The sequence below is a fragment of the Citrobacter sp. CK188 genome (genome assembly GCF_030333525.1).
GTDB classification, from domain to species: Bacteria; Pseudomonadota; Gammaproteobacteria; order Enterobacterales; family Enterobacteriaceae; genus Citrobacter_B; species Citrobacter_B koseri.
The window spans coordinates 85,174-167,860 of sequence record NZ_JAOWFU010000037.1; the positions used below are offsets into that span (position 1 = coordinate 85,174).

The 82,687-nt window shown below is 55.9% G+C and carries 79 protein-coding genes; 51 read left to right on the forward strand and 28 right to left on the reverse strand.

From position 1 onward, the window contains the following. Positions 1-155 precede the first annotated feature (155 nt). The gene (gene nfuA, locus OGV67_RS20110) at positions 156-731 is read right to left on the reverse strand and encodes a Fe-S biogenesis protein NfuA (protein ID WP_012135521.1); all 576 of its coding nucleotides are present in this window, start codon (positions 729-731) and stop codon (positions 156-158) included. A gap of 58 nt (positions 732-789) precedes the next feature. Continuing rightward, the gene (gene gntX, locus OGV67_RS20115; RefSeq protein WP_112001448.1) at positions 790-1,473 is read right to left on the reverse strand and encodes a DNA utilization protein GntX; all 684 of its coding nucleotides are present in this window, start codon (positions 1,471-1,473) and stop codon (positions 790-792) included. Positions 1,474-1,510: 37 nt separating this feature from the next. Here gntX and bioH point away from each other — a divergent pair, with 37 nt between their 5' ends. After that, positions 1,511-2,281 (forward strand): pimeloyl-ACP methyl ester esterase BioH, encoded by a 771-nt coding sequence (gene bioH / locus OGV67_RS20120; RefSeq protein WP_047460677.1) that lies wholly within the window; start codon positions 1,511-1,513, stop codon positions 2,279-2,281. A gap of 83 nt (positions 2,282-2,364) precedes the next feature. Here bioH and feoC read toward each other — a convergent pair whose 3' ends face one another. The 5 genes from feoC to greB form a co-directional block, all read right to left on the reverse strand. Further along, the gene (gene feoC, locus OGV67_RS20125; RefSeq protein WP_012135518.1) at positions 2,365-2,601 is read right to left on the reverse strand and encodes a [Fe-S]-dependent transcriptional repressor FeoC; all 237 of its coding nucleotides are present in this window, start codon (positions 2,599-2,601) and stop codon (positions 2,365-2,367) included. A gap of 11 nt (positions 2,602-2,612) precedes the next feature. Further along, the gene (feoB, locus tag OGV67_RS20130) at positions 2,613-4,931 is read right to left on the reverse strand and encodes a Fe(2+) transporter permease subunit FeoB (RefSeq protein WP_115614350.1); all 2,319 of its coding nucleotides are present in this window, start codon (positions 4,929-4,931) and stop codon (positions 2,613-2,615) included. Between the two features lie 18 nt (positions 4,932-4,949). Then, on the reverse strand, positions 4,950-5,177 hold the full coding sequence (feoA, locus tag OGV67_RS20135; RefSeq protein WP_012135516.1) for a ferrous iron transporter A: 228 nt from the start codon (positions 5,175-5,177) through the stop codon (positions 4,950-4,952). 425 nt (positions 5,178-5,602) lie between these two features. Next, entirely contained in the window at positions 5,603-7,936 is a 2,334-nt protein-coding gene (locus OGV67_RS20140; protein ID WP_110493717.1) for a Tex family protein, read from the reverse strand. A gap of 97 nt (positions 7,937-8,033) precedes the next feature. Next, on the reverse strand, positions 8,034-8,507 hold the full coding sequence (gene greB / locus OGV67_RS20145) for a transcription elongation factor GreB (protein WP_012135514.1): 474 nt from the start codon (positions 8,505-8,507) through the stop codon (positions 8,034-8,036). A 226-nt stretch (positions 8,508-8,733) separates the two neighbouring features. On the opposite strand from greB, the gene ompR reads away from it, so the two are divergent. Both ompR and envZ read left to right on the forward strand, forming a co-directional pair. Next, positions 8,734-9,453, forward strand: a complete 720-nt coding sequence (gene ompR / locus OGV67_RS20150; RefSeq protein ID WP_001157751.1) for an osmolarity response regulator transcription factor OmpR — start codon at positions 8,734-8,736, stop codon at positions 9,451-9,453. Then, complete coding sequence (gene envZ / locus OGV67_RS20155; RefSeq protein WP_012135512.1) at positions 9,450-10,802, forward strand: two-component system sensor histidine kinase EnvZ; 1,353 nt, start codon at positions 9,450-9,452, stop codon at positions 10,800-10,802. The genes ompR and envZ overlap by 4 nt, the downstream gene beginning before the upstream one ends. Positions 10,803-10,926: 124 nt before the next feature. On the opposite strand, the gene pckA is transcribed toward envZ, so the two are convergent. The 5 genes from pckA to igaA form a co-directional block, all read right to left on the reverse strand. Then, complete coding sequence (gene pckA / locus OGV67_RS20160; protein WP_071259361.1) at positions 10,927-12,546, reverse strand: phosphoenolpyruvate carboxykinase (ATP); 1,620 nt, start codon at positions 12,544-12,546, stop codon at positions 10,927-10,929. Between the two features lie 417 nt (positions 12,547-12,963). Further along, a complete protein-coding gene (gene hslO, locus OGV67_RS20165) occupies positions 12,964-13,842 on the reverse strand; it encodes an Hsp33 family molecular chaperone HslO (protein WP_024131015.1) in 879 nt (292 codons plus the stop codon). A 24-nt stretch (positions 13,843-13,866) separates the two neighbouring features. Beyond that, a complete protein-coding gene (hslR, locus tag OGV67_RS20170) occupies positions 13,867-14,268 on the reverse strand; it encodes a ribosome-associated heat shock protein Hsp15 (protein WP_012135509.1) in 402 nt (133 codons plus the stop codon). Positions 14,269-14,278: 10 nt separating this feature from the next. Then, entirely contained in the window at positions 14,279-14,947 is a 669-nt protein-coding gene (yrfG, locus tag OGV67_RS20175) for a GMP/IMP nucleotidase (RefSeq protein WP_012135508.1), read from the reverse strand. An 81-nt stretch (positions 14,948-15,028) separates the two neighbouring features. Beyond that, positions 15,029-17,161 carry an intracellular growth attenuator protein IgaA gene (gene igaA / locus OGV67_RS20180; RefSeq protein WP_047460690.1) on the reverse strand — a complete coding sequence of 711 codons (2,133 nt, stop codon included), beginning with the start codon at positions 17,159-17,161 and terminating at the stop codon, positions 15,029-15,031. A gap of 322 nt (positions 17,162-17,483) precedes the next feature. Here igaA and nudE point away from each other — a divergent pair, with 322 nt between their 5' ends. Then, positions 17,484-18,044, forward strand: a complete 561-nt coding sequence (gene nudE / locus OGV67_RS20185; protein WP_012135506.1) for an ADP compounds hydrolase NudE — start codon at positions 17,484-17,486, stop codon at positions 18,042-18,044. Positions 18,045-18,137: 93 nt separating this feature from the next. Here nudE and mrcA read toward each other — a convergent pair whose 3' ends face one another. Next, on the reverse strand, positions 18,138-20,690 hold the full coding sequence (gene mrcA / locus OGV67_RS20190; RefSeq protein ID WP_181899681.1) for a peptidoglycan glycosyltransferase/peptidoglycan DD-transpeptidase MrcA: 2,553 nt from the start codon (positions 20,688-20,690) through the stop codon (positions 18,138-18,140). Positions 20,691-20,810: 120 nt separating this feature from the next. Here mrcA and OGV67_RS20195 point away from each other — a divergent pair, with 120 nt between their 5' ends. The 20 genes from OGV67_RS20195 to OGV67_RS20290 all read left to right on the forward strand — a co-directional run bounded on the left by OGV67_RS20195 (position 20,811) and on the right by OGV67_RS20290 (position 38,494). Then, positions 20,811-21,590: a type IV pilus biogenesis protein PilM gene (locus OGV67_RS20195; protein WP_115614352.1), complete on the forward strand. Its 780-nt coding sequence runs from the start codon at positions 20,811-20,813 to the stop codon at positions 21,588-21,590. After that, complete coding sequence (locus tag OGV67_RS20200; protein ID WP_181899682.1) at positions 21,590-22,129, forward strand: PilN domain-containing protein; 540 nt, start codon at positions 21,590-21,592, stop codon at positions 22,127-22,129. The genes OGV67_RS20195 and OGV67_RS20200 overlap by 1 nt, the downstream gene beginning before the upstream one ends. Further along, positions 22,113-22,583 (forward strand): HofO family protein, encoded by a 471-nt coding sequence (locus OGV67_RS20205; protein WP_058668192.1) that lies wholly within the window; start codon positions 22,113-22,115, stop codon positions 22,581-22,583. Before OGV67_RS20200 ends, OGV67_RS20205 begins: the two co-directional genes overlap by 17 nt. Then, a complete protein-coding gene (locus OGV67_RS20210) occupies positions 22,576-22,977 on the forward strand; it encodes a DUF2531 family protein (RefSeq protein ID WP_115614354.1) in 402 nt (133 codons plus the stop codon). Before OGV67_RS20205 ends, OGV67_RS20210 begins: the two co-directional genes overlap by 8 nt. After that, positions 22,889-24,127, forward strand: coding sequence for a DNA uptake porin HofQ (gene hofQ / locus OGV67_RS20215; protein WP_047460714.1), 1,239 nt, complete (start codon positions 22,889-22,891; stop codon positions 24,125-24,127). The genes OGV67_RS20210 and hofQ overlap by 89 nt, the downstream gene beginning before the upstream one ends. Before the next feature lie 308 nt (positions 24,128-24,435). After that, positions 24,436-24,957, forward strand: a complete 522-nt coding sequence (aroK, locus tag OGV67_RS20220) for a shikimate kinase AroK (protein ID WP_012135498.1) — start codon at positions 24,436-24,438, stop codon at positions 24,955-24,957. Positions 24,958-25,015: 58 nt separating this feature from the next. Further along, positions 25,016-26,104, forward strand: coding sequence for a 3-dehydroquinate synthase (gene aroB, locus OGV67_RS20225; RefSeq protein WP_047460717.1), 1,089 nt, complete (start codon positions 25,016-25,018; stop codon positions 26,102-26,104). A gap of 96 nt (positions 26,105-26,200) precedes the next feature. Next, the gene (damX, locus tag OGV67_RS20230) at positions 26,201-27,493 is read left to right on the forward strand and encodes a cell division protein DamX (protein ID WP_115614355.1); all 1,293 of its coding nucleotides are present in this window, start codon (positions 26,201-26,203) and stop codon (positions 27,491-27,493) included. 72 nt (positions 27,494-27,565) lie between these two features. After that, positions 27,566-28,402 (forward strand): adenine-specific DNA-methyltransferase, encoded by an 837-nt coding sequence (gene dam, locus OGV67_RS20235; protein ID WP_012135494.1) that lies wholly within the window; start codon positions 27,566-27,568, stop codon positions 28,400-28,402. A gap of 17 nt (positions 28,403-28,419) precedes the next feature. Further along, positions 28,420-29,097 (forward strand): ribulose-phosphate 3-epimerase, encoded by a 678-nt coding sequence (gene rpe / locus OGV67_RS20240; protein WP_012135493.1) that lies wholly within the window; start codon positions 28,420-28,422, stop codon positions 29,095-29,097. Then, positions 29,090-29,848 (forward strand): phosphoglycolate phosphatase, encoded by a 759-nt coding sequence (gph, locus tag OGV67_RS20245; RefSeq protein ID WP_115614356.1) that lies wholly within the window; start codon positions 29,090-29,092, stop codon positions 29,846-29,848. The genes rpe and gph overlap by 8 nt, the downstream gene beginning before the upstream one ends. Next, positions 29,841-30,845: a tryptophan--tRNA ligase gene (trpS, locus tag OGV67_RS20250; protein WP_012135491.1), complete on the forward strand. Its 1,005-nt coding sequence runs from the start codon at positions 29,841-29,843 to the stop codon at positions 30,843-30,845. The genes gph and trpS overlap by 8 nt, the downstream gene beginning before the upstream one ends. Before the next feature lie 236 nt (positions 30,846-31,081). Further along, positions 31,082-31,987 carry a GntR family transcriptional regulator YhfZ gene (yhfZ, locus tag OGV67_RS20255; RefSeq protein ID WP_024131011.1) on the forward strand — a complete coding sequence of 302 codons (906 nt, stop codon included), beginning with the start codon at positions 31,082-31,084 and terminating at the stop codon, positions 31,985-31,987. Between the two features lie 20 nt (positions 31,988-32,007). Beyond that, on the forward strand, positions 32,008-32,370 hold the full coding sequence (locus tag OGV67_RS20260; RefSeq protein WP_058668188.1) for a hypothetical protein: 363 nt from the start codon (positions 32,008-32,010) through the stop codon (positions 32,368-32,370). A gap of 84 nt (positions 32,371-32,454) precedes the next feature. Beyond that, positions 32,455-33,618, forward strand: a complete 1,164-nt coding sequence (locus OGV67_RS20265; RefSeq protein WP_115614357.1) for a YhfX family PLP-dependent enzyme — start codon at positions 32,455-32,457, stop codon at positions 33,616-33,618. Continuing rightward, on the forward strand, positions 33,618-34,844 hold the full coding sequence (locus OGV67_RS20270) for a phosphopentomutase (protein WP_104868100.1): 1,227 nt from the start codon (positions 33,618-33,620) through the stop codon (positions 34,842-34,844). Before OGV67_RS20265 ends, OGV67_RS20270 begins: the two co-directional genes overlap by 1 nt. After that, entirely contained in the window at positions 34,841-35,719 is an 879-nt protein-coding gene (locus OGV67_RS20275) for a phosphotriesterase-related protein (protein WP_012135485.1), read from the forward strand. The genes OGV67_RS20270 and OGV67_RS20275 overlap by 4 nt, the downstream gene beginning before the upstream one ends. A gap of 10 nt (positions 35,720-35,729) precedes the next feature. After that, positions 35,730-36,083 (forward strand): DUF2620 domain-containing protein, encoded by a 354-nt coding sequence (locus OGV67_RS20280; protein ID WP_012135484.1) that lies wholly within the window; start codon positions 35,730-35,732, stop codon positions 36,081-36,083. Between the two features lie 11 nt (positions 36,084-36,094). Then, a complete protein-coding gene (locus OGV67_RS20285) occupies positions 36,095-37,399 on the forward strand; it encodes a YhfT family protein (RefSeq protein ID WP_024131010.1) in 1,305 nt (434 codons plus the stop codon). A gap of 12 nt (positions 37,400-37,411) precedes the next feature. Next, complete coding sequence (locus OGV67_RS20290) at positions 37,412-38,494, forward strand: aminotransferase class I/II-fold pyridoxal phosphate-dependent enzyme (RefSeq protein ID WP_115614358.1); 1,083 nt, start codon at positions 37,412-37,414, stop codon at positions 38,492-38,494. An 88-nt stretch (positions 38,495-38,582) separates the two neighbouring features. On the opposite strand, the gene OGV67_RS20295 is transcribed toward OGV67_RS20290, so the two are convergent. The 7 genes from OGV67_RS20295 to tsgA all read right to left on the reverse strand — a co-directional run bounded on the left by OGV67_RS20295 (position 38,583) and on the right by tsgA (position 51,755). Beyond that, positions 38,583-38,753 carry a YhfL family protein gene (locus OGV67_RS20295; protein ID WP_012135480.1) on the reverse strand — a complete coding sequence of 57 codons (171 nt, stop codon included), beginning with the start codon at positions 38,751-38,753 and terminating at the stop codon, positions 38,583-38,585. Positions 38,754-38,962: 209 nt separating this feature from the next. Further along, complete coding sequence (locus OGV67_RS20300) at positions 38,963-44,491, reverse strand: pectate lyase-fold domain-containing protein (protein ID WP_115615314.1); 5,529 nt, start codon at positions 44,489-44,491, stop codon at positions 38,963-38,965. Between the two features lie 327 nt (positions 44,492-44,818). After that, entirely contained in the window at positions 44,819-46,192 is a 1,374-nt protein-coding gene (gene cysG / locus OGV67_RS20305; RefSeq protein ID WP_012135478.1) for a siroheme synthase CysG, read from the reverse strand. Positions 46,193-46,203: 11 nt separating this feature from the next. Continuing rightward, positions 46,204-47,013 (reverse strand): nitrite transporter NirC, encoded by an 810-nt coding sequence (nirC, locus tag OGV67_RS20310; RefSeq protein ID WP_012135477.1) that lies wholly within the window; start codon positions 47,011-47,013, stop codon positions 46,204-46,206. Between the two features lie 319 nt (positions 47,014-47,332). Next, entirely contained in the window at positions 47,333-47,659 is a 327-nt protein-coding gene (nirD, locus tag OGV67_RS20315; RefSeq protein ID WP_012135476.1) for a nitrite reductase small subunit NirD, read from the reverse strand. Beyond that, a complete protein-coding gene (nirB, locus tag OGV67_RS20320) occupies positions 47,656-50,199 on the reverse strand; it encodes an NADPH-nitrite reductase large subunit (RefSeq protein WP_112001459.1) in 2,544 nt (847 codons plus the stop codon). Before nirB ends, nirD begins: the two co-directional genes overlap by 4 nt. A gap of 374 nt (positions 50,200-50,573) precedes the next feature. Beyond that, positions 50,574-51,755, reverse strand: coding sequence for an MFS transporter TsgA (tsgA, locus tag OGV67_RS20325; RefSeq protein ID WP_012135472.1), 1,182 nt, complete (start codon positions 51,753-51,755; stop codon positions 50,574-50,576). Between the two features lie 280 nt (positions 51,756-52,035). Between tsgA and ppiA the strand changes: the two genes are divergently transcribed. The 5 genes from ppiA (at position 52,036) to argD (ending at position 55,360) form a co-directional block, all read left to right on the forward strand. Next, positions 52,036-52,608 (forward strand): peptidylprolyl isomerase A, encoded by a 573-nt coding sequence (gene ppiA / locus OGV67_RS20330; RefSeq protein ID WP_012135471.1) that lies wholly within the window; start codon positions 52,036-52,038, stop codon positions 52,606-52,608. 106 nt (positions 52,609-52,714) lie between these two features. Continuing rightward, positions 52,715-52,882: a FicA/YhfG family antitoxin gene (gene ficA / locus OGV67_RS20335; protein WP_012135470.1), complete on the forward strand. Its 168-nt coding sequence runs from the start codon at positions 52,715-52,717 to the stop codon at positions 52,880-52,882. After that, positions 52,872-53,474, forward strand: a complete 603-nt coding sequence (locus OGV67_RS20340; RefSeq protein ID WP_047460753.1) for a putative adenosine monophosphate-protein transferase Fic — start codon at positions 52,872-52,874, stop codon at positions 53,472-53,474. The genes ficA and OGV67_RS20340 overlap by 11 nt, the downstream gene beginning before the upstream one ends. Before the next feature lie 31 nt (positions 53,475-53,505). Next, positions 53,506-54,069 carry an aminodeoxychorismate synthase component 2 gene (gene pabA, locus OGV67_RS20345; protein WP_012135468.1) on the forward strand — a complete coding sequence of 188 codons (564 nt, stop codon included), beginning with the start codon at positions 53,506-53,508 and terminating at the stop codon, positions 54,067-54,069. A gap of 73 nt (positions 54,070-54,142) precedes the next feature. Further along, positions 54,143-55,360 carry a bifunctional acetylornithine/succinyldiaminopimelate transaminase gene (argD, locus tag OGV67_RS20350; RefSeq protein ID WP_101744210.1) on the forward strand — a complete coding sequence of 406 codons (1,218 nt, stop codon included), beginning with the start codon at positions 54,143-54,145 and terminating at the stop codon, positions 55,358-55,360. Between the two features lie 112 nt (positions 55,361-55,472). On the opposite strand, the gene OGV67_RS20355 is transcribed toward argD, so the two are convergent. Together OGV67_RS20355 and crp are read right to left on the reverse strand one after the other, a co-directional pair. Then, a complete protein-coding gene (locus OGV67_RS20355) occupies positions 55,473-57,560 on the reverse strand; it encodes a YccS/YhfK family putative transporter (protein ID WP_012135464.1) in 2,088 nt (695 codons plus the stop codon). A gap of 51 nt (positions 57,561-57,611) precedes the next feature. After that, the gene (crp, locus tag OGV67_RS20360) at positions 57,612-58,244 is read right to left on the reverse strand and encodes a cAMP-activated global transcriptional regulator CRP (RefSeq protein ID WP_000242758.1); all 633 of its coding nucleotides are present in this window, start codon (positions 58,242-58,244) and stop codon (positions 57,612-57,614) included. A gap of 307 nt (positions 58,245-58,551) precedes the next feature. Here crp and OGV67_RS20365 point away from each other — a divergent pair, with 307 nt between their 5' ends. Then, positions 58,552-58,956, forward strand: coding sequence for an OsmC family protein (locus tag OGV67_RS20365; protein ID WP_012135462.1), 405 nt, complete (start codon positions 58,552-58,554; stop codon positions 58,954-58,956). A 146-nt stretch (positions 58,957-59,102) separates the two neighbouring features. On the opposite strand, the gene OGV67_RS20370 is transcribed toward OGV67_RS20365, so the two are convergent. The 3 genes from OGV67_RS20370 to OGV67_RS20380 are packed head-to-tail and all read right to left on the reverse strand — an operon-like array spanning position 59,103 to position 61,263. Next, positions 59,103-59,972 carry a phosphoribulokinase gene (locus OGV67_RS20370; RefSeq protein WP_012135460.1) on the reverse strand — a complete coding sequence of 290 codons (870 nt, stop codon included), beginning with the start codon at positions 59,970-59,972 and terminating at the stop codon, positions 59,103-59,105. 53 nt (positions 59,973-60,025) lie between these two features. Beyond that, the gene (locus OGV67_RS20375; RefSeq protein ID WP_047460774.1) at positions 60,026-60,244 is read right to left on the reverse strand and encodes a YheU family protein; all 219 of its coding nucleotides are present in this window, start codon (positions 60,242-60,244) and stop codon (positions 60,026-60,028) included. Beyond that, complete coding sequence (locus OGV67_RS20380; protein WP_012135458.1) at positions 60,241-61,263, reverse strand: hydrolase; 1,023 nt, start codon at positions 61,261-61,263, stop codon at positions 60,241-60,243. The genes OGV67_RS20375 and OGV67_RS20380 overlap by 4 nt, the downstream gene beginning before the upstream one ends. Before the next feature lie 249 nt (positions 61,264-61,512). Between OGV67_RS20380 and mdcA the strand changes: the two genes are divergently transcribed. The 8 genes from mdcA to mdcH all read left to right on the forward strand — a co-directional run bounded on the left by mdcA (position 61,513) and on the right by mdcH (position 68,562). Then, positions 61,513-63,168, forward strand: a complete 1,656-nt coding sequence (gene mdcA, locus OGV67_RS20385; RefSeq protein ID WP_047460778.1) for a malonate decarboxylase subunit alpha — start codon at positions 61,513-61,515, stop codon at positions 63,166-63,168. Next, positions 63,168-64,025, forward strand: coding sequence for a triphosphoribosyl-dephospho-CoA synthase (locus OGV67_RS20390; RefSeq protein WP_104868106.1), 858 nt, complete (start codon positions 63,168-63,170; stop codon positions 64,023-64,025). The genes mdcA and OGV67_RS20390 overlap by 1 nt, the downstream gene beginning before the upstream one ends. Positions 64,026-64,034: 9 nt before the next feature. Further along, complete coding sequence (gene mdcC / locus OGV67_RS20395) at positions 64,035-64,334, forward strand: malonate decarboxylase acyl carrier protein (protein WP_047460783.1); 300 nt, start codon at positions 64,035-64,037, stop codon at positions 64,332-64,334. Then, positions 64,327-65,160: a biotin-independent malonate decarboxylase subunit beta gene (locus OGV67_RS20400; protein WP_071259389.1), complete on the forward strand. Its 834-nt coding sequence runs from the start codon at positions 64,327-64,329 to the stop codon at positions 65,158-65,160. Before mdcC ends, OGV67_RS20400 begins: the two co-directional genes overlap by 8 nt. Next, the gene (gene mdcE, locus OGV67_RS20405) at positions 65,160-65,960 is read left to right on the forward strand and encodes a biotin-independent malonate decarboxylase subunit gamma (protein ID WP_071259392.1); all 801 of its coding nucleotides are present in this window, start codon (positions 65,160-65,162) and stop codon (positions 65,958-65,960) included. The genes OGV67_RS20400 and mdcE overlap by 1 nt, the downstream gene beginning before the upstream one ends. Positions 65,961-66,084: 124 nt before the next feature. Beyond that, positions 66,085-67,044 (forward strand): AEC family transporter, encoded by a 960-nt coding sequence (locus OGV67_RS20410; protein WP_071259395.1) that lies wholly within the window; start codon positions 66,085-66,087, stop codon positions 67,042-67,044. A gap of 3 nt (positions 67,045-67,047) precedes the next feature. Continuing rightward, positions 67,048-67,665: a malonate decarboxylase holo-ACP synthase gene (locus tag OGV67_RS20415; RefSeq protein ID WP_115614364.1), complete on the forward strand. Its 618-nt coding sequence runs from the start codon at positions 67,048-67,050 to the stop codon at positions 67,663-67,665. Then, entirely contained in the window at positions 67,666-68,562 is an 897-nt protein-coding gene (mdcH, locus tag OGV67_RS20420; protein ID WP_115614365.1) for a malonate decarboxylase subunit epsilon, read from the forward strand. Between the two features lie 95 nt (positions 68,563-68,657). Here the strand turns inward: mdcH and OGV67_RS20425 are convergent, their stop codons facing one another. Next, complete coding sequence (locus OGV67_RS20425; RefSeq protein ID WP_286466011.1) at positions 68,658-69,590, reverse strand: LysR family transcriptional regulator; 933 nt, start codon at positions 69,588-69,590, stop codon at positions 68,658-68,660. A 16-nt stretch (positions 69,591-69,606) separates the two neighbouring features. Then, the gene (locus OGV67_RS20430) at positions 69,607-71,508 is read right to left on the reverse strand and encodes an ABC transporter ATP-binding protein (protein WP_115614366.1); all 1,902 of its coding nucleotides are present in this window, start codon (positions 71,506-71,508) and stop codon (positions 69,607-69,609) included. A 128-nt stretch (positions 71,509-71,636) separates the two neighbouring features. On the opposite strand from OGV67_RS20430, the gene kefG reads away from it, so the two are divergent. The 4 genes from kefG (at position 71,637) to slyD (ending at position 74,885) form a co-directional block, all read left to right on the forward strand. Next, positions 71,637-72,188 carry a glutathione-regulated potassium-efflux system ancillary protein KefG gene (gene kefG / locus OGV67_RS20435; protein ID WP_024131006.1) on the forward strand — a complete coding sequence of 184 codons (552 nt, stop codon included), beginning with the start codon at positions 71,637-71,639 and terminating at the stop codon, positions 72,186-72,188. Next, positions 72,188-73,993: a glutathione-regulated potassium-efflux system protein KefB gene (kefB, locus tag OGV67_RS20440; protein WP_047460805.1), complete on the forward strand. Its 1,806-nt coding sequence runs from the start codon at positions 72,188-72,190 to the stop codon at positions 73,991-73,993. Before kefG ends, kefB begins: the two co-directional genes overlap by 1 nt. Positions 73,994-74,002: 9 nt before the next feature. Next, the gene (locus OGV67_RS20445; RefSeq protein ID WP_047460809.1) at positions 74,003-74,203 is read left to right on the forward strand and encodes a YheV family putative zinc ribbon protein; all 201 of its coding nucleotides are present in this window, start codon (positions 74,003-74,005) and stop codon (positions 74,201-74,203) included. A 94-nt stretch (positions 74,204-74,297) separates the two neighbouring features. Further along, complete coding sequence (slyD, locus tag OGV67_RS20450) at positions 74,298-74,885, forward strand: peptidylprolyl isomerase (RefSeq protein ID WP_012135442.1); 588 nt, start codon at positions 74,298-74,300, stop codon at positions 74,883-74,885. A gap of 106 nt (positions 74,886-74,991) precedes the next feature. Here slyD and OGV67_RS20455 read toward each other — a convergent pair whose 3' ends face one another. Next, positions 74,992-75,210: a protein SlyX gene (locus tag OGV67_RS20455; RefSeq protein ID WP_115614367.1), complete on the reverse strand. Its 219-nt coding sequence runs from the start codon at positions 75,208-75,210 to the stop codon at positions 74,992-74,994. 232 nt (positions 75,211-75,442) lie between these two features. Between OGV67_RS20455 and fkpA the strand changes: the two genes are divergently transcribed. The 9 genes from fkpA to tuf form a co-directional block, all read left to right on the forward strand. Further along, positions 75,443-76,261, forward strand: a complete 819-nt coding sequence (gene fkpA / locus OGV67_RS20460; protein WP_047460812.1) for an FKBP-type peptidyl-prolyl cis-trans isomerase — start codon at positions 75,443-75,445, stop codon at positions 76,259-76,261. A gap of 166 nt (positions 76,262-76,427) precedes the next feature. Continuing rightward, on the forward strand, positions 76,428-77,150 hold the full coding sequence (locus tag OGV67_RS20465) for a helix-turn-helix transcriptional regulator (RefSeq protein ID WP_012135439.1): 723 nt from the start codon (positions 76,428-76,430) through the stop codon (positions 77,148-77,150). After that, positions 77,150-77,536 (forward strand): sulfurtransferase complex subunit TusD, encoded by a 387-nt coding sequence (gene tusD / locus OGV67_RS20470; protein ID WP_012135438.1) that lies wholly within the window; start codon positions 77,150-77,152, stop codon positions 77,534-77,536. The genes OGV67_RS20465 and tusD overlap by 1 nt, the downstream gene beginning before the upstream one ends. Continuing rightward, positions 77,536-77,895, forward strand: coding sequence for a sulfurtransferase complex subunit TusC (gene tusC / locus OGV67_RS20475; RefSeq protein ID WP_012135437.1), 360 nt, complete (start codon positions 77,536-77,538; stop codon positions 77,893-77,895). Before tusD ends, tusC begins: the two co-directional genes overlap by 1 nt. A 7-nt stretch (positions 77,896-77,902) precedes the next feature. Continuing rightward, the gene (gene tusB / locus OGV67_RS20480; protein WP_024131005.1) at positions 77,903-78,190 is read left to right on the forward strand and encodes a sulfurtransferase complex subunit TusB; all 288 of its coding nucleotides are present in this window, start codon (positions 77,903-77,905) and stop codon (positions 78,188-78,190) included. 125 nt (positions 78,191-78,315) lie between these two features. After that, complete coding sequence (rpsL, locus tag OGV67_RS20485) at positions 78,316-78,690, forward strand: 30S ribosomal protein S12 (protein ID WP_000246815.1); 375 nt, start codon at positions 78,316-78,318, stop codon at positions 78,688-78,690. A gap of 96 nt (positions 78,691-78,786) precedes the next feature. Then, the gene (gene rpsG, locus OGV67_RS20490; protein ID WP_002920113.1) at positions 78,787-79,257 is read left to right on the forward strand and encodes a 30S ribosomal protein S7; all 471 of its coding nucleotides are present in this window, start codon (positions 78,787-78,789) and stop codon (positions 79,255-79,257) included. A 97-nt stretch (positions 79,258-79,354) separates the two neighbouring features. Then, positions 79,355-81,469: an elongation factor G gene (gene fusA, locus OGV67_RS20495; RefSeq protein ID WP_012135435.1), complete on the forward strand. Its 2,115-nt coding sequence runs from the start codon at positions 79,355-79,357 to the stop codon at positions 81,467-81,469. A gap of 70 nt (positions 81,470-81,539) precedes the next feature. Continuing rightward, the coding region (gene tuf / locus OGV67_RS20500) for an elongation factor Tu (RefSeq protein WP_286450954.1) at positions 81,540-82,687 on the forward strand (1,148 nt) is incomplete at its 3' end.

Below are 82,687 nucleotides of genomic sequence, written 5' to 3' on the forward strand. Positions count from 1 at the left end.
GGCGTAAACGCCTTATCCGGCCTACGGGATACACATTGTAGGCCCGGTAAGCGATGCGCCACCGGGCAAAACGCCGGATGGCGGCGTAAACGCCTTATCCGGCCTACGGAATACACATTGCAGGCCCGGTAAGCGACGCGCCACCGGGCAGAATCTTAGTAGTAAGAGTGCTCGCCGCGCTGGTGTTCGGTCAGATCGCGAACGCCTTTCAGCTCAGGGAATTCATTCAGCAGCTGCTTCTCGATCCCTTCTTTCAGGGTCACATCGACCATCGAGCAACCGTTACAGCCGCCGCCAAACTGCAAAATGGCGTAGCCTTCGTCGGTGATCTCCATCAGAGAGACGCGACCGCCGTGACCGGCAAGCTGCGGGTTGATCTGCGATTGCAGCATGTACTCCACACGTTCCATCAGCGGCGCATCATCAGCAACCTTACGCATTTTGGCGTTTGGCGCTTTCAGCGTCAGCTGAGAACCCAGCTGATCGGTGACGAAATCAATCTCGGCATCTTCCAGATACGGCGCGCTCAGTTCATCAACATAAGCGGTCAGAAGGTCAAATTTCAGGGCAGTGTCGCTTGCTTCCACGGCGTCCGGCGGACAATAAGAAACGCCGCATTCAGCGTTAGGCGTACCGGGATTGATCACAAATACGCGGATTTGTGTCCCTTCTTCCTGATTTGCCAGCAGTTTGGCAAAGTGCGCTTGTGCAGCATCGGAAATATGGATCATAGTAATGGCCTAATAGTTGACTATTTTACTTGGTTATAATACGCCCATCATCGAGGCTCTACAAGGTTCGACACAGGCACCATACCTGGACAGTCGCCGCGCCGTTGCGCAAAAGCAGCTGCGCGATCTCCGCGACGGTACTTCCGGTAGTGACGACATCATCCACAATGACCATATGGAGTCCCTGTACCGGCAATTCAAGGCGAAACGCATTTTTCAGGTTATGTTTGCGCAATCGGGCGCTGAGATGGTGCTGAGTGGCGGTGGCGCGAAGGCGCGTGACGCTTCGGCTGTCCCAGCCGCAGCCCAGCCAGCGCGCCAGGGGGCGACACAGCAGATCGCTTTGGTTAAATCCCCTGCGCCAGTGACGGCGCTGCCAGAGCGGCACGCTGACTAAGCGATCCGGTAGCGGAAGCGTCGATGCGCGGTGCGCGTGTAAGACTTCCAGCAACAGCAGGCGTGAAAGGGCGGCGGCGACGTCGCTGCGGCGAGAGAATTTTAGCTGGTGGATAAGTAAACTCAGCGGCGGTACGTAGTCGCTGACCGTCACCAGACGCTGCCACGGCGGGGGTTTTTGCAGACAACGCCCGCAGGGAATGGCGGTGTGCGCAGCGGGTAATCCACACTGCGGGCACAGACTGACGCGGCGACGCGCCGCTCTCGTGCAAACCGAACAAATCCCCCAGTGACTCAACGCCAGCGGCATTCGGCATAGCCAGCATAATCCCGGTACTGTTAGCATATGTTCATCCTTGTTAGCCAAAAGAGAACAGTAACTGATGAATGACATCTGGTGGCAGACTGAAGGTCAGGGAAATTGCCATCTTGTGCTGCTGCACGGATGGGGACTGAATGCGGAAGTGTGGAATTGCATTCGTGAGGAACTCAGCGCGCATTTCACGCTGCATCTTGTCGATTTACCCGGATTTGGCCGCAGCCAGGGTTTTGGCGCGATGTCGCTGGAGCAGATGGCGGAGCATGTGCTGAAACAGGCGCCTGATAAAGCCGTCTGGCTTGGCTGGAGTCTGGGAGGGCTGGTGGCGAGCCAGGTGGCGTTAACCCATCCTGAACGCGTTCAGGCGCTGGTGACTGTCGCGTCATCGCCCTGTTTCAGCGCTCGCGAAGCGTGGCCGGGTATTAAGCCGGATATCCTGGCGGGATTTCAACAGCAGCTCAGCGAAGATTTCCAGCGTACGGTGGAACGTTTTCTGGCGCTGCAAACGTTAGGCACCGAAACCGCGCGTCAGGATGCCCGCACGCTGAAAAGTGCCGTGCTGGCGTTGCCGATGCCGGAGGTTGCGGTACTGAACGGTGGGCTGGAGATATTGAAAACGGCCGACCTGCGAGAGCCGCTTAAATCGCTGACCATGCCGTTCCTGCGTCTGTATGGTTATCTGGATGGTCTGGTGCCGCGCAAAGTCGTGCCGATGCTGGATGCCGCATGGCCGGAGAGTGAATCGCAGGTGTTTGCAAAGGCCGCCCATGCGCCGTTTATTTCGCATCCCGGCGAATTTTGTCAGGCGTTGATGGCGTTAAAGCAGAAGATATAATTATTGTCTATGCAGTGCCGGATAGCGGCGTAAACGCCTTATCCGGCCTACATGTTAGCTACCGTTCGCCATCCGGCAGAACGTTAACGCAACGTCCACCACTCCCGGAGACAGGCTTTTCCTTCCGGGCAGCTTTTGCAGCTACCGGACAGGCAGCCGTCGGGATCTTCCTGAATCCGCACGGCCCTGCCCATATTCTCCAGTTGATTCAGCATCGCGTCGATCATCGGCTGCGGCGTATGCAGCGTGCGGCTAATCTGCATTGCCTCCATACGCCCCTGCAAAGCCAGTAAATCACGAACCTGAATAAGTGACGCCATTGTTCTCAACCTCAGTGACAGTTACCGACAGGGCTTGCGCAGCAGGCGCTGGCCGTTTTACGCGTCGCCAGCAGTTCGATATCCACCCGGCTGCGGGCGCGCCGTAACAGCCCCAGCACCACGATGTTAAACAGGATGACCGCCAGAATGCAGACCAGGCTATAGGTCGGATGCTGGCTAAAGCTTGCAACCTGATAGAACAGGGTAGACAGCGAGTAGGCGATATTCAGCCCCCACAGAATCGAGAAGCTCATCCAGCCGCGGCTGGACTCACGCGCGATAGCCCCCATCACCGAGATGCACGGTACATACAGCAGAACGAAAATCAGATAGCTGTATGCGGCAGCGGCGCTGCCAAACTTCGCGTCCATCACGCCCATCGCCCCGGTCGCCATTTCACCGTCGCCTTTGCTGGCTTCGATTGGGTTAGCCAGTACGCTAAGGCTGAAGGTGTCTTTCAGGCTTTGCCAGGTTTCATCGACCGCGCCCAGCAGCTCGTCGCCGAGATGGAAGTCAGCCGGGTTAAACTCTTCTTCCTGAATATTTTCAGCGGTATAGAGGGTGTTCAGCGTCCCCACCACCACCTCTTTCGCCATTGCGCCGGTGAACAGGCCAACGGTCGCCTGCCAGTTATCTTCATGAACGCCAATCGGTTTAAAGACAGGCGTAATCACGCGGCTGATGGACGCGAGCGCAGAGTCGTTGATGTTATCGACGATTTTTCCGCTCAGGGAGAAGCTGTTAAATGCGCTGAGGAAAATACTGACGATGATGATGACCTTACCGGCACGCAGCACAAAGCCTTTCAGGCGTTGCCAGGTCTGGATCACCAGGCTTTTGATGTGCGGCACATGGTAGACCGGCAGTTCCATCACGAACGGAGAGGCTTCGCCGCGCATAATCGTGTGTTTAAGCATCAGGCCGGTCAGTACCGCCATCACGATACCCAGCACATACAGCGAGAAAACCGCCAGCGCGCCGTTTTGCCCAAAGAACGCGGCGGCAAACACGGCGAAAATCGCCAGACGTGCGCCGCAGGACATAAACGGCGCCATCATAATAGTCATCAGGCGTTCACGCGGTGCGTCCAGGGTACGGGCGCCCATTACGGACGGGACGTTACAGCCAAAACCGACAATCAGCGGCACGAACGATTTACCCGGCAGCCCCAGCGCCTGCATCAGACGGTCCATAACGAACGCCGCGCGCGCCATGTAGCCGGAGTCCTCCAGGAAAGAGAGGAACAGGTACATCATGCCGATCTGCGGCACCAGCGGCAGAACGGTATTGATACCGCCGCCCAGCCCCTGCGCGAGGAAAATGGTGAGCCAGTCCGGGAAGTGCAGCGTGTAGCCGATCCACTGAATGCCGTGAATAAAGAGCGCCACGGAACCCACGTCGAACAGCGGTTGCAGCGCGCCGCCAATGTTAATGGCGAGCAGGAACATCAGGTACATGACGAACAGGAAAATCGGCAACCCGAGGAAACGGTTCAGGATGACCTTATCTACCGCTGCGGTGAAACGGCTGGGTTCCGCCGTCAGGGTGTTGCTGACCACGTCGCAAATCGCGGCGATGCACTGATAACGCGCATCGGCGATGTGCAGCGCCGGGTCATCCATCTCTTTGCTCAGGCGAGTGAGCGACGCCTCAAGGTTTTGCGCGGCATTACCGGCGTAAACGCGGCTGTAGATATCGCCTTCCAGCATCTGCAAGCCTAGCCAGCGGCGCTGTTGCGCCGGCATATCCGCCGCCATGACGTCGGCCAGCGATTCGGCCTCGCGCAGCAACGGCTGAGCATAATGTACCAGCTCAACGTTTTCGTTTTCTTTATAGCGATCGATAGCCAGTTTCAGGGCTTCAATCCCACGGCCACGCGTGGAAACCAACGGCACAACCGGGCAACCAAGGCGTGCGGACAGCGCGTCGATATCAATGCGAACCTGCTGTTTCTCCGCGATGTCGAGCATGTTGAGCGCCACAATGCAGGGAATGCCCAGCTCAAGCAGTTGCAGCGTCAGGTAGAGGTTGCGCTCAAGGTTAGAGGCATCCACCACGTTGATCAGCAGGTCTGCGTCGCCGCTCAGAATGTAATGGCAGGCGATTTGTTCGTCGAGGGAGGTTTGTGACGAAATGGTGGTCAGTGAATAGGTGCCGGGTAAATCGACCAGCGTGACCTGATGGTCGGTTGTTGCGAACTGACCTTCTTTGCGTTCAACGGTAACACCCGCCCAGTTCCCCACACGCTGACGCGCGCCGGTGAGCTGGTTAAATAATGTTGTCTTGCCGGAATTTGGATTACCAATTAAACCAATGGTTAATTTTTTCATTTTTATAGACTCACCGAATTAACAGGAAACCGCTTCCACTTCTAATAACGCCAGATCTTTCTTACGTAATACCAGGCTCACGCGGCGAGTTTCGATATGAATAGGATCGCCTAATGGGGCGACGCGCACTACGTTAAATGAAGAACCTGGCAACATGCCGAGTGAAAGCAGTTTCTGACGATATGCCGGGCTGATTTCATGGGAAAAGCCGGTAATTTTCCACGCCGTGTCTGGAATGAATTGCATAGGGGGCCTACTTGTTTCTCGCTAACTGGACGTATACCTCATGCGCGCTCAGAAGGCGGCATAAGACCAGATGATTAGCCAACGAAAGAAAGATTAAATAATCAACAAGACAATGATAATGAGAATGGTTTTTATCATCAATGATTAAAATGTGACGGAATGTAGAAATGGATAATAAATTGAGTCAGTTTTGACATGGCTCAACATTTATTCGTCTTAAAAAGAACGTGTTGATTTAAACATTATTCAGCGTTGCTAATGTTTAATTAAGGTTTCATCTGTTAATGAATTGATAATTACCAGTGCTGGCAACAGGCGGGTAATGAATTAAGCAATTTAATTCGTAAGATTTAATTGTTAATTTCAAATATAACGGCCGGATGGCGGTATAGATACCTCATCCGGCCTACAAGCATAAGGCTTGATTAGCGTTTTTTACCCATTGCGGCCGCCAGCGCGTCCATCATGGCGCTGTTGCCCGCAGGCTGCGCGTCACGACCACGCGGCTTCGCCGCTTTTGCCGCCGGGCGGTTGCCCTGGGCGCGATCGTTGCCGCCGCCGCCGCGACGGGCGTTGGTTTCACCCGGCTGCTCGTCCAGACGCATGGTCAGCGCGATGCGCTTACGTTGCAGGTCAACCTCCAGCACTTTCACCTTCACGATGTCGCCCGCTTTCACCACGGTGTGTGGATCTTCGACGAACTTATTCGACAGGGAAGAGATGTGCACCAGACCGTCCTGATGTACGCCGATATCCACAAACGCGCCAAAGTTGGTGACGTTGGTTACGGCGCCTTCAAGAATCATGCCCGGTTGCAGATCGTTCATGGTTTCTACGCCATCAGCAAACTGCGCGGTTTTGAACTCTGGACGCGGGTCGCGGCCCGGTTTTTCCAGCTCTTTGATGATGTCGGTAACGGTTGGCACGCCGAATTTGTCGTCGGTGAAATCCACCGCTTTCAAATTGCGTAGCTCGCTGCTGTTGCCCATCAGCGCTTTCAGCGCCTGTTGGGTGGCGGCAAGAATACGCTCGACCACCGGGTAGGCTTCCGGGTGAACGGTAGAGGCATCCAGCGGGTTATCGCCGTGGTTGATGCGCAGGAAGCCCGCGCACTGTTCAAAGGCTTTCGGCCCCAGACGGCTCACTTTCAGCAACTGCTGGCGGTTCTGGAACTGACCGTTTTCATCACGCCAGGCGACGATATTCTGCGCCATCATGCGCGTTAATCCTGCCACGCGGGTCAGCAACGGTACGGACGCGGTATTGAGATCGACGCCGACGGCGTTTACGCAGTCTTCCACAACGGCATCCAGCTTACGGGCAAGCTGGGTCTGGCTGACGTCGTGCTGATACTGGCCGACGCCGATGGATTTCGGATCGATTTTCACCAGCTCCGCCAGCGGGTCTTGCAGACGACGGGCGATAGAGACTGCGCCGCGCAGCGAAACGTCCAGATCCGGGAACTCCAGCGCCGCCAGCTCGGAAGCGGAATACACCGATGCTCCGGCTTCGCTGACGATCACTTTCTGCGCCGTCACTTTCGGGAACTGTTTCTGCACGTCGAGGAAGAAGCGCTCGGTTTCTCGCGATGCCGTGCCGTTACCAATCGCCACCAGCTCAACGTTGTGTTTTTCGCACAGCGCGGCAACCGCCACCGCAGCTTTAGCTGCCTGACCGGTATGTGGATAAATGGTGTCGGTGGCGACCAGTTTACCGGTGCCGTCCACTACGGCGACCTTCACGCCGGTACGCAGACCCGGATCGAGACCCATAGTCGCGCGCAGGCCAGCAGGCGCCGCCATCAGCAGATCGTGGAGGTTGCGGGCAAAGACGTTAATGGCTTCATCTTCCGCGCGTTCACGCACGGTGCCCATCAGTTCGGTTTCGAGATGCATCAGGACTTTTATACGCCATGTCCAGCTCACCACGCCTTTGCGCCAGCTATCCGCCGGGGCGTTGTTCAGACGCAGGCCGAGGTGATCCTGGATGATCTGCTCGCAGTGGCTCTCTTTGGGCGGCTCATCGAATTGCGGGTCGGCATTCAGCGACAGTTGCAGCACGCCTTCGTTGCGGCCACGGAACATCGCCAGCGCACGGTGTGAAGGGACGGTGGCGATCGGTTCGTGATGATCGAAATAGTCACGGAATTTCGCCCCTTCCTCCTCTTTGCCGCTTACGACGGTCGCGACCAGGTGGGCGTTCTTCCACAGATAATCGCGCACTTTCGCCAGCAGCGCTGCGTCTTCGGCAAAACGCTCCATCAGGATATAGCGTGCGCCATCAAGGGCTGCTTTGGCATCCGCCACGCCGTTGTCAGCGTCGATGTATTTTGCCGCTTCCGTTTCCGGGGTGTGGGACGGGTCTGTCCACAGCAGGTCAGCCAGCGGTTCAAGTCCGGCTTCGATGGCGATTTGCCCGCGCGTGCGACGCTTGGGTTTGTAGGGCAGGTAGAGGTCTTCGAGTTCGGTCTTACTTAACGTGCCGTTGATGGCGTTAGCCAGCTCATCGGTCAGCTTGCCTTGCTCGGAAATGGACTTGAGAATGGCCTGACGTCTGTCTTCCAGTTCACGCAGATATCCCAGACGGGTCTCCAGATTACGCAACTGCGTGTCATCCAGCCCGCCGGTGATCTCCTTACGATAACGTGCGATAAACGGCACGGTATTCCCTTCGTCAAGCAGGCGAACGGCAGCGTCTACCTGTTCGGCGCGTGCCTGAATTTCACCTGCGATAATGCGGCAGAAAGAATCATTCATCATGGATTTAGTTTCATCTGAGTAAAAAATCAGGGGATAGTTATACGGATTGACTGGCAAAATTGCCAGTCATCAGCGGGGGCTTCGGATTGTTCCGGCGCTATTTTACGTATTCGATCTCATTAACGTACCAGCTGGCCTCGCCGGCGGGCGTGTGTACTACCGCGAGATCGCCCACTTCTTTTTTCAGCAACGCCCGCGCCATAGGCGAGTCGATGGAGATGTAATCCTTACGACCGAAAATTTCATCGTAGCCGACGATGCGAAAGCGGCGGATATCGCCCTCATCGTTTTCGATCTCCACCCACGCGCCGAAGAACACTTTGCCTTCCTGCTGCGGGGAATAATCGACGATTTTCAGGTTTTCCATGCATTTGGTCAGATAACGAACACGACGGTCGATCTCACGCAGGCGCTTTTTATTATACTGATAGTCGGCATTTTCGCTGCGGTCCCCAAGACTCGCAGCCCAGGTCACTTTTTTGGTGACTTCCGGGCGTTCTTCCCGCCAGAGATAATTCAGCTCGTGTTTGAGTTTTTCGTACCCTTCCCGGGTAATCAGGGGCGTTTTCATCTCGTTGATTTACCTTTGACTATTTGGCGATGCGCACAATACGTATTACGTGATCGCCGCAGCAGAATAAATAATGTGTCGCAAGATTAATTGTATACTTAAGCTGCTGTTAAATATGCTTTGTAACAATTTAGCCTGGAATTTATACCAGAATTCGCTGGTGACAAACGTAAGCTTTTTTAAGAATACACACATTCAATTGTTGCGAACCTTTGGGAGTAAAACAATGCAAGAGAATTATAAGATTCTGGTGGTGGATGACGATATGCGCCTGCGCGCGCTACTGGAACGTTATCTGACCGAGCAGGGCTTCCAGGTTCGAAGCGTGGCAAACGCCGAGCAAATGGATCGTCTGCTGACCCGTGAGTCCTTCCACCTTATGGTACTGGATCTCATGCTGCCTGGCGAAGATGGCCTGTCAATTTGCCGCCGTCTGCGCAGCCAGAGCAACCCTATGCCGATCATCATGGTGACGGCGAAGGGCGAAGAAGTGGACCGCATTGTGGGTCTGGAGATCGGTGCCGACGACTACATTCCGAAGCCATTCAACCCGCGTGAACTGCTGGCGCGTATTCGCGCTGTGCTGCGCCGTCAGGCGAACGAACTGCCGGGCGCGCCTTCGCAGGAAGAAGCGGTAATCGCCTTCGGTAAGTTCAAGCTGAACCTCGGCACCCGCGAAATGTTCCGCGAAGACGAACCGATGCCGCTCACCAGCGGTGAATTTGCGGTACTGAAAGCGCTGGTCAGCCACCCGCGCGAACCGCTCTCCCGCGATAAACTGATGAACCTGGCGCGCGGTCGTGAATACTCTGCGATGGAACGCTCCATCGATGTGCAGATCTCCCGTCTGCGCCGCATGGTGGAAGAAGATCCGGCGCATCCACGTTACATTCAGACCGTCTGGGGCCTGGGCTACGTCTTTGTACCGGACGGTTCTAAAGCATGAGGCGAATGCGCTTCTCACCGCGAAGTTCATTTGCCCGCACGCTACTGCTCATCGTCACCTTGCTGTTCGTCAGCCTGGTGACGACTTATCTGGTGGTGCTGAACTTTGCGATTCTGCCGAGCCTCCAGCAGTTTAATAAGGTTCTGGCCTACGAAGTTCGTATGCTGATGACCGATAAGCTGCAACTGGAGGACGGCACGCAACTGGTGGTGCCGCCTGCGTTCCGCCGGGAAATCTATCGTGAGCTGGGGATTTCTCTCTATTCCAACGAGGCTGCCGAAGAGGCCGGGCTGCGTTGGGCGCAACACTATGAATTCTTAAGCCATCAGATGGCGCAGCAGCTGGGCGGCCCGACGGAAGTGCGCGTTGAGGTCAACAAAAGTTCGCCGGTGGTCTGGCTGAAAACCTGGCTGTCGCCCAATATCTGGGTGCGCGTGCCGCTGACGGAAATCCATCAGGGCGATTTCTCCCCGCTGTTCCGCTATACGCTGGCGATTATGCTGCTGGCGATAGGCGGCGCATGGTTGTTTATTCGTATCCAGAACCGACCGCTGGTCGATCTTGAACATGCCGCGTTGCAGGTGGGGAAAGGCATGATTCCGCCGCCGCTGCGCGAGTATGGCGCGTCGGAGGTGCGCTCTGTGACCCGCGCCTTCAACCATATGGCGGCGGGCGTGAAGCAACTGGCTGATGACCGTACCTTGCTGATGGCGGGGGTGAGCCACGATTTGCGCACACCGTTGACGCGTATCCGCCTGGCTACCGAAATGATGGGTGAAGAGGACGGCTATCTTGCGGAGTCCATTAATAAGGACATCGAAGAGTGCAACGCCATTATCGAACAATTCATCGATTACCTGCGTACCGGTCAGGAAATGCCGATGGAGATGGCCGATCTGAATGCCGTGTTGGGTGAGGTTATTGCGGCGGAAAGCGGCTACGAGCGGGAAATTGATACCGCGCTGCAACCGGGCAGTATTCAGGTGAAAATGCATCCGTTGTCGATTAAACGCGCGATCGCCAATATGGTGGTCAACGCCGCCCGTTATGGCAATGGCTGGATCAAGGTTAGCAGCGGTACGGAACCGCATCGCGCCTGGTTCCAGGTTGAAGACGATGGGCCGGGCATTAAGCCGGAACAGCGTAAGCACCTGTTCCAGCCGTTTGTGCGCGGCGACAGCGCGCGCAGCACCAGCGGCACCGGGTTGGGTCTGGCGATTGTGCAGCGTATTGTGGATAACCATAACGGTATGCTGGAGATTGGCTCCAGCGAGCGCGGTGGGCTTTCTATTCGCGCCTGGCTGCCGATTCCGGTCGCTCGCGTACCGGGTTCGACGAAAGACGCATAAGAAAAGGGAGGCGAAATGCCTCCCTTTTCGTTTTTCAGCGCCCGGTGGCGCTACGCTTACCGGGCCTACAACAGCGTATGCTCCGTAGGCCGGATAAGGCGCAGCCGCCATCCGGCGTGTTTTTTTACAGCTTCGGCCCGGCGCTGACCAGCGCTTCACCGGCTGGGGTATCGGTGTATTTCTCGAAATTCTCGACAAACAGTTTCGCCAGCGCGGTGGCTTTTTCCTGCCACTGTTCCGGTGACGCGTAGGTGTTACGCGGGTCAAGAATACGTGTCTCTACGCCCGGCAGCTCGGTCGGGATCGCCAGGTCAAACATCGGCAGATTAAAGGTTTCCGCATTATCCAGAGAGCCGTTCAGGATGGCGTCGATAATCGCGCGCGTATCTTTGATGGAGATACGTTTGCCCGTGCCGTTCCAGCCGGTGTTTACCAGATACGCCTGTGCGCCGGATGCCTGCATGCGTTTGACCAGCACTTCAGCGTACTGCGTCGGGTGCAGCGACAGGAACGCCGCGCCGAAGCAGGCAGAGAAGGTTGGCGTCGGTTCGGTAACGCCGCGCTCAGTACCGGCCAGTTTAGCGGTAAAGCCAGACAGGAAGTGGTACTGCGTCTGGTCAGCCGTCAGGCGAGAAACCGGCGGCAGCACGCCGAAAGCGTCGGCAGTCAGGAAGATGACTTTGGTTGCATGACCCGCTTTTGATACCGGCTTAACGATGTTATCGATGTGATAAATCGGGTAGGAGACGCGGGTGTTCTCGGTTTTGGAACCATCGTCGAAATCAATGGCGCCATCTTCGCGAACGGTGACGTTTTCCAGCAGCGCATCGCGACGGATAGCGTTGTAGATTTCCGGTTCGGCTTCTTTAGACAGCTTGATGGTTTTCGCGTAGCAGCCGCCTTCAAAGTTAAACACGCCGTCGTCATCCCAGCCGTGTTCGTCATCGCCGATCAGACGGCGTTTCGGGTCGGTGGAGAGGGTGGTTTTCCCGGTGCCGGAAAGCCCGAAGAAGACCGCGACGTCGCCTTTCTCGCCCACGTTGGCGGAGCAGTGCATGGAAGCAATGCCTTTCAGCGGCAGCAGGTAGTTCATGACGGAGAACATCCCTTTTTTCATTTCGCCGCCGTACCAGGTGCCGCCAATTAACTGAATGCGTTCAGTCAGGTTGAAGGCCACGAAGTTTTCAGAGTTCAGCCCCTGTTCCTTCCACTGCGGGTTGGTGCATTTCGCGCCGTTCATCACGATAAAGTCTGGTTTGAAATCCACCAGTTCTTCGTCCGTAGGACGGATGAACATGTTTTTGACAAAATGCGCCTGCCAGGCGACTTCCGTGATGAAGCGAACGGAGAGACGGGTATCCGCGTTAGCGCCGCAGAAGGCGTCAACGATGAACAGGCGTTTGCCGGAGAGTTGCTGAGTTACCAGCCCTTTCAGGTGCTGCCAGGTTTCCTGGGACAGCGGTTTGTTGTCGTTCTTGCCTTTGCCTTTGTCGGACCACCAGAGCGTGTCACGCGTGGTGTCGTCACGGACAATGTATTTATCCTTCGGCGAACGTCCGGTAAAGATACCAGTATCAACGGCAACGGCACCCAGATTCGTTAATACGCCGCGCTCGTAACCTTCCAGAGTAGGATCAAGTTCCTCCTGGTACAGCAGGTCGTAGCTGGGGTTGTAAACGATATCCTGAACGTCATTGATACCATAAGCCTTGAGATCTTGCGGGGTTAAGCTGTTAACGCGCATGTCACTACTCCTTAGCCAATATGTATTACCTGAAATTGTAGGGTTTTTTAGGGTTTGTTAACCGCGACGAGGCTCATAGATTTACGTATCTGGACAAAATCACGATTGACCGAAAACGCTGTGACTCCTGTCACGAAGCGGCGCTTATTATGGCAGAGAACCCTTTTTTGTTGTGGAAAATGTTCTTAAAACGTTAAAAATGAGTGTATTCTGCGGGAATGTTGTGAGTGTAATCGCATTCATGTAAGAAATTTACGAAACTCTTACATATAAAATATCGATTCACCACGAAGGAAAAAATGAACAAAAAGTGCGGAATTTTGCGGAGCAGGCCGGATGACAACGCGGATGCGTCTTATCTGACCTGTAAATGAGTAAGCCTGATGAGCGATTCGCCATCAGGCCTTTTACCGGTGATTAATGCACCTGCGGGTCGGCAGGGGAGGCGTTGTTGCGGATTTCCGCAATGTCCATCGCGTTGAACAGATAGTGGCTGCCGCAGTAATCGCAGTGCATATCGATCTCGCCTTCTTCCGCCAGGATGCTGTCCACTTCTTCATCCGGCAGCGTTTTCAGCGCGCCCGCACAGCGTTCACGAGAACAGGTACACTTGAACTCAACGTCCTGCGGGTCGTAGAGCGTGACCTCTTCTTCATGGTACAAACGCCACAACACATCGTTAGCCGGAAGGGTCAGCAACTCTTCGGTTTTGATGGTTCCGGTCAGCGTCGCCAGGTGATCGAAGTCGTCTGCCTGCGCGTTCTGCGCGGGCATTACCTGTAGCAGCATTCCGCCCGCCGCCGGTTTGCCTTCCACCTCGCCAGTGCGGATGAACAGGCGTGTCGGCAACTGTTCGGAACGCAGGAAGTAATCTTCCAGGCACGCCGCCAGCGTGTCGCCTTCCAGACCGACCACGCCCTGATAACGCTCGCCTTCTTCTGGTGTAATGGTGATCACCAGATAGCCGTTGCCCACCAGCGTTTTCAGATCCGCGTTTTCCGGCACTTCGCCCTGTACGCGAGCGACGCCGCGCATCTGCTGGTTGTTATTGCCGTTGATCACCGCCAGGCTCAGCGGGCCGTCGCCCTGTAGCTGCACGGTAATGTCACCGGCAAATTTCAGCGTGGCGGTCAGCAGGCTGGTGGCGACCAGCAGCTCGGCCAGCACGGTTTTGACCGGCTGCGGATAGGCGTGGTTTTCGAGGATCTGTTGCAGGGTTTCCGATACGGTTACCAGTTCGCCGCGCACGGCAAAGTTTTCAAACAGATAACGATGTAATTGGTCATGTTGCGGCATAATCATCTCTCTTGCGGGTGACAGTCACTCACTGTCGCCGTGTTTAAATCGTAACAGGTCGCGGCGCTCTTTTTTATCCGGTCGCCTGTCCGGGTGCGGCATGGTTAATGCGTTAAGTTTGCGTGCCTGCGCCATTTTTTCGCGTTTTTCCACGCTCTCCGCTGTTTCTTCATACAGCGTAACGGCTTCGCTCGCCGGACGGCGCTGCTCGGTAATGCCTTTAATGACTACCGTCCGCTCGTCGTTGCCCTGGCGCAGGGTCAGCGTCGCATTCAGCTCGACAATCTTGCCCGGCTTGCTGCGCTGCCCGTTATAGTGCACCTTACCGCCTTCAACCATTTCGCGGGCCAATGCACGGGTTTTATAAAAGCGTGCGGCCCACAGCCATTTATCCAGTCGGACCTCAACAGAGGGCTTTTCTTTCATGGCGTCTCCTTCACATCAGTGAGGGGATCAGTCGGCGGTAATCATTCAACGACGGATGGCGTGCATACTGCTTTTCCGCAATGCCGGAGTCGGGATTGGTCACGCCGAGGCAGTAACGAATGCCGAATTGGGCGGCGGCGTCGAGAATCGGTTCGCTGTCGTCGATAAACAGCGTTTTCTCTGCGCTTATTCCCGTTTCTTCAGCCACTGCGTGCCATAACCGCTGATCCTCTTTGGGATAACCAAATGTGTGGGTGGAAAGTAATAAATCAAGGTGTGATGCCAGACCGGTATGTTCCAGCTTCACCGCCAGGTTATGCGGGTGCGCGTTGGTCAGCAGAATGCGGCGTTTACCGCGCGCTTTTAACGCATCCAGAAACGGCACGGTATCTTCGCGCAGCACGGCGCGCGGCCCCTGTGCCGTCGTCATGGCGCAAATGTCCAGACCCAGCCGCTCGCTCCAGTAATCAAGACAGTACCAGTTTAGCGTATGCTGCACGGCATGATACTGCTGGCGAATATAGTCCTGGGCTTCCTGTGCAGTGATTCCCTGCTGTGCGCCATAGGTTTCCGGCACCAGTTTCTGCCAGAAATAGTTATCGAATGCCAGATCGAGCAGCGTGCCGTCCATGTCCAGCAAAACGGTATCGACGTCCTGCCAGGCAATATCAATATGCATGGGAATTCTCCAGATGAGATTGCCGCCAAACCCTGGCGGCTTTTGCCGGATATGCGCTACAGGGTAGCATACCGTGAGCTGTCAGATGAGGCTTTCCGGGGAGGCGATCAGCTTTGGATTCAGGCAGTTTTCATAATATTCCTGAATTTCCGCCATACGGGTGCGGTTACGCTGATAACGTCTGAACGCCTGAATGCCGTTGTAAGCGGCGCAGCCCAGCATGGTGAGCATCAGCAACGTCGTGCCAAGGTAGCGCCATAAACCGGAACGATCCGGGATGCGGTGCAGGCCGATGTGCTGCGTGCCGTTGGCGTCGGTGTAGACACGGGTGACGATCCCTTCGGCGCTAAACGGCGTTTGCATTAACATCTGCGCCAGGCGCTGGAATGCGCCCCACTGTTCCTGCGCAGGGTAATCGTACAGGGACATCGACGGCCACGGCTGATCAACCAGATCGCTGCCTTCATCGCTGATAATCAGGAAGCCGCCCGGCGCGGGGCTGTTAAGCGCCTGTGCGGCGCGCGCGGTTTCACGGGAGATAAACGGCGCGGTTGAGGTCGTCACCAGGTTATCGAGCGACTCCGCGCTGACAGGGCGCAGCAGAACGTTCACGCCGTCAAGTTTGCCCGCATTCGCGCGTTTGACCAGCGCGGCCCAGTTTTTGCTGTTGCCGAGGTTCACCAGCGCGTTTTTCAGGCGCACGCATTCGTCTTCGGCGGCGCACAGATCGGCGGTCTTTAATACGATGTCGCCGAAATCATCCAGTAATACCATCCCGGACTTTTGAATCGCCGAACGCAGCGACGCGCTAACGCGGGAGTCATCTTCCGGCTTCGGGTGCAGCTGGCGGTTGATGGCCTGGGTCAGCGCTGTGGCTTTGTTGACGAGATCGGACTCGGGCAGCGGCAGCGTCCGCGCGTCATTCCAGATGATTTGCGAGCAATCAAACGGCATAAAAGGGGAGTTCGGCTGCGCAGTCCAGCTGCCAGGCTGATGGATATTACACATGCCTTTGCCGCTCAGATGCAGCGTATCGCCCACGCGAACTCCGGCGTCGTGGAGCTGTTTAACGCTGGTGGCCTCAATGGTTTGCGCGCCTTTCATCCACGACAAAGTGAATTTGATCGGCATATCCAGCGGGATCCAAAAGAGCAGCATAAACAGCACCAGCAGCGATCCGCCCGCAATAACGGCGCTACGCAGCCAGTGTTGCAACGGGAAATTTTTCACCTCGTCATGCAGGGAGAGAAAACGCCCTTGCCGCGCGACGTGGCGATCCAGATAGATGTCAATATCCGTTTGCTGCCCGAGATCCTGTGCGATATAGGGTTGCCAGTGGGCAGGGTAAATCAGGTCAATAATCCCCAGCGAAATATTGTTGATCTGCTCCTGATCGTTTTCGCCAAACAGCCCCCAGCGACGCGGGGTTCCCCGCAGGCAGTGAATCTCCCGCAGCGAGGTTTTAGATGGCGGAGCGAACAGCCCCCAGAGACCTGCGGCGAGCAGCAGAATTGCGCCACCCGCAATCCACGGCACGAAGACATCCGGCGTAATTAAGCAACAGAAGAACAGCAGGAATGAGGCCACAATCAGCGATGCTTCGCGCAGCCCCGCAGGGCGGCTGAGCGCATACTCTTCGTGAGTTTCCTGACGAATGTTCAGCAGTTCAATTTGCTCGCTCTCTTCGCCACGAATCGACGCCTGGGTGGAGGAGGTATGCTGTAGCGCATAGCCGCGCGTCTCCTGCATGTACTCCTGCAACGTGTGGCCGTTAAGCGAGATGACCAAAGGAAGCGTATCGGTATGGATCAGCTCAACGTTATTTTCGTCATTGATGTACTGTTCCCAGAACGGCGGCAAATGAACCTCAACGGAATCAAGGTAATATCGCCATTTATTGGGATCGTCGGTCGTAATGCCGTAACGCGTAATGGAATGGGTCAGAATAATGACGTTATTACTCTGGGCATTCAGCGTTAACGACACGGGAGCGGTACTGGCGCCTGTCGGCCCCGGCACCTGCTGAATCTGACTGAGGTTGTCGAGATAGTTTTCAACCGCACTGCGCTCTTCCGGCGTTAGCTTGCGCGTCGCGGCGTCTGAAAAGGCGCTGATCCAGGGCAGATTCTGCCGCCTGGCTCTTACTCTGAGTAGCCATCCTGCCAGTAGAGAGCAGGCCAGCAAAGCAGCTAAGAAAATCAAAATGGTGCTCATGCTTTCCCCATCTTACTAAGTCTGTCAGGCGTGGTCAGTCGCACCCTGTCGAATAAATGTGATGCTGTGGTTGGCTATCGGCAAGCGTGGAGTTGAACTTGAGCATTTTTACGCGCATCCCAGTGAACGCGGATCATAGCAAACCCACCAAAAGCGGAATATCAGCAAATTCCTGGAGTTATTTCAACCTATTGACTTTTAATTTTAAATGGGAATTAATTTTTGCTACGTTACATAAATGTAAATAAACGGCAATTCACATTGCCGAAACCGTGCTGTATATCGCACAATGGCACCAGATTTCACTGCATAGATTCTCACGATGAGCAAATCATTACAAAAACCCACCATTTTGAAAGTTGAAACTGTCGCGAAATCCCGGCTGTTTAACGTCGAAAGTGTGGATCTCGAATTCAGCAACGGCGTGCGCCGCGTCTATGAGCGTATGCGTCCGTCCACTCGTGAAGCGGTAATGATTGTGCCGATCGTAGACGATCACCTGATTCTGATCCGTGAATATGCCGTGGGCACGGAGTCTTATGAGCTGGGGTTCTCCAAAGGGTTGATCGACCCTGGCGAAACCGTTTTTGAAGCGGCGAACCGGGAACTGAAAGAAGAAGTTGGGTTTGGCGCGAACGATCTGACGTTCCTCAAAAAGCTCAGCATGGCGCCGTCCTATTTTTCCAGCAAAATGAATATTGTGATAGCGGAAGACCTCTATCCTGAATCACTGGAAGGCGACGAGCCGGAACCGCTGCCGCAGGTGCGCTGGCCGCTGACGCATTTAATGGATCTGCTGGAAGAACCGGATTTCAGTGAAGCGCGAAACGTCAGCGCGCTGTTCCTGGTCCGTGAGTGGCTGAAGGGGCAGGGGCGGTTGTAATTTATATTGCCGGATGGCGGCTGACGTTTTACCTGGCCTACAACAAAATGTAGGCCGGATAAGACGTCTCAGGCGTCGCCATCCGGCAAAAGATCAAAACAGTTCGTGTGTCTCACCGTTATCGATAATGGTGGTGCCCACCTCATGCACCGCCTGCTGCGTTGGCTGAGTGCCTTCGATAAAGTATTCCGCGCGGCTGTTACCGCCGTTTGCCAGTTGCCCGGTGCTTCTGTCGATATTGATCGTCACGATGCCCGGAGGCGGCGTCAGCGGCTCTTCAGGAACCCCTTCCAGCACGGCTTTCATGTAAGCATCCCATGCGGGTTGCGCACTTTTCGCGCCGCCTTCATAACCAGAAATCTGGTCTTTGATCGCCCCGGACGCGGTAGTGCGCCCCAGATCGCGACGGTGATCGTCAAAGCCGATCCACACGGAAGTCACCACGCCCGGGCCGTAACCGGAGAACCAGGCATCTTTCGAGCTGTTGGTGGTTCCGGTTTTTCCGCCGATATCATGACGTTGCAGGTCGCGACCCGCGCGCCAGCCGGTGCCCATCCAGCCGGGTTCGCCGAAGATGTTGCTGTTCAGCGCGCTCTTAATCAGGAAGGCCAGCGGCGTGTTGATCACATGCGGAGCATATTCCTGCATTCCGCTTTGCGCCACTAACGCCTGGTTAGCCTGCTCCAGTTTTGGCATCGGCACGGTGGCGTTTTGCTGCTCCTGAGAGATGGCGACATCTTCAACGTTATTGTTTTCCAGCACGTTGGATTTTTGGGTATCACCGTAAATGACCGGGATATCGCAATTCGGGCAGGCGATTTTCGGCTTCGCTTCGAAGATCACGCCGCCCTGGTCGGTCTCTATCTTGCTGATGAAATACGGGTCTACCAGGAAGCCGCCGTTAGACATTACCGCATAACCGCGCGCCACCTGCATCGGGGTGAAGGACGCGGAGCCCAGCGCCAGCGATTCGGTATGCACGATGTTCTGCGCCGGGAAACCGAAGCGTTGCAGATACTCTGCGGCGTAATCCACGCCCATCGCGCGCATCGCCCGCACCATCACCACGTTTTTCGACTGACCCAGACCCTGACGTAAGCGGATTGGCCCGGCATACTGCGGCGGGGAGTTTTTTGGCCGCCAGTCGGAACCGGCGCCTGCGTCCCAGCGGGAAATCGGCACGTCGTTCAGCATACTCGCCAGCGTCAGACCTTTATCCATTGCGGCGGTATAGAGGAACGGTTTGATGTTCGACCCGACCTGACGCAGCGCCTGCGTGGCGCGGTTGAATTTACTCTGGTTGAAGTCAAAACCGCCGACCAGCGCCAGAACCGCGCCGTTTTGCGGGTTGATGGAAACCAGCGCTGAGTTCACATCCGGGACTTGCGCCAGCCACCAGGCATCACCCATCTGGCGAACCCAGATTTGTTGGCCTGTCTGTACGGCGTCGGTCACTTTACGCGGCGTCGGGCCCTGTTGGGTATCCGAACGGTAAGGGCGCGCCCAGCGTACGCCTTCCATCCGCAGCGACACGGAGGTGCCATCAGCGAGCATCGCGGTGGCTTCCTGCGGATTCGCGCCGGTAATGACGGCGGGCAGCAACGGCCCGTAGGTTGGCAGGGCTTTCAGCGTGTCGGTGATTTTTTTGTTGTCCCAGGCGGTTTCGCCTACTTTCCACAGCACGTTCGACGGGCCGCGATAGCCGTGGCGCATGTCGTAGTCCAGCACGTTGTTACGCACGGCTTGCTGCGCCGCCTGCTGAACTTTGCGGGTGATCGTGGTGTAAATGCGATACCCGTCTTCATAGGCGCTTTCGCCATAACGGCTGTACATTTCCTGGCGCACCATTTCCGACAGATACGGCGCTGAGAACGCGATTTCCGGCGCATGGTAATTGGCGTCAATCGCTTCGCCGCGCGCCTGATCGTACTGTGCCTGGGTGATGTAGCCTTCGCTCAACATACGAGACAGCACCACGTTACGACGCGCCGTCGCCCGATCCATCGAGTAGAGCGGGTTAAATGTGGAAGGGGCTTTCGGCAGACCGGCAATCACCGCCATTTCGCTCAGGGTGAGCTGATCGACCGTCTTACCGAAATAGACCTGCGCCGCCGCGCCGACGCCGTAGGCACGGTAGCCGAGGTAGATCTTGTTCAGATAAAGTTCGAGGATCTCATCTTTGCTCAGCATCTGCTCAATGCGGATTGCCAGGAACGCTTCCTTAATTTTACGCATCAGCGTGCGTTCCGGGCTCAGGAAGAAGTTTCTCGCCAGCTGCTGGGTGATGGTACTTGCCCCCTGTGAGGCATGGCCTGAGAACAGCGCGACGCTGGCCGCACGGAAGATCCCTACCGGATCGACGCCATGATGCTCGTAAAAGCGGCTGTCTTCCGTAGCGATAAAGGCTTTAACCATTTCCGGCGGCATCTGGTCAAGCGTGACCGGGATACGACGTTTTTCGCCATACTGCGCGATCAGCTCGCCATCCGCGCTGTAAACCTGCATCGGAATCTGCAAACGCACGTCTTTTAAGGTCGCGACGTCAGGTAGTTGCGGCTCGATATAGCGGTAGAGGCCATAAATCGAGCCTGCTCCCAGCAGGATGCAACATACTGCAAGGATCAATAAATACTTTACGAACTTCACTGGAGATTTCCCATTTAGTGTCATTTGGGCAGTTTATAAACAAACGCGCGGTAGTATAAAGGCAAGCCAGACGCATTGATATACCCGTAAGAGCGACCATTGATAAGGAGATCATAAGCAATGGCTTTCAGGTTCTGGCAAATTGGCCTTCATATTCAGCAGCATGAGGCGCTGGCTGTCGCCGTGGTTCGCGGCGCGTCAGGCTGGTCTTTACAACGCTGGTGGCGGGTGCCGCTGGCGGAACGCACCTTCGTTGACGGGCATCTCCGCGAGCCTGAACAGCTCGTCGATGCGCTGCTTCCGTGGCGTCGTTCGCTTCCTCACCGGCATCATATTTATCTCTCTTTCCCTGCCAGCCGGACGCTGCAAAAGCATTTTCCGCGCCCGGAAATGGCGCTGCGCGAACGTGAACAAACGGTGTGGCTGACCGGCGCGATGGCGCGTGAGCTGGATATGCCCCCCGACGCCCTGCGCTTTGACTATCGCGAAGATACCCTGACTCCGGCATTTAACGTGACCGCCGCCCAAAGCAAGGAGGTGACGACCTTATTAACGCTGGCGCAAAAACTGAAAATGCAGGTGACGGCGATTACGCCGGATGCCTGCGCATTACAGCACTTTATTCCTTATCTGCTGGCGCACCAGCAGTGTCTGGCCTGGCGTGACGAAGAGCAGTGGCTGTGGGCGACGCGTTATGCGTGGGGACGAAAACCGCTACAAGAGGCGGCCTGCGCCGACAGTCTTGCCGCGACGTTGTCCATTGCGCCGGAAAGTCTGACGGTGTGCGGCGCGGGCGGCTTCGAACCCTGGTGCGCGGTTGCCATTCGCCAGCCTCCCGTTCCGCCGGAAGGCCATACCTTTGCCATCGCGCTGGGATTAGCAATGGGGGCGCCGCGCTGATGAGTCATCCGGTCAACTTTTTGCCCTGGCGTCAGTCCCGGCGGCGCGAATGTCTGCGATTCTGGAGCGTTATGTTCAGCGGTTCACTGCTGCTGACCATCGCGCTGGGGTGCATCCATGAGGTTACGCTCACGGCGCAAAAGCGGGTGGATGCGCAGTGGTCGATCGCAGAGAAAGAGCGCGCCGCCGCGCTACTGGCGATCCAACCCCGCTTACAGCAGCGGCAGACCGCGTGGCAGCAAGCGTTGCAGCAGCAAACGGAATATGAGCAGACGCGGCGCTGGCAGAGCGTGCTGGAAGGGATGGCGGCGCTGTTGCCCGAGCAGGCGTGGCTAACCCGGTTATCCTGGCAGCAGGGAACGCTGGAACTTGAGGGATACGCGACGACATTTCTTGCGTTAAACACGCTGGAAACCGCGCTGCGTCATCATCCTGATTTCCCGTTAGCCGGGAGTGGGGCAACGCAGCAGGATGCGCAGGGACGCTGGCAATTTCATTACCCGTTAAAAAGGAGCCTCGCAGATGGCCGCGCTTTTTGACCTCTGGTGCGGGTTATTGCCGCGAACCCGCCTCTTCTGCTGGTTAGGCTGGAGCCTGGGGCTGGGATTACTGGCGTGTTTATGCGCGTTTTCTTCGGGTGCGCAGCAACAGGAGCGGCAACGAACGGCGCTGGCGCAACAGCGGGCGGCTATCGACCGGCAGTGGCGAAGCCTGCGTCAGATCGCCGCATCAATGGATATGTCTCGTTTAGCGTCGGCCAGCAAGCGCGTGCCTTTTTCCCCTCTGGATTTTCAGCGCTCTCCGGTACGCCTTCTTCACTGGCAGCCTTCCGCGCAGGGAGGCGAGCTGGCGCTGGCATCCTCCTGGGAGGCGGTTCCGCAACTGTTCAGTCGGCTGGCGGAGCGTGGCATGCGCATTAACCGCTTTTCGCTTGTTCCGCAGGAGACGGAGCTGCTGTTGACGCTACAGCTGGAGCGGCTGACTGATGACTAAGTGCTGGCTGTTGGTCTGTAGCTGCCTGCTGATGCTGACCGGAATGCGCGACCCCTTCAAACCGCCGGAGGACCGATGCCGGATCGCTGAACTGCCGATGTGGCGTTACCAGGGCGTGGTGAGTCAGGGAGAGCGCCTGACTGGCATTCTCAAAGACAGCCAGCAGAAGTGGCGGCGCGTCGAACAATATCAGGTGCTGGAGAACGGCTGGACGATTTCCCGACTGACGGCAGACAGCATAACGCTTGCAACCGGTAAAGGCTGTGAACCGTCACAGTGGCGGTGGCAACGACAAGGAGAAGTGAATGAAGCGATGGATAGCCGCAGCGTTGATCGCCGTGATGCCCGCCGTACAGGCGGGGAAAGCGCAAAACGTGACGCTGGTGGTGGATGATGTTCCTGTTGTTCAGGTGTTGCAGGCGCTTGCCGCGCAGGAGAAGAAGAATCTGGTGGTCTCGCCTGACGTCAGCGGTTCGCTGTCGCTGAGTCTGACGGATGTGCCGTGGAAGCAGGCGGTGCAGACGGTCATAAAAAGCGCCGGGCTGGTGCTGCGTCAGGAGGGGAATATTCTGCATGTTCACTCGGTTCACTGGCAAAACGAAAACGCCGCGCGGCAGGAGGCCGAGCAGGCAAGGCTTCGGGCCAACTTACCGCTGGAGGATCGCAGTATTTCTCTGCAATACGCCGATGCCTCCGAACTGGCAAAAGCGGGAGAAAAACTGCTGAGCGCCAAAGGCAGTATGACGGTAGATAAGCGCACCAACCGGTTATTGCTTCGGGATAACAACGCTGCGCTGGCGGCGCTGGAAACGTGGGCAGCGCAAATGGATCTCCCCGTTGAGCAGGTTGAACTGGCGGCGCATATCGTCACCATAAATGAAAAAAGCCTGCGTGAGCTGGGGGTAAAGTGGACGCTGGCGGACGCGCAACAGGCCGGGTCGCCAGGGCAGGTGACGTCGCTTGCCAGCGATTTGTCCGTCGCGGCCGCCACGTCTCGCGTCGGGTTTAACATCGGGCGCATCAACGGTCGCTTGTTGGATCTTGAGCTTTCCGCCCTGGAGCAGAAGCAGCAACTTGATATTATCGCCAGCCCACGACTGCTGGCTTCGCACCTGCAACCCGCCAGTATTAAGCAGGGGAGCGAAATCCCGTATCAGGTCTCCAGCGGCGAGAGCGGGGCGACGTCCGTGGAGTTTAAAGAAGCGGTGCTGGGGATGGAGGTGACGCCCACCGTTTTGCCGAAGGGGCGCATTCGCCTGAAACTTCACATCAGCCAGAACGTTCCCGGTCAGGTGCTACAGCAGGCGGATGGCGAAGTGCTGGCGATCGATAAGCAGGAGATCGACACGCAGGTCGAGGTTAAAAGCGGCGAAACGCTGGCGCTGGGCGGCATCTTTTCGCGCAAGAACAAATCCGCTAAAGATAGCGTCCCGCTGTTAGGCGATATCCCCTGGCTTGGTTCCCTTTTCAGCCATGATGGAAAAGAGAACGAGCGGCGCGAACTGGTGGTGTTCATTACCCCCAGACTGGTTGCGGCAGAATAATTTATGCCTGAAATCGCGCTGTTTTTGCACTGAACACGTTTCAGGGATTTGACGTGGGGGTGTATTTAGCATACAAGGAGTACCGATTTGAGAGTTGGTTCTTCTCGTCGCTATCCGGCGACGCTGCCTCCGGGGTTGTCTACAATATGTCTTGGTAATTTATTCAGTTGCCAAACCCGTTGGAGTATTGAGATAATTTTCAGTCTGACTCTCGCAATATCTTATGAGGTTTCAGTTCATGTCCTGCTGCGCAAGGTGTCTGCGACGCGGGTTTATCATTAACGAATTGTCTTAGTAGTACCGAAAAAATGGCAGAGAAACGCAATATCTTTCTGGTTGGGCCTATGGGTGCCGGAAAAAGCACTATTGGGCGCCAGTTAGCTCAACAACTCAATATGGAATTTTACGATTCTGATCAAGAGATTGAGAAACGAACCGGAGCTGATGTGGGCTGGGTCTTCGATGTAGAAGGTGAAGACGGCTTCCGTGATCGCGAAGAAAAAGTCATCAACGAGTTGACGGAAAAACAGGGTATTGTGCTGGCAACCGGCGGTGGCTCTGTAAAATCACGTGAAACGCGTAACCGTCTCTCCGCGCGTGGCGTCGTGGTGTATCTTGAAACGACAATCGAAAAACAACTTGCGCGTACGCAGCGCGACAAGAAACGCCCGCTGTTGCAGGTAGAAGCTCCGCCTCGTGAAGTTCTGGAAGCGTTGGCCAACGAACGCAATCCTCTGTATGAAGAGATTGCCGACGTGACCATTCGTACCGACGATCAGAGCGCTAAGGTCGTGGCAAACCAGATTATTCATATGCTGGAAAGCAACTGATTCTGGCTTAATACATACTCGGTAAGCGGGTACAAGTAACTAAGGTGGATGTCGCGTCATGGAGAGGATTACAGTTACTCTCGGGGAACGTAGTTACCCTATCACCATCGCGGCTGGTTTGTTTAACGAACCAGCTTCATTCTTACCGCTGAAATCGGGCGATCAGGTTATGTTGGTGACCAACGAAACCCTGGCTCCCCTTTACCTTGATAAGATCCGTAGCGTACTTGAACAGGCGGGGGTTAACGTAGATAGCGTTATCCTGCCCGATGGCGAAAAGTATAAAAGCCTGACGGTACTTGATACGGTTTTCACCGCGTTACTGCAAAAACCGCACGGTCGCGATACCACGTTGGTTGCCCTCGGCGGCGGCGTGATTGGCGACCTTACCGGTTTCGCCGCCGCCAGCTATCAGCGTGGCGTGCGCTTTATCCAGGTCCCGACGACATTGCTGTCGCAGGTCGACTCCTCCGTAGGCGGGAAAACCGCTGTAAACCATCCCCTCGGCAAGAACATGATCGGCGCGTTCTACCAGCCTGCTTCTGTGGTGGTGGATCTCGACTGTCTGAAAACGCTTCCTGCGCGTGAGCTGGCATCGGGTCTGGCGGAAGTGATCAAATACGGCATCATTCTTGACGGTGAATTTTTCACCTGGCTTGAGGACAATCTGGACGCGTTATTACGTCTGGAAGGTCCGGCAATGGCGTACTGTATCCGCCGTTGTTGTGAGCTGAAAGCCGAAGTTGTCGCAGCAGACGAGCGCGAAACGGGCTTACGTGCTTTACTGAATCTGGGACATACCTTTGGTCATGCCATTGAAGCTGAAATGGGTTATGGCAACTGGTTACACGGTGAAGCCGTCGCCGCTGGTATGGTGATGGCGGCGCGCACGTCAGAGCGTCTCGGTCAGTTTAGCGCTGCGGATACGCAACGCATTATTACGCTGCTCCAGCGCGCAGGTCTGCCTGTTCACGGGCCGCGTGAGATGTCTGCTCAGGCGTATTTGCCACACATGCTGCGCGATAAGAAAGTTCTGGCGGGCGAGATGCGCTTAGTGCTCCCGCTGGCGATAGGGAAAAGTGAAGTACGCGGCGGAGTGCCGCACGAAATCGTTCTCAGCGCTATTGCTGACTGTCAGCAGGCGTAACAACAAGAAAGGTCGGACTGATACTGCACGGTATTGGTCATTTAAATTCAGGTTAACTGCAACGTCGTAAGCATTAACCTTTGAGTGGGGTGTTAAATGGATGAATTCAAACCAGAAGACGAGCTGAAACCCGATCCCAGCGATCGTCGTACTGGTCGTACTCGTCAATCTTCTGAACGCGATAATGATCCACAGATCAATTTCGATGACGTCGACCTGGATACGGACGATCGTCGTCCAGGGCGTGCGCGAAAGGCGCGTGAGGAAGAGCAGTACAGCGAAGACGATTATGAATCCGATGATGCAGTGGATGAAGAACGCGTAGAGCGTCGTCCCCGCAAACGTAAGAAAGCCGCCAGCAAACCCGCTTCCCGTCAATACATCATGATGGGTGTCGGCGTTCTGGTGTTGCTGCTGTTGATCATCGGTATTGGTTCCGCGCTGAAAGCCCCTTCACCCTCCTCTTCCAGCGATCAAACGGCGTCTGCCGAGAAGAACATCGATCTTTCCGGCAATAACGCGACCGATCAGGCGAGCGCCACGCAGCCTGCGCCAGACGCTGAACAGACCGCCGGAAACACGCAGCAGGATGTTTCTCTGCCGCCGATCGCCTCAACGCCAACGCAGGGTCAGGCGCCTGCCGCGACCGAAGGCCAACAGCGTGTGGAAGTTCAGGGCGATCTGAACAATGCGCTGACTCAGCCGCAGGGCCAGGAACAGGTTAACAATGTGGTGGCGAACTCCACGCTGCCGACGGAACCTGCCACCGTTGCGCCAATCCGCAACGGCAATGCGCCGCGTCAGACGGCGACGACGCAATCGGGCGAGCGTCAGGCCACTACGCGCCCGGAACGTAAGCAGGTTGTGATTGAGCCGAAGAAACCGCAGACCACCGCGAAAGCGACGCCAGCGGAACCGAAGCCGACCACGCAGCCGAAACGTAGCGAACCTGCCGCGCCGGTCGCGACGACGAAAGCGCCAGCAACCTCCGCGCCAGCGGCAACGACCGCGCCGAAAGCCACCGCCAGCACTGCGCCTGCACAAACCTCCGCGCCAGCGCAAACCACAGCGGCAGCCGGCAGTGCGGCTGGTACGAAAAGCACAGGTAACGTGGGTTCGCTGAAGTCTGCGCCTTCCAGCCATTACACCCTGCAACTCAGCAGTTCTTCTAACTACGACAACCTGAACGGTTGGGCGAAGAAAGAAAACCTGAAAAACTATGTGGTGTATCAGACGACGCGTAACGGCCAGCCGTGGTATGTTCTGGTAACGGGTGTGTATGCGTCTAAAGATGATGCCAAACGTGCGGTGTCTACGTTGCCAGCCGATGTGCAGGCGAAAAACCCGTGGGCAAAACCGTTGCATCAGGTGCAGGCCGATCTGAAGTAATAGTCATGTTAAAGCGCAGGATGCTGTCGGAGCTTTCTCCACAGCCGGAGAAGGTGTAATTAGTTAGTCAGCATGAAAAAGAATCGCGCTTTTCTGAAGTGGGCAGGGGGGAAATACCCCCTGCTTGATGACATCAAACGGCATTTACCGAAAGGTGAATGTCTGGTTGAACCCTTTGTGGGGGCCGGGTCGGTGTTTCTTAACACCGACTTTTCTCGTTATATTCTTGCCGATATTAATAGTGACCTTATCAGCCTCTATAACATCGTGAAGTCGCGTACTGAAGAGTATGTGCGGGCTTCCCGCGAGCTGTTTACGCCTGAGACGAATCAGGCCGAGGTTTACTATCAACTCCGTGAAGAGTTCAATACGAGCCGGGAGCCGTTCCGTCGAGCGGTCCTGTTCTTATACCTGAACCGCTATGGTTACAACGGCCTGTGCCGCTATAACTTGCGTGGGGAGTTTAACGTGCCGTTTGGCCGTTACAAAAAGCCCTACTTCCCGGAAACGGAGTTGTACCATTTTGCCAAAAAAGCGCAGAATGCAGAGTTTCATTGCCTTTCGTATGAAGAGTGTATGGATCGTGCTGATAGCAATTCTGTGGTCTATTGCGATCCGCCTTACGCACCGCTTTCTGCGACGGCGAATTTCACCGCTTATCATACCAATAGCTTCAGCCCAAAAGAGCAGGCGCGCCTGGCGGAGATGGCAGAAAAGCTGGTCAGCAAGCGGATCCCGGTGTTAATTTCGAATCATGACACGCCCGATACCCGCGAGTGGTACAAAGCGGCGAAACATTTTCAGGTCAAAGTGCGTCGCAGTATAAGCAGCAATGGCGGCACACGTAAAAAGGTGGACGAACTGCTGGCTCTGTACCAACCAGGAGTCGTAACGCCTGCGAAAAAATAATTCTCAAGGAGAAGCGGATGAAACAGTATTTGATTGCCCCCTCAATTCTGTCGGCTGATTTTGCCCGCCTGGGTGAGGACACCGCGAAGGTGCTGGCTGCTGGTGCGGATGTCGTGCATTTTGACGTCATGGACAACCACTATGTGCCGAACCTGACCATCGGCCCGATGGTGCTGAAATCCCTGCGCAAATACGGTATTACCGCCCCCATCGACGTGCATTTGATGGTGAAGCCGGTTGACCGCATCGTGCCGGATTTCGCCGCAGCGGGCGCCAGCATCATTACGTTTCATCCCGAAGCCTCCGAGCATGTCGATCGTACCTTGCAGCTGATTAAAGAAAACGGCTGTAAAGCGGGTCTGGTGTTTAACCCGGCCACGCCGCTGAGTTATCTGGATTACGTGATGGATAAGCTGGATGTGATCCTGCTGATGTCCGTCAACCCGGGTTTTGGCGGCCAGTCTTTTATTCCGCACACGCTGGAAAAGCTGCGTGAAGTGCGCCGTCGTATTGATGAGTCAGGTTATGACATTCGCCTGGAAGTGGACGGCGGCGTCAAGGTGAACAACATAGGCGAAATCGCCGCGGCGGGCGCAGACATGTTTGTGGCAGGCTCCGCGATTTTCGACCAACCAGACTACAAAAAAGTCATTGATGAAATGCGCAGTGAACTGGCAAAGGTAAGTCATGGATAAATTGCAGGATATTCGGGGTGTCGCCTTTGACCTCGACGGCACGCTGGTTGACAGCGCGCCGGGATTAGCCGCTGCGGTAGATACGGCGTTATACGCGCTGGAACTGCCTACCGCTGGCGAAGATCGCGTAATTACCTGGATTGGTAACGGCGCGGATGTATTGATGGAGCGTGCGCTCGCCTGGGCTCGCCAGGAACGCGCTACGTTACGTAAAACAATGGGCAAACCGCCTGTTGATGATGAGATCCCCGCCGAGGAGCAGGTGCGTATTTTGCGTAAGCTGTTCGACCGCTACTATGGCGATGTGGCGGAAGAAGGGACGTTCCTGTTCCCGCACGTAGCCGATACGCTGGGCGCGCTGCATGCCAAAGGGCTGCCGCTTGGACTGGTGACCAATAAGCCGACGCCGTTTGTGGCGCCGCTGCTTGAAGCGCTGGATATCGCCAAATACTTTAGCGTGGTTATTGGCGGCGACGATGTGCAGAACAAAAAGCCGCATCCCGATCCGCTGCTGCTGGTGGCAAAGCGGATGGGCGTCGCGCCTGAACAGATGCTCTTCGTGGGCGATTCGCGTAACGACATTCAGGCTGCAAAAGCGGCTGGCTGCCCGTCGGTCGGCCTCACGTACGGCTACAACTATGGCGAATCAATCGCTCTTAGCCAGCCGGATGTGATTTACGACACTATTAATGACCTTCTGCCCGCTCTCGGGCTTCCGCATAGCGAAAATCAGGAATCGAAAAATGACTAAGCCCATCGTTTTTAGTGGCGCACAGCCCTCAGGTGAATTGACCATTGGCAACTATATGGGTGCGCTGCGTCAGTGGGTGAACATGCAGGATGACTATCATTGCATTTACTGCATCGTTGACCAGCATGCGATCACCGTGCGTCAGGATGCACAGCAGTTGCGTAAGGCGACGCTGGATACGCTGGCGCTCTACCTGGCGTGTGGTATCGATCCTGAGAAAAGCACCATCTTTGTTCAGTCCCATGTGCCGGAGCACGCGCAGCTGGGCTGGGCGCTGAACTGCTACACCTATTTCGGCGAACTGAGCCGGATGACCCAGTTCAAAGACAAATCCGCGCGCTATGCCGAGAACATCAACGCCGGTCTGTTTGATTACCCGGTTCTGATGGCGGCAGACATTTTGCTGTATCAAACGAATCAGGTGCCGGTGGGTGAAGATCAGAAACAGCATCTGGAATTGAGCCGCGACATCGCGCAGCGTTTTAACGCGCTGTATGGCGATATCTTTAACGTTCCTGAGCCGTTTATTCCAAAATCCGGCGCGCGCGTGATGTCACTGCTGGAACCGACCAAAAAGATGTCCAAGTCGGACGATAACCGTAACAACGTCATCGGCCTGCTGGAAGACCCGAAATCGGTGGTGAAAAAAATCAAACGTGCGGTGACGGATTCCGACGAGCCGCCGGTAGTGCGCTACGACATCCAGAATAAAGCGGGGGTGTCTAACCTGCTGGATATCCTCTCCGCCGTAACCGGCCAGAGCATCCCTGAGCTGGAGCAGCATTTCGAAGGCAAGATGTATGGTCATCTGAAAGGTGAAGTGGCTGAAGCCGTTTCCGGTATGCTGACCGAGTTGCAGGAGCGTTATCATCGCTTCCGCAGCGACGAAGCCTTCTTGCAGAAAGTGATGAAAGAAGGGGCGGAAAAAGCCAGCGCCCGTGCTTCCGAAACGCTGAAAGCGGTCTACGAAGCGATCGGCTTTGTCGCCAAGCCGTAATGCGCACCGCGCCGTAGGCCAGATAAGGCGTTTACGCCGCCACCCGGCGTAAACACGGCGAGGCCTACAGTGATGCGATACCACACATTAAAAAACCGGGGATTTCCCGGTTTTTTTGTCTCTCTGCGTACCCGTGACGAAAAACTGTGAGGCGTCTCGCCGTTTACGCACATCGTCATTGCGCGATATCTTCATTTTAATGAATATATAAATATTCACTTTACTGAAAATTTATGATGCGTCGAACATTTATCAAAAAAGAGGGGGTCGTGCTGACGACCCTGGCCCGCTACCTGCTAGGTGAGAAATGCGGTAACCGTTTGAAAACGATAGATGAACTGGCTAATGAATGCCACTCATCAGTGGGGTTAACGCAGGCCGCATTAAAAACGCTGGAGTCTTCCGGGGCGATCCGTATTGAGCGTCGTGGGCGCAACGGCAGCTTCCTGGTGGAGATGGATAACAAAACGTTGCTGTCGCATGTGGACATCAGCAACGTTGTTTGCGCGATGCCGCTGCCGTACACCCGTCTGTATGAAGGGCTGGCGAGCGGGCTGAAAGCGCAGTTTGAAGGGATTCCATTTTATTACGCGCACATGCGTGGGGCGGACATCCGGGTTGAGTGCCTGCTGAATGGCGTCTACGACATGGCCGTGGTGTCGCGTCTGGCCGCAGAGAGCTATCTGGCGCAAAACGGGTTGCGCATCGCGCTGGAACTGGGGCCACACACCTATGTTGGCGAGCACCAGTTGATCTGCCGTAAAGGCGAATCCGACCGGGTGAAGCGAGTGGGGCTGGATAACCGTTCGGCAGATCAGAAAATCATGACTGAAGCCTGTTTCGGCAAAAGTGATGTGGAGCTGATAGACCTCTCTTATCACGAAAGTCTCCAGCGCATTGTAAAAGGCGATGTGGATGCGGTGATCTGGAATGTGGTGGCGGAAGCGGAGCTGGCATTGCTGGGGTTAGAAGCGACGCCGCTCACCCGCGATCCTCGATTCTTGCAGGCCACCGAAGCCGTGGTGCTGACCCGGTCGGACGATTACCCGATGCAGCAACTGCTGCGCGCCGTGGTGGACAAACAGGCGCTGCTCGCCCATCAGCAACGTGTGGTCAGCGGTGAACAGGAACCCAGTTACTAAGTTAATCAAAGGCATTGTAAATGGAAAACAGACTCAGCCTGCTGTGTGACGCAGGGGTTATCGACGAAGATATTTGCCGTGGCATGTTGCAGGTCGTCAGACGACTGGACGAGGAGTGGAAGCTGCCGGTGCATACCGAGCAGGGTACGATGGCGATAACCCACATGGCCAGCGCGTTAATGCGCAGTCGTCGGGGAGAGGTGATTGACGCGCTGGATCACGAGCTGCTGGCGGAACCGATGCAATCTCCCCACTGGCCCGCGATTTTGTTGGCGCACCAGGCGCTGCTGGCGGAGTTTGCGGTTTCGCTTCATGCCAATGAGGAAGGCTATTTGTTGGCAAATCTATATGGGCTGTGGATGGCGGCGCACGAAGCGTCGTGAGGAACACCGTACATCAACGTACCACACCTTAAATATTCAAAAAAATGAATATTTAATTCAGGGATTAGAAACCGAGGCACAAAGATGTTTATACACGCATTAAAACGCCAGAATCCGGCGCTGATTACCGCCGCGATCCGACTCTGGCAGCAGGGAAGGATCGTCCCGGACAGCTGGGTGATTGATGTTGATCAGGTGCTGGAAAACGGGAAGCGCCTGGTTGATACGGCTCATCAATACGGCATCACGCTGTATCTGATGACAAAACAGCTTGGGCGCAATCCCTGGCTGGCGGAAAAGCTGCTGGCGCTGGGATATGCCGGAATTGTCACGGTGGATTACAAAGAGGCCAGGGTCATGCGTCGCGCCGGATTGCCGGTGGCGCATCAGGGGCATTTAGTGCAGATCCCCTCCCGACAGATTGGCGAAGCGGTGGAGCAAGGGACGGACATTATTACGCTCTTTTCGCTGGAGAAGGCGCGTGAAGTGTCGGCGGCGGCGGTGAAGGCCGGGCGTGTGCAGGCGGTAATGCTGAAGATTTACGGCGAGCAGGATTTTCTTTATCCGGGGCAGGAGAGCGGCTTCCCGCTGGCGCGCCTTGATGACGCGGTGAATGACATTCGCCGTCTGCCGGGGCTCCATATCACGGGGTTAACGCATTTCCCCTGCCTGCTGTGGGATGACGCATCAGGTGAGACCAGGCCGACGCCCAATCTGCATTCCCTGGTCAAGGCGAGGCAGCAACTGGAAGAACAGGAGATTGCCATTGAGCAGCTTAATGCGCCCTCTGCAACCAGCTGCGCGTCTTTGCCGCTGTTGGCGCGGTATGGCGTCACCCATGCCGAACCGGGCCATGCGCTGACCGGCACCATTCCGTCGAACCAGCAAGGCGATCAGCCTGAACGTATTGCGATGCTCTGGCTGAGTGAAATTTCGCACCATTTTCGTGGCAACAGCTACTGCTATGGCGGCGGCTATTACCGCCGGGGACATGCGCGCAACGCGCTCGTTTTTACGCCGGAAAACGACGTTCCTGCGAAGACGACGCTGGAATCCGTCGATGACAGCAGTATCGACTACTACCTGCCGCTTGCAGGGACGTTTCCGGTGAGCAGCGCCGTGGTGCTCTGTTTTCGTACCCAAATTTTTGTGACGCGCAGTGATGTGGTGCTGGTGTCTGGCATTCAGCGCGGTGCGGCGGAAATCGTCGCCCGTTATGACAGTCTCGGAAACGTACTGGAGGCGTAATGGCTCGTTTTGTGGTGCTGGTGATTGATAGCTTCGGCGTCGGCGCAATGAAGGATGTGGCGGAGGTTCGCCCGCAGGATGTCGGGGCGAATACCTGCGGACATATTCTGCGTCAGCTCCCGCAGCTACATCTGCCGACGCTGGAGAAACTGGGGTTGATTAACGCGCTGGGCTATGCGCCAGGCGTTATGGCTCCCTCGGCATCGGCAGTGTGGGGGATCGCGGAATTGCAGCATGAAGGAGGGGATACCTTCATGGGGCATCAGGAGATTTTAGGCACGCGTCCGCAGGCGCCGCTGCGTATGCCGTTTAGCGAGGTGATTGATCGCGTTGAGCTGGCGCTGAAGGCGGCGGGCTGGCAGGTGGAGCGACGTGGCGGCGAACTGGCGTTCCTGTGGGTCAATGAGTCGGTGGCGATAGGCGATAACCTCGAAGCGGATTTAGGACAGGTTTACAACATTACCGCCAACCTTTCCGCCATCGCCTTTGACGAGGTGCTGAAGATTGGCCGCATTGTGCGTGAACACGCGCAGGTGGGGCGCGTCATTGCATTCGGCGGCACGCTTCACGACAGTCAGCGGATTCTGGACGCCGCAGAAGCGAAAGAGGGGCGTTTTATTGGCATCAATGCGCCGCGATCCGGCGCATATGAGAGCGGTTTTCAGGTTGTTCATATGGGCTATGGCGTGGATGAGCGGGTTCAGGTGCCGCAAAAACTGCATGAGGTTGGCGTGCCGACCGTGCTGATCGGCAAAGTGGCGGATATCGTGGCGAACCCTCACGGACGTAGCTGGCAAAACCTGGTGGACAGCCAGCGCATTATGGATATCACGCGCGATGAATTCAGTGCCGCCCGGCACGCGTTTATCTGCACCAACATCCAGGAAACCGATCTGGCGGGGCACGCCCAGGATGTCGCACGTTATGCGGAACGTTTGCAGGTGGTTGACCGTAATCTTGCGCGGCTGACAAGCGAGATGACACCCGATGATTGTCTGCTGGTGATGGCCGACCACGGCAACGATCCAACGATAGGTCACAGTCACCATACCCGTGAAAGAGTGCCGATTCTGGTCTACCGGCAGGGGCTGAAGCCTGTTCAGTTGGGCCTTCGCGCCACGCTGTCGGATGTGGGCGCGACGGTCTGTGAGTTCTTTGGCGCGCCCGCGCCACAAAACGGCACCTCTTTCTTTTCGTCATTACAGCTCACAGGAGACGCCGTATGAATTTTGATACGTCAGGCTACACCTGGGCCCATGAGCATCTGCACATCGATCTCTCCGGGTTCAAAAATAACCTCGACTGCCGGTTAGATCAGTACGATCTCATTTGTCAGGAGATGAAAGATCTGCGGGCGTTGGGCGTGCGCAACATCATCGAAATGACTAACCGCTATATGGGGCGCAACCCGCAATTCATGCTCGATTTGATGCGGGATAGCGGGATAAACGTGGTGGCCTGTACGGGTTACTACCAGGACGCATTTTTCCCTGAGCATGTCGCGACCCGCAGCGTGGAACAGCTTGCGCAGGAGATGATCGATGAGATCGTCATCGGTATTGATAACACGACGCTGAAAGCCGGAATTATTGCGGAAATCGGCTCCAGTGAAGGGGTGATTACACCGCTGGAAGAGAAGGTGTTTATCGCCGCTGCGCGCGCCCACAATGAAACCGGACGCCCCATTTCCACCCATACCTCGTTCAGTACGATGGGGCTGGAGCAACTGGCCTTGTTGCAGGCGCAGGGCGTCGATCTCTCCCGCGTGGTGATTGGTCATTGCGATCTGAAAGATAACCTCGACGGCATTTTGCAGATGATCGATCTCGGCGCGTACGTGCAGTTCGACACCATCGGCAAAAACAACTACTACCCGGATGAAAAGCGCATCGACATGCTGAATGCGCTGCGCCAGCGTGGTTTGCTCAACCGCGTGATGCTTTCGATGGATATTACCCGCCGCTCCCATCTAAAAGCCAATGGCGGCAATGGCTACGACTACCTGTTAACCACCTTTATCCCACAGCTGCGCCAGTCAGGATTCAGTCAGGCCGATGTGGACACGATGTTGCGTGATAACCCCTCACAATTTTTCCAATAAGGACAGAAAGATGAAAAAGATTGGTGTTGCTGGCTTACAGCGTGAGCAGATTAAAAAAACCATCGAGACCGTGGCGCCCGGCTGCTTTGACGTGTCCATTCACAACGATATGGAAGCGGCGATGAAAGTGAAGTCCGGGCAACTGGATTATTACATCGGCGCGTGTAATACCGGCGCTGGCGCGGCGTTGTCGATAGCGATTGCGGTGATTGGCTACAACAAAAGCTGCACCATCGCTAAGCCGGGTATTAAAGCGAAAGACGAGCATATCGCAAAGATGGTCGCGGAAGGGAAAGTGGCGTTTGGCCTCTCCGTCGAACATGTTGAGCATGCGATTCCCATGCTGGTTAACCACTTGAAATAAAAGGCATGCTTATGGAGCTGTATATTCAGATTCTGGTGGTGGCTTGCCTGACGGGGATGACGTCGCTACTGGCGCATCGCTCAGCCGCCGTTTTCCATGACGGGATTCGCCCGATCCTACCGCAACTGATCGAAGGCTATATGAACCGCCGGGAGGCGGGGAGTATCGCGTTTGGTTTGAGTATCGGTTTTGTGGCGTCGGTGGGGATCTCATTTACCCTCAAAACGGGGCTGCTTAACGCCTGGCTGCTGTTTTTACCTACCGATATTCTTGGCGTACTGGCGATCAATAGCCTGTTGGCGTTTGGGCTTGGCGCCGCCTGGGGCGTGCTGATTCTGACCTGTCTGCTGCCGGTGAACCATCTGCTTACCGCCTTGCCGGTTGACGTGCTGGGGAGCCTTGGCGAGCTGAGTTCCCCGGTTGTCGCCGGTTTTGCGCTGTTCCCGCTGGTGGCGATTTTTTATCAATTCGGCTGGAAACACAGTCTTATCGCTGCGGTTGTGGTGCTGATGGCGCGTGTCCTGGTAGTGCGCTACTTCCCGCATCTGAACCCGGAATCGATTGAGATTTTTATCGGCATGGTGATGCTGCTGGCGATTGCGATTACGCACGACCTGCGCCACCGTGGCGATGAGGAGATGGATACCAGTGGGTTATCCGTCTTTGAGGAGCGCACCTCCCGTATTATTAAAAATTTACCGTATATCGCGATCGTCGGCGCGTTGATTGCGGCGGTCGCCAGTATGAATATTTTTGCCGGCAGCGAGGTGTCGATCTTTACCCTTGAGAAAGCCTATTCTGCTGGCGTTACGCCTGAAGAGTCGCAGACCTTGCTTCATCAGGCGGCGCTGGCGGAGTTCATGCGTGGGCTTGGCTTTGTGCCGATGATCGCCACAACGGCGCTGGCGACGGGCGTGTATGCGGTGGCCGGTTTTACCTTTGTGTATTCCGTGGGCTATCTGGCGCCGAATCCGTGGATTGCCGCCATCCTGGGGGCGGTCGTGATTTCTGCGGAAGTGCTGCTGTTGCGCTCAATTGGGAAGTGGCTTGGACGCTACCCGTCGGTGCGCAATGCGTCGGACAATATCCGTAACGCGATGAATATGCTGATGGAAACTGCGCTACTGATCGGCTCTATTTTTGCGGCGATCAAGATGGCGGGTTATACCGGCTTCTCGATTGCGATTGCTATCTACTTCCTCAACGAGTCGCTGGGGCGTCCGGTGCAGAAGATGGCCGCGCCGGTCGTGGCCGTGATGATTACCGGTATCTTATTGAATATTCTCTACTGGTTCGGTCTGTTTATTCCGGCCTGAGGAGGCGTCTAAATGAAAACCTTCCCCCTGCAAAGCCTGACGCTCGCCGAGGCGCAGCAGAAGCAGTTTGCGCTGGTGGACACGGTGTGTCGTTATTTCCCAGGCGCGGATTTTTTAAAGGGTGGCGATCTGGGGCTAAGTCCGGGGCTTAACCAGCCGGGAACCACCCGGCAAGTGGAAAAAGTGCTGGCGGAGGCGTTTCATGCTGAGGACTCAGTGCTGGTGCAGGGCGCGGGAACCGGCGCGATTCGGGCCGGGCTGGCCGCGCTGCTGAAACCGGGGCAACGCCTTCTGGTGCATGATGCGCCGGTTTATCCCACAACGCAGGGGATCGTCGAGCAGATGGGGATTGCGCTCGTCAGAGCGGATTTCAACGATCTGGCGACAATAACGCAGGTTATCGCAGAGCATCGGCCCCATGCGGCGCTGGTGCAACATACGCGTCAGCAACCGCAGGATTGCTATTCTCTGGCCGGGGTGCTGGTGGAGCTTGCGCGATGCGGCGTCCCCACGCTGACCGACGATAATTATGCGGTGATGAAAGTGGCGCGTATTGGTTGTGAATGTGGGGCCACGCTGTCCACGTTTTCCTGTTTTAAACTCTTCGGGCCTGAAGGCACCGGCGCGGTGGTGGGGGAGGCGGAAGCCATCGCCAGAATACGTGCGACGATGTATTCCGGCGGCAGCCAGATTCAGGGCGCGCAGGCGCTGGCGGTGCTTCGTGGTCTGGTTTTCGCGCCAGTGATGCACGCTGTGCAGGCAGGGGTGACGGAACGTTTACTCGCCTTGTTAAACAGTGGAGCTGTGCCGGAAGTGAAGCAGGCGGTGATTGCGAATGCGCAATCGAAAGTGTTAATTGTGGAGTTCCACCAGCCCGTTGCCGAAAAGGTGCTGGAGGAGGCGCAAAAGCGCGGGGCGTTGCCTTACCCGGTGGGCGCGGAGTCCAAGTATGAAATCCCGCCATTGTTTTATCGCCTTTCCGGTACGTTTCGTGCGGCCCGTCCGGGTCTGGCGCGTTATGCGATTCGTATTAATCCCAACCGCAGCGGCGAGGAAACGGTGTTACGTATTTTGCGGGAAAGCCTGTGTGCCTGATGGCGCTGCGCTTATCAGGCCTACAATGATACACATGAAAAAACCGGGGAATCCCCGGTTTTTTTGTATCGTGCGACAACGGTTTCGATTATTGATCCGCGGCCGGGCCGCAACCACCAATAATTTTTGAAATAGAAATTGCCGGGTGAAGTAAATAATCGTAACTGCAATCATTCTTTTTGTTTTCGATATGACCCGTACACGCGGTGAGCGTAGCCAGCATCCCTGCCACAACGGCAATCTTTGCAATTTTAAACATGACAAAATCCTTGTAAATAAAACAATTTTAATTGTATGAGATAAATGGAAAAATCCATTTTGCGGACGTTACCATATCAATTAATAAGAGAGCGAGGTAGTCCAGATAAGGACTTCTTATTCTGCGGATAATATGCTTTGCGTAGATTCAGCATAATAAAAAACGGCCTGGAGAGGATGTATATTCGCCAGGCCGTGGCGTTTATTTAATTAACGGAATGTTTTCTTAAAGTTCAGCATAAAGCCTTTATCGCTGATGCCGTCTTCTTTCCACTGATAAGCGTCGAGATGCAGACTGCTGTCCTGGGCGCTGTACTTCACGCCCATCGTCGCCAGACCGTTCAGACCGCCGCCTTTCTGGCCGTCGTCAACGCTAAAGCGCTGGTCGCTTGCACCCGCCAGCGTGGCGCTACGCTGGCTTTTCGTGTAGCTCAGGTTAGGGCCGCCTTCCAGCGTGGCGCTTGCGCTCCAGCCGTTTTCCCCGGCGTAGTCCATTTTCAGGCCAAGCACGGAATCTACGGCCGTTTCGCTGCCGCTGTTCATCGACAGGTTGAAGTCCCCGGCGCTGCGCTCTTTGTAACCTTCTTCCAGTGTGTGACGCAGCTTAACGCCCGCATACGGCGTGATTTTCAGCGCATCGTCCATCAGGTTAAAGGTTTTTGCCCCTTCGCTGCGGAATTCCATGTACTGCTGACGGGCGTCGGAATCCGCCACTTTATTGACGTCGCCATAGGCGACAGAGCGGCTGCTGTCGAGGTTATGCACGTCATAACGCAGGCTGTTGTTCCAGGCCAGACCCTCATTAAAGGTCATGCTGTGCTTCAGGCCGAAGAACTGGCTGTAGCCGCCGGTCACGCCGTTGTCGCCCGCTTTCTGCGAACCGTCGCCGTCCAGACGCGCAATACCGTATTCCAGCGTCAGGTTCTGGCTGGCGGTCAGATCCAGCGTCTGGCGCAGCGCCAGCATGTCGTACTGGGTGTCGTTACCCAGTTCGGCACGCGGATCGCCTTTCGCCATCACGTTGAACGCCAGACCGTCTTTCACCTGAGGCGCGGCGTCCGCCAGCATCGTAAAGCGATTGCTGAGTACGCGGGCTTCGCGGAAGACGGTGTTCGCCTGGCTGCCGCTGACCTGCTTCAGGGCGTTGTTCAGCTCTGCGGTCGTGCCAACGTTCAGGCTGTTGTACAGCTCATTGTTGGTATACCCGGCGTCCAGCGCCTGTGCGACGTCGCTGACGGAACTCTCCGTCGCCACATCCGCATAGGCGTTTTTGGTCATGGTGATGTCAACGTTGCCGTCGCCGTCGGTGCTGCCCTGGGCGTTCCACACCACGCTGGTGGAGGTGATATTGTCCGCGCCCTGGATATTACTGCCGGTAAAGGCGTTATCGACCACGACGGTGGTCTCTGCCGTACCTGCGGTAAAGCCGGTATTCACCTTCACGTCGTCGCCAATCATCAGGTTATTCGCTTTCAGCGTACCGGAACTGCCGTCGGCATTGGTGCCCACAATGTAGTTGCTTAACATCTGCGGCGCGTTCGGATCGGCCGGAGGCGCTGGAATATCACCCTGCGTCGGCGCGACAATCGCATCCGGGATCACGATATCCGCCGTACCGTTGTGATCGTCCTGCGTACCCGTAGTGCCAGGGGCGTAGATGCCGCAGCCGGTGTCGCACAGCAGATTCACTTCGCCATTATTGATGATGGTTTTGCTCTGGCCGCCAAACGCGTAAGAGTCATTCGCGTACACGTTGATCACGCCATCGGCGGTGTTGTTGATGGTGGTGGCGTTGCCGTTGCCTTTGATGCCGATAAGTCCGGTGCCGTTGGTTCCGTCTATTTGCCCCTGTTCGGTGCCGACGTTGATGGTGCCGCTGTTGACCAGGTCGATGATATAACTGCTGGTGCCGCCGCTGATCGCCACGGCATTGTCGCCCTGGACATTAATAGTCCCTTCGTTGCCAAAGCTATAGCCACGGCTGAGGTTGATCAGGGGGGCGTCCGGGTTAATACCATTAATCACGCCGGTTTCCGTGTTCCAGATCCACATCGGGGAGTTGCTGGCATTCGCGGTGGTGATGGCGCTGTAACCGTTGGTGGCGGTAATGGTGCCGCTGTTCACCTGAGCGATGGAACTGCTGGTACGCGTCATGTTGATGATGGTGTTTTCGCCGCCTTCTACCGCGCTGCCGCTGTTGGTAAGCGTTGCGCCTTCCTGGTTATAAAACGCAAAGCTGCCGTTGATGAGCGATTTGCCATCTTCCGCCACCGTCATATTGCCGGTATTGACGACTTCCTGGGCGTAAGAGGTTCCTGCAATTGAGCCGGTAAAGCTGCCCTCGTTGAACAGGGTGATATCGCCATTAAGCGTCAGGAGGTCAGTGGTCAGGCTGCCGTCTGCGCGGTTGAACAGGCTGTGATACGTGGTGATCGTATCGGCATGCATCGTCCCGTGGTTTTCCATATTGCCAGCGTTATTAATCGCCATATCGCCGTTGACGGTCAGCGTGGCGCCTGCTTCGTTGTACAGCCAGCCGCTAACATCGAGATCGCCGTTCAGCGTTTCATTGCCGTAATTCGCCAGCGCTCCGGTGGTGAAAAAGCCCGCTTCTGAAGTTTGGCTATCGCTGTCGCCGCTGCCGGGCAGCGACCGTATCCAGATTTTGTCGGTTGGCATGGAACCCATATGTGGGTCGTTTTCGTCCATCGGGCTGCCGTTCAGGTTGATGGCGCCGTTATTGATGATGTAGCTGTTGCTGTCGCTAAGGAACGCCTGACCGTAGTCGGCATCAATATTGATGGTGCCGGTGGTGTCGTTCACGACGGTGCCGCCGTTTAATGCGGCCATCCCCACCAGTTGGTTTTCCTCGCCGGTCACACCTTCATCAGCGGTCAGCGTAATAGTACCCTGGTTAACGGCCGTGCCGCCGCTGAGCGCCATCATACCGAACCCGGCGTTGTTGACGGTGATGGTGCCGGTGTTGATGGCTGTGGCGTCACCGTAGCCGATGTCTGAGGAACCGGCAACCATTGCCGAGCTGGTCAAATAGAGGTATGTCGGCTGCCAGTAGTCTGTGCTGATGATATTGTTTTCATCGTCCAGCGTCGGGATAAAACCGTCCAGATAAATATCGCCTTCGTTTAACGCTGTCCCTACACTGGCACTGACGCCATATGCTCCCGCGCCCTGTAAATGGACGGTCGCTCCTTTATCATTAACGACGCTGCCGCCCTGGGTCGCCAGCATGGCGTAAAGCGTGTGGGTATACCATCTTTCCGGGTAGATATTGATCCCGTTAATGAACTCTGGCGTTTGGTTAGAAAAGAGGGTGATATCGGCCCCCGCTTTGTTGTGTACGACCGTATCTTCGCCATTTGCACGGGTGATGGCAGAACGATCATCTCCCGTATCGTCACTGCTTCCGTAGATGAGAATATTGCCGCTGTTGCTCGCTTCCGCTCCTTTATCGGCAAGGAGAACGTTGACTGTTCCGTGGGTGGTAATATCGCCCTGATTTTCAATTGTCGAGCCCTGGCCATGAGCTGACAGCAGGGCATTACTTCCGGTGGAGTAATTTAAGTTCAGATAGTCGGCGTTCACTTCAATCGTGGCGTCATCGGTAATGAGCAGAGAGCCGCCATTATTAACGTTTGCCAGCGTGGCCTGGCCACCTGTGATAGTGGTCATATCCACGGTAGATTTACCGCTTAGCGTTAACGTGTTGTCACCATCAATGTTGATACCGATAGCTTCAGAGCCAATAGACGCTTCGTTTTGGAAAAAGTCGATGTTTATACCACCGGCGACATTCACGGCGTTACCGCTGCCGCTGATATTGAGGCCGGTAACGCTCGAATACCCAGAGCTGACATCAGAACTGTCAAGATGGATATTCATCGCGCCATCCAGATTGACCGTATTTTGATTGCCGTTGACGGTAATGCCTTGTAACTGCTCATCGCTTTTAATTTGAGCGTCTTGCGCGTAACCAGCCTCGATGTTCACATTACCCAGAATGGTTGTCGTATTCGTGTCGCCAGAAACGTTAAGACCGGTTGCCCCACGAAATACGCCGCTGCTGTCCTGAGCCGCAGTCACGTTAATATCGCCCGTCAGACTGACCTGCGATTCAGTACCGCTGATCAGCGTTCCCGTACCGTTAAGGCTGGTGTTGATATTACCTTTGTTGTTGAAGGTGTTTTGTGTACCGGCAACAACGAAGCCGACAGAGCCGTCGTTACGCACGGTGGTGGTGCCGCTGTTTATGAGTTCGCTTTCTTCGCCGTTGATGGTCAGGCCCGTCGCGCCATTCATAACCAGCAGGTCGCCATTCTGCGTCATGTCAGCGTTATTGCCCGTAATGGTGGCGATCGTTGAGCCAGCGCCGTCGACGGCCATATTACCGGTATTGAGTACGCGGGCGTTGTCGCCATCGATGCGTACGCCCGTCGCGCCATCGGCGATGAGCTGATTACCTTCATTAATTACCAGCGCATTATCACCCTCAATGTACAACCCCGTAGAGCCGGCACCGCGGGTTGTCGAATGGCCTTTGTTATCGACGATAGCATCGTCACCGGTGATTTTGGCTCCGGTGCCGCCGTCAGAAACGTTTAATTCCCCTTCGTTGATGAGGCGAATGTCATTGCCGTTAATGATGGAACCGGTAGAACCTGCGCCGCTAATGCTGGAAGTCCCCGCATTGTCAATGAGGGTGTTATCACCATCGATAACGATGCCCGTACCGCCGCCGCTGATGGTGATATCGCCGGAGAGCGAGGTCGAGGTGCCATTGCCGGAAATTAACGCCCCGGTAGCGCCATCTACCGTACTTTTGCCTGAGATAGCGTTAGTGGTGCCGTCGCCGCTAATGACCAGGCCAACTGCGCTATTGGTCACGGTGGAATCCCCGTTCAGCGTATTACGGGTGTTATCGCCCGAGATAATGACGCCGGTACGATTTTTCCCGCTGATATCCAGTTCGCGATCGGTGGTGTGCGTCTTGCCGTCTCCGCTGACAACCTGAGTATTGTTATCCGCGAGGATCAGATAGCCCCGGCTGTCGTACTTCCAGTAAAAGCCGTTGGCCTGAGCGCCTTCAATCACGGCCGCGTTGCTGTCGGTAACGTTCCAGCCGGAAATCGCCAGCGTTTTGCCGTCCTGGGTGGTTAACTGCCACTGCGCGTCTTGTTCGGAATAACTGAGCGTGGCTTCGCCGAGGTGCTCGCCGTTATCCAGTTTGATGTCGTCGAAGTGCAGGGTGTCTGTGCCTTTATCCAGCGTCACCTGATTGCTGAAGGTCGTCACGGATGTGTCGTCAGGCGGTACTGGCGTATCACCGCCATCATCGGGCGGTGTGACGTCGCCGCCATCATCGGGAGGCGTTGGGGTGACATCTCCGCCGTCATCCGGCGGCGTTGGGGTAACGTCGCCCCCGTCGTCTGGCGGGACTGGCGTTGTTGAATGGTGGTGAGAGTCGCCGTCGCTGTGATTGCCAATGGCGATGCCCGCCGCCAGAGCCGCTACGCCACTGGCGACCCATGCCCAATGGTTATCCTGCCCGGCTTCTGCCGTCAGACATTTCGCCGGTAACTTATTGCGTTCCGCCTGAGATAACGACGAAATATTTACCGGACATTCTTTCTCATCTTCGGTATTCTCTGCCGCAATTGCCGGGCAGTAATATGTTTGCAGTGCAATTGCAATACCCACTGCAAGGAGTTTTTTCCTTTGCATAAACATAGTTGCCATCCTGTAAATAAAATAAGAAATATAAGGCAGCCCTGACAGACAACCTTTATTTGCAAAATTAATGAATGGCACTATTTTGCCACTGACTACCCAGGGGGCGTCAATCCAGCCTTTATTCTGTCGATATTTGTGCGGTGAATTTATTTGGCGAATAAAAAAGAGATAATGGATATTTTGTGCGGTATTTTATGGCGTTATTCTTTTTTATATTTACGCAATGAATGGATTTAGCTTATTTAAAGTGTAATGTAAGAATGAATGATCGTTAAAGTGTTAAAAAAAAGATGCCCTGATATAGGGCATCTATATTTATTAATGGTTTGAGAACCAGTTTAGCTTATCGCGTAACGCGACCACCCGACCGACAATAATCAGCGCCGGGCTTTCGACCTGTTTCGCCAACTCGCCTAATTGCGCAAGAACGCCGCTGACCACGCGCTGCTTGACGGCGGTACCGTTTTCAACCAGCGCCACAGGCATATCGGCCTGCATACCAAACGCGATCAGCTTCTCCTGAATGGTCGCCGCCTGATTCAGCCCCATATAGAACACCAGCGTTTGTTTCTCCGCCGCCAGGTTTTCCCAGTCCAGCTCGCCGCCCGTTTTCAGGTGCCCGGTGACCAGACGCACGCTTTGCGCGTAGTCGCGGTGAGTTAGCGGAACGCCGGAATAAGCCGAGCACCCGGAGGCCGCGGTAATACCGGGAACAACCGAGAACGGAATACCGGCGTGGCACAGCGTTTCCAGCTCTTCGCCGCCGCGACCGAAGATAAACGGATCGCCGCCTTTCAGACGCACCACGCGTCTGCCTTTCTGCGCTTCTCGCAGCAGGATCTGGTTAATCTCTTCCTGCGGAACGCAGTGATAGCCCGCGCGTTTGCCAACGAATACGCGGTCAGCGTCGCGGCGTACCAGATTCATAATGTCGTCGGAGACCAGACGGTCATACACCACCACATCCGCCTGTTGGATCTGTTGTAACCCTTTCAGCGTCAGCAGCCCGGCGTCGCCAGGGCCCGCGCCCACCAGCACCACTTCACCACGGTGATCCAGCGGTTCGCTCAGCATCTGCTCGGTGATCTCCGACACCGCTTTCGCATCGGCATTCGCCAGCGACTGCGCGAGCCTGTCGTTGATGAACAGTTTTTCCCAGAAGCGACGGCGCTCGCCCATTGTGGCGAACTGCTTTTTCACCCGCGCGCGGAGCTGGCCGGCGTAATGCGCGACCTGGCCGAGGTGCTGGGGCAGCAAGGACTCCAGTTTCTCGCGCAGCAAGCGTGCGAGAACGGGCGAGGTGCCGCCGGAGGAGACCGCCACCATCAGCGGCGAGCGGTCGATAATGGAGGGCATGATGAAACTGGCGGCTTTTGGCGCATCGACCACGTTGCAGAAAATGCGGCGTGATTCAGCGGCTTCGCTCACCTGCTGGTTCACGGCGTCATCATCGGTCGCGGCGATCGCCAGCCAGCATCCGTCGAGCAGGGATTCTTCGAATGCCCCTTCAACTAACGTCAACATGCCTTCATTTGCCCACACGGTGAACTGCGGAATAAACGCCAGCGCGTTGACCGTTAATCGAGCGCCTGCTTCCAGCAGTAACCGCGCTTTGCGTTCTGCGACATCGCCACCGCCGACGAGCAGACAGTCACGATCGCGTAATTGACAAAATATAGGCAAATGGTCCACGACATTACCTCTTAATTATTGGCAGTAGCTTCAGTTTGATTGATTTTTGCCGGAGCCGGACGCTCCGCTTTTGGCGTAGCATACCAATAACCTAATCCCATGAATACGACACCGGACAAAGTATTGCCGAGAGTCACCCACAGCAGGTTATGACCAATTCCCGCCAGCGTGTAGGCGTCGCCGTGATGGCCGAACCAGGAGAGGGCGAACAGCGTCATGTTGGCGACGGAGTGCTCGTAGCCGGACGCGATGAACGCCAGCAGACACCACCAGATAGCGAGGAATTTCGCCGCGCCTTCGGTACGAATCGCCATCCAGATCGCCAGGCAAACCAGCCAGTTGCACAGCGCGCCTTTAAAGAACAGTACCGTAGCGGGCGCGGTGGTTTTCGCCAGCGCAACCGTGTGAACGATGCTGGTATCGACCGGCAGCAGACTGCCGCCGCCCCAGCTATACAGCAGCGCGACGAATACGGAGCCCACCAGGTTGCCCAGCCAGGTTTGCGGCAGAATCGCCCACATCTGACCGTGGCTGATGGTGCCCGCTTTTACGCCGAGCGTCAGGAACATGGTATGACCGGTAAAGAGTTCAGAACCGGCGATGATCACCAGCGTTAAGGCGATGCCGAAGGTAGCGCCCATCACCAGCGGGCGAACGGAAGGGTCAAGCAGATTGCCGAGGGTAAAAATAAGAATGATGCCGAGACCGACGTAGGCGCCGGCCATTGCGGAGCTCACCCAGAAACCGAGCGGATTATTTGCCGACAGGCGTGCAATGCGCGCAGCGTTAGCCGCACACTTGTTAATAGTGTCTGTAAACATTTGATTATCCTTGAAGTAAAAACAATAAAATTAAAAAAGAAATCGTAAAACCGTAGGCCGGATAAGGCATTTATGCCGCCATCCGGCGGTATGTTTTGCCTGATGACGCTGCGCTTATCAGGCCTACAAAATCGGGCCTGTAACCATTTGATTGTCCTTGAAGTAAAAACAATAAAAATCGTAAAGCCGTAGGCCGGATAAGGCATTTATGCCGCCATCCGGCGGTGTGTTTTTGCCTGATGGCGCTGCGCTTATCAGGTCTACAAAATCGGGCCTACAAAGACGTCAAAAAGGGAGGCGTTGCGCCTCCCCAAATTCATTAACCGCGCAGTTGCACCACGCCGTCTTTCACGCGAGCTTCGTAGTGCGCGACGGAATGGCTTTCATCTTCCATGCACAGACCGTCGCTCAGACGGAACCGCTGTTTTTTCAGCGGGCTGGCAACCCACAGTTCGCCCTGATGCTCGGCAATCAACCCGCGTGACAGCACGCTGGACTCAAAAAACGGGTCGATATTGCTGATCGCGAACACCTGGTCGCTGTGATATGGACGGAAAATGGCGACCTGCTTTTCGCCTAACAGCGCGCAGACGCCGGTTTCCGGCAGAATGTCATCGATTTTGCAGATGTTTTTCCACTGGCTCATGCGTTTTCCTCCACCAGAGTTACCGGAATGCGCTCGTACGGCGTTGCCGGACGATGCTGTTCACGCTCAGGCACCACCTGAACATTCGGGTCGCGCTTATCGCTGTTGATAAAGTGTCTGAAACGAACCTGCGCAGACGGTGTATTTACGGTCTCCGTCCACTCGCACACCACCGCTTCACGCAGGCGGGTCATCTCTTCTTCCAGATGTGCGTTCAGGCCCAGTTTGTCGTCGATGATGACCGACTTCAGGTAGTCGATACCGCCTTCCAGGTTATCTAACCACGGTGCGGTACGGGTCAGTTTGTCGGCGGTACGGATGTAGAACATCATGAAGCGGTCGAGGTATTTAACCAGCGTTTCGCGGTCGATATCCGCCGCCAGCAGGTCCGCATGACGCGGTTTCATCCCGCCGTTGCCGCAGACGTACAGGTTCCAGCCTTTTTCCGTGGCGATAATCCCCACGTCTTTACCCTGGGCTTCCGCACATTCACGGGTACAGCCGGAGACGCCAAATTTCATTTTGTGCGGGGTACGGATGCCTTTGTAGCGGTTTTCCAGCTCGACGCCGAAGCCGACGCTATCGCCCACGCCATAGCGGCACCAGGTGCTGCCCACGCAGGTTTTCGCCATACGCAGCGCTTTGGCATACGCGTGACCGGTTTCGAAGCCCGCTTCAATCAGCTGACGCCAGATTTCCGGCAGATCGTCTTTCTGCGCGCCGAACAGACCAATACGCTGAGAACCGGTAATTTTGGTGTACAGGTTAAACTCACGCGCGATGCGACCTACGGCCACCAGACCTTCCGGCGTGATTTCGCCGCCCGCAGAACGCGGGATCACGGAGTAGGTGCCGTCTTTCTGGATGTTCGCCAGGAAGTTGTCGTTGGTATCCTGTAGCGGGGTGTGCTGCGGCTTCAGAATGTATTCGTTCCAGCAGGAGGCCAGCAGAGAACCGACGGTCGGTTTACACACTTCGCAGCCGTAGCCTTTACCGTGTTTCGCCAGCAGTTCTTCAAAGGTTTTAATGCCTTCCACGCGGATGAGGTGGAACAGTTCCTGACGCGAGTACGCAAAGTGCTCACACAGGTTGTTGTTCACTTCAATACCCTGTTTCGCCAGTTCGGCGTTCAGAACCTGAGTAACCAGCGGAATACAGCCGCCGCAGCCAGTACCGGCTTTGGTTTCCGCTTTCAGCGCCGCAACGGTGTGGCAGCCTTTGTTGATGGCGGCGACCAGCATCCCTTTGGTGACGTCAAAGCAGGAACAGATTTGCGCGCTGTCCGGCAGTTTATCAACGCCAATGGAAGGCTTACCGCTGCCAGAATGTGCCGGCAGGATCAGCGAGTCCGGGTTTTCCGGCAGTTCAATCGCGTTCAGCACCAGTTGCAGCAGGTTGCCGTAATCGCTGGTATCGCCCACCAGCACCGCGCCGAGCAGGGTTTTGTTGTCTTCGCTGACGATGAGGCGTTTGTAGACCTCTTTGCTTTCGTCGAGGTAAACGTAGCTACGCGCGCCCGGCGTGCGGCCATGCGCATCGCCAATGCCGCCGACGTCCACGCCCAGCAGTTTCAGCTTGGCGCTGAGGTCTGCGCCTTCAAACGCGTTTTCGGTTTCGAGGATGTGGTCAACGGCAACCTGCGCCATTTTGTAGCCAGGCGCGACCAGACCGTACACGCGGTTGTTCCAGCTGGCGCATTCGCCAATCGCGTAGATATCCGGGTCAGACGTCTGGCAGGCGTCGTTAATCACGATACCGCCGCGCTGAGCGACGTCCAGGCCGCACTGGGTGGCCAGTTTGTCACGCGGGCGGATACCGGTAGAGAAAACGATGAAGTCGACTTCCAGCTCGCTACCGTCGGCAAAACGCATGGTTTTACGCGCTTCGGTGCCTTCCTGAACGATCTCTTTGGTGTTTTTGCTGGTGTGTACGCGCACGCCCATGCTTTCGATTTTACGGCGTAGCTGCTCGCCGCCCATCTGATCCAGCTGTTCTGCCATCAGCATGGGGGCAAATTCGATAACGTGGGTTTCGACGCCTAAGTTTTTCAGCGCGCCAGCGGCTTCCAGACCCAGCAGGCCGCCGCCGACCACCGCGCCGCGTTTGCTGCGACGGGCGCAGGCTTCAATGGCGTTGAGATCTTCAATGGTACGGTAAACAAAGCAGTCCTGGGTTTCGGAACCTTTAATTGGCGGGATCCACGGGTAGGAGCCGGTCGCCATGATCAGTTTATCGTAATAAACCGTACGACCCGCGCTGGAGTGGATGACCTTCTCCTGACGGTTGATCGTAATAGCGCGTTCGCCGACCAGAACGTTAACGCCGTGCTTCTCATAAAAGCCTTCACGCACCAGAGACAGCTCTTCAGCGGTGTGGTGGGAGAAGTAGGAAGACAGGTGGACACGGTCGTATGCTTTGCGGGGTTCTTCACAGAACACGGTAATGTCAAAATTGGCAGCGTCGGATTTATCAAGAAGGTCCTCAATAAAGCGATGGCCGACCATACCATTACCGATAATAGCGAGTCTGACTTTGCTCATTTTTGCCTCGATTTCTTTTCTATTACTGCCTACCTTAACGATTCAGCAACCCCGCTTATTGATGTAAATCAAATTCGGCCTTATATACTCCTTAAGAGGTATATTGCTGATTTGTCAGCGTTTTTATAAGTCACGGAATTGTCAGACATTTCGTTGTTGTGCAAATAACATACAAAATGAGGGGTTATTAGCGTAAGAAGGTCTACCTCTAAAGAATGCGAGGTCTACGCCGTCAGGAGGAGGGGGAAATTGCGCGAAAAAGCAGGGTTAAAAAGCCGGATGGCGGCTGACGCCTTATCCGGCCTACAAGTCATGCGTAGGCCCGGTAAGCTTGCGCCACCGGGCAAATCACCAGCCTTATCCGGCAATCATCATCAGTGCGCTGCTGGCACGTTATGCTGGCGATGACGGGTAACAAACCCGAGGATAAAGCACATCACAAACACCACGGCATACAGACCGTTTGCGGTGAGCAACGCGGCCTGCGGGCCGCTGTGCGCCACGATCGGGCCTGTCACCACGAAGGTCAGCATGGTGCCAATGGTGCCGCAGGTCAGCACAAAGTTAACCAGCTTTGGCGACGGCACTTTGGTTTGCTGCGAACCCAGCGTAATGATTGAGGTGTAAATGGCGCTGGAGAAGAAGCCGAGTGTCAGAATAAACCACGCCATATGCTCCGGCTGGGCCTTAATGAACAGGTACATCAGCACCGCCGCCAGACCCGCCAGTACCGTCAGGATACGTTGCAGATCAAAGAAGCGCAGAATGAAGCTGAAGGCCCACATGCCGAACATGTACGACATCCAGAAATCGCTGACCAGCGTACCGGCGTCGTTCAGGCTCATGCCCAGGCCTTTGGCGTATTCCGGCACCCAGGAGATGAAACCTAACTGACCGAGGATGTAGCACAGCGCGGCGATGGACAGGAACAGAACGCCAATGCCCCATTTCTCTTTTACCACCGGCGTTTCCGTTTTCGGCGCGTGTTTACCCAGCGCCGGAAATTCGCAGCCGAAGGTCAGGATGAAAATCGCCACGTAGACCAGACCGATGCAGGCGTATACCCAGTACCACTCAATGCTGCGCGCCAGCAGGTAAGCGGCGACCATCGGGAAGATCATCCCGGCCATACTGAAGAAGGAGTCGGTGAACAGCAGGCGAGAACCACGCTGACGGCCTTCATACATCTGGGTGATCAGGAAAGTACCGATCGACATGGTGATACCGCTCACCAGACCCAGTACAAACATTGCCGCAGAGAAAAGCGCCAGGCTATGGCTGAGCATCAGCCCGGCCACGGCCAGCACCATCAACACAAAGCCAAAACGCAGCTGCGTTTTCAGCGGGATAATTTCCATCAGCCAGGCATTCAGGAAAATAGAGATCAGGATACCGGCGTTAAGAAAGGTGAATGTGTTACTCATACTGGAAACGGGCAGGTTGAAATACTCTGCAATGTTTCCCATCACCATCCCGGTGACAATTACCAACGCGCCTGTCAGGGCGTAGGAGAGAAAGCTAATCCATGTGAGCTTGATGCGATTGCTGTTAGTCATGACTGGCCTGTGTATAGAGGTGTAAAGCGCGTTGACAGCGCCGTGAGCGGGCAGATTTTAGGCGTTTTAGTGATGTATTTAAATGTTTATTAGCAATTACTGTAAGCGTTACATTTTTTAACGTGACGGTGATCACATTAATATGCCGAAAAGCACAACAAAATCGTAAGGTTACATTTGTTTCAGATACGTAAAATTAGGTAAAGGGCTGGCCTGCTCCTTGAAGGCTCTTTAGAATCAATCTACTTGCTTTTGTTACTGCTCTCGTTAAGGAAATCTCATGCTCAAATCGACTCTGGCGGCTGTTGCAGCTGTTCTCGCTCTTTCTGCTCTCTCTCCTGTAGCGTTGGCAGCGAAAGGTGACCCACATGTTCTGCTGACGACCTCCGCCGGAAATATTGAACTGGAACTGAATAGCCAGAAAGCGCCAGTTTCAGTGCAAAACTTTGTCGATTATGTCAACAGCGGTTTCTATAACAACACCACGTTCCACCGTGTGATCCCCGGCTTTATGGTGCAGGGCGGCGGTTTTAACGAGCAGATGCAGCAAAAGAAACCTAACCCGCCGATCAAGAACGAAGCGGACAACGGGCTGCGCAACACCCGTGGCACCATTGCGATGGCGCGTACCGCAGATAAAGACAGCGCAACCAGCCAGTTCTTTATCAACGTTGCAGACAACGCCTTCCTGGATCACGGCCAGCGCGATTTTGGCTACGCCGTATTTGGTAAAGTTGTGAAAGGGATGGATGTCGCTGACAAAATCTCCCAGGTGCAGACGCACGATGTCGGCCCTTACCAAAATGTTCCTTCAAAACCGATAGTTATCCTTTCCGCCAAAGTCCTGCCGTAATGGCATTCTGCGCGGGCCAGTAATGCCCGCGCGATTCCTGACCTCTGCGTAACCTGAATTTGCTGCTTATACTTGTGGCAAGTGCAGGCACATTCAGGGAGGTCTCGTGAAAAAACTCACCGATAAACAAAAGTCTCGCCTCTGGGAACAACGACGAAATATCAATTTCCAGGAGAGTCGACGTCTGGAAGGGGTGGACATCCCGTTAGTTACCCTGACCGCCGAAGAAGCACTGGTGCGCCTGGCAGAATTAAGGAGGCACTATGAGCGATAAGTTTGGTGATGGACGCGACCCCTATCTGTATCCCGGCCTGAATATCATGCGTAACCGCTTAGGCATCCGGCAGGTTCAGCGTCTGGAGCAGGCGGCGTATGAACTGACCGCACTGCGTGCCGCGACGATTGAAGCTGGCCCCTTGGTGCGCGGACTGCCTCACCTGCGCGCCATTCATCGTCAGCTGTATCAGGATGTTTTTGACTGGGCCGGACAACTGCGCGAGGTCGATATATATCAGGGAGATACCCGTTTTTGCCATTTTGCCTACATCGAAAAAGAGGGCAACGCCCTGATGCAGGATCTGGAAGAAGAGGGGTATCTGGTCGGGCTGACGAAAGAGAAATTCGCCGATCGTCTGGCGCACTACTACTGTGAAATTAATGTGCTGCATCCTTTTCGCATCGGCAGCGGACTGGCGCAGCGCATCTTCTTTGAGCAACTGGCGCTCCACGCCGGTTATATCCTGAGCTGGAGCGGCATTCAGGTGGCCGAATGGAGCCAGGCGAACCAGAGCGGCGCGATGGGCGACCTGTCGGGATTACAGGCAATATTTCGTAAAGGGGTAAGCGAAGCCCAGGAAACTGAGTAGAATAGCGCGGTTCTTACGTACCGGAGCCGCCATGATTCTGCTGATCGACAACTATGATTCGTTTACCTGGAACCTTTATCAGTATTTCTGCGAACTGGGCGCTGATGTCCTGGTCAGGCGAAATGACGCGTTGACGCTGGCGCAAATTGACGCGCTGAATCCGCAAAAAATCGTGATCTCGCCGGGGCCCTGTACGCCGGATGACGCGGGTATCTCCCTGGCGGTAATCCGCCATTATGCCGGGCGCCTTCCCATGCTCGGCGTCTGTCTTGGACACCAGGCGATGGCGCAGGCCTTTGGTGCGACGATCGTGCGGGCGGCTAAAGTGATGCACGGTAAAACCTCTCCCGTCACCCATAACGGCCAGGGCGTTTTTCAGGGGCTATCGAACCCGCTCACCGTCACGCGCTATCACTCGCTGGTGATCGATCCTGCGACGCTTCCCGCCTGCTTTGACGTTACGGCCTGGAGCGACACGCAGGAAATTATGGGGATTCGCCACCGGGAGTGGGATCTGGAAGGGGTGCAGTTCCACCCGGAAAGTATTCTGAGCGAGCAGGGACATCAACTGCTGGCTAATTTCCTGTCGCGCTGATTTGTGGTTGCTATATGGTGATTTTTTATGCATATTTTATGACTGAAATTTCATTTAGCTGGATGGGCATAAGATGGCAACTGAACAAACTGCAATTACGCGCGCGACTTTCGATGAAGTTATCCTGCCGATTTATGCACCGGCAGAGTTTATTCCGGTAAAAGGCAAGGGCAGCCGGGTCTGGGATCAGCAGGGTAAAGAGTACGTTGATTTCGCGGGTGGGATTGCAGTTACCGCCTTAGGGCATTGCCATCCGGCGCTGGTGGACGCGCTGAAAACGCAGGGTGAAACGCTGTGGCACACCAGCAACGTTTTTACTAACGAACCTGCGCTGCGTCTGGGGCGTAAGCTTATCGACGCGACCTTTGCCGAGCGCGTGCTGTTTATGAACTCCGGCACCGAAGCCAACGAAACCGCCTTCAAACTGGCGCGCCACTATGCCTGCGTGCGTCATAGCCCGTTTAAAACCAAAATCATCGCCTTCCATAACGCCTTTCATGGCCGCTCGCTGTTTACCGTTTCCGTTGGTGGTCAGCCGAAGTATTCCGACGGATTTGGCCCTAAACCGGCGGATATCATCCATGTTCCTTTCAACGATCTGCACGCGGTGAAAGCGGTGATGGATGACCATACCTGCGCGGTGGTGGTGGAGCCGATCCAGGGAGAAGGCGGCGTCACCGCCGCAACGCCAGCGTTTCTGCAAGGCCTGCGCGAGCTGTGCGATCGGCATCAGGCGCTGCTGGTGTTTGATGAAGTTCAGTGCGGTATGGGGCGCACCGGCGATCTGTTCGCCTATATGCACTACGGCGTGACGCCGGATATTCTTACCAGTGCGAAAGCGCTGGGCGGCGGCTTCCCGGTCAGCGCTATGCTGACCACGCAGGAGATTGCGTCCGCGTTCCACGTTGGGTCGCATGGTTCCACCTACGGCGGCAACCCGTTGGCCTGCGCCGTTGCCGGAGCCGCGTTCGATATCATCAATACGTCTGACGTGCTGAGCGGCGTTCAGACTAAACGCGAGCGGTTTGTTCAGCATTTGCAGAAGATTGACGAGCAGTATGACATTTTCAGCGATATTCGCGGCATGGGGCTGCTGATTGGCGCGGAACTGAAGCCGCAGTATAAAGGCCGGGCGCGGGATTTCCTTTACGCTGGCGCGCATGAAGGCGTTATGGTGCTGAATGCCGGGCCGGATGTCATGCGCTTTGCTCCGTCGCTGGTGGTGGAAGAGGCGGATATTGACGAAGGGATGCAGCGTTTTGCGCAGGCGGTGGCGAAAGTGGCTGGCTGATTGCCGGATGGCGGCGCAAGCGCCTTATCCGGCCTACGGAGAAAATGCGATTTGTAGGCCGGATAAGCGTAGCGCCATCCGGCAAACAACAAACAACAAACAGCAAACAACGTCAACCCTTCATATCCCGTAACCGGCGACTAAGCCAGATGCCGTGATGCGGGCGCTGGCGCCATGCCACTGACGAAATGGTGTGCATGGTATTCAGGTGCCCCAGCACGCGTTGCAGATGCTGTTCCAGCGTGCTGAGCGGCCCGTGGGAGAGCATCTCCGATGACTCCAGAATATTCACATCCCCGGAACCGCCCGGCGCGTCATACTCCAGCCGCTGCTGACAGCGCTGGAGCGCAATTTCGCAGGATTCCAGGTAGCGCTGCGCCAGATCCGGCGTCAGCATCGTATGCTCGCGCGCCAGCGTGGTCATGGCGTTGACGTGCTCAACGATAAACTGGCTGTGCGTTACCCACAGTTTCATATCTTCCAGATAGTGCGTGTTAAACCCCGGTTCCTGCATCGCCTGATTCAGCGAGTTAAACAGCGTATTGTGCGCCTGGTTCACCCGCATTCGCTGGTACGCCAGCGGCGTTGGCTGCGGGTCGTTGCTGAGGATCAGCCGAATGGCCTCCTGGTCCGCTTCCAGCGCGTCGTGGGCATTCTTACGCAAAAGGCCGCTTTGCCACTGCGGCCAGAGCCAGACCATCCCGCCAAAAGCAATCAGGCAACCAATGACCGTATCAATAAATCGCGGCACGATGAACTGTTCGCCGTTGAGCGTCAGCAGTTGCAGGGTATAGACCGCCGTCACCGTAAAGCCAACCGTCGCCCAGCCGTAGTTTTTGCGAATGGTCAGATAGCTCACCAGCGTAATGATCAGCATTAATGCCAGCGTGTAGCCTTCAGGAATGCGAAAGTGCAACGTGACGCCCGCCACCACCAGACCGGCCAGCGTACCCGCCGAACGGTGCAGAATGCGTACGCGCGTCGCGCCGTAGCCGTTTTGCGTGACGAACAGGATGGTCATCAGAATCCAGTACGGCTTGGGCAGATGTAAGGCGCTGCCCATCAGGCTGGCGATACTTAACATAACGCTGATTCGCCCGGCGTTGCGCAGCGCGGGCGATTTAAACGATAAATAGCTTTTCAGCGCGGGCAGCAGCGGCAGACGACGCTGTTTATCAGCCATCAGGTCGCGTGCGTACAGCGGACGCTGAGTGCGTAATACGCGGGCAATACGGCTAAAGTGCCAGTAGCAAAACTGCCCGACAGGGTTTTCCGGGTGCTGATTGGCGATTTTTTCCAGCGCGCCAGTCTGCTTCTCCATCGAAAAACGGCTGGGCAGACGGTGATACAGAATGTCATCCGCGATGATGCGCAGGCGGGCGGCGACGGTTTGCGCATTCCAGCGAATAACCTGTTCCGCGTGGCTGCGCTCCACCAGCTTCTGAACCTCCTCCGGCTGATGCAAACTGACGGAGATATGCTCCTGTAAGTCCAGCGCTTCCTGGAAGGCGCGCAGCAGGCGCTTGTAGTCATTATTGTGCTGGGCCGACAGCATGTGCATCTGCTGGTAACACTGGGTAATGAGATCCACCGCTTTCTGCTGGCGCACCAGCAGAGGCGGCAGCGCTTTTTCTGGATCGATATGCTGCGTGAGCAGGCTGTATTTGGCCTCGCAATAGTCGGCCAGCTCGCGATACAGCAGGCTGAGCGACTCGCGCAGCGGCTGTTCGCGCCACAGCCAGAACCAGAACCAGTTAAACAGCCCATACCATAGCGTGCCGAGCGCGTAGATGAGCAGCGGCTCCCAGACCGGCATGTTCCCCGCCAGGCTTAGCGTGAAAATGGCGGCAATCAGTGAAGCGGGCAGCAGTCTTGCATGCAGTGGGCTGATTTCCGCCGTGACGCCGAGCAGCAGCGTCAGCCCGGTGAGGATCAGCGGCAGGGGGATGTCGCGCGCCAGCAGCAGTTGTGTAATCAGGCTGCATCCGGCAAACAGCGATCCGCCGATGATTAAGCGTTTGAAAAAGCGTTTATGCGGGGTATCAAGACCGGCAATGTTGCAGCAGGCGGGAACGAGCGAGAACAGCAGTCCCAGGTGCAACTGGCCGATGATCAGGCCGATAGCCACAGGCAGGCACAGCACCAGCGTTTGCCGTAGTGCGTAGTTGATCTCAGGATGGTAAATCAGTCTTCGCCACATCGGTGCAAACAAAAATGGCGCATTACCCGGTAATGCGCCATTCCGACGGGATTAACGTGTGCCGTAGACGACGATGGTCTTACCGTGAGCGGAGATCAGATTCTGATCTTCGAGCATTTTCAGAATACGCCCCACGGTTTCACGGGAGCAGCCAACGATCTGGCCGATCTCCTGACGGGTGATTTTGATCTGCATGCCATCCGGGTGAGTCATCGCGTCAGGTTGTTTCGCCAGGTTCAGCAGGGTCTGAGCGATACGGCCCGTTACGTCGAGGAAGGCGAGGTTACCGACTTTCTCAGATGTCACTTGCAGACGGCGAGCCATCTGGGAAGACAGGCGCATCAGAATATCCGGGTTTACCTGGATCAACTGACGGAATTTCTTGTAAGAAATTTCAGCGACTTCACAGGCCGTTTTGGCACGTACCCAGGCACTGCGTTCCTGACCTTCTTCAAACAGGCCCAGTTCGCCAATAAAATCGCCCTGATTCAGATAAGAAAGGATCATTTCTTTCCCTTCTTCATCTTTGATCAACACTGCCACTGAGCCTTTAACGATGTAGTACAACGTTTCCGCTTTTTCACCCTGGTGAATCAGCGTGCTCTTCGATGGGTACTTATGAATGTGGCAATGAGACAAGAACCATTCGAGAGTCGGGTCTGTTTGCGGTTTGCCAAGCACCATGCGCGGTTATCCTCTGTTATAAGCTGTCTCCAGAGCCAGAACACGACACTGCCTCTGGGTTTGCAAAAATAGGTTTCCCGAATTCCTGGGAAGGGGGCTGTCGAAAATGTACTGCAGCCTGAATGTGATGTCCTCTGCATACATGCAGTACGTCAATGTATTACTGTAGCATCCCGACTGTTTTAGCATAGCTTTCGCCGTGTGTCTCCTGGTGTCTCGCTTCAGCATGACGCAGGTCGCCTTCCGTTGCGAGATTTGTTATGTGCGCGTAATCTGTCAGGAAAATTGACACATTGGAGTTCCGAATATGCAAGCGCGTGTAAAGTGGGTTGAAGGGTTAACCTTTCTGGGAGAGTCTGCCTCCGGCCACCAGGTTTTAATGGATGGCAACTCCGGTGATAAAGCGCCAAGCCCGATGGAAATGGTGCTGATGGCCGCAGGCGGTTGTAGCGCAATCGACGTGGTTTCTATTTTGCAGAAAGGGCGTCAGGATGTGACGAATTGCGAAGTGAAGCTGACGTCCGAACGTCGTGAAGAAGCGCCGCGCCTGTTTACGCATATCAATCTGCATTTCATTGTGACCGGCAATGACCTGAAAGACGCGGCGGTTGCGCGGGCGGTCGATCTTTCGGCTGAGAAATATTGCTCAGTGGCGCTGATGCTGGAAAAAGCGGTGAATATTACCCATTCGTATGAAGTGATTGCGGCGTGATACCGGTTGCCTGATGGCGCTACGCTTATCAGGCCTACGAATTCGCACCCTGTAGGCCGGATAAGCGTAGCGCCATCCGGCATATATCAAACGCATCTTGTAGGCCGGATAAGGCGTCAGCCGCCATCCGGCAAACAGCGGACAGATTATTCGATCTTCTTCCCTTCCATCAGTCGCTGAACCAGCGGCAACATGATCAGCTCCATCGCCAGCCCCATTTTGCCGCCCGGCACCACGAGCGTATTGATATGGGAAATAAACGACCCCTGCAACATCGCCAGCAGCCACGGGAAATCAATCCCTTCCAGATTTCTGAAATGAATGACCACAAAACTTTCGTCCAGCGAAGGAATGCCTTTCGCGGCGAAGGGATTGGAGGTGTCAACGGTGGGCACGCGCTGGAAGTTAATGTGGGTGCGGGAAAACTGCGGCGTAATGAAATTAATGTAGTCATCCATTGAGCGGACAACGGAATCCATCACCGCCTCGCGGGAGTGGCCGCGCTCGCTGGTATCACGAATCAGTTTTTGAATCCACTCCAGGTTGACGATCGGCACCACGCCGACCAGCAGATCGACATGACGCGCGACATCATGCTGCGGCGTTACCACGCCGCCGTGCAGCCCTTCGTAAAACAGCACATCGGTGGGTTCCGGCAGCGGCTGCCACGGGGTAAACGTCCCCGGCACCTGATTCCACGGCACGGCCTCATCGTAGGTATGAAGATACTTACGCGCCTGGCCTTTGCCCGTCTGTCCGTATTCAATAAAAGTTTGTTCCAGCAGGCTGAAGTCGTTGGCCTCAGGGCCGAAATAGCTGATATGCCGCCCGGCGTCGCGCGCTTTGCGGATCGCCATGTCCATTTCGGGGCGTGTGTAACGATGAAAACTGTCGCCTTCCACCTCGGCTGCGCGCAGATTTAACTGCGCGAAAATTTTTCGAAACGCGAGGCTGGTGGTCGTGGTCCCCGCGCCGCTGGATCCTGTTACCGCAATCACCGGATGTTTGGCAGACATAACAACTCCATGAATCAACAAAAGTTTTAGTATAGTCGGCCGTCAGCGGCGGATTATTCGCGAAACTGTCCACGCGGCATAATGTTGACCGTCTCGTGCAGTTCAGACCACACCAGAACAGCTTCTCCGCACTGTAGCTGTCGTTTGACGTCGGCGACCTTTTGCTCAAGCGAACGTTCATGTTCACCATAATCGGTGCCTTCACGCAACACAAAGCTTTCGATCAAATTGTCCAGCGTCTCAGAAGACAGCTCTTGCCAGGGAATCATCATGATGACGCCTCCAGATACGTTGTCAGCCAGTCGGGAATCCGCGACTCCAGCCACATTTCCGGGCGACGCAGCGTCCCGCCGATAAATCCAACATGCCCGCCATGCTCGGTGAGCTGATACTCCACCAGCGGCGGCAGATTTTCCGGTTTCGGGATCACATGATGATCCATAAACGGATCGTCTTTCGCGTGGATGATGAGCGTCGGCTTGGCGATCTGGTTGAGCATCGGCATGGCGCTACATTGACGATAATAGTCTATCGCGTCGGCAAAGCCGTGAATTTTCGCAGTGATCAGATCGTCAAATTCACGGAGCCGGCGCACGGATTTGAGTTGCGCCAGATTAATCGGCAGTGTGCCGGGGTATGCCGCCAGCTTGCGCGCGGCGTTGGCCTTCAGCAGATTGAGCAGATAGCGCTGATAAACGCGGGAAAATCCTTTTTCCATATGATAGCTGCACGCTTCCAGCACGAAGGGGGCGGAAACGATGACCGCCGCGTCAATCGGGATCTCGCGGCCTTCTTTCGCCAGCAGACACGCCAGCATATTTCCGCCGAGCGAATAGCCGACGGCGGCGGTGGGGACGGCGCCAAACTCTCGCTGTAGCCAGTGTAAAAACCAGGTGCCGTCTTCCGTTTCGCCGGAGTGATAAATGCGGTTCAGCCGGTTCGGTTCACCGCTACAGCCGCGAAAGTGCATGACCACGCCCAGCCAGCCGCGCTTTTGCGCCGCTTCAATCAGCCCGTGAGCGTACGGGCTGTTCAGGCTGCCTTCCAGGCCGTGAAAAACCACCAGACGCGGTTTGTGCTTCGCGTGCTGTGGATCTTCACTCCAGGCCAGATCGATAAAATCGCCGTCCGGTAATTCCAGACGTTGCCAGTGCGCATCGAACTTCACCTTGCGGCGGATGAGCCGCGGCAGCATGGTTTGCAGGTGGCGGTTGCGGATACCGCGCATTGGCACGAACTCCGCACTATCGTGACCGGTGATATCAAGGTCGGGGGAGGTTATTTGAGTCATAAATTATGCGATGTTTTTTTAAATCTGCCGCCTACTATACCGTCACTTTCCCCCGGTGTTTATGAAAATGAGGCAAGGGGAGCGGATTTACACCTTCCTGACGCTGATCTTAATCACAATTCATTACTCAAATTATTACTCTCAGGCTAATGATTCCTCTCTACGCTTAATTGATGACTTTCTCACCAGGGCGCACACTCTTTCCAGTGTTAAGCAATCAAAATGATTAGCTGAATCAGGAGGTTAATAATGTTATCTGGGCAAACGCCAGCACGAGTCTGGAACACGCGCCGCACCGAGAAGCAGCGGCGTCTGGCTTCTGTTCCGGTGCAGGGCAAGGTGCTGCCAACCGCAGACCTGACCGCAATGCTGGAAAAACTGATCGCGCCGGGTGACCGCGTGGTATTAGAAGGGAATAACCAGAAGCAGGCAGATTTCCTGTCCCGCATGCTGGCGGAGGTCAACCCGCAGATAGTGCATGACCTGCATATGATCATGCCAAGCGTTGGGCGCAGCGAGCATCTCGATATCTTCGAAAAGGGTATCGCCCGCAAGCTGGACTTCTCTTTTTCCGGTACCCAAAGTCTGCGCATCTCGCAACTGCTGGAAGATGGCCTGCTGGAAATTGGCGCCATCCACACCTACATCGAACTTTATTCCCGTCTTTACGTCGACCTGGCGCCAAACGTGGCGCTGATTGCCGGTTACAAAGCTGACCGCAAAGGCAACCTCTACACCGGGCCGAGTACCGAAGATACCCCGGCGCTGGTGGAAGCCGCCGCATTCCACGATGGCATCGTTATCGCACAGGTGAATGAGCTGGTGGACGACGAGTGCGACTTGCCGCGCGTCGATATTCCGGGCTCGTGGATCGACTACGTGGTGGTTGCCGACAAACCGTTCTTTATCGAACCGCTGTTCACTCGCGACCCGCGCCTGATCAAACAGGAACATATCCTGATGGCGATGATGGCCATTAAAGGCATCTACGCAGAGCACCAGGTGCAGTCGCTGAACCACGGTATCGGCTTCAACACCGCCGCTATTGAACTGCTGCTGCCCACCTGGGGCGAGCAACTCGGTCTGCGCGGAAAAATCTGTAAACACTGGACGCTGAACCCGCATCCGACGCTGATCCCGGCGATTGAAAGCGGCTGGGTGGAAAGCGTGCACTGCTTCGGCGGCGAGCTGGGGATGGAGGAGTACATCCGCGCCCGTCCTGACGTGTTCTTTACCGGCGCCGATGGCTCCATGCGTTCTAACCGCGCCTTCTGTCAGCTGGCGGGTCAGTACGCGGTCGATATGTTTATCGGCTCCACGTTGCAGGTTGATGGCCTGGCTAACTCCTCAACGGTGACTCGCGGTCGTCTGTCCGGCTTCGGCGGCGCGCCAAACATGGGCCACGACCCGCACGGTCGCCGTCACGCTACCCCGGCCTGGCTGAACATGATCACCGAACCTGACCCCATGCAGCGCGGTAAAAAACTGGTGGTGCAGATGGTGGAAACTTTCCAGGCGGGCGTGAAACCGACCTTCGTGGAAAAACTGGATGCGGTTGATGTAGCGAAAGCCTCCGGTATGCCGCTGGCGCCGGTGATGATCTACGGCGACGACGTGACCCACGTTCTGACCGAAGAAGGTATCGCTTATCTCTACCGGGCGGAAAGTCTGGAAGAGCGTCGCGCGATGGTTGCGGCGGTGGCTGGTATTACCGACATCGGTCTGGGTGTAGACGCCCGGCGCGTCGCCGAACTGCGTCAGAGCGGCAAGGTGGTTTACCCGGAAGATATGGGCATTCGTCGTACCGACGCCACCCGTTCTCTGCTGGCGGCCGGTAGCGTTGCCGACCTGGTGGAATGGTCCGGGGGGCTCTACAACCCACCTGCGAAATTTCGGAGCTGGTAATGAAACTTCTGCCCCGGATTCAGGTTGAAGGCGGTGCCGAATGGCTGGCGCGAACCGCCACGCAGTGTCTGATCGACGAAGCACGATTAAGCCCGAAGCCCGGTCTGGTGGACAGTCGGGGGAACGGCGCGCACCACGATTTATCGCTTGCGCTGATGGAGCGCTCGGCGCACAGCCTGACCTCCACGTTTCAGGCGCTGGCGCAACAAAGCTGGCGGCGTCCGGCTGATATTGCGCTCAGACAAACCATAGGGCGACTCGGTCGCGAAGGCGAGCAGCAGATGATGGCGGCAACGGGCGGCGTGAACACCCACCGTGGCGCGATTTGGGCGCTGGGGCTGTTGGTGAGCGCCGTGGCGATGCACGGCGGCGCGGGCAGGGCGCAGCAGGTGACGGCAACCGCCGCTGAACTGGCAAAACTGCCGGATGACGCCGCGCCGAAAGTCTTCAGTAAAGGGCTGCGCGCCACCCATCGTTATCGCGTACCGGGCGCCAGAGAAGAGGCACAGCAGGCGTTTCCACACATTATGCAGCATGCGCTGCCGCAGCTTCGGCTAAGCCGACAGAACGGCAGCAGCGAAATGCACGCCCGGCTGGATGCGCTGATGGCCATCATGACCTCGCTGACCGACACCTGCGTACTTTCTCGCGCCGGGATGGAGGGGCTGGATGCCATGCAGCACGGCGCGCGCGCCGTTCTCCATGCGGGCGGCAGCGCGCACCCGGCAGGGGAGCAGGCGCTGGCCCGTTTAGACCGTCAGATGTTGGCGCTGAACGCCTCGCCGGGCGGCGCGGCGGACTTGCTCGCCGCCACCCTGTTTCTCGATCGCGTCGAAACGTCTTATTCAAAGCATTAAGAGGATGTTATGGAAAAAATCACATTGACCGTGCCAGCCAGCCGCGCGTTACGCGGCAGGGCGCTGGCAGGGGTTGTCGGCTCCGGGGATATGGAGGTGTTATTCACCGCTGACCAGGGCCAGACGTTAACCATTGATATCACCACTTCCGTCGATAACAGTCGCAGTCGCTGGGAAGCGCTGTTTACCCGTCTGCAAACGGTCAGCAGCCTGCCGGCAGGCAAACTGACCATCCACGACTTCGGCGCGACGCCGGGCGTAGCGCGCATTCGTATCGAACAGGTATTTGAAGAGGTGAGCTATGCGTGATGACCGCAGTTTTATCGAATTAAAAGCGCGTCAGCGCGCCCATGCGCTGCTGGATGAAGGCAGCTACCGCGAACTGCTCGACCCGTTTGAAGGCGTGATGTCGCCGTGGCTGGGCGCGCAGGGCATCGTGCCGCAGGCCGATGACGGCATGGTCGTGGCGAAAGGCTCTATTAACGGCAAACCGGCGGTGGTTGTGGCGATTGAGGGCGCATTCCAGGGCGGCAGCATGGGCGAAGTGTCCGGCGCTAAAATGGCGGCGGCGCTGGAGCTGGCGGCGGAAGATAACCGTAACGGCATTCCGACGCAGGCGGTGTTGAGCCTGGAAACCGGCGGCGTGCGTTTGCAGGAAGCCAACCTCGGCCTGGCGGCGATTGCCGACATCCACGCGGCGATTGTTGACCTGCGTCGTTATACCCCGGTGGTCGGCATTGTGGCCGGGACTGTCGGCTGCTTCGGCGGGATGTCTATCGCCGCTGCGCTGTGTAGCTATCTGATTGTCACCCGCGAAGCGCGTCTGGGCCTGAACGGCCCGCAGGTTATCGAACAGGAAGCCGGGATTGAAGAGTATGACTCCCGTGACCGCCCGTTTATCTGGAGCATGACCGGTGGCGAAGTGCGCTATCAAAGCGGGCTGGTGGATGCGCTGGTTGGCGATGGTATCAATGCGGTGAAAGCGGCGATGAACGATGCGCTGGCGAAAGGCGTTCCGGCAAAACACCGCACCGATAACTACGACGATTATCTGAACCGTCTGAGCCATTTCGACACCCGCAAACAGGCCGATTCAGAACAGATTAACGCGCTCTTTGCCCGGGAGGTGAAATGATGAGTAACGCAATAAGTCGTGGCGAGTTATGGCTGCAAGCCCTCGTACCGAACGCCAGACGGCTCGAAGGGCTGTGCCCCTCCGTGCAGGCCGCAGACGGTGAGCTGAACGGTGAAACGGCGCGCTTTATCGCGGTAGTGCCGGATGCTAACAACCATTACCCACGCGCCGCAAAAGGCGAGGTTGGTCTGCTGGAAGGCTGGACGCTTGCAAAAGTGGTTAGCGAAACCGTGGCTGCCGATGCTGATAACGCTGTTAAGCGCCCGATCGTGGCGGTGATTGATGTGCCCAGCCAGGCCTACGGTCGCCGTGAAGAGGGATTTGGTATTCACCAGGCGCTGGCCGGTGCGGCAGCGGCGTATGCCAATGCGCGTCTGGCAGGGCATCCGGTGATTGGCCTTATCGTCGGCAAGGCGATGTCCGGCGCGTTTCTGGCGCACGGTTATCAGGCCAACCGTCTGATTGCCTTCAACGACAAAGGCGTGCTGATCCACGCGATGGGCAAAGAGTCTGCGGCACGTATCACCCTGCGTACCGTCGAGTCGCTGGAAAAACTGGCGGCCACTATTCCGCCGATGGCGTACGACATCAGTAACTACGCCACGCTGGGACTGCTCTCCAGTCTGCTGGATATCAGTAATCCAGATGCTCCTTCGGCAAACGATCTGACGTTGGTGACGGCCACTCTGCAACAGGCCATCAGCGATGCTCGTCAGGAGCCGACGCTGAAAAACCGTCTGGGTGCCGACAATCGTCGTAGTTCTGCTCTTGTACGCGAACGCATGCGGGCGAGCTGGTAAGTAAAAGAGACCTGCCAGATGCATAACCCCACGGGCGCGCCCGTTGCGTCCGTGAGGCGACCTGCATCCTGAAAATAATAATCATCGCGTCCGTGCTAACTCTTTTATTCATTACAGGTGATTTATGACTTACGTGATTGTTCATGCACTTGCACCGATTTTTGTCATCATGTTGCTGGGGTTCTGGGCCGGGAAGGCCAAAATGGTTGATAACAAGAATGTTTCCCTGCTCAACATTTTCGTCATGGATTTTGCACTCCCCGCTGCGCTGTTTAGCGCCACGGTACAAACGCCCTGGACGGGTATTGTCGCGCAGTCGCCGCTGATTCTGGTGCTGACGCTGGCGATGTGGATCACCTACGCCGCTATCTATTTTCTGGCAACGAAGGTATTTAAAAAATCACCGCAGGATGCGGCCGTGCTGACCCTGACCGTCGCTCTGCCAAACTACGCCGCGCTTGGCCTGCCGATTCTCGGTAGCGTGCTGGGCGAAGGGCCGTCAACGTCGCTCTCCGTCGCGGTTTCCATCGCCTGCGGTTCCGTGCTGATGACGCCGTTCTGCCTGCTGATTCTGGAGCGTGAGAAAGCGCGTGCGGAAGGCGGCAACTCGGGTTCTACCCTGTCGATGCTGCCGGTGCTGATGTGGCGTTCAATCAAGAAACCGATCGTGATGGGGCCGCTGCTGGGGGTTATTCTCTCCGCTGTCGGTATCAAGATGCCGGAGCTGGTGCTGGCGGCGATCAAACCGCTGGGCCTGGCCGCCACTGCGGCGGCGCTGTTCCTGACCGGGGTGATCCTTTCTGCGCGTAAGTTGCAGATCAACACGATGGTTATTACCTCCACCATTGCCAAGCTGCTGATTCAACCGGCGATTGCCTGGGGGATCGTGCTGATTTTCGGCCTGCATGGCTCGGTGGCGATCACCGCTATCCTGATGATTGCGCTGTCTGCCGGTTTCTTCGGCGTGGTGTTCGGTAATCGCTTCGGCGTGCAGTCGCCGGATGCAGAGGCCGTGCTGCTGTTAAGCTCGGTCCTGTGTATCCTGTCGCTGCCGTTGTTTATCTCGCTGACTTCAGGACTCTAAAGCATGAACACAACATTACGCCCCCACGATCTTATCTGGCTTAACGCGCGGAACGCGCTGGAAGGTGTCACGGAATCCTGGGTGGATGACGTCTGGCATACCCGCCTGCCGGTGGTGGTACGGCGTGATGTTGATGCGCAGGGGCGTATTCCCGTCGGCGTTCGCGGCATAAAGCGCGACCAGCGCGCGGCGGGCTGGGCTCAACCGGACGCCATTACCCGCGTCTGTACGCCGGAATCGCTGGTTGACCCACAGATGCTGCTGCGCTCGCCCTTTATCTCGCAGCCACCGGTTCAGGTGGCGTTATTACTGACGCAACAGGCATGGCCGTGGACGTGGGGGATTACCGGCAGTACCGGCTACGCGCTGGCGACCGGGCTCCCGGTGATCCACGCCGCAAGCGATCTGGATTTGCTGATTCGCGCCCGGCAGCCGCTCTCTCGCGAGCTGCTGGAGAAATGGCGGCAGCAACTGACGGGCGGGCTTTGCCGTGCGGATACCCAGGTGGAAACGCCGCACGGCGCGTTTGCGCTGAACGAATGGCTGCGCGATGGCAAAGCGCTGTTAAAAACGTCGCAGGGGCCGCGGCTGGTCAGCGACCCGTGGCGCAGGGAGGAGTAAATGAAAATCCTGTTTACCTTTCCGGGGCAGGGGACGCAGCATGCAGGTATGCTGCAAAACCTTCCGGGAACGGAGTTAGCGCTGGCGCGCGAGGTGCTGGGGGCGGAGGCGAATACGCTTGATACCCCGGACGCGCTGCAACACACCCGGGCGGTACAGCTTGCTTTGCTGATTGCCGGGGTGGCGTGGGCGCGCGAGCTGGAACGTCGCGGCGTTGCGCCGGATATTGTCAGCGGCCTGTCCATCGGCGCGTATCCAGCGGCGGTGATCGCCGGAGCGCTGGAGTTTACCGACGCGCTGACGCTGGCGGCTCTGCGCGGTGATTTGATGGAGCAGGCGTATCCGCACGGTTACGGCCTGACGGCGATTATGGGGCTGACCTTGCCGCAGGTGGAGTCGCTGGTTGCAGGCAGTGGAACCTTTATCGCTAACCTGAATGCGGAAACCCAGATTGTGATTGCCGGTAGCGATGAGGCGATGGCGGATGTTGCGAAGCGGGCGCTGGATAAAGGCGCGAGTAAAGCCCACCGTCTGGCGGTGAGCGTGCCGTCGCACTGCGCTCTGCTGGCGGAGCCGGCGCAGCGGCTGGTGGAGGCGTTCCGTCATGTGACGCTCTCCCGTCCGCGCTGTGCATACCTCAGCGGTAGCACCGGGCGCGTGCTGTGGCAGCCGGAACGTATTGCTGACGACCTGGCGATGAACATGGCGCGGACGGTGCGCTGGCAGGACGCGGCGATCTCCGCCAACGAGCGCGAGGCGCGGCTGGCGATTGAAATGCCGCCCGGCGGCGTGTTGACCTGCTTAACGCGACAGGCGGAGTGGGAAGGTGAGTCTGTTTCGCTGGAGCGCAGCGGGGTGGATGTCGCGGTGCATCTGGCAAAACGGCTTAGAGGCTAGTGCGGTTGCCCGATGGCGCTGCGCTTATCGGGCCTACGGCTCGCACCCGTTGTAGTTGTAGGCCGGATAAGGCGCGCAGCGTCGCCATCCGGCGATCAGGCGCCCGGATTAAGGCTACGCGCGTACATGCGCCCTTCGGCGGCCAGCGCCAGCAGATTAGGGTCGCGCTCGCGGTTGCGGGCGAAGACAATGGCGATGAGCTGCTGCATCTGGTACGGCTGCGACAACTTCAGCAACTGTACGGACTTCTCGTACATCTTCTTCATGCGTCCCGGCATCAGAGTGAAACCGACGCCTGCCTGCACCAGACTAAGCATCGAGAAGATGTCGTTCACACGGGTGACAATCTCTGGTTCAAACCCGGCAATATGAAAGGCTTCCTGGAAGCCCGCATAGGTGGCAAAGCCTTCCGCCAGTGAGACAAACTTCTGATCCCGGTAATCACGCAGATCGGCGGGCGAGGAGGTGTCAAGTGTTGCCGTCGCCGGTGCGGCGAGATAAATATCGTCATGAAACAGCGGCAGCACTTCCAGACTGTTGCGATCGATAGCGCTTTCCGAAATGGAGATCAGGATCGCATCCAGCATCCCGTCTTCCAGCATTCTCAGCAGCGCTTCGTTGGAGCCCATCGTCAGATCCAGTTCGAGATCCGGTCGGCGCAGTTTCATCCCCATGATCAGATGCGGGACGGTTTCCAGCGTCAGAGAGTAGAGCGTACCTACGCGCAGACGCCCCTGGCCGATCCCTGCCGTTTTGCGCGCCTCTTCCAGCCCGCGCGCCATCAACTGGCTGACCTCCTGGCAATACTCCAGCAGCGTCCATGCAGCCGGTTGCGGGATCAGATTACGTCCTTTATGCACGAACAGCGGACAGCGAACATTCTCTTCCAGCGTATGCAGTGCGCGATGAACGCTGACCCCGCTGATATCCAGCGCCTCCGCCGTCCGGGCAATATTGCCTTTCTCCATAAACGTCATGAAGATGCTTAACTTGCGAAAGGTGATATCGTTGGTTATCAGCGGATTCATCGTCATATTCCCGAAGTTAGTCGGCCAGCATCTGCTCAAGCTGTTCCTGCGCTTCCAGCCAGGCCATCTCGCACTCTTCCAGCCCGGATTTGGCGCTGGCCTGCTGTTGCAGGCATTCCGTCAGTTCCGCTTTGCGGCTCTGGTCGTACAGTTCGCTGTCGCCCAGTTTTTCTTCCGCTTGCGCCAGTTTCGCGTTCAGCTTCTCCATCTCTTTTTCCAGACGGGCGATCTCTTTACGCAGCGGCTGGGTCTGGGCACGCAGTTCGGCTTCGCGACGCTTCTGATCCTTACGCGCCTGGGCGCTGTTAGCGTTCTCTTTCGGGGCGTCATCAGGCTGGCTTTCCTGTTTCTGCACGTCGCTCAGCCACTGCTGATAGTCTTCCAGATCGCCATCGAACGGCTCGACTTTATGGTCGTGAACCAGATAGAGATCGTCGGTGGTGGAGCGTAGCAGGTGACGGTCGTGCGAGACGACCACCAGCGCGCCTTCAAATTCGATGAGCGCTTCGGTCAGCGCCTGACGCATATCGAGGTCAAGGTGGTTGGTTGGTTCATCAAGCAGCAGCAGATTAGGGCGCTGCCAGACGATCAATGCCAGCACCAGGCGCGCTTTTTCACCACCGGAGAAGCGACGGGTCTCTTCGCTGACCTTATCGCCCTGGAAGCCAAACCCGCCGAGGTAATCGCGCAGCTTCTGCTCCAGTTCCTGCGGCGCCAGCCGCGCCAGATGTTGCAGCGGCGATTCATCCGCTCGCAAATACTCCAGCTGATGCTGAGCGAAGTAACCGAGTTTAATGCCCTTCGCCAGACCGATTTCACCGCTGGCAGGCGCAAGCTCGCCCGCCAACAGCTTGATGAGCGTTGATTTACCGGCGCCGTTGCGCCCCAGCAGGCCGATGCGTGAACCGGGCACCAGATTCAGCTTAATGGAGTCCAGAATGATGCGATCGCCATACCCGGCGCTCACTTTCTCCATTTTCAGCAGCGGGTTGGGTAGGCTTTCCGGCGCGCGGAAGCTGAAGTGGAACGGGTTATCGACATGCGCGGGGGCGATAAGCTCCATACGCTCCAGCATTTTGATACGGCTCTGCGCCTGCTTCGCTTTTGTTGCTTTGGCGCGGAAACGGTCGATATAACTTTGCAGATGCGCTACGCGCTCCTGCTGGCTATCGTACATCGCCTGCTGCTGGGCCAACCGGGTCGCGCGCTGCACTTCAAATGCGCTGTAGTTGCCGGTGTATTCGAACAGGGTTTGCTGTTCGATATGAATGATTTTGTCTACCACCGGATCGAGGAAGTCGCGGTCGTGCGAAATCAGAATCAGAGTGCCCTGATAGCTCTTCAGCCATTTTTCCAGCCAGATAACGGCATCAAGATCGAGGTGGTTAGTCGGTTCATCGAGCAGCAGCAGGTCAGAACGGCAAATCAGCGCCTGGGCCAGGTTAAGGCGCATGCGCCAGCCACCGGAGAAGTCGCTGACCGGACGTTCAAGCTGTTCGTTGCTAAAACCGAGGCCGTGGAGCAGGCTGGCGGCGCGTGAGCGCACGGTCCAGGCGTCGATGGCGTCGAGCTTGCCGTGTACGGTGGCGATGGCGTGCCCGTCGTTACGTTCGTTGGCGTCGTGCAACTGCGCTTCCAACTGGCGGTATTCGCGGTCGCCATCAATCACGTACTCCAGCGCAGGCTGCGCAAGCGCGGGTGTTTCCTGATTCACCCACGCCAGCTGCCAGTTACCGGGAAAGGTCACGCCGCCTGCATCGGCGCTGATTTCATTTTTCAGCAATGCCAGCAGGGTAGATTTACCGCAGCCATTCTTACCCACCAGGCCGACCTTCTGTCCCGGGTTGATGGTGGCGGTGGCATTGTCCAGCAAGACGCGCACGCCGCGACGAATTTGTAACGAGGAGAAAACAATCATAAGGCGCCGTATGTTCAGACTATGTTAATTTATCATTATGATAATGTAATATGCGGGCATTCTGCCGCGCCGGAGCGCAATGGTAGCCCAAAACAATAACGATACACAAAATAACCGGGAGGGGGATGATGTCCCAGCCAGCAAAGGTACTGCTGCTGTATGCCCATCCAGAATCTCAGGACTCGGTCGCGAACCGGGTGCTGCTTAAACCGGCCATGCAACTCAGTAATGTGACGGTGCACGATCTCTACGCGCACTACCCTGATTTTTTTATCGATATCGCGCATGAGCAGGCGCTATTGCGTGAACATGACGTGATTGTTTTCCAGCATCCGCTGTATACCTATAGCTGTCCGGCGCTGCTTAAAGAGTGGTTAGACCGCGTGCTCAGCCGTGGTTTCGCCAGTGGCCCAGGGGGGAACCAACTGGCGGGAAAGTACTGGCGGAGCGTGATTACCACCGGCGAGCCGGAAAGCGCGTATCGCTACGATGCGCTGAACCGCTATCCGATGACCGATGTGCTGCGGCCATTTGAGCTGACGGCGGCGATGTGCCGGATGCACTGGATGAGTCCGATTATTATCTACTGGGCCAGGCGACAAAGTGAGCAGGAACTGGCCAGCCACGCGAAAGCCTACGGCGAATGGCTGGCAAACCCTGTTCTGGCGGGAGGTCGCTAATGGAAGGTTCTGATTTATTGACGGCGGGGGTGATGTTCCTCTTCGCGGCGGTCGCTGCGGTGCCACTGGCATCGCGGCTGGGTATTGGCGCGGTTCTGGGATATTTGCTGGCAGGGATTGCGATTGGCCCCTGGGGGCTGGGATTTATCAGCGACGTTGATGAAATCCTCCACTTTTCTGAGCTGGGCGTTGTCTTTCTGATGTTTATCATCGGCCTGGAACTCAACCCTTCCAAACTCTGGCAACTGCGTCGCTCTATCTTTGGCGTCGGGGCGGCCCAGGTGATGCTGAGCGCTGTCGTGCTGGCCGGGCTGCTGATGCTTACCGATTTCTCGTGGCAGGCGGCGGTGATCGGCGGGATTGGTCTGGCGATGTCATCGACCGCGATGGCGCTGCAACTGATGCGGGAAAAGGGGATGAACCGCAGCGAATCCGGCCAGTTGGGTTTTTCGGTGCTGCTGTTTCAGGATCTGGCGGTGATCCCCGCGTTGGCGCTGGTGCCGCTGCTGGCTGGCTCGGCAGATGAACATTTTGACTGGATTAAGGTCGGCATGAAGGTGCTGGCCTTTGCCGGGATGCTGATTGGCGGTCGCTATTTGCTGCGCCCGGTGTTCCGTTTTATCGCCGATTCCGGCGTGCGCGAGGTGTTTACCGCCGCCACTCTGTTGCTGGTGCTGGGGTCTGCTTTATTTATGGATGCGCTGGGGCTGTCGATGGCGCTCGGTACGTTTATCGCAGGCGTGCTGCTGGCGGAAAGCGAATACCGTCATGAGCTGGAAACGGCCATCGATCCGTTCAAAGGGCTGCTGCTGGGGTTGTTTTTTATCTCCGTGGGGATGTCGTTAAACCTTGGCGTGCTCTATACCCACCTGCTGTGGGTGGCGGTGAGCGTCGTCGTGCTGGTGGCGGTGAAAACGCTGGTGCTTTATCTGCTGGCGCGTCTGTACGGGATTCGGAGTTCGGAGCGGATGCAGTTTGCGGGCGTGCTGAGTCAGGGGGGCGAGTTCGCGTTTGTGCTCTTTTCCACCGCCTCGTCCCAGCGGCTGTTTCAGGGCGACCAGATGTCGCTGCTGCTGGTCACCGTAACGCTGTCGATGATGACCACGCCGCTGCTGATGAAGCTCGTCGATAAATGGCTCTCCAGACAGCTTAACGGCCCGGAAGAGGAAGATGAAAAGCCCTGGGTGGATGATGATAAACCGCAGGTGATTGTCGTGGGATTCGGGCGTTTTGGTCAGGTAATTGGCCGTTTGTTGATGGCGAATAAAATGCGCATCACCGTACTGGAGCGCGATATCAGCGCCGTTAACCTGATGCGAAAATACGGCTACAAAGTGTATTACGGCGATGCGACTCAGGTGGAGCTACTGCGTTCGGCAGGAGCGGAAGCGGCGGAGTCTATCGTCATTACCTGTAATGAACCGGAAGACACCATGAAGCTGGTGGAGATATGCCGGCAGCATTTCCCGCATTTGCATATTCTTGCGCGAGCGCGCGGACGTGTGGAAGCGCATGAGTTATTACAGGCGGGTGTCACGCAGTTTTCCCGCGAGACGTTTTCCAGCGCGCTGGAGCTGGGGCGTAAGACGCTGGTGTCGTTAGGGATGCACCCACACCAGGCGCAGCGTGCGCAACTGCATTTCCGTCGGCTGGATATGCGTATGCTACGGGAGCTTATTCCGATGCATACCGACATGGTGCAAATTTCTCGTGCCAGAGAGGCCAGACGCGAACTGGAGGAGATTTTCCAGCGAGAGATGCAGCAAGAGCGGCGCCAGTTGGATGGCTGGGATGAGTTTGAGTAGAGGGTAGGTATGGCGATTCGTAAACGTTTTATTGCAGGGGCGACGTGTCCGGCCTGCCAGGCGCAGGATTCAATGGCGATGTGGCGCGAAAATAATGTCGATATTGTTGAGTGTGTTAAGTGCGGTCATCAGATGCGTGAAGCCGATAAAGCGGCCCGCGAGCACGTTCGCAAAGAAGAGCAAGTGATCGGGATTTTTCATCCAGACTAGCGATATGCCGCAGGTTTTTTTAAGCTAGTGGGTACACGGGTGCAGAATTCCGCTACAATCTGCGCCACTATTCTTCCCATGCTCAGGAGATATCATGAAAGTAGCAAAAGACCTGGTGGTTAGCCTGGCCTATCAGGTACGTACAGAAGACGGTGTGTTGGTTGATGAGTCTCCGGTGAGTGCGCCGCTGGACTATCTGCATGGTCACGGTTCCCTGATCTCTGGCCTGGAAACAGCGCTGGAAGGTCACGACGTTGGCGACAAATTCGATGTGGCTGTTGGCGCGAACGACGCTTACGGTCAGTATGACGAAAACCTGGTGCAGCGCGTGCCTAAAGACGTCTTCATGGGCGTTGACGAGTTGCAGGTTGGCATGCGTTTCCTGGCGGAAACTGACCAGGGCCCGGTACCGGTAGAAATTACCGAAGTGGAAGACGACCACGTTGTGGTTGACGGTAACCACATGCTGGCTGGCCAGAACCTGAAATTTAACGTGGAAGTTGTGGCGATCCGCGAAGCGACCGAAGAAGAACTGGCTCATGGCCACGTTCACGGCGCGCACGGTCACGACCACGACCACGGTCACGACGGTTGCTGCGGCGGCCACGGCCACGATCATGACCACGGTCATGAACATGGCAAAGGTGGTTGCGGCGGTAACGGCGGCTGCGGTTGCCATTAATCGTCTGTAATGCCTGATGGCGTTGCGCTTATCAGGGCTACAGTAGGCCGGATAAGCGCAACGCCATCGGCACAAAAAAGCGGGAATATCCCGCTTTTTTTACGTCTCAATAATGCGGTGGCGGCGTCTCTTCGGCCTGCGAGGCGATATTCGACGGTTGGCTGGCTTTAAGCTTCTCCGTCAGCAGGCGCAGATGATCGCGCAGTTTCGCCATCTCCATCTCGTGCGCGGTCACCGTTACGTTGAGTTCTTCAATGGTGACCTCCTGAAACGCCAGACGGCTCTCCAGTTCAGCCAGGCGAGCTTCCATCGTTATATCTTGCATGATTCACCTCTCTTGTTGTCTCCGGCACTTCTTGGGTCGCGGCGGATTCTACTGAACTTTATCGGATTACACAGCACTCATTCGCCCTCTACGAAACTAATTTAAACAAAAAGAGTCTGAAAAGGGGTGATAATAGGGCGTGTCCGTATGTTGATTTGTTCTACAACGTTTTATAGTACGCTTCTCATGTAAGTTAACCCTGGGGTGAGATGCCCCGGCCCTGGAGATATGGATGAAATCACTGTTTAAAGTAACGCTGCTGGCGACCACGATGGCCGTTGCTCTGCATGCACCGCTCACTTTCGCTGCGGACGCCGCGAAACCAGCTGCAACTGCTGACAGCAAAGCCGCGTTCAAGAATGACGACCAGAAATCTGCTTATGCGCTGGGCGCTTCGCTGGGTCGTTACATGGAAAACTCCCTGAAGGAACAAGAAAAACTGGGGATCAAACTGGATAAAGATCAGCTGATCGCGGGTGTCCAGGATGCATTTGCAGACAAGAGCAAACTGTCTGACCAGGAAATCGAGCAGACCTTGCAGGCATTTGAAGCGCGCGTGAAGACCTCCGCTCAGGCGAAGATGGAAAAAGACGCCGCTGATAACGAAGCGAAAGGTAAAGCGTTCCGCGAGAAATTTGCTAAAGAGAAAGGGGCGAAAACCTCTTCAACAGGTCTGGTTTATAAAGTAGAGAAAGCCGGTACTGGCGAAGCGCCAAAAGACAGCGACACCGTTGTGGTTAACTACAAAGGTACGCTGATCGACGGTAAAGAGTTCGATAACTCCTACACCCGTGGCGAACCGCTCTCTTTCCGTCTGGACGGCGTGATCCCGGGCTGGACTGAAGGCCTGAAGAACATTAAGAAAGGCGGTAAGATCCAGATGGTTATCCCACCGGATCTGGCCTACGGTAAAACGGGCGTTCCGGGTATTCCGGCTAACTCCACGCTGGTATTCGATGTAGAGCTGCTGGACATCAAACCGGCGCCGAAAGCCGATGCGAAACCAGACGCAGCGGCCGACGCCAAATCGGCAGATGCTGCTAAAAAATAAAAACTGAGAACCGCCGCCTGTCATGGCGGCGGTTTTTTTATTGCAGGCCGGATATAATTAATACTGGAAAGCGGAACCCCCGCTGTATTAATTTAATCATCCGCGTAAATAATGAGCCTGCCCTGAAAACATAACGACAGGCTCCTGAAAAGGAGTGTTTTTTTTCATGACCAGGTCGCTTTTAACCAACGAAACCAGTGAGCTTGACTTACTGGATCAACGTCCTTTCGATCAAACCGACTTTGATATTCTGAAATCCTACGAAGCGGTGGTGGACGGGTTAGCGATGCTCATTGGTTCCCATTGTGAAATCGTATTGCACTCTTTGCAGGATTTGAAATGCTCAGCCATTCGCATTGCCAACGGTGAACACACGGGGCGCAAAATTGGCTCGCCGATCACTGACCTTGCATTGCGCATGCTGCATGATATGACGGGTGCGGATAGCAGCGTATCGAAGTGTTACTTCACACGCGCGAAAAGCGGTGTCCTGATGAAGTCAGTGACGATTGCCATTCGCAACCGCGAGCATCGCGTAATTGGTCTGCTGTGCATCAACATGAACCTTGATGTGCCGTTCTCGCAGATTATGAATACCTTTATTCCGCCGGAAACGCCGGAAGTGGGTTCCGCCGTGAACTTTGCCTCCTCGGTGGAGGATCTGGTCACTCAGACGCTGGAATTCACCATTGAAGAGGTGAACGCCGATCGCAATGTCTCTAATAACGCGAAGAATCGTCAGATTGTGCTGAATCTGTATGAGAAGGGGATCTTCGATATTAAAGATGCGATTAACCAGGTGGCTGACCGCCTGAACATCTCCAAACATACGGTCTACCTCTATATTCGTCAGTTCAAAAGTGGCGACTTCCAGGGGCAAGATAAGTAATGCGTTTTGCCATTGTGGTGACGGGGCCAGCGTACGGAACGCAGCAAGCGAGCAGCGCGTTGCAGTTTGCGCATGCCTTAGTTAACGAAGGGCATGAGTTGAGCAGCGTCTTTTTCTACCGGGAAGGCGTGTATAACGCCAACCAGTTGACCTCTCCGGCCAGCGATGAATTCGACCTGGTGCGCGCATGGCAGCAGTTGGGCGCGCAGCATGGCGTCGCGTTGAATATCTGCGTTGCGGCGGCGCTGCGTCGCGGCATTGTGGATGAGACCGAAGCAAAAAGGCTGGCGCTGGCATCAGCCAACTTACAGCCAGGGTTTTCGTTGAGCGGGCTTGGCGCGCTGGCGGAAGCCTCCCTGACCTGCGATCGCGTGGTGCAGTTTTGATGAAACGTATTGCTTTTGTATTTTCCACCACGCCGCATGGCAGCGCGTCGGGCCGCGAAGGACTGGATGCGTTACTGGCGACGTCGGCGCTGACGGAAGAGACTGGCGTCTTTTTTATCGGCGATGGCGTTTTTCAGATTCTTTCGGGACAAACGCCTGACGTCGTGCTGGCGCGGGATTACATCGCCACCTTCAAACTGCTGGGGCTGTACGATATCGAGCAATGCTGGCTGTGCGCCGCTTCGTTGCGTGAGCGCGGTCTGGAGACGGGGGCGAGTTTCATTGTGGATGCGACGCCGCTTGAACCTGAAGCGTTGCGCGGTGAACTGGACAATTATGATGTTATTCTGAGGTTCTGACGTGACTATCCTGCATACATTACATCGTTCCGCATGGCTCAGTGACGTTTCCGCGCTTCTTCGCGTGTGCAAAGAAGGCGATGCGCTTTTATTGCTACAGGATGGCGTTACGGCGGCCATCGAAGGTAGCCGTTTCCTTGAAAGTTTGCGTAACGCCCCCATAACGGTTTACGCACTGAAAGAAGATATCGATGCTCGCGGTTTGAGCGGTCAAATTTCAGACAGTGTCGTCAGGGTTGACTATACTGACTTCGTCAGACTTGCGGTTAAGCATCCCAGCCAGATGGCCTGGTGATTGTGGGATCGTTGTATATTTCTTGACACCTTTTCGACACCGCCCTAAAATTCGGCGTCCTCATATTGTGTGAGGCCGTTTTATTACGTGTTTACGAAGCAAAAGCTAAAACCAGGAGCTATTTAATGGCAACAGTTAACCAGCTGGTACGCAAACCACGTGCTCGCAAAGTTGCGAAAAGCAACGTGCCTGCGCTGGAAGCATGCCCGCAAAAACGTGGCGTATGTACTCGTGTATATACTACCACCCCTAAAAAACCGAACTCCGCGCTGCGTAAAGTATGCCGTGTTCGTCTGACTAACGGTTTTGAAGTGACTTCCTACATCGGTGGTGAAGGTCACAACCTGCAGGAGCACTCCGTGATCCTGATCCGTGGCGGTCGTGTAAAAGACCTCCCGGGTGTTCGTTACCACACCGTACGTGGTGCGCTTGACTGCTCCGGCGTTAAAGACCGTAAGCAAGCTCGCTCCAAGTATGGCGTGAAGCGTCCTAAGGCTTAATGGTTCTCCGTTAAGTAAGGCCAAACGTTTTAACTTAAATGTCAAACTAAACTCGTAGAGTTTTGGACAATCCTGAATTAACAACGGAGTATTTCCATGCCACGTCGTCGCGTCATTGGTCAGCGTAAAATTCTTCCGGATCCGAAGTTCGGATCAGAACTGCTGGCTAAATTTGTAAATATCCTGATGGTAGATGGTAAAAAATCTACTGCCGAAACTATCGTATACAGCGCGCTGGAGACCCTGGCTCAGCGTTCTGGTAAATCTGAACTGGAAGCTTTCGAAGTAGCTCTCGAAAACGTGCGCCCGACTGTCGAAGTTAAGTCTCGCCGCGTTGGTGGTTCTACTTATCAGGTACCAGTTGAAGTCCGTCCGGTTCGTCGTAATGCTCTGGCAATGCGTTGGATCGTTGAAGCTGCTCGTAAACGCGGTGATAAATCCATGGCTCTGCGCCTGGCGAACGAACTCACTGATGCTGCAGACAACAAAGGTACTGCAGTTAAGAAACGTGAAGACGTTCACCGTATGGCAGAAGCCAACAAGGCGTTCGCACACTACCGTTGGTAATCCCTTCGGAATTTTAGTCACCAGGCGGGCGCTTCCAGCAAGCAGCCCGCTTTGGGCTACTTAAATTGAACGCCTAGAAGATAAAACGAGGAATCAAATGGCTCGTACAACACCCATCGCACGCTACCGTAACATCGGTATCAGTGCGCACATCGACGCCGGTAAAACCACTACTACCGAACGTATTCTGTTCTACACCGGTGTAAACCATAAAATCGGTGAAGTTCATGACGGCGCAGCTACCATGGACTGGATGGAGCAGGAGCAGGAGCGTGGTATTACCATCACCTCCGCAGCGACTACTGCATTCTGGTCTGGTATGGCTAAGCAGTATGAACCGCATCGCGTAAACATCATCGACACCCCGGGGCACGTTGACTTCACTATCGAAGTAGAACGTTCCATGCGTGTTCTTGATGGTGCAGTAATGGTTTACTGCGCAGTTGGTGGTGTTCAGCCGCAGTCTGAAACCGTATGGCGTCAGGCAAACAAATATAAAGTTCCGCGCATTGCGTTCGTTAACAAAATGGACCGTATGGGTGCGAACTTCCTGAAAGTTGTTGGTCAGATCAAAAGCCGTCTGGGCGCGAACCCTGTTCCGCTGCAACTGGCGATTGGCGCTGAAGAAGCGTTCACCGGTGTTGTTGACCTGGTGAAAATGAAAGCCATCAACTGGAACGAAGCAGATGCAGGCGTTACCTTCACTTACGAAGATATCCCGGCTGACATGCAGGAACTGGCTGAAGAATGGCACCAGAACCTGATCGAGTCTGCTGCGGAAGCTTCTGAAGAGCTGATGGAAAAATACCTGGGTGGCGAAGAACTGACTGAAGAAGAGATCAAAAAAGCTCTGCGTCAGCGTGTTCTGAGCAACGAAATCATCCTGGTAACCTGTGGTTCTGCATTTAAGAACAAAGGTGTTCAGGCGATGCTGGATGCGGTAATTGATTACCTGCCATCCCCGGTTGACGTACCTGCGATCAACGGTATCCTGGACGACGGTAAAGATACGCCGGCTGAGCGTCATGCTAGCGATGATGAGCCTTTCTCTGCACTGGCATTCAAAATCGCTACCGACCCGTTCGTGGGTAACCTGACCTTCTTCCGTGTGTACTCTGGTGTGGTTAACTCTGGTGATACCGTACTGAACTCCGTGAAATCTGCACGTGAGCGTTTCGGTCGTATCGTTCAGATGCACGCTAACAAACGTGAAGAGATCAAAGAAGTTCGCGCGGGCGACATCGCTGCTGCTATCGGTCTGAAAGACGTAACTACGGGTGACACCCTGTGTGATCCGGACGCGCCGATCATTCTGGAACGTATGGAATTCCCTGAGCCGGTAATCTCCATCGCAGTAGAACCGAAAACCAAAGCTGACCAGGAAAAAATGGGTCTGGCTCTGGGCCGTCTGGCTAAAGAAGACCCGTCTTTCCGCGTATGGACTGACGAAGAATCTAACCAGACCATTATCGCCGGTATGGGTGAGCTGCACCTCGACATCATCGTTGACCGTATGAAGCGTGAATTCAACGTTGAAGCGAACGTCGGTAAACCTCAGGTTGCTTACCGCGAAGCGATTCGCTCGAAAGTTACCGATATCGAAGGTAAACACGCCAAGCAGTCTGGTGGTCGCGGTCAGTACGGTCATGTTGTTATCGACATGTACCCGCTGGAGCCGGGTTCCAACCCGAAAGGCTACGAGTTCATCAACGACATCAAGGGTGGTGTAATCCCTGGCGAATACATCCCGGCCGTTGATAAAGGTATCCAGGAGCAGCTGAAAGCAGGCCCGCTGGCTGGCTATCCGGTTGTTGACATCGGTATCCGTCTGCACTTCGGTTCTTACCATGACGTTGACTCCTCTGAACTGGCGTTTAAACTGGCTGCGTCTATTGCCTTTAAAGAAGGCTTTAAGAAAGCGAAACCTGTTCTGCTTGAGCCGATCATGAAGGTTGAGGTAGAAACGCCGGAAGAGAACACCGGTGACGTAATTGGTGACTTGAGCCGTCGTCGCGGTATGCTGCGCGGTCAGGAATCCGAAGTTACTGGCGTTAAGATCCACGCTGAAGTACCGCTGTCTGAAATGTTCGGATATGCAACTCAGCTGCGTTCTCTGACCAAAGGTCGCGCATCATACACTATGGAATTCCTGAAGTATGATGATGCACCGAGCAACGTTGCTCAGGCCGTTATTGAAGCCCGTGGTAAATAATCCACAGGATTAAAACCTAAGTCCCGTGCTCTCTCCTGAAGGGGAGAGCACTATAGTAAGGAATATAGCCGTGTCTAAAGAAAAATTTGAACGTACAAAACCGCACGTTAACGTCGGCACCATCGGCCACGTTGACCATGGTAAAACTACTCTGACTGCTGCAATCACTACCGTACTGGCTAAAACCTACGGCGGTGCTGCTCGTGCATTCGACCAGATCGATAACGCGCCGGAAGAAAAAGCTCGTGGTATCACCATCAACACTTCTCACGTTGAATACGACACCCCGACTCGCCACTACGCGCACGTAGACTGCCCGGGCCACGCCGACTATGTTAAAAACATGATCACCGGTGCTGCGCAGATGGACGGTGCGATCCTGGTTGTTGCTGCGACTGACGGCCCGATGCCGCAGACCCGTGAGCACATCCTGCTGGGTCGTCAGGTAGGCGTTCCGTACATCATCGTGTTCCTGAACAAATGCGACATGGTTGATGACGAAGAGCTGCTGGAACTGGTTGAGATGGAAGTGCGTGAACTGCTGTCTCAGTACGATTTCCCGGGCGACGACACGCCGATCGTTCGTGGTTCTGCTCTGAAAGCGCTGGAAGGCGACGCAGAGTGGGAAGCGAAAATCATCGAACTGGCTGGCTACCTGGATTCCTACATCCCGGAACCAGAGCGTGCGATTGACAAGCCGTTCCTGCTGCCGATCGAAGACGTATTCTCCATCTCCGGTCGTGGTACCGTTGTTACCGGTCGTGTAGAGCGCGGTATCATCAAAGTGGGCGAAGAAGTTGAAATCGTTGGTATCAAAGAGACTGCGAAGTCTACCTGTACTGGCGTTGAAATGTTCCGCAAACTGCTGGACGAAGGCCGTGCTGGTGAGAACGTAGGTGTTCTGCTGCGTGGTATCAAACGTGAAGAAATCGAACGTGGTCAGGTACTGGCTAAGCCGGGTTCCATCAAGCCGCACACCAAGTTCGAATCTGAAGTTTATATCCTGTCCAAAGACGAAGGCGGCCGTCATACTCCGTTCTTCAAAGGCTACCGTCCGCAGTTCTACTTCCGTACAACTGACGTGACTGGCACCATCGAACTGCCGGAAGGCGTAGAGATGGTAATGCCGGGCGACAACATCAAAATGGTTGTTACCCTGATCCACCCGATCGCGATGGACGACGGTCTGCGTTTCGCAATCCGTGAAGGCGGCCGTAC

Bases quoted from the DNA above. Each gene is read 5' to 3' on its own strand.
- rpsG (WP_002920113.1), top strand. From the start codon at position 78,787: ATGCCACGTCGTCGCGTCATTGGTCAGCGTAAAATTCTTCCGGATCCG.
- argD (WP_101744210.1), top strand. From the start codon at position 54,143: ATGGCAACTGAACAAACTGCAATTACGCGCGCGACTTTCGATGAAGTT.
- bioH (WP_047460677.1), top strand. From the start codon at position 1,511: ATGAATGACATCTGGTGGCAGACTGAAGGTCAGGGAAATTGCCATCTT.
- OGV67_RS20445 (WP_047460809.1), top strand. From the start codon at position 74,003: ATGGCGATTCGTAAACGTTTTATTGCAGGGGCGACGTGTCCGGCCTGC.
- yrfG (WP_012135508.1), bottom strand. From the start codon at position 14,947: ATGCATATTGATATTGCCTGGCAGGACGTCGATACCGTTTTGCTGGAC.
- nirB (WP_112001459.1), bottom strand. From the start codon at position 50,199: ATGAGCAAAGTCAGACTCGCTATTATCGGTAATGGTATGGTCGGCCAT.
- OGV67_RS20380 (WP_012135458.1), bottom strand. From the start codon at position 61,263: ATGACTCAAATAACCTCCCCCGACCTTGATATCACCGGTCACGATAGT.
- feoB (WP_115614350.1), bottom strand. From the start codon at position 4,931: ATGAAAAAATTAACCATTGGTTTAATTGGTAATCCAAATTCCGGCAAG.
- crp (WP_000242758.1), bottom strand. From the start codon at position 58,244: ATGGTGCTTGGCAAACCGCAAACAGACCCGACTCTCGAATGGTTCTTG.
- envZ (WP_012135512.1), top strand. From the start codon at position 9,450: ATGAGGCGAATGCGCTTCTCACCGCGAAGTTCATTTGCCCGCACGCTA.
- OGV67_RS20390 (WP_104868106.1), top strand. From the start codon at position 63,168: ATGAAACTTCTGCCCCGGATTCAGGTTGAAGGCGGTGCCGAATGGCTG.
- OGV67_RS20340 (WP_047460753.1), top strand. From the start codon at position 52,872: ATGAGCGATAAGTTTGGTGATGGACGCGACCCCTATCTGTATCCCGGC.
- pckA (WP_071259361.1), bottom strand. From the start codon at position 12,546: ATGCGCGTTAACAGCTTAACCCCGCAAGATCTCAAGGCTTATGGTATC.
- mdcC (WP_047460783.1), top strand. From the start codon at position 64,035: ATGGAAAAAATCACATTGACCGTGCCAGCCAGCCGCGCGTTACGCGGC.
- tusD (WP_012135438.1), top strand. From the start codon at position 77,150: ATGCGTTTTGCCATTGTGGTGACGGGGCCAGCGTACGGAACGCAGCAA.
- yhfZ (WP_024131011.1), top strand. From the start codon at position 31,082: ATGCGTCGAACATTTATCAAAAAAGAGGGGGTCGTGCTGACGACCCTG.
- OGV67_RS20415 (WP_115614364.1), top strand. From the start codon at position 67,048: ATGAACACAACATTACGCCCCCACGATCTTATCTGGCTTAACGCGCGG.
- OGV67_RS20370 (WP_012135460.1), bottom strand. From the start codon at position 59,972: ATGTCTGCCAAACATCCGGTGATTGCGGTAACAGGATCCAGCGGCGCG.
- dam (WP_012135494.1), top strand. From the start codon at position 27,566: ATGAAAAAGAATCGCGCTTTTCTGAAGTGGGCAGGGGGGAAATACCCC.
- OGV67_RS20205 (WP_058668192.1), top strand. From the start codon at position 22,113: ATGGCCGCGCTTTTTGACCTCTGGTGCGGGTTATTGCCGCGAACCCGC.
- OGV67_RS20210 (WP_115614354.1), top strand. From the start codon at position 22,576: ATGACTAAGTGCTGGCTGTTGGTCTGTAGCTGCCTGCTGATGCTGACC.
- tusC (WP_012135437.1), top strand. From the start codon at position 77,536: ATGAAACGTATTGCTTTTGTATTTTCCACCACGCCGCATGGCAGCGCG.
- OGV67_RS20365 (WP_012135462.1), top strand. From the start codon at position 58,552: ATGCAAGCGCGTGTAAAGTGGGTTGAAGGGTTAACCTTTCTGGGAGAG.
- OGV67_RS20195 (WP_115614352.1), top strand. From the start codon at position 20,811: ATGGCTTTCAGGTTCTGGCAAATTGGCCTTCATATTCAGCAGCATGAG.
- OGV67_RS20425 (WP_286466011.1), bottom strand. From the start codon at position 69,590: ATGAATCCGCTGATAACCAACGATATCACCTTTCGCAAGTTAAGCATC.
- mdcA (WP_047460778.1), top strand. From the start codon at position 61,513: ATGTTATCTGGGCAAACGCCAGCACGAGTCTGGAACACGCGCCGCACC.
- igaA (WP_047460690.1), bottom strand. From the start codon at position 17,161: ATGAGCACCATTTTGATTTTCTTAGCTGCTTTGCTGGCCTGCTCTCTA.
- feoA (WP_012135516.1), bottom strand. From the start codon at position 5,177: ATGCAATTCATTCCAGACACGGCGTGGAAAATTACCGGCTTTTCCCAT.
- OGV67_RS20295 (WP_012135480.1), bottom strand. From the start codon at position 38,753: ATGTTTAAAATTGCAAAGATTGCCGTTGTGGCAGGGATGCTGGCTACG.
- trpS (WP_012135491.1), top strand. From the start codon at position 29,841: ATGACTAAGCCCATCGTTTTTAGTGGCGCACAGCCCTCAGGTGAATTG.
- nudE (WP_012135506.1), top strand. From the start codon at position 17,484: ATGAGCAAATCATTACAAAAACCCACCATTTTGAAAGTTGAAACTGTC.
- hslO (WP_024131015.1), bottom strand. From the start codon at position 13,842: ATGCCGCAACATGACCAATTACATCGTTATCTGTTTGAAAACTTTGCC.
- OGV67_RS20355 (WP_012135464.1), bottom strand. From the start codon at position 57,560: ATGTGGCGAAGACTGATTTACCATCCTGAGATCAACTACGCACTACGG.
- OGV67_RS20285 (WP_024131010.1), top strand. From the start codon at position 36,095: ATGGAGCTGTATATTCAGATTCTGGTGGTGGCTTGCCTGACGGGGATG.
- mdcE (WP_071259392.1), top strand. From the start codon at position 65,160: ATGAGTAACGCAATAAGTCGTGGCGAGTTATGGCTGCAAGCCCTCGTA.
- greB (WP_012135514.1), bottom strand. From the start codon at position 8,507: ATGAAAACGCCCCTGATTACCCGGGAAGGGTACGAAAAACTCAAACAC.
- OGV67_RS20140 (WP_110493717.1), bottom strand. From the start codon at position 7,936: ATGATGAATGATTCTTTCTGCCGCATTATCGCAGGTGAAATTCAGGCA.
- pabA (WP_012135468.1), top strand. From the start codon at position 53,506: ATGATTCTGCTGATCGACAACTATGATTCGTTTACCTGGAACCTTTAT.
- OGV67_RS20375 (WP_047460774.1), bottom strand. From the start codon at position 60,244: ATGATGATTCCCTGGCAAGAGCTGTCTTCTGAGACGCTGGACAATTTG.
- OGV67_RS20455 (WP_115614367.1), bottom strand. From the start codon at position 75,210: ATGCAAGATATAACGATGGAAGCTCGCCTGGCTGAACTGGAGAGCCGT.
- rpe (WP_012135493.1), top strand. From the start codon at position 28,420: ATGAAACAGTATTTGATTGCCCCCTCAATTCTGTCGGCTGATTTTGCC.
- aroB (WP_047460717.1), top strand. From the start codon at position 25,016: ATGGAGAGGATTACAGTTACTCTCGGGGAACGTAGTTACCCTATCACC.
- mdcH (WP_115614365.1), top strand. From the start codon at position 67,666: ATGAAAATCCTGTTTACCTTTCCGGGGCAGGGGACGCAGCATGCAGGT.
- aroK (WP_012135498.1), top strand. From the start codon at position 24,436: ATGGCAGAGAAACGCAATATCTTTCTGGTTGGGCCTATGGGTGCCGGA.
- tsgA (WP_012135472.1), bottom strand. From the start codon at position 51,755: ATGACTAACAGCAATCGCATCAAGCTCACATGGATTAGCTTTCTCTCC.
- nirC (WP_012135477.1), bottom strand. From the start codon at position 47,013: ATGTTTACAGACACTATTAACAAGTGTGCGGCTAACGCTGCGCGCATT.
- ppiA (WP_012135471.1), top strand. From the start codon at position 52,036: ATGCTCAAATCGACTCTGGCGGCTGTTGCAGCTGTTCTCGCTCTTTCT.
- nfuA (WP_012135521.1), bottom strand. From the start codon at position 731: ATGATCCATATTTCCGATGCTGCACAAGCGCACTTTGCCAAACTGCTG.
- nirD (WP_012135476.1), bottom strand. From the start codon at position 47,659: ATGAGCCAGTGGAAAAACATCTGCAAAATCGATGACATTCTGCCGGAA.
- OGV67_RS20200 (WP_181899682.1), top strand. From the start codon at position 21,590: ATGAGTCATCCGGTCAACTTTTTGCCCTGGCGTCAGTCCCGGCGGCGC.
- OGV67_RS20280 (WP_012135484.1), top strand. From the start codon at position 35,730: ATGAAAAAGATTGGTGTTGCTGGCTTACAGCGTGAGCAGATTAAAAAA.
- hslR (WP_012135509.1), bottom strand. From the start codon at position 14,268: ATGAAAGAAAAGCCCTCTGTTGAGGTCCGACTGGATAAATGGCTGTGG.
- OGV67_RS20410 (WP_071259395.1), top strand. From the start codon at position 66,085: ATGACTTACGTGATTGTTCATGCACTTGCACCGATTTTTGTCATCATG.
- OGV67_RS20400 (WP_071259389.1), top strand. From the start codon at position 64,327: ATGCGTGATGACCGCAGTTTTATCGAATTAAAAGCGCGTCAGCGCGCC.
- rpsL (WP_000246815.1), top strand. From the start codon at position 78,316: ATGGCAACAGTTAACCAGCTGGTACGCAAACCACGTGCTCGCAAAGTT.
- OGV67_RS20300 (WP_115615314.1), bottom strand. From the start codon at position 44,491: ATGCAAAGGAAAAAACTCCTTGCAGTGGGTATTGCAATTGCACTGCAA.
- OGV67_RS20465 (WP_012135439.1), top strand. From the start codon at position 76,428: ATGACCAGGTCGCTTTTAACCAACGAAACCAGTGAGCTTGACTTACTG.
- damX (WP_115614355.1), top strand. From the start codon at position 26,201: ATGGATGAATTCAAACCAGAAGACGAGCTGAAACCCGATCCCAGCGAT.
- OGV67_RS20270 (WP_104868100.1), top strand. From the start codon at position 33,618: ATGGCTCGTTTTGTGGTGCTGGTGATTGATAGCTTCGGCGTCGGCGCA.
- fusA (WP_012135435.1), top strand. From the start codon at position 79,355: ATGGCTCGTACAACACCCATCGCACGCTACCGTAACATCGGTATCAGT.
- fkpA (WP_047460812.1), top strand. From the start codon at position 75,443: ATGAAATCACTGTTTAAAGTAACGCTGCTGGCGACCACGATGGCCGTT.
- hofQ (WP_047460714.1), top strand. From the start codon at position 22,889: ATGAAGCGATGGATAGCCGCAGCGTTGATCGCCGTGATGCCCGCCGTA.
- kefB (WP_047460805.1), top strand. From the start codon at position 72,188: ATGGAAGGTTCTGATTTATTGACGGCGGGGGTGATGTTCCTCTTCGCG.
- ompR (WP_001157751.1), top strand. From the start codon at position 8,734: ATGCAAGAGAATTATAAGATTCTGGTGGTGGATGACGATATGCGCCTG.
- OGV67_RS20260 (WP_058668188.1), top strand. From the start codon at position 32,008: ATGGAAAACAGACTCAGCCTGCTGTGTGACGCAGGGGTTATCGACGAA.
- OGV67_RS20265 (WP_115614357.1), top strand. From the start codon at position 32,455: ATGTTTATACACGCATTAAAACGCCAGAATCCGGCGCTGATTACCGCC.
- OGV67_RS20290 (WP_115614358.1), top strand. From the start codon at position 37,412: ATGAAAACCTTCCCCCTGCAAAGCCTGACGCTCGCCGAGGCGCAGCAG.
- kefG (WP_024131006.1), top strand. From the start codon at position 71,637: ATGTCCCAGCCAGCAAAGGTACTGCTGCTGTATGCCCATCCAGAATCT.
- OGV67_RS20275 (WP_012135485.1), top strand. From the start codon at position 34,841: ATGAATTTTGATACGTCAGGCTACACCTGGGCCCATGAGCATCTGCAC.
- gph (WP_115614356.1), top strand. From the start codon at position 29,090: ATGGATAAATTGCAGGATATTCGGGGTGTCGCCTTTGACCTCGACGGC.
- gntX (WP_112001448.1), bottom strand. From the start codon at position 1,473: ATGCTAACAGTACCGGGATTATGCTGGCTATGCCGAATGCCGCTGGCG.
- OGV67_RS20430 (WP_115614366.1), bottom strand. From the start codon at position 71,508: ATGATTGTTTTCTCCTCGTTACAAATTCGTCGCGGCGTGCGCGTCTTG.
- feoC (WP_012135518.1), bottom strand. From the start codon at position 2,601: ATGGCGTCACTTATTCAGGTTCGTGATTTACTGGCTTTGCAGGGGCGT.
- slyD (WP_012135442.1), top strand. From the start codon at position 74,298: ATGAAAGTAGCAAAAGACCTGGTGGTTAGCCTGGCCTATCAGGTACGT.